Genomic DNA, 113,025 nt, shown 5'->3' on the forward strand with positions numbered 1-113,025 from the left:
TGGCAACAGCGACGGCCTGCTCAAGCTCATCGCCGACCGCAAGCGTGAGGCCGGCAGCAGGTACCCCAAGCTCACCACCTTGCGCGAGGGCAGGAAGAATGTCCACGGCTGGAACGGCGAAGAGTCGCTGGTGCGCCGCGCCGACGGCACGCACGACTTCGAATGGATGTTCATCGGCGAGAACGGCGGCAGCGTCGCGCGTCCCGGCAACCTCGACGTGACGATGCATACCAAGGTCATGGCAGATCGCATCGGCGCGGCGCCGGCTTCCTCGCTCAGTGACGAGGAAGCCATCGCGCTGTGGGACAAGCTGCTCGACGGCCTGAAGTTCCGCGTTGCAGTGCCTGGCGCGCCAGCGGAAGCGATAGCGATCAAGTGAACAGGCCCGCATCGCCCTGGCACCTTGGGAGGACAATCCGGCAGCATCATTTGAAACCATAGCCACGACCATGCCCCGCCTCGACGACCCCCTCCACGACGCCGAAATCGGCTCCCGCGACAGCACGCTCGACACCACCCGCATCGACGACGTGCGCATCGGCGCGGTCCGTCCGCTCATCACGCCCGCGCTGCTGCAGGAGCGCGTGCCGGTGCGCGACAACACGCTGGCGCTGGTCGAGCGCAGCCGTACGGAGATCGCCGACGTGCTGCACGGCCGCGACGACCGGCTGGTGGTGGTGGTCGGCCCCTGCTCCATCCATGACCACGACCAGGCCATCGAGTACGCGCAGCGCCTGAAGAAGGTCGCAGACTCGCTGCAGGACGACCTGATCATCGTGATGCGCGCCTACTTCGAGAAGCCGCGCACCACCGTCGGCTGGAAGGGCTACATCAACGACCCGCACCTGGACGGCAGCTTCGCGATCAACGAAGGCCTGGAGCGCGCGCGCCGCCTGCTGCTGGAGCTGACCACGCTGGGCCTGCCGACCGGCACCGAGTTCCTCGACCTGCTGAGCCCGCAGTTCATCGCCGACCTGATCGCCTGGGGCGCCATCGGCGCACGCACCACCGAGAGCCAGAGCCACCGTCAGCTGGCCTCGGGCCTGAGCTGCCCCGTGGGCTTCAAGAACGGCACCGACGGCAGCGTGAAGGTCGCGGCCGACGCCATCCTCGCCGCGCGCGCCCCGCACGCTTTCATGGGCATGACCAAGATGGGCATGTCCGCGATCTTCGAGACCCGCGGCAACGACGACTGCCACGTGATCCTGCGCGGCGGCAAGGCGCCCAACTACTCGGCCGCCGACGTCGCCGCCAGCTGCGAGGCGCTGCTGGCCAACGGCCTGCGCCCGCAGGTGATGATCGACGTCTCGCACGGCAACAGCAGCAAGCAGCACCAGCGCCAGATCGTGGTGGCCGAAGACGTGGCGGCGCAGATCGCGGGCGGCGAACGACGCATCACGGGCATCATGATCGAGAGCCACCTCGAAGAAGGCCGGCAGGACCTGAAGCCCGGCGTGCCGCTCAAGCACGGCGTGTCGATCACCGATGCCTGCATCGGCTTCGCGCAGACGGTGCCGGTGCTCGAATGGCTGGCGTCCGCGGTCAAGGCGCGGCGGCGCCTGTCGTCGAAGGCCTGACGGCGGGAGCTCTGGAGCTTGGGGTGGTGGCGGTGTTCAAGGCCGCAGGGCCTTGAACACGCCGGGTGAATGGCGACAGCGGCTGGCATCGAGGCGGTCCCTGAGCGGTTTCCCTCCCCCTCTTTTTTTGCCTCTACCAGCGCCGAACCGCTGTCGGGACGCAGTGTGCCCACGCGCGGTGAAGTCGAGGTGAAGTGCGTGCGGGAGTTTCGTGAAACGATACTCGGCGTCCTGCTGCGCGGCACCCGCGCATCGATCTTTCGGCGATGACATCCACACATCGAACATGGCAGCGCTTCTTTCTTCTTACATCGGCAATCTCTTTTCCAAAGTCTTCGCGGGAGACGCACCGCCGCTGCACGCGGCGAACGGGCGTGCAGGCATCCATCCATGGCTCCAGGTCGGCGAGCAGGTGAATGCCGACGTGCTGGCGGATGGCAAGGCCATCGCGAGGCTGGAGCACACGGCCACGCTGCCAGGGCTGAAGAAACGGCCTTCGGTGGTGTTCGATCTGCCGGAGAACTTGAGTCGGCTCGAGCTGCGCGGATCGCACGTCGATGCCCAGGGAAAGGCCACATCGTTCAGGCGGCGCTGGTCGGTGCTCGACATGGCCCGCATCTCCCACCCTCTCTACGATCCCGCCGGGCCGCTGGTCGAGCGCATCCGCGCCTTCGCCGAACTCTCCGGGCTGGTGGAGGTCGGCGACGCCCGTCCGCCCGCCGGCACTAACGCCGAGGCCGAGGCCGAGGCCGAGGCCGCGCTGCTCGAAGCCGAAGCCCGCCTCGGCACCACATTGCCCTCCCCGCTACGCGTGCTGCTTGCCGAAGCCGACATCCGGATCGACAACTCGTACTTCCTGCAGCCCCATCGACTGCAGACGGCCGAAGGCCTGCTGCTCGGGCTTGGCGGATACGGCGACGGCAACGGCGGCCTCGGCGCGCTGCTGCCGCCTTCGGTCCTGGCGCGCTACCGCCGCAGCGTGGCCGTATTCGCGGAGATCGGCGACGGCCTGGGTGCCCTCGCTTGGGACCCGCAAGGCGTGGTCGCCGGTGAGCCGCCCAACAGCGCCGGAGACCAGGGCAACCCCGGCGCGCAGCCCGCGACGCCGAACGAAGGTGTCTGGTACTGGCTGCACCAGGAGCACATCGCCGAGCCCGCGCTGCTGCTGGACGACGACTACCAGCCCCAGACGGCCGAAGCGGCCTTGACCCACGTGTTCAAGCGCCTCGCTCTTTCGCAGGCCGCGTCGCCCGAAAGCGAAGAACAGCTGCTGGTCGACACGGCCCACCCGCGCAATCTGCTGCAGCTCCATTTCGACGAGCCTCGAAAGCCGCAGCTGCGGTTTCGCAGCTACGACTACCACTACAGCCTCTATTGACCTGCGATTGCATGTGCGATCGCGGGAGCGGCATCAACCCATCAGTGAGAACCGATGCTCCGTCGCGCTGTGGAAGCGCTCCCCGGGCCGCAGTACCGTCGACGGAAATTCCGGCTGGTTCGGCGAATCGGGGAAATGCTGCGTCTCCAGGCACAGCCCGTCGCCCTGCCTGATGCTCGCGCCCGCGCTGCCCAGCAGGCTGCCGTCGAGGAAGTTGCCCGAGTAGAACTGCACACCGGGCTCGCTGGTGTGCACCTCCATCACGCGGCCGGAAGCCTCGTGCTCCAGCCGGGCCGCGAGCGCGAGGCCTTGCCCGGCATTGGCGCGGTCGAGCACCCAGTTGTGGTCATAGCCATGGGCCCGCATCAGCTGCTCGTGGCCTTCGCGGATGCGCTCGCCGATGCGGGTCGCGGTGCGGAAGTCGAAGGGGGTTCCGGTCACGTCGGCGGTGCCCAACGGGATCAGCGTCTCATCGACCGGGCAGTAGCGGCTCGCGGCGAGCATCAGGCGATGATCCATCACCGAGCCGCTGCCCGCGAGGTTGAAGTAATCGTGGTGGCTCAGGTTGAGCACCGTGGGCTTGTCGGCGATGGCGCTGTAGTCGATGCGCCAGGTGTTCGCGCTGGTGCTCAGCGTGTAGCGCAGCGTGAGCCGCACTTCGCCGGGGTAGCCCTCTTCGCCGTCGGCGCTGGTGTAGCTCAGCTCGATGGCGATGGCGTCGCTTCCCGCCTGCTCCGCCGGAACCGGCACGATCTCCCAGTAGCGCTTGCCGAAGCCCGTCGCGCCGCCGTGCAATGAATTGGGGCCGTTGTTCAGGCCCAGTTGATACGCCTTGCCATCGAGCGTGAAGCGCCCGCCCGCGATGCGGTTCGCATAGCGGCCGACGATGGTTCCGAAATGCGGATGCGGCCCCAGGTAGCCGGCCAGCGAGGACAGGCCCAGCACCACGTTGCCGCTGTGCCCATGCCGGTCGGGCACGCGCAGCGCGGTGACGATGCCCCCGACGTTGATGGCACTCAGGCTCAGCCCGAGTCCGTTGTCGAGGGTGTACTCGGTGACCACGCGGCCGTCGGGCATGCGCCCGTACTCGCGCGATGCGATGCTGCTTTTCTGTTCTCGATTGCTCATGTGTGCGGTGATCAGGGAAAGAGTGCCTCACGTGCGCACTGCGACGCGGTGTGCAGCGCGATGCGGTCCTTGAGGTCGTGAAAGTCGGGCGGCTCGGCCGCGTGGGTGCGCAGCTCGATGCGGTGGCCGGCCTTGGCTACCGCATCGGCGAAGCGCTCCTGCAGCGCATAGGGCGTGTTCCTGTCCTCGCGATTGCCGATGAGCACGATGCGCCGCGCCGGGTCGCGCACGATGCCGTTCACGTGGTCGAGCGGGTCGTAGAACTGCGTGCTGCCGGTGGTGTCGGTGCGGCCGTCCTTCGAGCGACCCAGCATGCGCGCGCGCTCCAGCAGGCCGTAGGCACCGGATGTGAGCACCGCGCAGGCGACGCGCGTGCGCCCCAGCGTGAGCAGCGCGGCGCCGGCCGTGGCGCCGCCGCTGTGGCCGACGATCACGATGCGCTGCAGCCGGTGGCGCTGCATGAGCGCGTCGAGCGCGGCATCGAGCGCATGGAACTCGACAAGCTGGCGACGCTTGCGGTGGTCGCCCGAGGAGCCGTACGTGCCGGGCCGTGCCACGAAGATCCACGGCACGCCCGCGCGGTCGCGGCTGCGCTGCGCGTCGAGCGTGCGCAGCTCCTCGGTGTTCCCGGGGATGCGCGTGGGCGCCTGGTCCATCACGCCGTCGCGGTCGCCAGAGAACTGCACGATGGCGATGCGCGCGCCGTCGATGTCGTCGCTCGCGAAGTAGCGGATGCACGACGGCCCCTCGGCCGCCTGCACCCACAGGAAGCCGTTGCGGTCGGGGCAGCGGGCGCGGTCGGCGGGCTGGTTCCAGTACAGCACCTCGTCGGCGCCGGCGGCGAAGACTCTGGGCACGTCGGGCCCGGTGCGCTGCGCGCAGGCGGTCTGCGCCAGCGCCACGAGCAGCAGCACGAAGCGCAGTCTTCGAAGCGTGTGCAGCAGCTTCATAGCCGTTGCAGCAGCCCCGGGATGCTGCCGAAATCCGACCGGTCGCGGTCGCCCTTCACCAGCACGAGGTCGCCGTCTCGCAGGAAGCCGCCGAGGTAGCCCGCGAGCTGCGCGGCGTCGTCGAAGTGCGGCCCGAGCAGCTCAGGGGGCACTTCCTCGCGCAGCCAGCGCATCTCGTTGCCGTGCGTCACCAGGTGCTCGATGCCCGAGGCCAGCAGCGGCGCGGCCAGGCTGCGGTGCATGGCCTCGGCGTCCTTGTCGAGGTTGACGATGCGCCCCAGCACGCCGATCTTGCGCAGCACCGGGCCGCTGTCGGCGCGCTGCCAGGTGCGCACGAACTCCATGGCGTTGCGCATCGACATGACCTCGGCGTTCCAGCTGTCGTCGATCAGCGTGGCCTGCACGCCGGCCTGCGTACGCAGTGCACGCACCTGCATCACCGATGCCGGCAGCCGCACCTGCGGCATGCGCGCGCAGGCGGCCTCGCCGTCGAAGCCCATGGCCAGCAGCGCCGCGAACGCGAGCAGCGAATTGCGCACCAGCCCCGCGCTCTCGACCGGGAAGAGGTATTCGAAGCTGCGCCCCGGCACGGCGACGCGCACGCGGCAGCCACCGCCGGGTTCGGGGCGGGTCTCGATCAGCCGCACATTGGCGTCGGGCCCGCTGCCCACCACCCAGATCGCGCCGGCCGTGAGCGCGGCCATGTCCACCACCTGGCGCAGGCAGGGAATGTGGTCGGGCACGATCGCCACGCCGCCGGGCTCCAGCCCGAGGAAGATGCGCGACTTGTAGGCGGCCGTGAGCTCCAGCGTCGGAGCCTGCCGTGTCTGCGACAGCCCCACCTCGGTGAGGATGGCCACGTGCGGCCGGGCCATCAGCGAGATGGGGCCGCGGTCCATCCACAGGCCGCTCTGCGCCATCTCGAGGATGCACACGTCGGTGTCCGGCCCGAGGTTCGCGAGCGTGGCCGGCACGCCGACGCGCGAGTTGTAGTTGTAGACGGTGGTGTGCACGCGCGCGCGCTCGGGCAGCAGGTCGCGCAGCATCGCGATGGTGGACGACTTGCCCACGGTGCCGGTCACGCCCACCACCAGGCCCTTGAAACGCTCCCGCGCAGCCTCGCCCATGGCGAGCATCGCGCGGATGGGGTCGTCGGCCTGCAGCAGCGGGAAGGCCGCATCGAGCCCTTCCACCGTGTGCGCGATCACGGCCCCGGCCAACGCCATCTGCAGGCGGGGCAGCTCCAGGTGGCGGTCCCAGTTGTCGGAGCTGGGCTTGCTGTAGCTCTCGTGCACGGCCAGCGTGCGGTAGTCGGAAGCGACGAAGAGCGAGGGCTGCGGCAGCACGCCCATGTGCACCGGTCCTCGCACCACCGAGTTGGCGTACCAGCCCGGCGGCGGCTCGACCAGCCAGCGCCCGCCGGTGGCGCGCTGCAGTTCGTCGGCGGTCCACACGGGCGCGGGGCTCGGGCCGGCGCCGGGCCGGTCGGCCCAGAGCACGGGCGCGGGGCGCTCCGGCAGCGGCACGGGCAGATCCGGCACGCGCAGGCCGCACCACAGCGTGAGGCGCCGCGCGGGCGGCAGCTCGGGCCACTCGCCGCGCACGGCCACCTCGATCTGCAGCACGTCGCTTTCGAGCAGGCCGGCGCGCGGCGGACGCAGTCCGTAGCGGTCGCGGTATATGCGCCCGGGCTCCCAGCGGCTGGTGGGCCACATCCAGTCGCAGGGGTCGTGGTCCATGCCCTCGCCCCATGGCGGCATGCGCTTGCTGCGCATCGGCAAGGCGCGGAAGTGCAGGCGCAGGTCGGCGGCGACGGGCGCGTCGATGCTCCAGAAAGACTCGATCCACAGCATGCGCCGGCCGACGATCTGCCTGGGCACGCAGCGCAGCCCCAAGAGGCGCAGCGGGCCGAATTGCAGCGGCGCGATGCGCGCCTCCCTGGGCACCTCGTCCACCAGCCACTCAGGCCGCGGCGTCGGCAGGGGCGCAATGGCGCGAGCGGGCCGGAAGTCCTGGACGCCGGCGCCGGACGGGTCCGCATGGAACGCGGGCCGCGCGGGCGGCGACAGGCGCACCGCGCAGCGGCCTCCCGGCAGCGGGCTCATCCGCGTGCCGAGCGCGCTGCATTGCGCGGTGAAGCGTTCGCTCGATGCCCGCGCTTCATCGCCTTCGAGCTGGCGCGAGAAGCCGAAGCCCACGCCCACGGGCGTGAACACCACCTCCTCCACGCCGCGCGGGCTCAGCTTCAGCGTGAAGACGCCGGAATCCCCGAGGTCGTTGCGCACCGAGTCGAACAGCAGGTCGCCGGCGTCGTGCAGGATGGGCCTGCCCTTGTACGTCTCGATGCCCTGCAGCACGTGCGCCGAAGTGCCCAGCGCCGCGTCCGCGCCCGCATCGACGATGGCATGGCCGACGGCGATCTCGGCCTGCGTGGGCTCGGTCTCGAGGTTGGCGCCCCAGTGCACCGCAACCAGCACCACGTCGGCCTCGCGGCGCGCGGCCTCGATGCGCGGCGCGAGCGTGGCGATCCATGCGGCGGGGTCTTCGAGCGGCAGCCAGGCGGCGCCCGCGCTGGCGGCTGTGGCGGCGAAGCTCGGCTGCGTGGCGTCGAGCGAGAACAGCGCCACGCGCACGCCGCCCGCGCGGCGGAAGGCCGGGCGCAATGCAGCCTCCAGCGTGCGGCCGGTGCCGGCGTGGGCGATGCCCGCGGCCTGCAGCAGGGCCTGCTGCTCCATCAGCGCCTCGGGGCCGTAGTCGCCGCTGTGGTTGTTGGCGGTGGCGACCATGCCGATGCCGGCCTCGGTCAGCACCGCGAGCATCTCGGGGCGTGCACGGTAGTAGTAAGGGCCGGCCTCGCCCTTGTCCACGCCCTGCTCGCCGACGGTGGCGACCACGCATTCGAGGTTCACGATGCCCAGGTCGGCTTCGCGCAGCGCGGCGATGTCGCCGAGCATCCTGTGCGCGCCGCCGAGATCCTTCAGCCGATAGTGCTGGCGGCGCGAGAGGTTCACGTCGCCGCCCCATGCGACGGCGCCGGTGGCGTTGTTGTCTCCAGCGTCGGCCGCTGCCGCGGCCTCGCCAGCCTTCAGCATGCGGTGGTAGGCCACGTAGCCCGAGAGATAGTGCTCCACGTCGTCGATGCGCACGCGGAAGCTGTGGTGCTTGATGAAGAACGAGCCCGCGATGCGCGCCGGGTTGCGGAAGAACATCGCCAGCTCGGGCCAGAAATGGCCGTTGGCGAGGTAGCGCGCGCGGTATTCGAGCGCACGGTCGAACCTGTCGCGGTCGAGCCCGGCCAGCAGTGGGCGCAGCTCGGGGTCGGCCTCCAGCCGCAGCACCATGTCGCGCGCGGCCATCATCAGTTCGAGCAGCGTGGGGAAGGTGGTGATGCGCTCCAGCACGAAGTCGAGGTACCCCGCCACGTTCTGCAGGCCGAACCGGTAGTAGCGCAGTTCGGGCCTGTAGCGCGTGAGCTCGTTGACGCAGTAGCTCAGCCAGTGGTCGTGCGCGCGCCAGTGCTCGGCGGCGATGAAGTGCTCGAAGGCCTTCTCCACCACCGCGAGCCAGCGCGCGTCGCGTGTGAGGCCGTACAGGCGCATCAGCCCGAAGGCGGCCTCTCCGTCGTAGTAGATGACGCGGAACTTGTCCTTCACGTCGAGCGCGGGCGCATTGAGCACGTGCACGAAGCTGCCGGTCTCCGGGTCCTGCATGTGGCGGATGCCCAGCGCGAGCTGCTCCAGCAGCGGCAGGTATTGCTCGTCGCCGGTGAGCTCGGTGTACTTGACCAGTGCGAGCAGGCACACGGCATTGCCGCCGAGCTTGATCTCGCTGCCGATGTCCAGCAGGTAGGCCGCGCGCGTGCCGTCGGGCAGGTTGGCCGGACGGATCAGCGTGCCGGCGAGGAAGGCCAGCGAGCGGTCGATGGCCGCCTTCAGCGTGTCGTTGTGGGTGAGCTCCCAGGCCTCCAGCATCGCGTAGGTCGAGCTCGCGTGGCGCAGCGTGTTGTAGGTGGGAATGGTGCGGTCGAAGCAGGGGAACCAGCCGTAGTGGAACTCGCCCGTGGGCTTGACCTGCGCGGCGAGGTAGTTGCCCGCGTCGTCGATCAGCGCATGCACCTGCTGCGCGTTCCAGTCGCTCAGTTCGCGAAAGCCCGCGGCCTGCCCCTCGGCGGTGATGGGCCAAGCGCCTTGGGCATCGACGTACACGGCCCGCGTGGTGAAGCACCACACCGGCGCAGCGTCGTCCGAAGGAAAGTCGAGCTCGCGGCCGAAGCGCCGTTTGGTGTGCAGGCGCAGGTTGCCGGTGTTGGGCTCGGCATGGTCCACGTCGCCGTTGTAGAGCACGGCGCTGCCGTGCATCTCCTGCGCGAGCAGGGCGAACTCGAAGCGCGCGTCGAAGGCGATTCCCTCGTTGAAGTAGTTGCGCTTGGTCTTCGCGAGCCTGGCCTTCAGCTCGCCCCAGTTCATCGGCACGACCTTGTCGACGATCTCCGCGCGAAGGCGCTGCGGAGGCTGCGCGCCGCGCCTGGCTTGCGCGGCGACGGCATCGGCGGCGGCGCGCCAGGCGGCCTCGATGTCCGAGCCCCGGCCCGAGGCCACGCGGGCCCGGCTGCTGGCCTCGCCGATGGCGAAGAAGACCACGCAACCCGCCTCGGCGGTGACCGGCGCCGCCGGAGGCAGCATGCCCGCCGGGTCCGCCAGGGCCTGCCTGGCGCGGTTCAACAGATCTGCGAGTGGATTCTTCGGCTCGTGATTCATGCAGCCGTGAATCATGACAGGCCGCGACACTGGCCGCCATCCCGTCAATCCATGGAATTTGCGCGCGGCCTGACCGCTGGCTGACCATGCGCTGCCGCCTGGAGTCTCAGCAACTCCGCCCGGCAATGCCCACTCGTGCCGGCCCCCGCACGAGGCGCAGCCTCAGGCCCAGGCCTCCATCACGGCCTCCTTCACCGCCTCGACCGCCTCGACCGCAACGGCCCGCCGGTCACCGCCCGGCGCCACCCAGCACAGCCAGGTGTGCGAGCGCCACCCGCTCCAGATCGCGAGCTCGCCGTTGCGCTCGCCCTGCTGCGCCTGGTCGAGCCGGATCAGCCCCGCGCCCATGCCGCTTGCGACCATGCTGCGGATGGCGCTTTCGTCATCGGCCGTGCGGCCCTGGCGGTATTCGCGGCCTGCGCCAGCGAAGAGCTTCTCGAGATGCACGCGCAGGACGCACGAGGGCGGCGTGCCGACCCACGGCAGGTTCGTGAGCTCGTCGAGCGACAGGCCGGGATGCACCTCGGCCACCGACGCCGGCAGCACCACGACCAGGTCGACCGCGCCCAGGCGGTGCAGCTCCAGTCCCTCGATGTGCTCCGCGTCGCTGAGCACGTAGGCGCAGTCGAGATCGCCGCGCTGCACGGCCGAGAGCGTCTGGTACGACAACCCCTGCCTCAGCTGCAGCGCCACCTGCGGATGCCGCTGCGCCAGCGTCACCAGCACCTCGCCCAGCCGCAGCGCGACCGGATCGACCACCGTGCCGAAGCGAACCACGCCCTGCGCCGCCCCGCGCAGCTGGTCGGCCGCCGAGCGCATGCGCATGGCCGATGCCAGCGTGCGCTCGGCCTCGTCGAGCAGGCGCACGCCGGCCTCGGTGAGCGACATACCGCGCGGCGTGCGCTCGAACAGCTTCACGCCGAGCTCGTCCTCCAGCGCCCTGAGCTGGGCGCTGACTGCCGGCGCGCTGGTGAACACGCGTTCGGCGGCACGGGTCAGGCTGCCCTCGCGGGCGATGGCGACGAAGGTCTTGAGTTGGTAGAGCTCCATGGCCGCCGATTGTGAGCGCCGGCGCCGGATGCGTCCGTTCGCTTTTTTGGAGCCCCCTGTCCAAAGATGCGAATGGCAATGGCGGACCGCAGCCCCGATTCTTGGGGCATCGATCCATCGCAAAGAAAAGAAAAGGCTGGTTTCCCATGTCCCGTCGCCAACGCATCGCCGGCACCGCCGCGCTGCTGCTCGCCACCTCCGGGTGGGGCTCCCTGTTCCTCGTGAGCAAGAGCGTGCTCCACCATGTCGAACCGGTGTGGTTCACGCTGATCCGCTACACGCTGTCGGCGCTGCTCTTCGTGCTGCTGATACTGCCGCGCGGCGCCGCCCCGTGGCGCAAGCTGCGCCGGCATGCGGGGCCGCTGGCGCTTCGCGGCGCGGCGGGCTTCGGCGTGTTCAGCGTCATGCTGCTGGTGGGGCTGGCGCATTCGGTGCCCTCGCACGGCGCGGTCATCATCGCCACCACGCCCCTGACCACGCAGATCGTGCGCTGGCTGCTCGACGGCGTGCGCCCCACGCGCACCACCCTGCTGACCAGCGCACTGGCGCTGCTGGGCGTGGCGACCGTCTCGGGGCTGCTGGCCGGCGGCGCGGGCTCCCCTGGCGGGGCGAGCACGCTGATGGGCGACGCGATCGCCTTCGGCGGCACGCTGGGCTGGGTCTGGTACACGCGCGGCACCACGCGCCTTCCGGAACTCGACGTGATCGAGTACACCGCGCTCACGGTGCTGGCCTCGTGGCCCGTGCTGCTGGCGGCGGCGGTCGGCGCCTCGGTGCTGGGCTGGTCCGCGGTGCCGAGCGTGGAAGGGCTGCGCCTGTCGTGGCATGCGCTGCTCTTCGTGGGCGTGGTGCCTTCGGCCATCTCGGTGCTGGCTTTCAACTACGGCGTGCGCGCGCTCGGCGCCGTCACGGGCACGGCGTTCCTCAACTTCGTTCCGGTTTCCACGCTGCTGATGAGCGCGGCCATGGGCCGGCTGCCCACCACGAGCGAGGTCGCCGGCATGGCGATGGTGATCGCGGCGCTCCTGATCCATACCGCATCGAGCCGCAAGGCTTCCGCCACGGCGGCTGCAACGATCGTGCCTCCACAGCAGAATTACCGGACCTGCGGAGCCACACCCTCATGAGCACCAGCGACAGCGACAGCCCCCGAAGCCATCTCTTCGAGCCCCTTCAGCTCGGCCCCCTGCGGATCGACAACCGCATCGTCATCGCGCCGATGTGCCAGTACTCCGCCACCGAAGGCACGCCGGGCGACTGGCACCTGATCCATCTGGGCCACCTGGCGCTCTCCGGCGCGGGGCTGCTCATCATCGAGGCGACGGCGGTGGAGGCCGACGGCCGCATTTCGCCCGGCGACCTCGGGCTCTACTCCGATGCCAACGAGGAAGGCCTGGCGAAGGTGCTCCATGCGGTGCGCGCGCACTCGCCGATCAAGATCGCCATCCAGCTCGGCCACGCGGGGCGCAAGGCTTCGAGCCGCGCACCGTGGGAGGGCGGCAAGCAGATCCGCCCCGGCGAACCCGGCGGCTGGAAGGCCTGGGCTCCTTCGGCCGTGCCGCATGCACCCGGCGAAGACACGCCGATCGCGCTCGACGCGGCCGGGCTGGCGCGCGTGCGCGACGCCTTCGTGGCCGCCGCGCGCCGCGCGGCGCGGCTTGGCATCGACGGCATCGAGCTGCATGCGGCACATGGCTACCTGCTGCACCAGTTCCTCTCGCCCATCGCCAACCATCGCGAGGACGAATACGGCGGCAGCCTGGAGAACCGCCTGCGCTTCCCGCTCGAAGTCTTCGAGGCGGTGCGCGAGGTGTTCCCCGCCGACCGGCCGGTGTGGGTGCGCGTGTCGGCCAGCGACTGGGTGCCCGGCGGCTGGGACCTCGACAGCACCGTCGCCTTCTCGCGTGCGCTGCAGGAGCGCGGCTGCGCGGCCATCCACGTGTCCAGCGGCGGCGTGTCGCCGCAGCAGGCGATCACGCTGGGCGCGGGCTACCAGGTGCCGTTCGCGGAACGCATCAAGGCCGAGGTCGGGCTGCCGACCATCGCGGTGGGGCTCATCACCGAACCCGCGCATGCGGAGGCCATCATCGCCAACGGCCAGGCCGATGCGGTGTCGCTGGCGCGCGCGATCCTCTACGACCCGCGCTGGCCCTGGCATGCGGCTGCCGAACTGGGCGCGCGGGTGAAGGCGCCTCACCAGTACTGGCGCTCGCAGCCGCGCGAGTTCAAGGATCTGTTCGAGAACGCGGCCTTCGGCGCGCGTTAGACCGCGCCGGTTGCGAAACGGCCCCTCGTCGCGCCGACCTTCACTTCAGCTCGCGATAGAAGAAGGTGGTGTCGCAAGGCTCGCCCTGCGGCAGCAGCGCGAAGCCCGGAATCGATCCGACACGCACCCAGCCCGAGCGCTCGTAGAGCCGCTCGGCGTCGGCACTCGATGTGTCGAGCACCAGGAGCGTCTTGCCGCGTTCGCGCGCCACCCGTTCGGCCGCCTTCATCAGCAGCGCGCCGATGCCCCGGCGGCGAGCGCGCCGATGCACGAGCATCTTCGCCACCTCGCCGCGGTGCGGCTGGTTCTCGGGCTGCGCGAGTACCACCTGCACTGTGCCGAGGATGCCTTCCTCGTCCTCCGCCACCAGCAGCGCGCGTTCGCCACTCGCCACGCCATCGGCCACCCGACGCCAGAAGGCCTGCGCGCGCTGCGCGGTCAGCGGGTGCATGAAGCTCACCGATGCGCCGCCCTCGACGCAATCGGCCAGCACGGCGGCAAGGCCGCGCAGCTGCGCTTCGGAAACGGTGTCCAGCAGGCGGACGGCCGGGGTGCTCCCGGCGGAAACGGTCGTCATGTTCATCTCCAGGAAGAAGGGGCGGTCGCGATCACGACGGCATAGCGCGTGTTCTTGCGCGAGGGGTTGTGAAAGCTGGTGGGGCGGTCGAGCACCATCGCCAGGCAGTCGCCGGTGGCGAGCCGGTGCAGCTCGTCGCCCACGGTGAGTTCGATGACGCCGTCGAGCACCCACACCTGCTGGTGGATGAGCGGCTCGCGCGCCGAGGTTTCGTAAGCCACGCGGGCGCCGGGCGGAAACTCCACCTCGACGATCTGGATCGGCGACGCGACGCCGCCGGGCGACACGTTCCTGCGCAGGTAGCCGGAGTGCGGATCGCGCCACTGCAGCTGGTCGGCCAGCCGCGAGACCGGCTCGGGAGCCGGGGCCGGCGCCTCGAACAGCGAGGCCAGCGATACGCCGAGGCCGGTCGCAAGTTTTTCCAGGACCACCGCGGTGGGGCTGCTTTCGCCGCGCTCGATGAGCGAGATCATCGAGCGGCTCACGCCGCAGTGCGTGGCGAGCGCGTCGAGCGAGAAGCCACGCGCCGCGCGCAGGTCGCGCACACGCTGGGCGATGCGGTCGTTGAGGCCGGACGGGGTTTCCGTCTCGGCCGATTCCTTAATTTCCTTCATATTGGATGAAATGTCCACCATAAAGGAAATCACGTCAAGCCCGCCAGCAGAATCCTCCGGTCAGCGTGGAGGCCCGACCAGCGCAGCGCGCGCGGCCTCGGAGGGAAACACGCAGGCCACGTCGTGCGCGCAGCCCGGCACCACCACGACCTCGCGGCGCTTGCCGGGCGCGAGCAGCTTGCGGTCGTACTCTGCATAGGCCAGGCCCCGCTGCATGCGGAACGAGCCTTGGGCGAGCGCCGCGCAGGACTTGTCGAGCACGCGGTAGGCGGTGCCCTTGGCGTCGTTGCTGTCCAGCGCGCCTTCCAGATAGCTGATGTCGGCCTGCACGTACTGCTGGCGCGCCTGCGCGGCGGTGCGGCCCAGCCATGTGGGCAGGTCGTCGGTGCCGTACTTCCAGCGGTTCATCTGCGGGCATGCGGCTGTGTCGGGCGTGGAGAAGCCGGTCACGGAGGCACCGTCGGCCGAGAACTGCGGGCGCACCGGGTCGAAGTAGAGCCAGGTGCTCGGGTCGGCGACCACATAGCGCATGGCCGGCTTGCCGTCGTGCTGCGTGAAGGCGATGTAGCGCTGCACGAACTGCCCGCCGGCCGAGAAGCCCGCGACGGTGATGGTGCGCAGGCTGGGCCAGCGCCGCGCGATGTCGGCGACCAGCGCATCCATGACCGCGAAGGACCCGACGCGATTGCCAGATGCCGAGCGCGCGCCTTCGAGCCAGGAGCCGCAGGTCCACAGCAGGTCGCCGGGCTGCGCGACCGGCACGCCCACGGTGTTGCAGCGGCCGGCCACCGCCTTGTCGGCCGCGACCTGGAAGAGCGGCGCGATCACCAGCGTGTCGCCGAGCGCATCGGCGTTGCGAAGGGTGCGCAGCGCGGCCTCGAATGTCTTGTTGGCATCGCGCGAATGGCCGTGCATGGCGATCAGCGCTCTGGTCGGCCCGGCGGTCGCCGGTGCGTCGGGATCGAGCGACGAGTAGAAGTGAAGCGCGCCGCCGGCCCCTGGCGGCGTGAAGCTGCGCAAGCAGTCCGCGCCCGCCGAGTTCATGCAGGCAGAGGCATCGGCCGTTGCCGCATGAGCCGGCCATGGCGCGATGTACGCGGCGGCGAGGGCCAAGGAAAGGAACCATCTGTAGCTGGGCATGTTCGTGCGACTCCCGGGATGGAACGGAATGGAAGCGGATTCTCTGCCCGCCACATCCGGCGAAGCTGACTTGCCTGCTGCTTTACATAGCGATTTGCTCTACCGAAGCGCCGCTCTTCGAACACAAATTCGGCAACGGGGCGCGGATCATCCAACAAATCCCACCACGGACCGCCATGAACCCAGACCCCCTGCCTTCCTCTTTCCAGGCGTTCGCCGACGGACTGCCATCCGCGCCTTCGCCGCTGCGCGCCCGCATCACCACGGCCTGCCGCCGCCCCGAGCCGCAGGCACTGCCGCCGTTGCTCGCGCAGGCCCGGTTGCCAGACGATCAGGCGGAGGAGGCACAGGCGCTCGCCATGCGCATCGCCCGGCAGCTGCGCGACCGCAGGAGCGCGAGCGGCCGCGCCGGCCTCGTGCAGGGCCTGCTGCAGGAATACGCGCTGTCGTCGCAGGAAGGCGTGGCGCTGATGTGCCTGGCCGAGGCGCTGCTGCGCATTCCCGATGCGGGCACGCGCGACGCGCTCATACGCGACAAGATCGCGCACGGCCAGTGGCAGTCGCACGCGGGCCGCAGCCCCTCGGTGTTCGTCAACGCCGCGACCTGGGGCCTGCTGCTCACCGGCAAGCTGGTGGCCACGCACAGCGAGACCAGCCTGTCGACGGTGCTCACGCGCCTCATCGGCAAGGGCGGCGAGCCGCTGATCCGCAAGGGCGTGGACATGGCGATGCGGATGATGGGCGAGCAGTTCGTCACCGGGGAGACCATCGCGCAGGCGCTCGGCAATGCGCGCGAGCTGGAGGCGCAGGGCTTCCGCTATTCGTACGACATGCTCGGCGAAGCGGCACTGACCATGGAGGACGCGAAGCGCTACCGCAACGCGTACGAAGAGGCCATCCAAGCCATCGGCAAGGCGTCGGCGCGGCGCGGCGTGTACGAGGGGCCGGGCATCTCCATCAAGCTCTCGGCGCTGCACCCGCGCTACAGCCGCGCGCAGCATTCGCGCGTGATGGCCGGGCTGTACCCGGTGCTGCACGACCTCGCGCTGCTGGCGCGGCAGCACGACATCGGCCTGAACATCGACGCGGAGGAAGCCGACCGGCTGGAGCTCTCGCTCGACCTGCTGGAGCGCCTGTGCTTCGAGCCCGAACTCGCGGGCTGGAACGGCATCGGCTTCGTGGTGCAGGCCTACCAGAAGCGCTGCCCCTTCGTGATCGACTTCGTGATCGACCTCGCGCGGCGCAGCGGCCACCGGCTGATGGTGCGGCTGGTGAAGGGCGCCTACTGGGACAGCGAGATCAAGCGCGCGCAGCTCGACGGGCTCGACGGCTACCCGGTCTACACGCGCAAGGCCTACACAGACGTGTCGTACCTCGCCTGCGCGCGCAAGCTGCTCGATGCGCCCGAGGCGGTGTACCCGCAGTTCGCCACGCACAACGCGCACACGCTGGCGGCCATCTACACGATGGCGGATCCGTCGCGCTACGAGCCGGGGCAGTACGAGTTCCAGTGCCTGCACGGCATGGGCGAGCCGCTGTACGAGCAGGTGGTAGGCCCGCTCGCGCGGCCCTGCCGCATCTACGCGCCGGTGGGCACGCACGAGACACTGCTGGCGTACCTGGTGCGCAGGCTGCTGGAGAACGGCGCCAACACCTCCTTCGTGAACCGCATCGCGGACCCGACGATTCCGCTCGACGTGCTGGTGGAAGACCCGGTCGCGACGGTGGAGCACATGGCGGTGCAGGAAGGCATGACGGGCCTGCCGCATCCGGCCATCCCGCTACCGGCGGCCTTGTACGGAACGCAGCGCGCCAACTCGCGCGGCCTCGACCTCGCGAGCGACGACAGCCTGCGCGCGCTGGGCCAAGTGCTGGGCGAAAGCGCGTCCGACCACTGGCGTGCGGCGCCGATGCTGGCCGAGGCCGCGCCCAACGGCGAGACGGCGAACGTGCTGAACCCCGCCGACCATCGCGACATCGTCGGGCAGGTCCAGGAAGCCACGCTCGCCGATGTCGAATCGGCCATCGCGCAGGCCCATGCCTTCGCGCCGGCATGGGCCGCCACGCCACCCGCCGAACGCGCAGCGCTGCTCGAACACACCGCCGAAAGGCTCGAACAGGGCATGCCCCGCCTGCTCGGCCTGCTGACGCGCGAGGCCGGAAAGACGTACGCCAACGCCATCGCGGAGGTGCGCGAGGCGGTGGACTTCCTGCGCTACTACGCGGCGCAGGCGCGCAGCGATTTCTCCAACGACACGCATCGTGCGCTCGGCCCCATGGCCTGCATCAGCCCGTGGAACTTTCCGCTGGCGATCTTCACCGGCCAGGTGGCGGCCGCGCTCGCGGCCGGCAACCCGGTGCTGGCCAAGCCGGCCGAGCAGACGCCGCTGGTCGCGGCAGAGGCGGTGCGCGTGCTGTGGGAAGCCGGCATTCCCCGCGCGGCGGTGCAGCTGCTGCCCGGCCGTGGCGAGACGGTGGGTGCCGCGCTGGTGGCCGATGCGCGCGTGCAGGGCGTGATGTTCACCGGCTCCACCGAGGTCGCGCGCATCCTGCAGAAGACGCTGTCGCAGCGCCTGGGCGCGCACGGCGCGCCGGTACCGCTCATTGCCGAGACCGGCGGGCAGAACGCGATGATCGTCGACTCCTCCGCGCTGGTGGAGCAGGTGGTGGCCGACGTGATGGCCTCCGCCTTCGACAGCGCGGGCCAGCGCTGCTCCGCGCTGCGCGTGCTCTGCGTGCAGGAAGAAGCGGCCGAGCGCGTGGTCGCGATGCTCAAGGGCGCGATGGCCGAGGCCGCCATCGGCAACCCGGCCCGCCTCTCAGTGGACGTGGGCCCGGTGATCGACGCCGAGGCGCGCGACGGCATCGAACGCCACGTCGAGGCGATGCGCGCGCGTGGCCATGCCGTGTTCCGCCAGGCCCGCGAGCATGGCGACGACACCCGCCACGGCACCTTCGTGACACCCACGCTGATCGAGCTCGACGGCATCTCCGAGCTGCAGCGCGAAGTGTTCGGCCCGGTGCTGCATCTCGTGCGCTACCGCCGCCGCGACCTCGGCGCGCTGGTCGGGCAGATCAACGGCACCGGCTACGGACTGACGCTGGGCGTGCACACGCGCATCGACGAGACCATCGCGCAGGTCGTGGAGAACGCGAAGGCAGGCAACGTCTACGTGAACCGCAACATCGTGGGCGCGGTGGTGGGCGTGCAGCCCTTCGGCGGCGAGGGCCTGTCGGGCACGGGGCCGAAGGCGGGCGGGCCGCTGTACATGCTGCGCATGCTGTCGGCGCGGCCTGACGACGCGATGGCGCGCGCGGTGACGGGCGCCGCGCCGGCTTCGCATCCGGCGCTGTCGGCGCTGGCCCGCTGGGCCGATGCGACCGGCCGGCACGCGCTGTCGGCGCAGTGCGCGCTCTTCGCGGCGCAGTCGCGCTCGGGCAGTTCGCGCACGCTGGCCGGACCGACCGGCGAACGCAACGTCTACAGGCTGGAGCCGCGCGAGGCGGTGCTGTGCCTGGCCGATGCGGAAGAAGACCGGCTGACGCAGCTCGCCGCCGTGCTCGCGGTGGGCAGTGGCGCGATCTGGCCCGCAGATGCGGCGGCGCAAAGCCTGCGCGCATCGCTGCCGGCCGAGGTGCAGCAATGCGTGGCCATCGCGAGCGACTGGTCGTCGGACACGGTGGCGTTCGACGCCGCGCTGCATCACGGCGATGCGCAGGGGCTCTCGGAAGTGATGCGGCGCGTCGCCGCGCGGCCGGGCCCCATCGTCGGCGTGCGCGGCTTCGCGCCCGGAGAGGCGCGCATTCCGCTCGAAAGCCTGGTGGTGGAGCGCGCGATCAGCACCAACACCGCGGCGGCGGGCGGCAACGCGAGCCTGATGACGATCGGCTGAGCGCTCCCGGCCAGCCAGCTATTTGTCGAACGCGGGGTCGATCGGCACGCGGTAGCCGTTGACGAGCCGGTTGGTCTCGTTGGCCATGCCGACCACGGCCATGAGCTCGGCGAACATCGCGGGCGTCATGCCGGCCTTCTCCGCGCCGGCGTGGTGGCTCGCGGTGCAGTAGCCGCAGCCGTTGGTGACGCTCACGGCGAGGTAGACCATCTCCTTCACCACCGGGTCGAGCGCGCCGGGCGCCATCATCTCCTTCAGGCTGCTCCAGGTGCGCCGGAGCGTGGCAGGGTCGTTGGCGAGGTACTTCCAGAAGTTGTTGACGTCGGGCACGTTGCGCGTGGTCTTGATGTCGTCGAAGACGGCGCGCACTTCTTCCGAAGCGGCCGCGTATTCGATGGGCTGGGGTTTCATGCAAGGCTCCTGATGGTGGATGCGTTGCCGGCAACGGTACCAGCCTTCACCGCGCCCTGCCCGTCAGTAAGTCTGCAGGAACCGGGCATGCTCCCGGTGCATGTGCGAGCGCGCGAGCAGCCACTTTCTCAGCGCGGCCTGCTTGTCGGGCGAGAGGTCCTTCGAGCATTGGTCGAAGGCCTCGCCGAGCAGCCTGAACTCGACGTCCAGGTGGCGGCGCGATGGCGGCGCGCCGGCCGGCGAGTTGTTCCGCGCGAAGTTCAGCAGCGCTTCCTGGCCGAAGGCTTCCATCTCCTTGACGAGGCGGCTGCGCTCCAGCATCAGGCGACGCACGATGGCGTTGCGCCTGCGCGGCCCGAAACGGCGCAGGATGGGGTTGGAGTCGTCGCCCTGCACAGTCGCCAGGATGATGTCCATCTGCTCGAGCAGATGCAGCCACTGCTCGGGCTGGAAGAACTCCACCGATGCAGCGGGCGCCTTCTCTTCTTTCCTCTTCACGACGAGCATGGTTGTCTCCTGCTGTCATTCTTTTTCTGCCGATGAGCCCCGGCCTGCTTCGGGCCGGGGCTTCACGCGCTGCCGTACTCGGCGGCGGCCGGAGCCGGCCGCCGTCCGCGAACGATCACCGGAGGTCGAAGCGATCGAGGTCCATCACCTTCGCCCATGCGGCCACGAAGTCGCGCACGAACACCTGCTGCGCATCGCTGGAGCCGTAGACCTCCGAGAGGGCGCGCAGCTGCGAGTTCGAGCCGAACACCAGGTCGGCGGTGGTGGCGGTCCACTTCGCCTCGCCGCTGGTGCGGTCGCGTCCTTCGAGCACGTTGGCGTCGGCGGCCGACTTCTTCCAGCCGGTGCGCATGTCGAGCAGGTTCACGAAGAAGTCGTTGCTCAGCGTCTCCGGCCGCTTGGTGAAGACGCCGTTGGGCGACTGCCCGTAGTTGGCGTTCAGCACGCGCAGGCCGCCGACGAGCACCGTCATCTCGGGCGCGCTCAGGCGCAGCAGCTGCGCCTTGTCGAGCAGCAGGTCGGCGGTGGCCGCGGGGTTGGCGCCCTTGCGCAGGTAGTTGCGGAAGCCGTCGGCCAGCGGCTCCAGCGGAGCGAAGGATTCGACGTCGGTCTGTTCCTGCGATGCGTCCATGCGGCCCGGCGAGAAGGGCACGGTCACGTCCTGGCCGGCCTTCTTCGCGGCGGCCTCGACCGCCGCGTTGCCGGCCAGCACGATCAGGTCGGCCAGCGAGATCTTCTTCTTGCCGCCGGCCTGCGCGCCGTTGAACTCCTTCTGGATGCCTTCGAGCACCGACAGCACCTTCGACAGCTCGGCCGGCTGGTTCACTTCCCAGTCCTTCTGCGGCGCGAGACGGATGCGTGCGCCGTTGGCGCCGCCGCGCTTGTCGCTGCCGCGGAAGGTCGAGGCCGAGGCCCAGGCGGTGCGCACCAGCTGGCCGATGCCCAGGCCCGAGGCCAGCACCTTGGCCTTGAGCGCGGCAGTGTCCTTGTCGTCGACCAGCTGGTGGTCGACGGCGGGGATCGGGTCCTGCCAGATCAGCTCTTCCTTGGGCACCAGCTTGCCGAGGTAGCGGGCGCGCGGGCCCATGTCGCGGTGCGTGAGCTTGAACCAGGCGCGGGCGAAGGCGTCGGCGAACTCCTGCGGGTTGGCCATGTAGCGGCGCGAGATCTTCTCGTAGGCCGGGTCCATGCGCATGGCCATGTCGGCCGTGGTCATCATCGGGGCGTGGCGGCGCGACGGGTCGTGCGCGTCGGGCACGGTGCCGTTGCCGGTGTCGCCCTTGGGCTTCCACTGGTGCGCGCCGGCCGGGCTCCTGGTGAGCTCCCATTCGTAGCCGAACAGCGTCTCGAAGTAGCTGTTGTCCCACTTGGTGGGCGTGGGGGTCCAGGCGCCTTCGATGCCGCTGGTGGTGGCGTGCACGCCGATGCCGCTCTCGAAGCTGTTCTTCCAGCCCAGGCCCAGTTCCTCGATGTCTGCGCCTTCCGGCTCGGCACCCACTTTGGCAGGGTCGCCGGCGCCGTGGGCCTTGCCGAAGGTGTGGCCGCCGGCGGTGAGCGCCACGGTTTCCTCGTCGTTCATCGCCATGCGCGCGAAGGTCTCGCGGATGTCGCGGGCCGACTTCAGCGGGTCGGGATTGCCGTTGGGGCCTTCGGGGTTGACGTAGATCAGGCCCATCTGCACGGCGGCCAGCGGGTTGGCGAGATCTCGCTCGCCGCTGTAGCGCTCGTCGCCCAGCCACTTGTTCTCGGCGCCCCAGTTGACGTCGTCTTCCGGCTCCCAGATGTCGGGTCGGCCGCCGGCGAAGCCGAAGGTCTTGAAGCCCATGGACTCCAGCGCGACGTTGCCGGTGAGGATCATCAGGTCGGCCCACGAGAGCTTGCGGCCGTACTTCTGCTTGATCGGCCACAGCAGACGGCGCGCCTTGTCGAGGTTGCCGTTGTCGGGCCAGCTGTTCAGCGGCGCAAAGCGCTGCGCGCCCGCGCCGCCGCCCCCGCGGCCGTCGAAGGTGCGGTAGGTACCGGCCGAGTGCCAGGCCATGCGGATGAACAGCGGCCCGTAGTGGCCGTAGTCGGCGGGCCACCAGTCCTGCGAGTCGGTCATCAGTGCGTGGAGGTCCTTGACGACGGCGTCGAGGTCGAGGGTCTTGAATTCCTTCGCGTAGTCGAAGGCCTCGCCCATGGGGTTGGCCCTGGCGGAGTGCTGGTGCAGCAGCTTCAGGTTGAGCTGGTTGGGCCACCAGTCTGTGTTCGTCGCGGCGCGGCGTGCGGTGCCGGTGGTTGCATGACCCGGGAACGGGCATTTGGCTTCATCGGACAAGGGGTTCTCCTTTGGTTGTGGGGTGGCTCGGAGGTGCAGAGCCGGACCAGTCTAGGTTCGGGTGACCGATCCATCAACCAAATTGAGTGCATTGAATTCATAGCCAAGACCTATGAATTTCGCCTTGTCCGGTGAAGGCTCTAGCCGCTGTTCTTCGGCTGCGAGCCTGGCATCGGAACCAGCCCCTGGCGAACGGCGGTGGTCGTGTGGCCGCCGAAGCCCCAGTTGTCGGTGTCGACCTCCTCGATGACGATGTGCGTCCACTCCGGCGGCTTGTGCAGCACGCGCTCGAGCGTCTCGGTGACCTCGCGGATGACCTGCGCCTTCTGCTCGGCGGTGTTGCCCTCGCGGGTGATGCGGATGCTGACGAATGGCATGGCCGTATCTCCTTTTTCCTGGCCGCACTCAGCGCCCGGCGCTGAAGCCGCCGTCCACCGGCAGCACGGTGCCGGTTACGAAGCCGGCGCGGGCGAGGTAGAGCACGGCTTCGTCGATGTCGCGCGTGGTGCCGATGCGGCCCAGCGGGTGCAGTCCGGCGAGCGCCGCGTGGTTGTCGGCGCTGTGCATGGGCGTATCGACCACGCCCGGCGCCACCGCATTGACCGTCACGCCGTAGGGCGCGAGTTCGAGCGCCAGCGCGCGCGTGGCCTCGTTGACGCCGCCCTTGAGCGCAACCGCCAGCAGCGCGGGCACGCCGCTGTGCGGCTGCATCGCGATCGCGGCGGTGATGTTGATGATCCTGCCGCTGCGCCGTTCGCTCATGTGCTTCGCCGCTTCCTGCGACGCGTAGAGCACGCCCTTCAGGTTGGTCGCGATGTTCTCCTCGATCTCCTGCGGCGTGAACTGGACGAAGGGCTTGGCGGTGAAGATGCCCGCGTTGTTCACCAGCACGTCGACGTGGCCGTAGCGCGCGATGGCCTGTGCGAACAACTCGCGCGCCGACTCCGGCCGGCCGACGTCGCCCGCGACGCCCAGGAAGCGCCCTCCTGCGTTCAGGCCTTCGGCCGCGGCCTGCAGGCGCTGCTCGGTGCGGCCGGTGCCCACGACGTTGTAGCCCTCGCGCAGGAAGGCCTCGGCCAGGCCCAGGCCGATGCCGCTGGTGGCGCCGGTGATGACGACGGTGTTTTCAGACTTGCTCATGGTGGTCCTCGATCAGGTTCGGTTTCAGAAAAAAGTTCGGAAGGGCCGGTGCGGATTTCAGGTTTCGCCACCGGTTGGACTGAACTTTATTGATGACAAGGAGAGCAATAAACACACGCGACTACACTTGTCTTGATACTTCATGTAATCAATATGCAGCGCCAATTCGACGACGTACTCCTGGGCAGCATCGAGCTGTTCTGCCTGGCGGCCGAGGCCGGCAGCTTCACCGCGGCCGCCAACGCGGCGGGCGTCACGCCGGCGGCGGTGAGCCGCTCCATCGCGCGGCTGGAGAAGCGCCTGGGCGTGCGCCTCTTCGTGCGCTCCACGCGCAGCATCCGGCTCACCGAAGGCGGGCGGGAGTACTTCGAGCAGTGCCGCGCCGCCCTGCACCAGCTGGCGGAGGCCGAGCACAAGCTCACCGGCGAGCAGGTGCAGCCTTCGGGCACGCTGCGCATCAGCGCGCCCACCACCTATGGGCACCACCGCCTGCTGCCGCTGCTGCCCGGGTTCCGCGCGCGCTATCCGCTGATCAAGGTCGAGGCGCACATCAGCAACCGCAACATCGACCTGCACGAGGAGAACTTCGACGTCGCGATCCGCTTTCGCGCCCAGCCCGATTCGACGATGGTGGCGCGCCATCTGGAAGACGCGAAGCTCGTGGTGGTTGCGAGCCCGGCCTACCTGCGCCGCGCGGGGCAGCCGCTGACGCTGGACGACCTCGCGCGGCACGAGTGCATCCAGTTCGACCTGCCCAGCAGCGGGCGGCAGATTCCGTGGCTGTTCACGGACAACGGGCGCGAGAAGGAAATCCTCTCCACCGGCAACTACAGCTGTGCCGAAGACGTGCTCGCGGGCGTCACGCTGGCCCGGGCCGGCGCGGGGCTGTTCCAGACCTACGGCTTCGTCGTCGAGAAAGACCTGGCGCGCGGCGAGCTGGTCGAGGTGCTGCAGCCCTACGCCGGGCGCTCACGGCCGGTGAGCCTGATCTATCCGCATGCGCGGCTGCTGCCCTCTCGGGTGCGGGCGTTCGTGGAGTTCATCGTGGAGCGCGCCACCTAGGCAAGGGCCCTCAATGCGGCGGAGCCTGGATCTGCCAGTACGTTTCGGCGCCTCGTTTTCTCGGAATCAATCCGGGCCGTTGACCGGCACGCGCACCGCCGTAGAAAAGAGCCATGTCCTCCAGAAGGGCCGGCGAGTCTCCATATTTCGAATGCCCGAGAACGTCGGTGTCGATGTCGCTCGCATCGATGGTCTCGACGCCAGGCGAGAGCGTCAGCGCTGCGCCCGCGATGCCCGCGCGAGGCCTTCCCCAGACGACCCTGGAAGCGTTCAGCGCCTTGTCGTTGTCCGATGCATAGAGGTTCACGGCGTAGCCGGCCTTGACCATCGCCGGCGCGATCTGCACCGTGAAGACCCTGGCGTCGATGTCGGGAGCCGCCAGCGTGACCAGCTTCACCTTGGCGGCCAGCTTCGGGCGATTCAGGGCGAGCGACATCAGCGCATGGGTCGTCGTCCAGGAGCCCATGCTGTGCGCAAGAACGTAGATCTCCTCGGCGCGGGTCTTCTCCCCGAACTGGACGAGAAACTCCTCGAGCGCGGGAATGGAGCTGATGGCCTTGGTGAAGTCCCGCAGGTAGTTGGCGGTTCCCTCGACGGGCGACTCGCCATTCGACGGCCAGCTGAAAAAGGCCGGCATCTAGGCACGCCTCATCTTGCGACGGCGCCCGAGAGGAGACATCCCTCGAATTGGTGATGCACCTTTTCGCACTCCGGCGACAAGCCTTCATGGCATGGAACGATAAACTCGGCGCGCTGGCCGAGGGCCCTGCACCACGCGCGAATACCACGCCGGCATCTTCGATCCCCGGGTACCGCGGGATGCTCCAGAAGCACGCCCCGGCACCGGGCTCCCATTCTTCCCCGCAGAAAAAACAGACAACATGCGCAACCGCGTCCTCCAGGTCGCCGCGACAGCAGCGGCCGTTCTTTTTTCGGCGCCTTTCGCGACCGCGCACGAGCTGTGCACGCTGATCGCCGATGCCGATGCCGATTCCGGCAAGGTGCTTCTGCAGCGCGGCCCTGCCTGTTCCGAGCGCGTGACGCCCGCCTCGACTTTCAAGCTCGCCATCAGCCTCATGGGCTACGACGCGGGGGTGCTGAAGGACGCTGCACAGCCGGCCTTGCCTTATCAGGCGGGGTATCCGGATTGGGGTGGCGATGCCTGGCGGCGCGACATCACGCCGGCCACATGGATCAGGGACTCCGTCTTCTGGTACTCGCAGCAGGTTGTGAAGCGGGTCGGGCAGGAGCGCTTCGCGCAATATGTGAAGGCTTTTCGGTATGGCAATGCAGATGTCTCTGCCGTGCCGGTCGATGACCCTGGGCAGAACGGCGTCTGGGTGATGAGTTCCCTGCGCATCTCCCCCGAGGAACAGCTTGCGTTCATGCGCAAGATCGTGCGCCGCCAGCTGCCGGTGAGTGCGCATGCCTTCGACATGACCGCACTCATCGCAAGCTACGGCGCCACGGTCGACGGCTGGGCCGTGCATGGCAAGACGGGCACCGGGTCGCCAGGCACCGACAACCGCTACGACGCGAGCCGCGCTTATGGCTGGTACGTGGGCTGGGCCACCAAGGGCGCGCGAAGGGTGGTGTTCGCACGCCTCATTCAGGATGAGCAGGCGCTCAGGCCCAACGCGGGCCTGCGTGCGCGCGACGAACTGCTTCGGCTTCTGCCAACCGTCGACCATTGAGGCGGGCATCGACATGACCGCATTGCGCCGCGCGCTTGCCGCGCTTCTCCTCCTTCTCGGTTCGTCCTGCGTCATTGCCCAGACCTTGGCGCTGACGTTCGACGACGGCCTCGACCCTTCGAAAGAGCCCGCGGCCGCGTCGTGGAACCGGCAGATCCTGGAAACGCTCCGCGATGCGGGCATCACGTCCATGGTGTTTCCAGCACTCGTGCGCACCGGCCCGGCCCAAGGACTGGACCTCATCCGGGACTGGGCGCGCGCGGGCCACGCGGTAGGCAACCACACCTCCCGGCACCGCAGCCTTGGATCGCCTCAAGTGCCGCTTGCGGACTTCATCGGCGATGTCAAGGAGGCCGAAGCCGTGCTGAGCCGGCTTCCTGGCTGGACGAAGATGCTGCGCTTTCCGTATCTCAAGGAAGGCGACACGCTTGCCAAGCGGGACGGCATGCGCCTCTGGATGCAGGCCGCAGGCTACAGGGCGGCACCGGTTTCGATCGACGCGAGCGACTGGTACTACAACCAGGTCTATGCGGCCTGGCTGGACGAAGGAAATGCCGGCAAGGCCGATCGGGTGAAGGCCGCGTACATCGAGCATCTGCTGGACCGCGCGGCCTACTACGACGCCCTGGCCCGGCAGGTCCTCGGCCGCAGCCCTGCCCATGTGATGCTGCTGCACACGAGCAGGATCAACGCCGCCGCTCTCGGCGAATTGATCGCTGCGTTCCGGGCGCGAGGGTGGACTTTCATCGCCGCCAGGACGGCCTTCGACGACCCGGTCTACACCGTTCGGATCGACACCCTGCCTGCGGGCGAAAGCGTCGTCTGGGCCAGCGCCAAGGCGGCGCAGGTTCCAGGTCTGCGCTATCCGGCCGAGGACTCGGTCTATGAGGAACCGAAGCTGCGCGCGCTGGGACTGGTGCCGGCGCGACTGCTGCGGTAGTGCCGTTCATTGCCAATGATGGCCAATTTACGACCTGATCAGACGTTCCCCGGGCATGGAGGGTCGAAGACGCCGAAGAGCGCCGGTCACCGCTCGTGGGGGAAAAGCCGATCGATCGGACAGTGCGTCTTGATGAACGGCGACTTGATGACGATGTAGCTGAAGTACTTCGAGATGCCGATGTTGCGTTCGAGCAGGCTCTCGATCACTTCCTGGTAGTGGTTCACACCGCGCGTGAGGAAGCGCAGCAGGTAGTCGTAGCCGCCGCTGACCAGATGGCATTCGAGCACCTCGTCGACCTCGCGGATCGCGGCCTCGAAGCGCACGAAGTCCTCGCGATGGTGGTCCTGCAGCGTGACCTCGGTGAACACGGTCAGCGTGTCGCCGAGCTTCTCCAGCCGCAGGTGCGCGCCGTAGCCGGCGATGTAGCCGGCCTGCTCCAGCCGCTTCACGCGGATCAGGCAGGGACTGGGCGACAGCCCGACCGCGTCGGCCAGGTCGACGTTGGTCATGCGCCCGTTCTTCTGCAGCTGGGACAGGATGCGCAGGTCGAGTCGGTCGATCTTGAATGCTTCTGACATGGCGGTGCCTGACAACGAAACGAGGAATCCCGATTTTGCGACGGCCGCCGGTTCCCGAGGGCTCTTCCCGCGTGCCTGTCAGGCCGCCAGCGCGGCGCGCACGTCAGGGGCGTCGAGCACCTCGTCGAGCGTTCGCTTCAGGCGCGTGAAGAGCTGCGCGAACTCGTCCTCGGTGAAGGTGAGCGCGGGCGCGAAGCCGAGGATGTGGTCGCCGAAGGAACGGAACACCAGGCCGTTGCGGTAGCCGGCTGCGAAGATGCGGTCCGACAGCCCCAGCGCCGCGTCGAAGCGGCGCTTGCTGGCCTTGTCGCTCACCAGCTCCAGCGCGCCCAGCAGGCCGCGGTGGCGCGCGTCGCCCACCAGCGGATGGGCGCGCAGCGCCTCCAGCCCGGCCGCGAAATGGGCCGCGCCGCGCTGGCCATTGGCGAGGATGCCGCCTTCCTCGTAGAGCCGCAGCACCTCGAGCGCGACGGCCGCGCCCACCGGGTGCGCCGAATAGGTCGCGCCGTGGCCGATGGGGGCACCCGACGGCGCGCCGTCGGCAATGCCTGCGTAGACCTTCTCGGACATCATGGTCGCGCCCATCGGCACATAGCCGGCGGTCAGGCCCTTGGCCATGGTCATCAGGTCGGGCTCCACGCCTTCGGCCTCGCAGGCGAACATGGGGCCGGTGCGGCCGAAGCCGGTGATGACCTCGTCGACCACGAAGAGGATGTCGAGTTCGCGCGCCGCGTCGCGCATGGCCTTGAGCCAGCCCTTGGGCGGCACGATGACGCCGCCAGAGCCCTGGATCGGCTCGCAGAAGAAGGCGGCCACGTTGTCCGCGCCCAGCTCGGCCACCTTGGCGCGCAGCGCCGCGACCGAGGAGGCGATCAGCGCCTGCGGGTCGGCGCCGTGCTCATGGCGGTAGGCATAGGGCGAGGCGATGTAGTGCTGCGTGGGCAGCGGCAGGTCGAAGCCACGATGGAAGGCCGGCAGCGCGGTGAGGCCCGCGCCGGTGGAAGATGAGCCGTGGTAGCCGCGCTCCAGCGATATGAACTGTTTCTTCGACGGCCGGCCGATGGCGTTGTAGTACTGCACGATGAAGCGCACGGCGGCATCGACCGCCTCGGAGCCGCCCAGCGTGAGGTACACGCGCGTGAGCGACGCGGGCGTGATCTGCACCAGCTTCTGCGCGAGGCGGATCGCCGGCTCGCTGCTGAAGTGGAAGTAGCCGGTGGCGTAGGGCAGCCGGCGCATCTGCTCGGCGGCGGCCTGCACCACGCTTTCCTGGCCGTAGCCCACGTTCACGCACCACAGGCCTGCGAACGCGTCGAGCAGCTGGCGGCCGTTACCGTCGGTCAGCCATGCGCCCTTGCCCGAAGACAGCACGGTGGGCCCGCGCTGCTCGTGCACGCGCCAGGGCGAGACGGGGTGGATGAGGTGCGCGCGGTCAATGGCGTCGAGCGCGGCTTGCTGGGGCAATGCGGTGGGGTGTGTCATGGGGTGTGAAGGAGCGAGAGCGAAGGAAGCTTTCGATGCCCTCAGCTTAGGCGGCCCGCGGTGCGAGGTGGTGCTGCTTTGGGGGTGCCGCGCGAAGCAGGCTGCGGTTGTGCACGCCATGCTCAGCAGATCGTGCGGTCGGTCCTTCGCGCCTCTTTTCAGTACCCGCGCGCGCGGTCGACCAGCCCCAGCATCGGCTCGCCGGCCTCGAAGCGTTCGAGGTTGTCGAGCACCGCTTCGGCCGCGCTCAGCGGCTGCGTCATGCTCGCGATGTGCGGCGTGAGCTGGATGCGCGGATGGCGCCAGAAGGCATGCTCCGGCGGCAGCGGCTCGGGGTCGGTCACGTCGAGCACCGCGTCGCCCATGCGGCCGCTCTCCAGCGCGGCCAGCAGGTCGGCATCGACCAGCTGCGGCCCGCGTCCCACGTGCACGAGGCTCGCGCCTTCGGGCAATTGCGAGAACAGGCGCGCATCGAGAAAGCCGCGCGTCGAATCGGTCAGCGGCAGCAGGCACACGAGGATGTCGGAGCGCGCGAGGAATGCGGGCAGCTCATCTGCGCCGGCGTGGCATTGCACGCCCTGCACCTGGTGCCGCGAGCGGCTCCACCCCGCGCAGTCGAAGCCCAGCGCGACGAGCTGCGCCAGCACGGCCTGCCCGAGCGAACCCAGCCCGAGCACGCCCACGCGCCGCTCGGCGGCGGTGCGCACGGGCAGCGGCTTCCAGCAAGCCTCCTGCTGCTGGCGCCGGTACTGCGGCATGTCGCGATGCAGGCCGAGCACCGCATGCGTCACGTACTCGACCATGCCGCGCACGATGCCGGGCTCCACCATGCGCACCACGGGCAGCGCTGGCGGCAGCGACGCGAAGTCGAACTGGTCTACGCCAGCGCCGGAGGAGAACAGCACCTGCAGATCGGGGAAGCGCGTCGCCAGGTCGTCCGGCGGCTCCCATGCCGCGAGAAAGCGCACCTGCGACGCATCACCGATATCGGGCCAGACGCGGAAGTCGATGTGCGGGGCGCGGCGGCGGAACACTTCGGCCCACAGGCGGCCGCGTACGGGGTCGGATTTGTAGAGAAAAGTGAAGGCCCCCACGAACGCCTCCTTCAACCCAGGGCCTGGGTCACGAGGGCGAACAGCGCCGGTGCGTCCGCTGACCGGGCCAGCGGCGCACCGCGCACCATCGTCGTGGGCGCATCCACGCGCAGCAGGCCGATGCTTTCAAGCCATTCGGCCAGGCCGCTATCGAAGTCGACGTCGATGCGCGTGAAGCTGCCCGCATTCATGCCGGCGAGGTGCGCGATCAGCGCCTTCGCGCCCTCGGCACTGGGCGCGACCACCGGGCCGATGACATGGCCCCGGCCGAAGCGGCGCAGCATGGCAAAGCCCTTGGGGGTGTTGTCGTGGTCGAACACCACGCAGGCGTCGGCGGTGGCGAGCAGGTCAGCGATCAGTGCGTCGCGCGGCATGCCGCGCGCCGCGGCATCGAGCGCCTGCAGCGCAGGCAGTTCGTTCAGGCCCGCGGGCCGCAGGCGCCAGCCGCGCTGCAACGCGATCAGCGGCGCCGGCTGCGCAATGCCCTGGTGCTGCCGGACTTCGCCGGTCCGCACGAAACCGAGCCGCTCGTACAGGCCCCGACCTTCCGACGTGGCGTGCAGCAGCACGGTGCGGTCTTCCATCCCTTCGAGCAGCGCGGTCATGAGCCGATGCCCGATGCGGCGGCCCTGGCATGCGGGCGTGACGATCACCAGGCCGATGGTGGCGTGGCGCTCGCCCCAGCGCCATCGCAGGGCGGTGGCGATGATCTCGCCGTCGCGCTCGACCACGGTGCCTTCGGCGTGCGCGAACATCTGTTCCCAGTCGGCCGGCCGGTGCGGCCAGCGCAGTTCGGCGGACAGCGCATGGGCGTGCGGCAAGTCGGCGGAGGTCATCGGTCTGAGCACCACGCCGTCCATGGCGGGTGCGTTCGTGGCGGGTTCGGGCATCGGGAAGTCTCTCTGTTGCGGCTGGAATGGCACGCCTATCTTGGACGACATTGCGGCGCTGCACCAGACCGAATCGGCTCTTCGCAGCAACTCGCAAGCTTCGCCTGCCACCCACCCCGGTCTTGCAATTTACTGCGGTGGCGCGCCCCCATACGCACACAAATGCCGCGTCGATCTGCCTAGCATCGGTCGGCCCGGATCTACGCCCACCGCCCCCTCTTCTCTTCGCCCCTCTCCACCTGCCCCGTGCCATGGAAGCCTTCGATTGGAAACCTATCCAGCTGCGTGCGGGCCGTGCGGCCGGCGCACGCTCGCGCCCGGCGCCTGTGCTTCAAAAGCGTGCCCGTCGACTTCGCCGCGACGCAGCGAGGTGCGTGGCCGCACACCGAAAGGGCGGACAGCACGGCATGCTGCCGCCGCCCCCGTAAACCGCAGCTTCGGTTCGGGCAGCACCTTTTTTCCCTACATCCCCCAAGCGACTGCGTGCTGCAATCACTTCGTAATGAGCTTGTCGCAATTCCTGTCTATTCGCCACCTTGTTCGCCACTTCTGAAAAAGGATCGAGACCATGACCTTCCGTCCCAAGTACGTGACCTTCGACTGCTACGGCACCCTCACCCGGTTCCGCATGAAGGAGATGGCCGCAGACCTGTTTGCCGACCGCATTCCCAAAGAACGCATGGAGGAGTTCCATGCGGACTTCACCGCCTACCGCTTCGACGAAGTGCTGGGCGCATGGCAGCCCTATGAGGTGGTGCTGAAGAACGCGGTGCGGCGCCTGTGCCGCAAGTGGAAGATCCAGTACTTCGACCTCGACGCGCAGAAGATCTACGACGCGGTGCCCACCTGGGGCCCGCACGATGACGTGCCGGCCGGCCTGGCGAAGGTCGCCAAGGAAATCCCGCTGGTGATCCTGTCGAACGCATCGGACGACCAGATCCAGAAGAACGTCGCGATGCTGGGCGCGCCCTTCCACCGCGTCTACACCGCGCAGCAGGCCCAGGCCTACAAGCCGCGCCTGACGGCCTTCGAGTACATGCTCGACTCGCTGGGCTGCAACCCCGAAGACGTGCTGCACGTGTCGTCCAGCCTGCGCTACGACCTGATGTCTGCCGACGACCTGGGCATCGTCAACAAGGTGTTCGTCAATCGCGGCCACGGCCCCGGCAACCCGGCCTACCGCTACACGGAAATCCAGGACATCGGCGGCCTGCCCGGCGTCGTCGGCCTCTGATCTCCCTTTCACGCAGCCACACACAGCACCACGCCATGAAGCTCGACTCCTACTGGACCGATTCGGCACCCGCCTTCGTGCCCCAGGCACGCGAGCTGCCGGGGCGGGTCGACGTCGCCATCGTCGGCGGCGGCTTCACCGGCCTGTCGGCGGCGCTCGCGCTGGCCCGGCGCGGCGCGAGCGTCGCGGTGCTGGAGGCCGGCACGCGGGTGGCGGCAGAAGCCTCGGGGCGCAATGGCGGGCACGTCAACAACGGGCTGGCCGTGGACTACGCCGATGTGGCGGCCAAGGTCGGCGTGGAGCGTGCGCGCGGCTGGTATCGCGCCTACGACGACGCGGTCGACACGGTGGAGCGGCTGGTGCGCGAGGAAGCCATCGACTGCGACTTCCTGCGCCACGGCAAGCTCAAGCTCGCCACGCGGGCGAACCAGATGGCCGCGCTCGAGCGCAGCGCGCGGCGGCTCATCGACGACGGCGTGGACAGCGACGTCGAAGTGCTCGACGCCACGCGTGTGCGCGCCGAGGTGAGCAGCGAGCGTTTCCACGGCGGCCTGCTCTACAAGCGCAGCGGCCAGATGCACATGGGCCGCTTCGCCGGCGGGCTTGCAGCGGCCGCGCAGCGCGGCGGCGCCTCGATTCATACCGGCACGGAGGTGAGCCGCATCGAGCGCATCGGCGGCAGCGGCCATGCCCACCGGCTGCACACCGGGCGCGGCGCTGTCGTCACCGCGCAGCAGGTCCTGCTGGCCACGGGCGCGACGCGCCATGGCGGCTACGGCAGCTTCGGCTGGCTGCGCCGGCGCATCGTGCCCATCGGCAGCTTCATCGTCGTCACCGAGCCGCTGGGCGAAGAGCGCGCGAAGGCGCTGCTCGCGGCGCGGCGCACCTACACCACCATCGCGAACATCCACCACTACTTCAGGCTCACGCCCGACCACCGGCTGGTGTTCGGCGGCCGGGCGCGCTTCGCAGTTTCCAGCCCGCAGTCGGATGCCGCCAGCGGCGACATCCTGCGCGCCGGCCTGGCCGAAACCTTTCCGCAGCTCGGCGCGGTACGGCTCGACTACTGCTGGGGCGGCCTCGTCGACATGACGCAGGACCGGCTGCCGCACGCCGGCGAGCGCGACGGTCTCTACTACGCCATGGGCTACAGCGGCCACGGCACGCAGATGTCGGTGCACATGGGCCAGCGCATGGCCGCCGTGATTGGCGGCGATGCCGGAGCCAACCCCTGGCAGGGCCGCGACTGGCCCGCCATTCCCGGCCACTTCGGCCCGCCGTGGTTCCTGCCGGCGGTGGGCCTCTATTACCGGCTCAAGGACAGGCTGGCCTGAGAGCGGGCTGTCCGGCGTTCGTTCTTCCGACTGATTTCTTCCACCCCACGGCCCCCCCAGGAGCACCCACCATGAGCGACAGCAGCAGCGACTACAAGAGCTTCCAGAACCTCGTCGGCCCCGACGAAAGCCTTCGCGTGATGACATCGCTTCGGCGCGGCGCCACGCGGCGCGACGTCCTGTCGATGTTGATGGCCGGCGGCATGCAGGCCACGCTGGCCGGCAGTCTCGCGGGCGTGGCCTTGTCGGCGCATGCGCAGACGCCGCGGCGCGGCGGCCGCATCCGGGTGGCCGGCGCCACCGCCGCGGCCACCGACACGCTGGACCCCGCCAAGCAGTCGAACCAGACCGACTACGCGCGCTGCAACATGGTCTACAACAGCCTGACCTCGCTGGACGGCAGCCTCACGCCGCAGCCCGCGCTGGCCGAATCGTTCAACACCAAAGACGCCAAGACCTGGGTGTTCACGCTGCGCAAGGGCGTGGTGTTCCACGACGGCAAGCCGCTCGCGCCCGCCGACGTAGTGTTCTCGGTGATGCGCCACAAGGACCCGGCCACCGCCTCCAAGGCCAAGGTGCTCGCCGACCAGATCGAGAGCGTGAAGGCCACGGGCCCGAACGAGGTGACCATGGTGCTGAGCGCGCCCAACGCCGACCTGCCGGTGATCCTGGGCACCTATCATTTCCACATCGTCAAGGACGGCACCACCGATTTCAACGCCGGCATCGGCACCGGCCCCTACAAGCTCAAGGAATTCAAGCCCGGCATCCGCTCGGTGGTGGTGCGCAACGAGGCCTACTGGAAGCCGGGCAAGCCGTACCTCGACGAGATCGAGTTCGTCGGCATCGGCGACGAGAGCGCGCGCGTCAACGCACTGCTGTCGGGCGGCATGGATCTCGTCGGCGTCGTCAACCCGCGTTCGGTGGAGCGCGTGAAGGGAACGCCCGGCTTCAGCATCTTCGTCACCCAGTCGGGCCAGTACTCCGACCTTGTGATGCGCAAGGACGTGGGCCCCGGTGCAAACCCCGACTTCGTGCTGGGCATGAAGCACCTGTTCGACCGCGAGCAGATGAAGAAGACCATCGCGCTCGACTACGCGGTGGTCGCCAACGACCAGCCGATCGACCCGACCAACCGCTTCCACTTCGCGGGCCTGCCGCAGCGGCCCTTCGACCCCGAGAAGGCGAAGTTCCACCTGCAGAAAGCCGGCATCACGGGCAAGGTGCCGATCGTGGCTTCGCCGGTGGCGCTGTACTCGGTGGAGATGTCCCTCATGTTGCAGCAGACGGCGCAGCGCGTGGGCCTGGAGCTGGACATCAAGCGCATGCCGGCCGACGGCTACTGGTCGAACCACTGGCTCAACAGCCACGTCGGCTTCGGCAACGTGAATCCGCGCCCGAGCGCGGACGTGCTGCTCACGCAGTTCTTCCAGTCGGGTGCGGCGTGGAACGAGTCGCGCTGGAAGAGCGACAAGTTCGACCAGCTGCTGCTGGCCTCGCGCGCCGAGACCGACCTGGCCAAGCGCAAGCAGATGTACGCCGACATGCAGACCATGATCCACCAGGACGCTGGCATCGGCATTCCGCTGTTCCTCTCGAGCATCGACGGCCACAGTTCCAAGCTCAAGGGCCTGTCGCCCATCCCGCTGGGCGGCCTCATGGGCTATCAGTTCGCCGAGAACGTGTGGCTCGAGGCATGACGGCCGCGAGCCGCCGTTCTCCGGGATGCTCGCCATGAACCGCGTAATCCTCAAGCTACTCGGCCAGCGCATCGCATTGGCGCTGCTGTCGCTGCTGGCTGTGTCGGTGGTCGTGTTCTCGATCACCGCGGTGCTGCCCGGCGATGCCGCGCAGGAACAGCTCGGCCAGGACGCCACGCCCGAAGCGGTGGCGGCTCTGCGCGCCCAGATGGGCCTGGACGTGCCGGCGCCCGAGCGCTACGCGAAGTGGCTGCTCGGCATGCTGAAGGGCGACCCCGGTCTCTCCTCCAGCACGCAGACCCCGGTGGCCGAGCTCGTGGCCAGCCGCCTGCCCAACTCTCTGCTGCTGGCGGCCGTCACGGCGCTCTTCTCGGTGCCGATCGCATTGACGATTGGCATCGCCTCGGCGGTGTGGCGCGGATCCTGGCTAGACCGCGCCGCCTCGACGGGCGCCGTGGCGGTGGTGTCGGTACCGGAGTTCCTGGTGGCGACGCTGGCGGTGCTGGTGTTCGCGGTGAAGCTGCGGTGGCTGCCGGCGCTTTCCTTCGTGAGCGACATCGACTCGCTGGGCCAGATGCTGCAGGCCTTCGCGATGCCGGTGCTGGTGCTGTGCTGCGTGATCGTCGCGCAGATGATGCGCATGACGCGCGCGGCCGTCATCGACCAGTTGGAGGCGCCCTACATCGAGATGGTGCGGCTAAAGGGGGCATCGCCAATGCGCACGGTGCTGGCGCACGCGCTGCCCAACGCGGTGGGGCCGATCGCCAATGCGGTGGCGCTGAGCCTGTCGTACCTGCTGGGCGGCGTGATCATCGTCGAGACCATCTTCAACTACCCGGGCATCGCCAAGCTGATGGTCGACGGCGTCTCGCAGCGCGACATGCCGCTGGTGCAGACCTGCGCCATGATCTTCTGCGGCGCCTACCTGATCCTGGTGACCGCGGCCGACGTCTGCGGCATCGTCGCCAACCCGCGGCTGCGGCACCGCTGACGGGGAACCATCATGGAATCGTCCACTTCTTCCCCTGTCCTGAACGCGGCCACGCAAACGCTGCCACCATCACCCGCGTCCCGGCGCGACCCGCTTCGCTGGCTCGCCGGCTTCGGGCCTTCGGGACTGCTCGGTCTCGCGGTGCTGCTCTTCTGGTTGCTCGCGGCGGCATTCGGTCCCTGGCTGCTTTCGTTCAGCGCGGCTGCCGCCGGCACCTCGAACGTCTTCGCGCCGGTCAGCGCGGCGCACTGGCTGGGCACCGACTACCTGGGCCGCGACATGCTGGCGCTGGTGATCGAGGGCGCGCGCTACACCGTCGGCGTGGCGCTGCTGGCGACGCTGCTGGCCAGCGGCACCGGCACCACGCTGGCGCTGCTGGCGGCAGCCGGCAGCCGCTGGACCGACGCCACGCTCAGCCGCTGCCTCGACACGCTGACGGCCATTCCGAGCAAGATGTTCGCGCTCATCATGGTGGCGGGCTTCGGCTCCTCGGTGCCGATGCTGGTGGTCACGGCGGCCATCATCTACGTGCCGGGCGCCTTCCGCATCGCGCGCTCGCTGGCGGTGAACATCAACGCGCTCGACTACGTGACCGTGGCGCGCACGCGCGGCGAGGGCACGCTCTACATCATGCTGCGCGAGATCCTGCCGAACATCGTCGGCCCGATGCTGGCCGACCTGGGGCTGCGATTCGTCTACATCGTGCTGCTGCTGGCGAGCCTGAGCTTCCTGGGCCTGGGCATCCAGCCGCCTGCCGCCGACTGGGGATCGCTGGTGCGCGAGAACATCGGCGCGCTGGCCATGGGCGGCGCCTCGGTGATCGTGCCGGCGCTGGCCATCGCGAGCCTGACCATTGCGGTCAATCTTGTAATCGACAACCTTCCTGGCCGTCAGGCCCGGGAACGAGGAGCACGCTGATGGGAGCCTCACTCACCGTCGAAAACCTGAGCATCAGCGCCGGCACCGCCACGCTGGTCGACAACCTGAGCTTCTCGGTGCAGCCCGGCGAGGTGCTGGCGCTGATCGGCGAGTCGGGCTCGGGCAAGACCACCACCGCGCTGGCGCTGATGGGCCATGCGCGCCACGGCTGCAGCATCTCGGGGGGGCGGGTACGCATCGGCGACACCGACGTGCTGGCGCTCGATGCACGTGCGCAGCGCGCGCTTCGGGGGCGCACCGTGGCCTATATCGCGCAGAGCGCGGCGGCCTCCTTCAACCCCTCGCGCATGATCATGGACCAGGTGGTGGAGCCGACCGTGATCCACGGCCTGTGCAGGCGCGCCGAGGCCGAGGCGAAGGCGGTGCAGCTCTTCCGCGAGCTGGCGCTGCCCGACCCGGAGGGCATCGGCTCGCGCTACCCGCACCAGGTCTCGGGTGGCCAGCTGCAGCGGCTGATGGCGGCGATGGCTCTCATCGGCGACCCCGACCTGGTGATCCTCGACGAGCCGACCACCGCGCTGGACGTGACCACGCAGATCGAGGTGCTGCGCGCCTTCCGCCGCGTGGTGCGCGAGCGCCGCGCCACCGCGGTGTACGTGAGCCACGACCTCGCGGTGGTGGCGCAGATGGCCGACCACATCCTGGTGCTGCGCAACGGCACCATGCGCGAGCTCAACGCCACCGGGCAGATCCTCGCCGCGCCGGCCGACGACTACACGAGAAGCCTGCTGGCCGCCGCGCGCCCGCAGGTACGCACGCCGGCCAACGCCACGGACGACGGACGCGAGCTGCTGCTTGAAGTGCGCCAGCTCTCGGCCGGCTACGGCCCGGTCGATGCGCAGGGGCGCCCGGCCAAGCCGATCCTGCAGGACATCGACCTGAAGCTCTACCGCGGCCAGGCCATCGGCGTGATCGGCGAATCGGGCTCGGGCAAGACCACGCTGGCGCGCGCGGTGGCGGGGCTGCTCAAGCCCAGCAGCGGCAGCGTGCTGTTCCATGGCCGCGAGCTGAAGCCGACGCTGCAGCAGCGCGAGCGCGACGAGTTGCGCCGCATCCAGATCGTGTTCCAGATGGCCGACACGGCGCTGAACCCCTCGCAGACCATCGAACGCATCCTGGCGCGGCCGCTGGAGTTCTACAAGGGACTGCGTGGCGAGCCGCTGCGCAGGCGCATCGGCGAGCTGCTCGACCTGGTGAAGCTGCCGCGCACCGTGGCCGGACGCCTGCCGGGCGGCCTCTCGGGCGGGCAGAAGCAGCGCGTGAACCTCGCGCGCGCGCTGGCGGCGGAGCCGGACCTGATCCTGTGCGACGAGGTGACCTCCGCGCTCGACACCGTGGTGGGCGCGGCGGTGCTCGACCTGATGGCCGAGCTGCGGCGCGAGCTGGGCGTGTCGTACCTCTTCATCAGCCACGACCTGCACACGGTGCGCGCGGTGTGCGACGAGATCGTCGTGATGCAGCACGGCCGCAAGCTCGCGCAGGTGGCACGCGCCGACTACGACCGTGGCCAGCACCACCCCTACTACGAGCTGCTGGCGCGCTCCGTCCCCGAGCTGCGCCAGGGCTGGCTCGACGACGTGGACCGCGCGGCAGCAACGGCCACCGTCGCATCATGAGAAAGACAGAGATGACACCGACCTTCCGCATTGCGCTGATCGCCGGCGACGGCATCGGCAAGGAGGTGATGCCCGAGGGCCTGCGCGTGGTGCAGGCCGCCTCGGCGCGCTTCGGCTTCGAACTCGACTGCCGCGCCTTCGACTGGGCCAGCGCCGACTACTACGCCGCGCACGGCCAGATGATGCCGGACGACTGGAAGGAGCAGCTCAAGGGCGTCGACGCGCTGTACTTCGGCGCCGTCGGCTGGCCGGCGACCGTGCCCGACCACGTGTCGCTCTGGGGTTCGCTGCTGAAGTTCCGCCGCGAGTTCGACCAGTACATCAACCTGCGGCCGGTGCGCCTGTTCGAGGGCGTCCCCTGCCCGCTGGCCGGCCGCAAGCCCGGCGACATCGACTACCTCGTGGTGCGCGAGAACACCGAGGGCGAATACACCTCGCTCGGCGGCGTGATGTACGAGGGCACCGAGCGCGAGATCGTGATCCAGGAATCGGTGTTCTCCCGCCACGGCGCCGACCGCGTGCTGCGCTTCGCCTACGAGACCGCGCGCGCCCGCAGGCGCAAGCACCTGACGGTGGCCACCAAGAGCAACGGCATCGCGATCAGCATGCCCTGGTGGGACAGGCGCGCCGACGCGGTCGGCCGCGACTACCCCGAGGTGACGGCCGACAAGCAGCACATCGACATCCTGTCGGCGCGCTTCGTGCTGCAGCCCACGCGCTTCGACGTGGTGGTGGCGAGCAACCTGTTTGGCGACATCCTCTCCGACCTCGGCCCCGCGACCACCGGCACCATCGGCCTCGCGCCTTCGGCCAACCTCAATCCGGAGCGCAGATTCCCCTCGCTCTTCGAGCCGGTGCACGGCTCGGCGCCCGACATCTACGGCCAGAACATTGCCAACCCGATCGCGATGATCTGGTCCGGCGCACTGATGCTGGACTTCCTCACCCAGGGCCAGGGCGCGGGCCGCGCGGCGCACGACGCCATCCTGGGCGCGATCGAATCGGTACTGCGCGACGGCCCGCGCACGCGCGACCTCGGCGGCTCGGCGACCACCACGGAGGTGGGCATCGCGATCGCCGAGCGCGTGGCCGCATCCTGAACAAATCTCCCTGCTCCATATGACTCTCGAAATCGAAAACAAGAGCCTGATGCCGGGCCGGCATCTGATCGGCGCCGAATGGCGCGAAGCCGGCGACGGCCGTCGCCTCGATGTGAGTGATCCCGCGACCGATAGCGTGTTCGCGAGCGTGCCCGACGGCACGGCCGCCGATGCGCGTGCCGCCGTCGATGCCGCGCATGCAGCCTTTCCCGCATGGCGTGCGGTGCCCGCGAAGCAGCGCGCGCAGATCCTCAAGCGCTGGAACGATCTCGTGCTCGCGCACCAGGAAGACCTGGGCCGACTCATCTCCCGCGAACAAGGCAAGCCGCTGACGGAAGGCCGAGGCGAGGTTGCCTATGCGGCCAGCTACATCGAATGGTTCGCTGAAGAGGCGACGCGCGCCAATGGCGACATCATCCCGGCACCCGTGACGGGCCGCCGCATGCTCGCGCTGAAGGAGCCCGTGGGCGTGGTCGCAGCGATCACGCCCTGGAACTTCCCGGCCGCGATGATCGCGCGCAAGATCGCTCCGGCCCTCGCCGCAGGCTGCACGGTGGTGTGCAAGCCGGCGGAGGACACTCCGCTGACCTCGCTGGCGCTGGTCGCGTTGGCCGCCGAAGCAGGCGTGCCGCCGGGCGTACTCAACATCGTGACCGCCTCGCGCGAACGCACACCCGAGGTGGTCGATGCCTGGCTCGACGATTCACGCGTCCGCAAGATCACCTTCACCGGCTCCACGCCTGTGGGCAAGCACCTCGCGCGTCGCTCGGCCGACACGCTGAAGAAGCTGTCGCTCGAACTCGGCGGCAATGCGCCCTTCATCGTGTTCGACGACGCCGATCTCGACGCGGCGGTCGAAGGCCTGATGGCCGCCAAGTTCCGCAACGGCGGCCAGACCTGCGTGTGCCCGAACCGGGTGTTCGTGCAGGCGAGCGTGCACGACGCCTTCGTCGACAAGCTGGCCGCGCGGGTCGGCGCACTCAAGGTAGGGCCGGCCACGCAGGCGGATTCGCAGATCGGGCCGATGATCAACGCGCGCGCGGTGGAGAAGATCGAGCGCCATGTGCGCGATGCCGTTTCGCGCGGCGCGCGCGTCGTGGTCGGCGGCAAGCGGCTGCGCGACGCGCGCTGCGACGGCCCCAACTATTTCGCGCCCACGGTGCTGGTGAACGCCGACGCGACAATGGAATGCAGCTGCGAGGAGACCTTCGGCCCCGTGGTGCCGGTCACGCGCTTCGAGACGGAGGCGCAGGTCATCGCGGCCGCCAACGACACGCCCTTCGGACTCGCGGCGTATTTCTATTCGACGGACGCACGGCGCATCTGGCGGGTGACCGAGGCGCTGGAGTCGGGCATTGTCGGAGTCAACGAAGGCGCGCTGGCGGCCGAGGCCGCGCCCTTCGGCGGCGTGAAGGAGTCGGGCTATGGCCGCGAGGGCTCGGTGCATGGGCTGGAGGACTACATGCACATCAAGTACGTGTGCCAGGGGCAGCTGTAACGGCGCATCGTTTCGCCCTGGCTGCGTCGAAAAAAGCCGAACCGCAGGCTACCGAATCATTCGGTGGACTGCACATCCTTCTCGACGAGCCGACGGCCACCGCACGATCCATCAGTGCGCGCTAGCAAAGACATATTTCCCGCTGTTATCGACCGATGGTTCAGCATCAACGCGGCCGGATTTTTTCTAGCATTGGTCCACCATCCGACCAACGCAAACAGGGTTTCACATGTCCAAGCTTCTTGTCCCCTTCAACCTCGACCAACTCGGTGAGCCGCGTGAATACCGCCCGCCGGCGGAACGCGTCATCGAGGGCGATGTCGTATGCCGCAACTGGGACGTCGACAGCGCGAAAGACGGCAAGGTTCGTGCGGGCGTGTTCGAGTCGACGGTCGGCGTCAATCACTCCATCAAGGGAGAGACGTGGGAGTTCTGCCTGATCCTTTCGGGCGTGGTGGAGATCACGGAGCAAGGCCAGCCTCCGTTGACCTACAAGGCCGGCGACTGCTTCATCATGAAGCCGGGCTATGTCGGAACGTGGCGCACCATCGAAACCGTCCGCAAGGTGTGGGTCACGGCTTGACCGGAACACGTCGTGATGACAACTGAAGCTCTCATGGACGACACCCGCTTCTACATCGATGGGGGCTGGCAAGACCGCACCCATGCCGCAAGCATTGCGGTGGTCGACCCATTTACCGAAGAGGTCATCGGGCACGTCGCAGCGGGCTCGTCGACGGATGTGGACCTGGCTGTCGCTGCGGCTCGGCGCGCTTTCGAGACGTTTTCGCGAAGCACCGTCGAGGAGCGGCTTGCGCTCTTGGGGCGAATCCTGGCGCTGCTGGAGGAACGCGCGGAGTTGTTCGCGCAAGCCATCGTGGCGGAGATGGGTGCGCCCATCGGATTCGCCAGGGCCTCCCATGTGCCCTTCGGGATCGCGCATGTCCGTGCCCAGATGGAAGTGCTTCAGCGCTACAAGTTTCTTTCCTTGGATGGCGGCGTCGCCATTTCGAAAGAGCCGATCGGCGTATGCGCCCTGATCACGCCATGGAACTGGCCGCTGTATCAGATCACCGCCAAGGTCGCGCCGGCAATCGCCGCGGGCTGCACGATCGTCCTGAAGCCCAGCGAGTTGTCACCGTACAGTGCGCAGCTTTTCGCGCAAGTGATGCACGACGCCGGCACGCCGGCAGGTGTCTTCAATCTGGTCGGGGGCAGGGGGGAGGTGGTCGGTGCGTCGTTGGCGGCGCACCCCGATGTCGACATGATCTCCATCACCGGATCGACGCGAGCCGGTGTGCTCGTGGCCCAAGCAGCTGCGGTGACGGTGAAACGCGTCGTGCAGGAACTGGGCGGCAAGTCGCCGAACCTGTTTCTGGACGACGCCGACTTTGAACAAGGCGTGGCAAAGGGCGTGCTGGCAGGAATGCGCAATGCGGGCCAGTCGTGCAGTGCGCCGACACGGATGCTGGTGCCCGCGTCACGGCTGGCCGAGGTGGAGGCATTGGCACAAGCGGCGGCAGCGGGCATCACGGTTGGCGATCCGCGCGACGCAAAGACGTCGATGGGCCCGATCGCAAACGCTGCGCAGTATGCGAGGGTGCAGGAGCTGATCGCCAGCGGAATCGAACAGGGCGCCAAGCTGGTCTGCGGCGGTCCGGGCAGGCCCGCCGGCTTGACGCGTGGCTATTTTGCACAGCCGACCGTGTTTTCCGATGTGACGCCCGACATGAGAGTGGCGCAGGAAGAAATATTCGGTCCCGTGCTGGTCATCATTCCTTATCGGGACGAGAAAGAGGCCATTGCGATTGCGAACGACACGGTCTATGGCCTCGGTGCGAGCGTGCAGTCTGGCGACCGGGAGCGAGCGCAGCGCGTAGCCATGCAACTTCGCGCCGGCCAGGTGCATATCAACTATCCGGCTTGGAACAGCCATGCGCCGTTCGGCGGATACAAGCGGTCCGGCAATGGCCGCGAATACGGCATTCACGGGCTTGAGGAATATCTCGAGACCAAGGCAGTCCTTGGCTACTGATCCAGCAGGATCTGCCAACAATCGAAATAAACATATTTCACGTTTTCACCGCCCCTTCACGGACATCCCGAGAATGCCTGCACCACTGTTTCCCGTTGAGTCCAGCCCCGATCTGCCGACCCATGCGGACGTCGTCGTCATCGGCGCCGGCATCATTGGAGCATTCACTGCCTACTTCCTGGCCAAGCGCGGCATGAAGGTCGCTCTCGTGGAAAAGGGGCGCGTGGGCGCCGAGCAATCGAGCCGGAACTGGGGGTGGTGCCGTCAGCAGAATCGCGATGCGCGCGAACTGCCCATGTCCACCCGGAGCCTTGAGCTGTGGGATCAGTTTGCCGCAGACAGCGGCGAAGACACCGGCTTCAAGCGCTGCGGCCTGCTGTATCTCAGCAACGACGAAGCCCAGATTGCCGGTTGGGCCAAATGGCGCGAGTTCGCGACGACGGTTGGCGTGACCACGCACATGCTGAGCGGCCGCGAGGCCTCCGAGCGCGGCCGGGCGACCGGCCGCGCATGGAAAGGCGGCGTCTTCTCACCCAGCGACGGCACGGCCGATCCGGCCAAGGCAGCGCCCGCCGTGGCAGCCGCGCTCATGAAACTTGGCGGCACGGTGCACCAGAACTGCGCCGCGCGCGGCATCGAGATGCAAGGCGGCCGGCTCTGCGGCGTGGTGACCGAAGCGGGGACCATCAAGACCCGCAGCGCCGTGCTCGCAGGCGGCGCGTGGGCGTCCTCGTTCTGCAACCAGCTCGGTGTGCAGTTTCCGGTCGCCACGATTCGCCAATCGATCGTACGACTGGCGCCGGTGGATCAGAGCCTGCCGGCCGCCTTGACGAGCCCGCGCGTCGCCGTCACGCGCCGCCCCGACGGACACTACGTCCTGGCCATCAGCGGGCGAGGGCGCGCCGACCCCACAGCGCAGCTGGTGCGCTTCGCGCCGCAATTCATCCCGATGTTCGCCAAGCGCTGGCGCAACGTGTTTCCCGGCGGCCTGGAGGGCATCCGCTGGGGCCACGAAACCCGGGCTCGATGGAAGCTGGACGCGCCCACACCGATGGAACGGGCGCGCATCCTCGACCCGAAGCCCGACCCTGCGGGTGTCCGCGAAACCCACCGCCGTGCCGTCGACTTGTTGCCTGCGCTGCGCGGAGCCCGCATCGCCAACACCTGGGCTGGCTACATCGACAGCACGCCCGACGGCGTACCGGGGATCGGCGAGCTGCCGCAGGTTCCCGGGCTCATCCTGGCTGCGGGCTTTTCGGGCCATGGTTTCGGCATCGGTCCCGGCGCAGGGCACCTGATCGCCGACCTGGTGTCCGGGGCCAAGCCAATACTCGATCCCGCGCCTTTCGACCCCGCACGGTTCAAGAAGTCGATGTGGGGCAAGGTGGCTGATTTCTAGACCGGTTGCGGGTTTGCCGCACCAGGCCGGCGCCCCTTCGCCTATGGTCCCCGCACCACGCGCGGCGCCACCGATGGCAGTCGCCCCGAGCCCTTGATTCATGGACAGATCACACCGATGAAGACACTGTTGCTGAACAAAGAGAATGTAGGGAGCCTGATTTCCATGAAGGAAGTCATTGGGACGGTGGAGCAGGCGTACAAAGCCTTCAACAGCGGCCAGGTGATTCAACCGGCCTACACATGCATCCACTTCCCACCACCCCGGGGCGAAATCGACTTCAAGATAGGGTACTGCGAGGCCAACGAGATCATCTCGATGAAGACCTCGTCCGGGGGATTCCCGAACAACCCCACCGAGCACGGCGTGCCCAGCGGCATGGGAACCATCCTCCTGTTCGACGCCAGAACCTGCGCGCTCATTTGCGTGATGGATGGCAGCCTTGTCACCGGCTTGAGAACAGGCGCCGCCGGGGCCGTTTCGGTGAAGGCGCTGGCCCGCAAGGACGCGAAGACCATCGCCTCCATCGGGACCGGCAATCAGGCCCGGATGCAGATCCGCGCGATCCGGGAGGTGATGACGATCGATACCATCCATGCCTGGAGCCCCCACCCCCAGACGCTCGCGCAATACAAGGCCGATATCGAGCGCGAGTTCGGCATTCCGGTGGTGATGGCCCGCTCCAAACAAGACGCTGTGGAGCAGGCGGACATCCTAGTCACTACCACCCGCGGCAAAGGTTCGCTGGTGGAAGCCGCCTGGGTCCGACCTGGCACGCATATCGTCGCCATTGGCACGGACACGCAAGGCAAGCAGGAGCTGGAGCCCGAGATCTTCAGGAACGCCAAGATCGTCAACGATTCGATTGCGCAATGCGTCGAGAAAGGCGAAACCTGGCATCCGCTGCACAAGAACATCATCAGCAAGCACGACATCCACGCCGAGATCGGCGAGGTCCTGCTGGGCAAGAAGCCGGGGCGCGAGTCCGACGGCGAGATCACGATCTTCGACTCGACGGGCATGGCCATCCAGGACAACACGACGTCGCACCTGATCTATCGCAACGCCATGGCCAGCAACACCGGCACGGCTTTTGAGTTCATTCAATCATGACGCCCCTGCTCGAGCACCCCACCCTTCGCGACATCCACCAAGCGCGGGAGCGACTGAAACCACACATCCGTCACACGCCCTTGCTGCGCGCCGAGAAGATGGAGACCACGCTCGGGTGCGAGGTGTACCTCAAACCCGAGACGCTGCAGATCACCGGGGCCTTCAAGATCCGCGGCGCGCTGAACAAGACCTTGTCGCTGCCCCGCGAGGCGATTGACAACGGCATCATCGCCACGTCTTCAGGCAACCATGCCCAGGGGCTGGCCTACGCGGCGCGGATGCTGGGCGTCAAGGCGCTTCTGGTGGTGCCCGTCACCACCCCGAAAATCAAGGTGGAGAACACCCGGGCGCTCGGCGCGGAGGTGATTCTGTTCGACGGCGACACCGCGGCGCGATGGAAACGGGTTTACGAGATCGCGGCAGAAAACCACTACGCCGTGGTGCACGCATTCGAGGATCCCACGGTCATGGCGGGCCAGGGAACCATAGGCTGCGAAATCCTGGAAGACCTGGCCGACGTGGACACCGTCATCATCCCTATGGGGGGCGGGGGTCTCATTTCCGGCATCGCCACCGCCATCAAGGAAACCAGACCCTCCGTGCGTGTGGTGGGCGCGGAACCAGCGCTGACCCCCAAGTACTTCCATAGCCGCATCAACAAGGAGCGCACTTCACTGCCGCTGAAGAACACGATCGCCGACGGTTTGCGTATCAGTGTGCCAGGCCAGAACCCCTACCCCATCATCGAAAGGTACGTCGACGAGATCGTGCTGGTCGAGGACGAACACATCATCGAGGGCATGCGCATGCTGGCCAAGGACGCCAAGCTGATTGCAGAACCGGCTGCCTCGATCGGCATTGGCGCGCTGCTGGCGAAAGGACTCAAAGTGACGCCAGAGGAAAAGGTCTGTGTGGTGTTGACAGGCGGCAACTGGGATCTGTGCGACCTTGCCGAAATCTTTCAGCGCGCCAATTGATCGCTCCGGGGTCGGGCGTGTCCGCCGTGGGAAAGCGGCGCCGGCAAAGCCTCATCTGCCGAGATCCGCTTCACAACTGCCGCAGCATGTGCCGGCAGAGGTGCCGATAGCGATCAATGCTGCGGGTTTATGGCCACGCAACGGCACCAACCTCTTCATGACCCCCCTTAAGCTGTGGCAATCGGCGACAGCCGCGTCGCACGCATCGCAAGCCCTACGTCGTGCAACGCACGGCAGCCTGAACAAACGATAGCGATCCATCCATGGCCCAGCCCTTGCGTCTCATCGAGACCTCCTCCACACTGCCGCGCCATGCCGACGCCGTCGTCATTGGCGGCGGGATCATCGGTGTCTTCACGGCCTACTACATGGCCCGTCGCGGCCTGTCGGTAGCGCTCGTCGAGAAGGGTCGCATCGGTGCCGAGCAGTCGAGCCGCAACTGGGGATGGTGCCGCCAGCAGAACCGCGATGCACGCGAGCTGCCCATGGCCACCCGCAGCCTCGATCTTTGGCAGCAGTTCGCAGCGGACACGGGCGAGGACACGGGCTTCAACCGCTGCGGACTGCTCTACCTCAGCGACGACGAGGACGAGATCGCCCGCTGGGCCAAATGGGGCGAATTCGCGAAGACGGCCGGCGTGAAGACGCACATGCTCAGCGGCCGCGATGCCAGCGAGCGGGGCCGGGCTACCGGCCGCGCGTGGAAGGGTGGCGTGTTCTCGCCCAGCGACGGCACGGCCGACCCGTCGAAGGCAGCGCCCGCAGTGGCCGCGGCGCTCATGAAACTCGGCGGCACGGTGAACCAGAACTGCGCCGTGCGCGGCATCGAGCGCGAGGGAGGCCGCCTCGCCGGCGTGGTCACCGAGGCCGGCACCATCAGGACCCGCATGGCCGTCTACGCCGGCGGCGCATGGGCTTCGTCCTTCCTGCGCCAGCTGGGCATCAGGTTTCCCCAGGCCACGGTTCGCCAGACCATCGTGCGCGTGCCATGCGTGGCCGAGCGACTGCCGGCTGCGCTGCACACCGCGCGCGTGTCCGTTACGCAGCGCAGCGACGGCAGCTACAACCTCGCCATCAGCGGGCGCGGACGCGTGGACCCGACAGCGCAGCTGCTGCGCTTTGCGCCGCAATTCCTGCCAATGTTCGCCAAGCGCTGGCGCAACGTTTTTCCAGGCGGTCTGGAGGGTATCCGCGGGGGCCACGAAACGCTGGCAAGGTGGCGGCTGGATGCGCCCACGCCCATGGAGCGGGTGCGTGTGCTCGACCCCAGGCCGGATGCCGCGGCGGTGAAGCAGACTTTCCATCGTGCGGCCGAACTGCTGCCGGCGTTGGGCCGGGCGGGCATCGCCAACGCCTGGGCTGGCTTTGTCGACAGCACACCGGACGGCGTTCCGGGCATCGGCGAGGTGCCGCAGATCCCCGGCTTCATCCTGGCCGCGGGATTCTCGGGCCACGGCTTCGGCATCGGCCCTGGCGCGGGCCACCTGATCGCCGACCTGGCGACGGGTGCGCCGCCAATCTTCGATCCGGCGCCCTACAACCCGGCGCGCTTCGCGAAGTCGGCCTGGGGCCAAGTCGCCGACTTCTAGCAGTCCACCGCGTGTCCCCTTTTCAACTTCCGGCCGGTGAGCTGGCGAGGCTGGTACTCGCCCAGCTGTTCGTCAACGCCTGCGTGACCGGCCTGCGGATGGCCATGCCGCTGCAGTCGCTGCGACTGGGGCATGGCGAGGCGGCAGTGGGCGGCCTGATCGCGCTCTTCGCGCTCGGCCAGGTGTTTCTCGCACTACCCGCGGGCCGCTACTGCGAACGCAGCGGGCTGAAGCGGCCGGTCGCGATGGCCGTGGTGGTCGCCACGGCGGCCTGCGCCATGGCCGCGGCGTGGCCGGTGTTGCCGGTGTTGTGCGCCAGCGCGCTTCTCACCGGCGGCGCGGGCGGCGTCGTGATCATTGCGGTCCAGCGCCATGTTCCGCGAGTCGCGGGCGAGGCGGCCTCGCTTCGCCAAGCGTTCTCGTGGCTGGCGATCGGCCTGGCCTTGTCGAATGTCCTGGGCCCGCTGATGGCCGGGTTCCTCATCGACAGCGCCGGAATCCGCGTCGCGCTCCTGGGGCTGGCGCCACTGCCGCTGCTGGCCTGGCTAGCCGTGCGAGGGGCGGTCGATCATGCGTCCCCGCTGCACGAAGCGCCCACCAGCGAGCGCAGCGTCCGGGACCTCTGGCGCCATGCCGGCCTGCGCCGGCTGCTGCTGTTGACCGGCCTGCTGTCGTGCTGCTGGGACGTGCACACCTTCCTCGTGCCCGTGCTCGGTCATGAGCGCGGCGTGCCCGCATCGGTGATCGGCAGCATCCTGGGCGCCTTCGGCATCGGCGCCGCCGCCGTCCGGCTGCTGGCGCCGCTTGTGGCCGCGCAGTTGCGCGAATGGGCCGTCCTGCTCGGCGCGATGGTCGCCACCGCGCTGCTGTTCGCCGTCTATCCGCTGGTGCAGGCGCCGCTCGCCATGGGCCTGTGCTCGGCGCTGCTGGGCTTCAGCCTCGGCAGCACTCAGCCCATGGTCATGAGCCTGCTGCACCGGCTCGCGCCGCAGCACCGCTATGGCGAAGCAGTGGCGATGCGCGTGATCGTGAACAACGCATCCAGCGTCGGCATTCCCTTGGTGTCGGGCGCGGCCGGTTCGCTGGTTGGCGCGGCCGGCGTGTTCTGGGCCGCGGGCGTACTGGCGGCCGCCGGTGCACGTCTCGCGCTTCCCCTCAAAGATCACTGAGAACCCCATGATCCGTTCCATCGCCTTCATCCACACCGTGGCCCTGCTGGTCGAGCGTTTCCGGCCGCGCTTCCAGGCCGAGCTGCCACAGCAGCGCTGCTTCCACCTGCTCGACGAAAGCGTGCTGCAGGACCTGCTGCGAGACGGACCGTCGCCCGCCATTACGCGGCGCATAGTCACGCTGGCCACGCTGGCCGCCGACGCGGGCGCGGACCTGATCGTCTTCACCTGCTCCTCAACCTCTCCCGCCATCGATGCGGCGCGGCCACTGGTGCCGGTGCCCATCGTGAAGATCGACGACGCGATGTACGCCGAGGCGGCCCGCTGCGATGGCCGTGTCGGCCTGCTGTACACGGCGCGCTCGACGCTGGAGCCGAGCCGTTCGCTGCTGGCCGAACATGCCGCGGCGTCCGGCGCGCGGGTGAAGGCCGAGTGCGTGCTGGTCGACGGTGCATTCGACGCGCTTTCCGCCGGCCGGCGCGAAATCCACGATGCACTGGTGACGGAATCGGCGCTTGCCCTCGCTGCACGCGCCGACCGGCTGGTGCTGGCACAGGCCTCGCTCGCCCACTTGGCTGCGCCACTCGCCGAAGCCACCGGCAAGCCGGTGTTCGCCAGCCCGGAGTGGATGGTCCGCGATGTCGTGGCGCGCGTGGCCGCGGCGGCCTGATCTCGAAGAGGCGCAGGCTCGTCTGGATCTGACGCGACTGGCACCCGGCATGCAGAGCGTCGTGCGTCACAAGACCGTGCTGCAGCATCTCGTGATCGTTCGCAAGGTCATCCTGGCTCAGAGCGCCAATTTGACTATCTCGACAGGCCTGCCGCTCGATCCAAGCAGAGCTGTCATGCGATCCGCGCGCGACTTCGGGATCGCGATACCCGCGAGACGGCACAGTCCATCGCAAAGACACCGGAGTACAGCCAGTCGCGCAGGGACAGGAAGAAGGTCGAGATGCTGTTCGCACACCTCAACGCATCATGAAAATGGATCGGCTCCGGCTTCGCGGACTCTGTGGTGCGCGGGACGACTTCCTGCGGGCGGCAACTGAGCCGAGCCTTCGTTCACCGTGCGATCTACTCTCGCCTACTCTGTCAAATGCTTGCACCAGAATTCGCAGCCTCGACCAGCCCCGGCCCCACGTTCAAGCCTACTGGACCAACCTGCGGCTGGCTTCCGAGGCGCCTCCTGTCAGTCGCATCACGGGTTGCGCATCTCGGACCGGTCGCCGGCGGCCTCGAGGCCTTGCAGGCGGAGGCGAGCGTTGCTGCGGGCGCGGCCTCGCCACTCAGGCGCGCCGCACCCGCTGCCTCGCGGCTTCGGAATGCACCCACGCCAGAAACGCCTCCACCGCCGGACGCCCGGCGTGGCGCTGGGGATAGACCAGAAAATGTGCCTTGACCCTGATCGCCTTGTCCAGGCCGAACACCGGCTTGAGCTTGCGCTCGGCGAGGTGACCTGCGGCATTGACGTCGCTCTCCAGCGCGATACCCAGCCCTTGCGTTGCCGCGTCCAGCGACATTTGGGCGCGGTCGAAACGCAAGGCGTAGCGCTCCGGGGCGCGCTTGTCTGAAAACGCCTGCAGCCAGTCCGACCATTGGACGATGCTGACGTTGCTTTGGATCAAGGGCATGTCCAGGAGTTGATCGATCCTGGACAGGCGACGCTCGCGGACGAACTCCGGGCTCGCGAGCGGCACGATGCGTTCCTCGAACAGCGGCTCGACCACCAGGTTGCCCCATTGCGGCACGCCATAGCGGATGTCGATGTCGGCCTGGCCCAGCGCGAAGTCGCTCTGCGTGTGGGCGGCCGACAGGTTCAGCGAGATGTCGGGGTGCGCCTGTGCGAAGCGGCGCAGGCGCGGCATGAGCCACAGGCTAGCGATGCTGGGCGCGCAATGGACGTACAGGCTGTTGCCGACTCCTTCGCGCAGGTCTTCGGTGGCCGTGGAGATGGCCGACAACGCGCCGCCTACGCGATCGAGGTAGCGAGTCCCCGCATAGCTCAGGCGCACCCCATGCGCGCTGCGCTCAAACAGGCGCACGCCAAGGTCCGACTCCAGGCGTGCGATCTGGTGGCTGACCGCAGAAGGCGTCAGGTGCAGTTCCGCGGCGGCGAGCGCAAAGCTGCGTCGTCGCGCGACGCTCTCGAATGCGAGGAGGTTGGCAATGGCTGGGATCGACGACATCGGGTTTCCCCCGCGCTCAGATGAACATCCTTCATCCTAGCTTGACGAGATATCGCTTGTCTTCATCTTCAGCCCGATTGACCATTCGCTCCGTCCCGAGAGGCGCGCCACCTACGGCCGCTGCGGACCCCTTACTCAGAACTCAGGAGATCGAAGACATGCTGCTCAAGGACAAGGTCGCGCTGATCACCGGCGGTGCCGGCATCAACGGACTGGGCTTCGCCACTGCGCGAGAAATGGCCGCGCAGGGCGCGCGCGTGGTCATCATGGACCTCGAACGGGCGGAACCGCAGGCGGCTGCAGCTCGCCTGGGCGAAGGCCACCTCGGTGTGGTCGGCGACGTGACCGACAAGAACGCCTGCATCGCAGCGGCAGCCGCAACGGTCGCGGCCTTCGGGCGCATCGATGTCCTCATCAACAATGCCGGCATCACCCAGCCGGTGAAGACCCTGGACATCACGGGGGCCGACTATGACCGGATCCTGGACGTCAGCCTGCGCGGCACGCTCTACATGTCGCAGGCAGTGCTGCCCGCCATGCGCGGCGCACAGGGCGGTTCGATCGTCTGCATCTCGTCCGTGTCGGCGCAGCGCGGCGGCGGCATCTTCGGGGGGCCGCACTACTCGGCCGCTAAGGCGGGCGTGCTCGGCCTGGCGCGTGCGATGGCGCGTGAGTTCGGCGTCGAAGGCATCCGCGTCAACTGCATCACCCCCGGCTTGATCGAGACCGACATCACGCAGGGCAAGCTGAGCCCGGACCGCAAGAAGGAAATCGAGGACACCATTCCCTTGGCCCGTCTGGGCCAGGCCAAGGACGTAGCCGGCGCCTGCGTCTTCCTGGCCAGCGACCTGGCCGCCTACTGCACGGGCATCACCCTCGATGTGAACGGCGGCATGCTGATTCACTGACTGACACCTCACTCCATCAACAAAATCCAGGAGACATCGCATGAACCGCCAACATTTCATCCGCAGCGTGCTTGCCACCTCCCTCGGCCTGCTCTGCGCTGCGGGCGCCGCCGCACAGACAGTCAAGCTCACGCTCGGCCACGGCGCCGCGATCGGCAATCCGCGGCATGAAGCGGCCGTGAAGTTCGCCGAGGTCGTCAAGGCCAGGTCGGGCGGCCGCATCGAGGTGCAGGTCGCACCTTCCGGCCAATTGGGCGACGACGCTGCCATGGTCACCGCACTGCGCACCGGTGCTCTCGACATCAGCGCGAACTCGCAGGGTGCGGTGGCCAATGCGGTGCCCGAGTACGCCGCTTACGGCATGCCCTTCCTGTTCGCCAGCCCGGCGGCTGCCTTCAAGGTGCTCGACGGCCCGCTCGGCAAGGAGCTGGCCGACCGTTCGGCCGAAAAAGGCATGGTGCTGCTGGGTACCTGGGACAACGGCATCCGGCAGATGACCAACAGCAAGCGCCCGATCAACGGCCCCGAGGACCTCAAGGGCCTGAAGATGCGCGTGCCGCCGGATGCGACCCTGGTCGACATCATGAAGGCGCTCGGCGCCGAGGCTCAGCAGATCAAGTTCGCCGAGCTGTACGTGGCCCTGCAGCAGGGAGTGGTCGATGGGCAGGAGAACCCGCTCGTGAATTTCCACGCCAGCAAGCTCTACGAAGTGCAGAAGCACCTGGCCATGACGAATCACCAGTTCCAGATGACGCCATTCCTGATGAGCAAGCGCAGCTGGGACAAGCTGTCGGAAGCAGACCGCAGGATCGTGCTGGAGGCCTCGACCGAAGCCACCGCGCTGCAGCGCAAGCTGTCGCAGGACGCCGACGAGAAGCTGCTGGCCGACCTCAAGGCCAAGGGCGTACAGGTGACCACCCCTGCGCCGGCACCCTTTGCCAAGGCCACGGCGGAAGTCGTCACCAAGTGGGCAAGCGGCCCCATCGGTGCCTACGTCAAGAAGGTCGTTGCGGCCGCCCAGGCGCTCTGACCGATAGCCACGCCAAGGAGATCCCCATGGTCCACGCCCCTAACGGCTGGATCGATGGCGTCATCGCCGGCATCTGCCGCGCGGTGCTCTGGCTGTCGACCTCCGTCATCTTCCTGATCCTCGTGGTCAACACGGTGCTGCGCTATGCCACCGGCTCCAGCCTGGAGTGGGCCAACGAGGTGCCCGAGCTGCTGTTTCCCTGGCTCGTCATGGCCGGCGTCGTCATCGCCGCGCAGCAGGGCGCGCACATCGCCACCACGTTCTTGATGGACGCGCTGCCTGCTGGCGCACGCCGTGTGGTTGCCACGTTCGCCTGGCTCGTCGTGGCGGCGATGTACGGCACGCTGTCGGTCGCCACCTTCCGCATGCTGGAAATCGTGCACGACGAGAAGTCGCCGATCCTGCAAGTGCCGGGCTCGGTCACCTATGGCTGCGTGATGGGGGGCATGGCCCTGCTCGCGGCGCTGGCCCTGCAATCGGGCGTCAAGACGTGGCGCAGCACGCCGCTGCCGCCTTCAGCCGACGCGGAGCCGGTCGTCCCGGCCGCCCACTGGTAAAGCGCAACACGACAAGGACCCGACATGAGTGCCCTGATTCTTCTCGTGTTCATGGTGGCCGCCGTGGCGGCCATGCCCATCGCTCATGCGCTGCTCGTGGCAGCCATGGCCGCGGCGGCCAGTTCGGACAAGGTGCCTCTCGACCTGCTGGTGCAGCAGATGGTCGCGCAGGTGCAGAGCTTCCCACTGATCGCCATCCCTTTCTTCATGCTCACCGGCAGCCTCATGATGGGCGGCAAGCTGGGCGAAGCGCTGGTCGGCGTGCTGTCCACGCTGCTGGGGCGCTTCCACGGCGGCCCCGCCCAGGTCGGCGTTCTGTCCTCCACGCTGTTCGGCGGCGTGTCGGGCTCGGCGGTGGCGGATGCCTCGGCCATCGGCTCGCTCATGATCCCCTGGCACAAGCGCCTGGGGTACCCCGCGGCCTTCTCGGCGGCCACGCTGGCGGCGGCCGCCACCATCGACATCCTGATCCCGCCGTCGATCCCGATGATCCTCTTCGCGTTGACAGCCAACGCGTCGATCGCCGACCTGTTCGTCGCCGGCGTGCTGCCCGGCCTGCTGATGTGCGGCGGCTTCATGTTCATGTGCTGGTGGGTGGGCCGGCGCCGCAACTTCCCGCGCGAGACCGCGCCCTTCGACGGCATCGCATTCCGCAGGCATCTGGCTTACGCCTCGCCCGCGGTGCTGTTGCCCGTGCTCATCATCATCTTCCTGCGCTTCGGCATCGCGACGCCGACCGAGGTGGCCGTTCTGTCGACCCTGTATGCGGGCGTCGTGTCGGCGGTGATCTATCGCGACCTGGGCTGGAAGCGCCTGAACGACGCGGTGGTGCACGCAGGCTTGGCAACCGGCGTGGTGCTGCTGGTGATCATGGCCTCCGCCGCCATCGGCTGGCTGCTCACCTTCGACCAGATGCCCCAGGGCATCGCGCAGTGGGTGCAGCAGAACGTGCATGCGAAGGTGCTCGTGATCCTGCTGATGAACCTGCTCATGCTCTTCCTCGGCATGTTCATCGACCTGCCTGCGGCCATCCTGCTGCTGACGCCGGTGTTCGTTCCGCTGGCGAATTCCATCGGCATGGACATGACCCAGCTCGGGATCATGATGGTCGTCAACCTCGCCATCGGCCTGTACACGCCGCCGGTGGGCACCACGCTGTTCATCACCAGCGCGCTGGCCAAGGTCAAGGTCGGGCAGACCGTGCGCGAACTGGGCCCGTTCTACCTCGTCGCCTTTGGCGTCCTGGCCCTCGTGTCGTATTTCCCGTCCTTCATCCTGAAGTGACCCAGATCCCCCATCCCCCGTGTCTTCTAGGAGAAATTCATGACCGATTCCGCGGCGTTGCCTTCAACGGCCACGCAAGCGCTGGCACAGGCTGCCTGGCGCATCCGCCGTTACGCCCTGCGCATGGGCGAAGTGCAGGGACAGGGCTACATCGGCCAGGCCCTGGGCTGGGCCGACGTGCTGGCCGTGGCTTACCGCCACGCCCTCACCCTGCGTCCCCGCGAGCCCGAATGGGAAGGCCGCGACCGCTTCCTGCTCTCGCATGGTCACTACGCGATTGCCCACTATGCGGCGCTCATCGAGGCCGGCGTGATCGACGAGAGCGAACTCGAGACCTACGGTGGCGACGACAGCCGCCTGCCCATGTCCGGCATGGCCGCGTACACGCCCGGCATGGAGATCTCCGGCGGCTCGCTGGGCCAGGGACTGGTCATTGCCGTCGGCATGGCGCTGGGCCTCAAGCAGAAGAAGAATCCGGCCTTCGTCTACAACTCGATGTCCGACGGCGAGCTCGACGAAGGGTCGACCTGGGAGGCCGCCATGGCCGCCGCTCATCACCGGCTGGACAACCTGGTCTGCCTGGTCGACATCAACAATCAGCAGGCCGACGGCCCTTCGAGCAAGGTACTGGGCTTCGAACCCCTGGCCGACAAATGGGCGGCGTTCGGCTGGCACGTCCAGCGTGTGGACGGCAACGACCTGCCGGCCGTGCTGAGCGCCTTCGACACAGCCCGCGGCCTGCGCGAGGCCAAGCCGCGCGTGATCCTGTTCGACACGCTGATGGGCAAGGGCGTGCCTTTTCTGGAGCAGCGCGAAAAGAACCACTTCATCCGCGTCGACCCGCCCGAATGGCAGCAGGCGCTGGCCATCCTCGACGCGAGCCGCCCCGAACCATCCACCGAAGGAGCCCTGGCATGAGCCAAGCCATCGCAGAGAAAGCAAAGCCCCGGCTGACGACGTCGGCCATGATCGCCTCCATCGCCTCCGAAGGCCAGCGTGTCAAGGCGGCCCCCTTCGGCAAGGCCCTGGTGGAGTACGCCGCCGATCGGCCCGAGGTCGTGGGCCTGACGGCCGACCTCGCCAAATACACGGACCTGCATCTTTTCGCCCAGGCCTATCCCGAGCGCTTCTTCCAGATGGGCATGGCCGAGCAACTGCTCATGGGAGCCGCCGGCGGACTGGCCAAGGAGGGGCTCGTGCCCTTCGCGACCACCTATGCCGTCTTCGGCACCCGGCGCGCCTACGACTTCATCCACCAGGTGATCGCCGAGGAAAACCTCAACGTCAAGATCTGCTGCGCGCTGCCGGGCCTCACCACCGGCTACGGGCCCAGCCACCAGGCCACCGAAGACATCGCCATGATGCGCGGCGTGCCCGGCCTGACCATCGTGGATCCGTGCGACGCCCTGGACATCGAGCAGGCCGTGCCGCAGATCGCACAGCACCCCGGGCCGGTCTACATGCGCCTGCTGCGCGGCCAGGTGCCGCTGGTTCTGGACGAGATCGAGGGCTACCGCTTCGAGCTCGGCAAGGCCAGGATGCTGCGCGAGGGCGCAGACGTGCTGGTCATCTCCAGCGGCATCCTCACCATGCGTGCGCTGGAAGTGGCGCAGGACCTGGCCGCCGACCGCGTCGGTGTGGCCGTGCTGCACTGCCCGACCATCAAGCCCCTCGATGAAGCCGCCATCGTCGCCGCCGTCGGCGCGGCGCCGCGTCTCGTGGTCGTCGCCGAGAACCATTCGGTGGTCGGTGGCCTCGGCGAGGCGGTGGCGTCGGCGCTGCTGCGTCACCGTGTGCAGCCCGCCCGCTTCGAACTCGCCGGCCTGCCCGACGCCTTCCTCGATGCGGGTGCGTTGCCAACCCTGCACGATCGCTACGGCATCAGCCGGGAAGTACTGGGGCGGCGCATCCGCGGCTGGCTGGGCTGAGGGGCGTTCGAACGGCTTCGGGCCCGCGCTTTGGCGCCATCGGTGCGGCGCCGGTCGTTTTCACCGAGTGACTACGCAGACCGCGTCATTTCTCGAGGAGCGGTCAGCGCCAGCTGCGTTGAACGCCCTTCCACCAGCCACCCCCAGCCTCACTCCACCGTCACACTCTTCGCAAGATTGCGCGGCTTGTCCACGTCGGTCCCCCGCGCGCAGGCCGTGTGATACGCCAGCAGCTGCAGCGGCACCACGTGCAGGATCGGCGAGAGCGCGCCGTAGTGCTCGGGCATGCGGATCACGTGCAGGCCTTCGCCGCTCCTGATCTTCGTGTCGCCGTCGGCCAGCACATAGAGCACGCCGCCGCGGGCGCGCACTTCCTGCAGGTTGCTCTTGAGCTTCTCGAGCAGCGCGTCGTTGGGGGCCACGGCCACCACGGGCATCTCGCTGGTCACCAGCGCGAGCGGGCCGTGCTTGAGTTCGCCGGCGGCGTAGGCCTCGGCGTGGATGTAGGTCACTTCCTTGAGCTTGAGCGCGCCTTCCAGCGCGATCGGGTAGTGCAGTCCGCGGCCGAGGAAGAGCGCGTTGTCCTTGCGCGCGAAGTCTTCGGCCCAGCCGATGATCTGCGGCTCCAGCGCGAGCACCGACTGCAGCGCGACGGGCAGGTGGCGCATTTCCTTCAGGTAGCGCGCCTCCTCGGCATCGCTCAGCCGGCCCTTGGCCTGCGCGATGGCCAGCGTGAGCAGGAAGAGCCCCGCCAGTTGCGTGGTGAAGGCCTTGGTCGAGGCCACGCCGATCTCCACGCCGGCACGCGTGATGTACGCCAGCTTGCACTCGCGCACCATCGCGCTGGTGGCGACGTTGCAGATGGTCAGCGTCTGCTCCATGCCCAGCGAGCGAGCGTGCTTGAGCGCGGCCAGCGTGTCGGCCGTTTCGCCCGACTGGCTGATGGTGACGACCAGCGTCTTCGGGTCGGGCACGGATTCGCGATAGCGGTACTCGCTCGCGATCTCGACCTGCGTGGAGATCTTCGCGATGCCCTCCAGCCAGTACTTGGCGGTGCAGCCGCTGTAGTAGCTGGTGCCGCAGGCGAGGATCAGGATCTTGTCGATGTCCTGGAACACGCGGTGCGCGCTCGCTCCGGTGGCACCGTCTTGGCCGATGCCGTCGAACAGCTCGGGCACGATGCCTTCCACGCCCTCGAGCGTGTCGCCGATGGCGCGCGGCTGCTCGAAGATTTCCTTCTGCATGTAGTGGCGGTACGGGCCCAGTTCGGCCGCGCCGCTGTGGGCGAGCACGGTGCGCACCTGGCGAGTGACGGGCTTGTGGTTCCTGTCGACGATCCAGTACTTGCCGGGCTGCAGGTCGACCACGTCGCCCTCTTCCAGGTAGACGATCTGGTCGGTCACGCCGGCAAGGGCCATCGCGTCGCTGGCCAGGAAGTTCTCGGCGCCGTCCTTGCCCGCGCCCAGGATCAGCGGCGAACCCGCGCGCGCGCCGACCACGCGCTGCGGCTCGTCGCGGCAGATCACGGCGATGGCGTAGGCGCCGTGCAGCTGCAGCACGGCGGCCTTCACGGCCTCGAACAGGTCGCCGTCGTAGAGGCTGTCGACGAGGTGGGCGATGACCTCGGTGTCGGTCTGGCTCTCGAAGGCGTAGCCCTTGGCCTCGAGCGCGGCGCGCAGGCTCTCGTGGTTTTCGATGATGCCGTTGTGCACCAGCGCGATGCGGCCCGGCCGCGCGGCCTGCGCGTCGGCGCCCGGGCCGTGGCTGAAGTGCGGATGCGCGTTGTGCACCGCCGGCGCGCCGTGCGTGGCCCAGCGGGTGTGGGCGATGCCGGTGAGGCCCTCGACCTTGTCGTCGCGCACCTGCGCCACGAGGTCGGCCACGCGCGAGGTGGTGCGCGCCCGCGTCAGGCCGCCGGCATGCACCGCGACGCCACAGGAGTCATAGCCGCGGTACTCGAGCCGCTGGAGGCCCTGCACGAGGACCGGAACGATGTTGCGATGGGACGCTGCCCCGACGATGCCGCACATGGTGAGCTGCCTTTGAATGGAGAAGAGGTTCGATGGTAGGAAGGCATGGAAGAAATATGCATTCAAAATTCAATTGATTTCGTACTTTTATTTCTCCATTTCGGATGATTGGAGTTTTATTCCATAATTTCATTGAATATGGAATCAATTTCCCTCGATTCAACCGACCTCCGCCTGCTCGACGCCCTGCAGCGCGACGCCTCCCAGACCAACCAGCGCCTGGCCGCCGACGTGGGCATCTCACCGCCCACCTGCCTGCGCCGCGTGCAGCGGCTGCGCGACGTCGGCCTCATCGAGCGCCAGGTGGCGCTGCTGTCGCCCGACCGGCTCGCCGCGGTGCTGGGCCACGGCCTGCAGGCGGTGATCGAGATCTCGCTCGACCGGCAGGACGCCGCCTCGCTCGACGCCTTCGAGACGCGCGTGATCGCCGACGACGCGGTCCAGCAGTGCTGGCGCGTGTCGCCCGGTCCGGACTTCATCCTGGTGGTGGCGTCGCGCGACATGCCGGACTACGGCGCGCTCACGCAGCGCCTGTTCACGGCCGATGCGAACGTGCGCAACGTCAAGGCCTTCTTCAGCCTGAAGCGCGCGAAGTTCGAGCCCCGGATGCCGCTGGCATCGGGGGCCTGAAGGCCGTCGTCAGGCCTTCGGCTTCTTCTGGGGACGCTTCCAGTTCGGGAAGCTCACCGCCTTGCTGCGCGCCACGGTGAGCGCGCCCGGCTCGGTCGACTTGTTGATGGTCGAGCCGCCGCCGATGGTGCCGCCCGCGCCGATGGTGATGGGCGCCACCAGCACGCAGTTGCTGCCCACGTGCACGTCGTCGCCGATCACGGTGCGGTGCTTGTTGGCGCCGTCGTAGTTGGCGGTGATGCTGCCCGCGCCGTAGTTCACGCGCTCGCCCACGGTGGCGTCGCCCAGGTAGGCCAGGTGGTTGGCCTTGGCGCCGGCGGCCAGCGTGGAGTTCTTCACTTCGACGAAGTTGCCGATGTGCACCTCGGCGCCCAGCTGCGCGCCGGGCCGCAGGCGCGCGAAGGGGCCGATCAGCGCACCCGCGCCGACGGTGACGCCGGACTTCTCGCCCTCGATGTGGGTGAAGGGATGGATCACCGCGCCGGCCTCGATGCGCGCATTGGCGATCACGCAGTTCGCGCCGATGCGCACGCCCTCGCCCAGCGACACCGCGCCCTCGAAGACGCAGTTGACGTCGATCTCCACGTCGCCCGCGCATTCGAGCGTGCCGCGCAGGTCGAAGCGCGCCGGGTCGGCCAGGCGCACGCCCTGCTCCATCAGCGCGTTCGCCTGGCGCAGCTGCCATGCGCGCTCCAGCGCCGCGAGCTGTGCGGGGCTGTTGATGCCGGCCACCTGCAGCGCGTCGGTGGTGATGTGCGCGACCACGGGCACGCCGTCGGCGGCCGCGAGCTTCACGACGTCGGTCAGGTAGTACTCGCCCTGGGCATTGCGGTTGTCCAGCCGGCCGAGCCAGCCCTTGAGCAGGCGCGCGGGCACGGCCATCACGCCGCTGTAGATCTCGCGCACCGCGCGCTGGGCCTCGGTGGCGTCCTTGTGCTCGACCACGGCCTGCGCCTCGCCCTGAAGCCCGCCGCTGCCGGCCGCGCGGATGACCCGGCCATAGCCCGTGGGGTCGTCGAACTCGATGGTCAGCAGCGCCAGCTTGCCGCCGGCACTGGCCGCGACGAGGGCACGCAGGGTTTCTTCGCCGATGAGAGGCACGTCGCCCGAGAGCACCACCACCGTGCCGTCGTCCGCCAGCAGCGGCGCGGCCTGCTGCACCGCGTGGCCGGTGCCCAGCTGCGGCTCCTGGCGCGCGAAGCGCAGGCTGGCATCGCCGATGCCGCCGGCCATCGAGGCCTCGACCTGGTCGGCGCCGTGGCCGGTGACCACCACCACGTCGCGCGCCCCGATGCGCGCGGCGGTGCCCGCCACGTGCGCCAGCAGGGCGCGGCCGCCCAGCCGGTGCAGCACCTTCGGCAGCCTGCTCTTCATGCGGGTACCCTTGCCGGCGGCCATGATGACGACGTCGATCGGTCCGTGGTCGCTGTTCTGTTGCGGAGGCTGATTCATGCGTTTCTCTTCCAGGATTCGTTGCGCGACTTGCTCGGCAATGAGCCGAATTATCGGCGCGCTGCTCGTGGCCACCACCCTGGGCGCCTGCAGCGCCATCCAGCTGGCCTACAACAACCTGCCCACGGTGAGCTACTGGTGGCTCGACGGCTACCTCGATTTCGACGGTGCCCAGACCCCGAAGGTGCGCGACGAGCTCGCCCGGCTGCTGGCCTGGCACCGGCAGAACGAGCTGCCGCGCATCGCATCGCTGCTCAAGGAGGCCGAGACGATGGCCCCGGGCGAGGTGACGCCCGAACAGGTCTGTGCCATGTCCGACCGCATCCGCGAACGCCTGCTGGCCGTGACCGAGCGCGCCGAGCCCGCCGGCACCGAGCTGGCTCTGAGCCTGAGCGAGGCCCAGCTGCAGCAGCTGGAGCGCAAGTACGCCAAGAACAACGCCGAATACCGCAAGGACTGGCTCGACCGCACGCCCGCGCAGGTGCACGAGAAGCGCTACGACCAGTTCCTGGAGCGCACCGAGGACTTCTACGGCCGCCTGAGCGCCGAGCAGCGCGAGCTGCTGAAGCAGCAGGTCGCGCAGTCGGTGTTCGACCCGAAGCTCGCGGACGCCGAGCGCCGCAAGCGCCAACAGGAAGCGCTCAGGCTGCTGCGTAGCTTCGCCGCCGGCAAGCCTTCGCCCGCCGAGGCGCGCGCCGCGCTGCACGACTACATCCAGCGCATCGCCGAGCCGCCGCCCGGCCCCTGGCGCGACCAGCAGCGGGCCCTGCTGCAGGAGGGCTGCCGCAACACCGCGGCCATGCACAACGGCACCAGCGCCAGCCAGCGCGCGCAGGCGGTGCGCCGGCTGCAGGCCTACCAGGACGATCTGCGCCAGCTGGTGGCGGCGCGCTGAAGACGCCGGCTCCGGAGGGCGGAGCTCACAACAGCGGTGTCGGCCGTATCGGCCGCTCGAAGTAGTCGCCCAGCGCTTCGAGCGCATGCGGCTCCATGATGCGCAGCCAGCCGGCGTCGATCTTGTACAGCCCCAGGCGCTGCAGCCGCCGCAGCGTCTTGTTGGTGTGCACCAGCGAAAGCCCCAGCGCGTCGGCGATGTGCTGCTGGTTGAACGGAAACTCGACCCAGCCGTCGCGCTCCATGCCTACGCGCTGCGCCCGGCGGTACAGGTGCATCAGCAGCATCGCCACCCGTTCGCCGGCATTGCGCCGGCCGGCGGTGACGAGGTTGTCGTCGACCATCTTCTCTTCGCGCGCGGCCAGCCAGGTGATGTCGTAGCCGAGCTTGGGCTGGGCATGGAACAGCTCCCACAGCCGGTCACGCGAGAAGGCGCACAGCGTGACGTCGGAGACCGCCTCGACGCCGTGGGTCTGGCCGTCGGCGAACTCGTCCTGCAGGCCCAGGAAATCGCCGGGAAGCAGAAAGCTCAGGATCTGCCGCCGGCCGTCGCTCAGCGTCTTGTAGCGGAAAGCCCACCCCGCATAGAGGGTGAACAGCTGCGCGCTGCGCCGGTGCTCCTCGATGATCGCGCCGCCGGCCTCCACGCGGCGGGCGCCCACGCGGAAGGACTGGATGGTCTTCAATTCCTCCTGCGAGCACGGCAGGAAGGCGTCCAGGCGGCGCAACGCGCATCGGTCGCACGAATTCGCGCCGACGGGCGGGGCGGCGGCAGCTGGGTAGTCCTCGAATTTCACACCGCACTATAGGCGCCCGGCCTGTGTCTTTTGACATGCCCAGGGCTTCCCCCGGCCACCTACACTCTGCGCGCCCCTCCGACTCCGAACGCATGACCGACGAAGCAACGCTCCCACTTCACGAAATCTTCTACTGCAGCATGCTCACGCATAGCCTGCCCCCGCAGACCGTGGGCCAGATCGTTTCCCGGGCCCGCACCCAGAACGCGCTGCACGGCATCACGGGCCTCCTGGTGTTCGACGGAATGCGCTTCTGCCAGCACCTGGAGGGCCCGGCCGATGCCGTCAGCGCGCTGATGCAGCGGATCGAGAAGGATCCGCGCCATGTGGACGTCAGGGTGGTCCACCGGGCCCCGCTGGAGGTTCGCCGCTACAGCGGCTTCGGCATGGGGCTGGCGGAATGCGAGGGCCCCGACCTGATGGCGGGCGTGCATGCGCTGACCGGGGAAGCGGCGCTGAGGCACTTCCTGGCGCTGGTGCCCAGCTTCGACATCAACGGCTGAGCGGCCGCCAAAAAAGGAAAAGGCGGCCGAAGCCGCCTTTTCAAGCACCTGGAGGACTGGAACGATCAGGCGTTGTCCCAGCTGTAGGTGGCGCCATAGCCATCCCACGCCTCCATCACGATGCGCTGGCCCGCGGCCACCATCAGCGACTCGCCGGGGGCGAGCACCAGGTCTTCGCTGGGGTTGGCGAGCGTGGCGTCGGGCGTGATCCACACGCGGCCCTGCTTCACGCGCAGGACGCTCGCCGCCCGCGCCTTCAGGCTCATCGCCTCGCCGGGAGCGATCTGCCATGCGCCGCGGCGCACTGCCGGCGGGACGGTGGCGGCGCGAGCCGGGACGGTGAGGGACGAGAGCGATTCGGTGGTGCAGACGGCGGTGGACATGGTGTAACTCCTTGGGGCTTTGCCGAGGCGCTTGACAGAAAGAGGCAATTGCGCAGTTCGGGAATGAATGATCGTTTCTGCGGCGTTGGCGGTCCAATGAAAACGAGTTAGCCTACTGATGCTGGTTTCGCATCAATTGACTGGCCGCGAGACGACCCGGATTCACACCCATGCAACATTCCCAGACCCATCTGCGCTCCCGCCCGATCTCTGCCGGGCACCTGCGCGCCTTCGAGGCGGTGGCCCGCCACCTGAATTTCCGGGCGGCCGCCGAGGAAATGGCGCTGACCCAGTCGGCCGTGAGCCGCCAGATCCAGTCGCTGGAAGAGGAAGTGGGCGTGGCGCTGTTCCTGCGCCACACGCGCGCGGTGGAGCTCACCAGCGCCGGCGCCCTGCTGCTGCTGGCGGTGCAGCAGTCGCTGCCGCGCATCGACACGGCCGTGCGCCAGATCCGCCAGAGCGCGGGGCGCCAGAGCGTGTCGCTGACCACCTTCGCCTCGTTCGCCTCGATGTGGCTGATCCCGCGGCTGGAGGCCTTCCAGCGCGACAACCCCGAGATCGACATCCGCATCGACGCCAGCGACGTGGCGGTCGACCTCGACGTGGCCGACGTGGACATCGCCCTGCGCTACGGCCCGCGCGATTCCATGCCCTCCGGCGCCGTGCGCCTGTTCGGCGAAACGCTCACGCCCGTGGCCAGCCCCTGGCTGCTGAAGAGCAGCCCGCCCATCAAGACGCCGGAAGACATGACCCGGTTCACGCTCATCGAGGCCGGCGACGCCCACCGCACGCACCTGGAATGGCTGACCTGGCGCCGCTGGTTCGAGGTGAACGGGCTGGAGCGCGCCCAGCCCAAGCGCTGGCTCTATTTCAACTACGCCTACCAGATGGTGCAGGCCGCCCTCACCGGCCAGGGCGTGACGCTGGCGCGCAGCTCGCTGATCGCCGAGAGCCTGGCCAACGGGGATCTGGTCGAGGTGCTGCCGCAGCACCGCATGGATTCGCCGATGTCCTACTGGATGATCGCCGGCCCGCGCAGCATGCAGCGCCCCGAGATCAAGGCCTTCTGCGACTGGCTGCAGCTGCAGGCCGTGACCACGCGCGAAACCATCGGCGAGGTGCCCGACCCGGACACCGTCGACGACATCGACTGACGGACGACCGAGTTACCGGGTAGCTCAGCTCGTGGGCCAGACCACGCCGTTGTCGTTGAGGATGGCGTCCAGCGGCAGGTCGTGCGCCTCGGGCTCGAAGTCCGGGACGAAGCCGTTGGTGAAGCCCAGCCCCACCGTGAATGGCCGGGGTTCCAGCGCGGCCAGCGTGCGGTCGTAGAAGCCGCCGCCGTAGCCCAGCCGGTAGCCGCCGGCGCTGTAGCCCACGCAGGGCACGAACAGCAGCGTGGGCACGATCAGCTCGGTGTCCTTGGGCTTGGGGATGCCGTAGGCGTCCTCTTCCATCTGGCAGCCCGGATACCAGGCGTGGAAGGTCAGGGTCTTGTGAACTTTGTCGATCACCGGCAGTCCGATGCGGCGGCGCTGCGGCTCTTCCATCAGCTCGCCGTCTTCCTTCCAGCGGTGCAGTGCGGGCAGCGGATCGAACTCGCCCTTGATCGGCCAGTAGGCACCGATCACCGTGTCGGGCCGGCCCACGAGCCAGATCCGCATCACGCGCTGCAGCAAGTCGGCGCGCGTCAACCGGTCGGGCATCGCAAGGCGTTGCTCGATGAGTGCCTTTCTCAACTGTTCCTTAAGAAAACTCGCCGTTGCCGAGGTGTCGGCACCCTTTGACTTGTCCATAATCCCCCGATGCAGTTCCCAAGCATTTTGGCATCCAAGCGCAGCCATCCGCGCAATGCGGCTCCCGCGCTGGTTTTTTCCGCGGTCATCGCCTTCGCCGCACTGCTCTCGCAGCAGCCCGCCGCGGCCCAGAGCAACACCAACGACGACGTCCTGATCCAGATGAAGCAGGCCTTCCAGCGCGGCGACAAGGCCCGGCTGACTGCCCTGCTGCCGCAGGCCCGCGGCCATGCGCTCGAGCCCTGGGCCGCCTACTGGGAACTGAAGGCCCGTCTGCAGGAAGCCGCACCCAACGAAGTGCAGGACTTCTACGCCCGCTACCCCGGCACCTACCAGGAAGACCGCCTGCGCAACGACTGGCTGCTGCTGACCGGCCAGCGCCGCGACTGGGACAACTTCTCCGCCTCGCTCGACGGCTTCCGCATGGGCGATGACGCGCAGGTGCGCTGCTACGCGATCCTGGTCGACACGCTGCGCAGCGGCACCGCCACGCAGGCGCAGGCCGACGAGGTGCGCCGCAACTGGTTCGCGCAGAAAGACCTGGACGACGGCTGCCTCACCGCCGCCGACCGCATGACCGCAGCCCGGCTGCTGTCGACCAACGACGTCTGGAAGAAGGCCCGCCTGGCCATGGAGGCCAACCGCCCGCAGGCCGCGCGCGCCGTCGTCGCCATCGCCGCGCCCGACGCGCTGCCGCTCTTCGAGGAACTCAACGCGAGTTCGGCCAAGTTCCTGACCGGCCGCGCCTTCGTGGCCGCCAAGTCGCGCAAGGAGCTGGTGGTGCTCGCGCTCATCAAGGTCGCCATGGCCGACCCCGAGCTGGCCGCCTCGCAACTCGACAGCAAGTGGGGCCCGATGCTCTCGGCCGAGGAGCGCAACTGGCTCTGGGGCACCATCGGCCGCGCCGCCGCCATCAAGCTGTGGCCGCAGGCCGGCAGCTATTTCGCCAACGTCACCAGGAACGGCGACCTCTCCGACGACATGCTCGGCTGGCGCGTGCGCGCCGCGCTGCGCGCCGGCCAGTGGAAGGAGGTGGTGCCCGCCATCAACGCGATGAGCGAGACCGCCCAGCTCGACCCCACCTGGGTCTACTGGAAGGCGCGCGGCCTGGCCAGTGCCGGCGGCGACGAACGCCGCGCCCAGGCCCGCGAGCTCTACCAGAGCATCGCCGGCTCGCGCGGCTTCTACGAGATGCTGGCGCTGGAGGAACTGGGCCAGCGCACCGTGGTGCCCACGCGCCCCGCCCCGCTCACCCCCGAAGAGAAGGCAGCCGCGCGCAGCAACCCCGCGCTGGCGCGCGGCCTCTACGCCATCGCCATCGGCCTGCGCCCCGAGGGCACGCGCGAGTGGAACTACGCCACCAACCTGCACGACAAGGGCGGCATGGACGACCGCGCGCTGCTGGCCGCGGCCGATTTCGCCTGCCAGCGCGAGGTGTGGGACCGCTGCATCAACACCAGCGAGCGCACCAAGGGCGTGGTCGACGTGGAGCAGCGCTTCCCGATGCCCTTCCACGACACGGTGCTGCGCAAGAGCCAGGACATCGGCCTCGATCCGGCCTACGTCTACGGCCTGATCCGCCAGGAAAGCCGCTTCATCATGGACGCGCGCTCCGGCGTCGGCGCCTCGGGCCTGATGCAGGTCATGCCCGCCACCGCGCGCTGGACGGCCCGCAAGATCGGCATGACCGACTTCTCGCCCGGCCAGATCAACGACCGCGAGACCAACATCACCATCGGCACCAACTACCTGAAGCTCGCGCTCGACGACTTCGACGGCTCGATGGCGCTGGCGGCGGCCGCCTACAACGCCGGCCCCGGCCGGCCGCGCAGCTGGCGCAACGGGCCGGTACTCGACGCCGCCATCTGGGCCGAGAACGTGCCCTTCAACGAGACGCGCGACTACGTGAAGAAGGTGCTGGCCAACACCACCAACTACGCCGCCATCATCAGCGGCCGGCCGCAGTCGCTGAAGGAGCGCCTGGGCCGCGTCGGCCCGCGCGACGCCTCCGAGCCCGAGCCGAACAAGGACCTGCCCTGAGCCCGGCGGCCTGAAATGAGCTGGCGCGACGAGGTCCTCGATACCCTCGCGTCCGAGTTCTCGGACGTGGGCGATGTCGCGCAGCTCACGCGCATCGTGCTGCGCCTGACGCTGGCGGGCGCGCTGGGCTTCGTGCTCGGCTTCGAGCGCGAGCAGCAGGGCAAGGCGGCCGGCGTGCGCACCCACATGCTGGTGGCCATCGGTTCCGCGATGTTCGTGCTGATCCCGCAGCAGACCGGCATCGTGCCGGCCGACATGAGCCGCGTGATCCAGGGGCTTGTGGCCGGCGTAGGCTTCCTGTGCGCCGGCACCATCCTCAAGCAGGGCAGGGACGAGAGCCACGTGCAGGGCCTGACCACCGCCGCGGGCCTGTGGATGACCGCCGCCATCGGCATGGCCTGCGGGCTCGGCCGCGAGCTGACGGCCGTGCTCAGCGCGCTGCTGGCGCTCGCCGTGCTGGCACTGGTGCCTCGCCTGGTGGACCTGATCGAGCGCGTGTCGGGGCCCAGGAAGCAGGACGAGAGCGGCAAGGACGGCGGCCGGCACTGAACGCGCGCAGCTGCATCAATTCGCGCCGCGTTCGGCATCAATCGCCGTCGGGCGCGCGGCTAGCATCGAAGGCTTTGTTTCACCCCCACAACGGACCGGAGATCCCTCATGCGCAAGCTCTATGTCGGCAACAAGAATTACTCGTCGTGGTCCATGCGGCCCTGGGTACTGATGAAGCAGGCCGGCATCGAATTCGAGGAAGTCGCGGTGCGCTTCGACTCCTTCGAGGCCGATTCGCAGTTCAAGCACACCATCGGCGCGCTGAACCCGGTGGCCAAGGTGCCGGTGCTGGTGGAAGACGGCGGCCTCGTCATCTGGGACACGCTAGCCATCGCCGAATACCTCGCCGAGACCTTTCCCGAGAAGCATCTCTGGCCCCAGGCCAAGGCCGACCGCGCACGCGCGCGCAGCGTCTGCGCCGAGATGCATTCCGGCTTCGGCGGACTGCGCAACCATTGCGGCATGAACCTCGAAGCCTCGCTGCCCGAAGTGGGCGCGCGGCTGATGAAGGAAGTGCCCGAAGTCGCCAGCGACCTCGCGCGCATCGTGCAGATGTGGAGCGGCCTGCTCGACACCCACGGCGGCCCGATGCTGTTCGGCCGCGAGTTCGGCATCGCCGACGCCTACTTCGCGCCGGTGGGCACGCGCATCAGGACCTATGGCCTGCCGGTGCCGACGCACATCACGGCCTACATCGAGCGCGTGCAGGCGTTGCCGGGCGTGAAGGCCTGGATCGACGCAGGCCTGGCGGAGAAGGATTTCCTGCAGTTCGAAGAGCCCTACCGCACGGGGCGATAGGGCTTCAAACGCTGCAAGGGCGAGCCCGGTTCAGAACCGGTAGGTTGCCGCCACGTAGGTGACGATCGGGTTCAGCTTCAGGCTGGCTTCGCTGGTGGCAACCGGCAGGCCGTAGATCGAGGTCGTCGTCAGCTTGGCCTTGGTCTTCAGCGGGATGTAGGAGACCGAGAAGGAGATGCCCCAGTGCTTGTCGAACTGGTAGGCCGCGCCCACGTTGATCACCGGTGCGAACTTGCTGTCCAGCTTGGCCGTGGTGTTGACCGCGAAGGGCGATTGGTGGAACTGCGAGGCCAGCGCGCTCTGCAGGTTCGGGGTCAGCTTGACGTCGCTGTACCAGACATAGGTGGCGCCCAGGCCCACGAACGGACGGAAGGCGTCGTTGCCTTCGTTGAAGAAATACTTGCCCAGGATCGTCGGGCTCCACTGGCGGGCCTCGCCGAGCTGGCCCACGCGCCCGAGGGTGCCGGTGCCGTTGAGCTTGAACTTGGGCGGCACGCCGAACACGCCTTCCACCGCCCAGTGGCTGTCGATGAAGTAGGTGGCGTTGAGGCCCAGGGTGTCGGAATCGCTCACGCTGGCGCCGGAACCGGCCAGCACGCTCTGCACGGGCGAGGTCACGGTCAGCGGCTTGCTCGAATCCTGCGGTGACAGATGGAACCACCCTGCGCCGACGACCCAGTCGCCGGCCTGTTGCGCCATGGCGCCGCCGGACGCCAGGGCGCCCAGAGCTGCCAGTGCAATCATTCTTTTCTTCATGATGTGAATCCTTTTGGTTGAATATCCCTCTGCGGATGCGGGCGTCGGCTGTGACCGCCGCTGAAGATCGCCCGAATGACGAACGATTGCCCGGTCTGCATCGCGAATTATCGAACGACCGTTCTATTTCTGACAGGGGGGAGTATCCCTAAACTGCGGCCATGAAGATCTTTCTCGTCGGTGGCGCACTGCGCGACCGCCTGCTGCAGCGCCCGGTGTCCGACCACGACTGGCTGGTGGTGGGCGCCACGCCGCAGGAGATGGTCAAGCGCGGCTACCTGCCCGTGGGGCGCGACTTCCCGGTGTTCCTGCACCCCGACACGCGCGAGGAATACGCGCTCGCCCGCACCGAGCGCAAGAGCGCGCCGGGCTACCGCGGCTTCACCGTGCATGCCGCGCCCGACGTCACGCTCGAACAGGACCTGGCCCGCCGCGACCTGACCGTCAACGCCATCGCGCTGCCCGCCGAACTGGTGAGCGCCGATGGCCGCTTCGACCCCACGCCGGAAACGCTGGCCGACCCCTTCCATGGCCAGCGCGACCTGCGCGACAAGGTGCTGCGCCACGTGACCGACGCCTTCCGCGAAGACCCGGTGCGCATCCTGCGCGTGGCGCGCTTCGCCGCTCGCTTCGACGACTTCGGCGTCGCCCCCGAAACCATGGCGCTGATGCGAGAGATGGTCGCGGCCGGCGAGGCCGATGCGCTGGTGGCCGAGCGCGTGTGGCAGGAGCTCTCGCGCGGCCTGATGGAAACGCGCCCCTCGCGCATGTTCGAGGTGCTGCGCGAATGCGGCGCGCTGGCCGTGCTGCTGCCGGAGATCGATGCCGGCGCGTGGACGATGCGGGCGATCGACACCGCCGCCCGGCTGAAGACATCGCTGGCCGTGCGCTTCGCCTGCCTGGCCGGCGGCTTCGGCGGCAGCAAGGGCAGCGTGGCCTCGCTGCAGGCGGTGTGCGAGCGCTGGCGCGTCCCGGTGGAAATCCGCGAGCTGGCGGAGGTGGTGGCGCGCGAGCATTCGCACATCGACGAGAGCGGCGCGCTCGACGCCGCCGGGCTGGTCCGCCTGCTGGAGCGCTGCGACGCCTTCCGCAAGCCCGCGCGCTTCGCCGAGGCCCTGCTGGCCTGCGAGTGCGCGGCGCGCAGCCGTGCGGGCAGTGGCGTCGACGAAAGCGATGCGCCCTGGCCGCAGCGCCAGCAGCTGCTCGCGGTGCTGGCGACGGCGTCGGCCGTAGCCACCGACGTGGTGGCCAGAGCCGCCCAGCAGTCCGGCGCCACGGGCCCGAAGATCGGCGAAGCCATCCACCGGGCCCGCGTCGAAGCCGTCGCGGCGTCGCCGGGCCAGGCCTGAGGTCGACCGGAGCCGGCCCTCCGGGGCATGACTTACGACACTTCCGTGCGCGAACCCGGCCGATAGCATCGGCCGTGTGAATGCCACCGCGCCGAAGCCGTCACATGAATCCGCCGATTTCCCGCGCCTGCCCGGGCCGGACGAACTGGGCCTGCGCGTGCTGCGCGAGCACGTGGCCTCGGTTTACGCGGCCTACAACGCGTCGGTGTTCGTGCACTTCGGCCTGGGCGCGGCGCTGGGCGCGGCCATGTACCTGCACCAGCTGCGCGCCTGGGTCCTGGTGTGGATGGCGGTGCATCTCTCGCTGGGCGTCTTCCTCTTCCTGATGCCGCGCTGGCACCCCGATGTGCCGCTGGCCGACACCAGGCGCTGGGCGCGCCGGCATTCGCGCACCGTCACCGTGGTGGGCGCGGCCATGGCCAGCGCGCCGCTGCTCTTCATCTCGCCCGGCGACCTGCCGGTGACCTCGGTCATCACGGTGGTCATCATCGGCAGCTGCGCGCGGGCCATGCAGCTGCTGTGGCCGCTCAAGCCCGCGCTGTACGGCTACACGCTGCCGATGATGCTGAGCCTGATCGTCGCGCTGGCCTGGCAGGGCGACGCGATGCATTTCTTCCTCGCGCTCTTCAGCCTGGGCTACCTGCTCTTCACGCTGCGCGTGGGCGGGCAACAGCACAAGCTGCTGACCGACTCGCTGGTGCTGCGCTTCGAGAACGAGGCGCTGGCCGGCCAGCTCGGCACGCAGATCGCCGCGGCCGAGCGCGCGAGCGCCGAGAAGACGCGCTTCCTGGCCACCGCGAGCCACGACCTGCGCCAGCCGCTGCATGCCATCGCCCTCTTCGGCGCCGCGCTGGAGAACGAGCTGCGCGAGCACCACGGCGGGCGCAACGCGCAGCAGCTGATGCGCGCGGTGAATGCGCTGGGCAGTTCGCTGGACACCATGCTCGACGTGTCGCGCCTCGACGCGGGCGTGGTCACGCCGGCCATCGCGCCCGTCTCGCTCGATGCGCTCTTCCGCTCGCTCAACCACATGTTCGCGGCGCGGGCCGAGCAGCGCCAGCTGCAGCTGCGCGTGCGCGCCAGCGGCCTGTGGGTGCACAGCGATGCTCAGTTGCTCTACCGAATGCTCTCCAACCTCGTCGACAACGCGCTGAAGTACACGACGCGCGGCGGCGTCGCCGTGCGGGCCCGCGCGCGCGGCGGCGTGGTGTGGATCGAGGTGTTCGACACCGGCATCGGCATCGCTCCCGAGCAGCAGGAGCGCGTGTTCGAGGAGTACTACCAGGTGCACAACCCGGGCCGCGACCGCGCGCAGGGGCTGGGCATCGGCCTGTCGATCGTGCAGCGCCTCTCGCGGCTGCTGCAGCACCCGGTGCGGCTGAAGTCGCAGACGGGCCGCGGCAGCCGCTTCCGGCTGGAGCTCCCGGCCGCCGAGGCGGTGGCGATGCCCGACGCCGGGCTGGCCGCGCCCGTGCGCACCACGGGGGTGCGAGGCGATCACGCGGCGCCGGCGGTGCACGGCCGCATCCTGCTGATCGACGACGAGGCCGAGATCCGCGAAGCCATGACCGGCCTCTTCCGGGCCCACGGCCTCGCGCTCGACGCCGTCTCCAGCGAGGCCGAGGCCGCCGAATTGCTGGGCCGGCCCGACGCGCACGAGCGGCCCTTCTCTCTTCTCATGTGCGACTACCGCCTCTGCGACGGCGAGAACGGCCTCGACGCGGGCATGCGCCTGCAGCGCCGCTTCGGGCTGCAGGCGCCGCTGCTGCTGGTGACGGGCGAGACCTCGCCCGACCGGCTTCAGCGCGTGCGCGCCTCGGGCATCCCGGTGCTGTTCAAGCCGGTGAACCCGGCGACGCTGCTGCGCGCGCTGGCCGAACTGGCGCCGGGGCCTCTCGCGCACTGACCGGCCCCCGCGCCGGGGCGGATCCAGGCACATTGGGCTTTGGCCGACATGCGCGGCGCGCGACGCGTGTTAAGGTTTTTCCCGATGCCAAAGTCCTCCAGCAACACGCAGTTGCCTCCTCCGTTGGGCCGGGACGCAGCCCTCTTCCTCGACTTCGACGGTACGCTGGTCGGGCTTGCGCCCACGCCTGAAGCCATCGAGATTCCACCGGCCCTCGTGCCCCTGCTGGACGACCTGCGCGACCAGCTCGGCGGCGCGCTCGCCGTGGTGTCGGGCCGCCAGATCGACTCCATCGACCGCTTCCTCGCCCCGCTGCGGCTGCCCGCGGCCGGCGAGCACGGCGTGCAGCGCCGCGATGCCCAGGGCCGCATGCAGGAGCAGCGCGCGCCCGACCTTGTACCCATCCTCGACATCGCCAACGAGCTCGCGCGCGTGCACGAAGGCCTGCTGGTGGAGCGCAAGCACGCCGCCATCGCCCTGCACTACCGGCTCGCGCCGCAGCTGGAGGCCGTGTGCCGCGACGCGATGTCGCGCGCCATCGCGCACGATCCGATGCTGGAGCTGATGCACGGCAAGTTCGTGTTCGAGGTGAAGCCCGCGGGCGTCAACAAGGGCATCGCCATCGACGCCTTCATGGCCGAGGCGCCCTTCGCCGGCCGCGTGCCCGTCTTCCTCGGCGACGACACCACCGACGAGAGCGGCTTCGCCGTGGTGCAGCCGCGCGGCGGCGTGGCCGTGAAGGTCGGCTCCGGCCAGAGCCTGGCGCAGCACCGCCTGGAATCGCCGCTGGCCGTGTATGAATGGCTGGTGCAGGCACGCGACCTGCTCGCCGCACGGCCACCGAAAGAAACCGCTAGCCAACCCGAAGAATCACCGAGGAGCCCCCGATGAGCGAACAACAACTGCCGGCGGCGCCCGAGGAACGCGCCGGCCAGGCGCTGGCGGGCGCGGCCGGCCCCGACGACCGCGCGCCGGTCGACGCGAGGGCGGCCGCCGCCCCGGGCAAGCGCGGCTTCGCTCCACCGGCCGAACCTTCGCTCAACGTGGGCGTCATCGGCAACTGCGCCTACAGCGCGCTCATCGACTCGCGCGGCCGCGCCGTGTGGTGCTGCCTGCCGCGCTTCGACGGCGACCCGGTGTTCAACGCCCTGCTGCACCCCGGCGAGGATGCGGGCGCATGGAGCATCGACATCGAGGACTTCGCCGAATCGAAGCAGTGGTACGAGCCGAACACGGCCGTGCTGCGCACGCAGCTCTTCGACAGCGCCGGCCAGGGCATCGAGATCACCGACTTCGCGCCGCGCTTCTACAGCCGCTCGCGCTACTTCCGCCCGCTCATGCTCGTGCGCCGCGTGCGGCCCATTGCCGGTGCGCCGCGCATCCGGGTCTCGCTCGACCCGAGGTTCCAATGGGGCTCGTCGGCGCCGGTGGAGGTCACGCGCGGCAGCAACCACATCCGCTACGTCGGGCCCGACGTGACGCTGCGGCTGAACACCGACGCGTCGATCTCGCACATCCTCTCGCGCCAGCCCTTCGTGATCTCGCGCGAATACAACTTCATGTTCGGCGTGGACGAGACGCTGATGGACGGCATCGCCGACACCGCGCGCCGCTTCGAGCAGGAGACCATTTCGTACTGGCGCGTCTGGAGCAAGCGACTGGCCATTCCTTTCGAATACCAGGACGCAGTGATCCGCGCGGCCATCACGCTGAAGCTCTCGCTGTACGAGGACACGGGCGCCATCGTCGCGGCCATGACCACCAGCATTCCCGAGGCGCCGGGCAGCCAGCGCAACTGGGACTACCGCTACTGCTGGCTGCGCGATGCCTTCTTCGTGGTGCGCGCGCTCAATTCGCTGAGCGAAGTCGGCACCATGGAGGACTACCTTCGCTGGCTCGGCAACGTGGTGATCGGCTCGCACGGCGAGCACATCCAGCCGCTGTACGGCATCGGGCTGGAGCGCGAGCTGCCCGAATCCTTTGTCGACCAGCTGCCGGGCTACCGCGGCATGGGCCCGGTGCGCGTGGGCAACCAGGCGCAGGAGCACTTCCAGCACGACGTGTACGGCAACATCGTGCTCGGCGCGGCGCAGGCCTTCCACGACCACCGGCTGCTCAGCCGCGCGGGGCTGGCGGAGTTTCCGCACCTCGAGGCGGTGGGCGAGCGCGCGGTGGCCGTCTACGGCACGCCCGACGCCGGCATGTGGGAGCTGCGCACCCGCGCGCGCGTGCACACCAGCTCGGCGCTGATGAGCTGGGCCGCCTGCGACCGGCTCTCCAAGATCGCACGCACGCTGGGGCTGGCCGAGCGCGCCGCCTACTGGCACGGCCATGCCGCGCGCATGAAGGAGGAGATCCTCGCCAAGTCGTGGTGCGAGGAGCGCCAGGCCTTCGCCGAGAGCTTCGGCGGGCATGAACTCGACGCGAGCATCCTTCTGATGGTGGAAGTGGGCCTGATCGACGCGCGCGACCCGCGCTTCATCTCCACCGTCGACGCCATGGAGAAGACGCTGTGCGACGGTCCCTACATGCGCCGCTACGAGGCCGCCGACGACTTCGGCAAGCCCGAGACCGCCTTCAACATCTGCACCTTCTGGCGCATCGACGCGCTCGCCAAGATCGGCCGCAAGGCCGAGGCCCGCCAGATCTTCGAGACCATGCTCGCGGCGCGAAACCCGCTGGGGCTGCTGTCGGAAGACACGCACCCGGTCACGGGCGAGATGTGGGGCAACTTTCCGCAGACCTACTCGATGGTCGGCATCATCAACGCAGCGGTTCGGCTGTCCGCCCCCTGGGACTCCGCAATATGAGCCGCCTCGTCGTCATCTCCAACCGCGTGGCCGACCCGCGCAAGCCCGCCGCCGGCGGCCTCGCCGTGGCACTGGGCGAGAGCCTGCAGCAAAGCGGCGGCCTGTGGTTCGGCTGGAGCGGCCAGATCATCGAGGGCGGCCCGACCGGCGAGGGCGAGCTGCACCGCCAGCAGGCCGGCAAGGTCACGCTGGCCACCCTCGACCTGAGCCGCGAGGACCACGACAGCTACTACCTGGGCTACAGCAACGACGTGCTCTGGCCGGTGTTCCACAACCGGCTCGACCTGGCCCACTTCGACGCCGGCTTCGTCGCCGGCTACCGGCGGGTGAACCAGCTCTTCGCGCGCAAGCTGCTGCCGCTGCTGAAAGACGACGACATCATCTGGGTGCACGACTACCACCTGATACCGCTGGCGGCAGAGCTGCGCGCCATGGGCTGCAGGCAGCGCATCGGCTTCTTCCTGCACATTCCGCTGCCGCCGCAGATCATCATCGCGGCCATTCCGCAGCATGCGTGGCTGATGCGCTCGCTGTTCTCGTACGACCTGATCGGCTTCCAGGCGCAGCAGGACGTGCAGCACTTCGAGCACTACGTGCGCAACGAGGCCGCCGGCGAGTACCTGGGCAACGACATGTACCGCGCCTACGGGCAGACGGTGCGCAGTGCCGCCTTTCCCATCGGCATCGACGTGGACGAGTTCGCGGCGCTCACGCATGCGAAGGAGTCGCGCGACATGTACGAGACCATGAAGCGCGAATACTCGCAGCGCCGGCTGCTCATGGGCATCGACCGGCTCGACTACTCGAAGGGCATCCCGCAGCGGGTGCGCGCGTTCCGCGAGCTGCTGGCGAACTACCCCGAGAACCGGCGCAGCGCCACGCTGATCCAGATCGCCTCGCCCACGCGCGAGACGGTCGACGCGTACGCCGACATCCGGCGCGAGCTTGAATCGCTGTGCGGCGCCATCAACGGCGACTACGGCGAGCTCGACTGGATGCCCGTGCGCTACATCCACCGCATGGTGGCGCGCAAGCGCGTGCCGGGGCTGTGCCGCGCAGCGGCCGTGGGGCTGGTAACGCCGCTGCGCGACGGCATGAACCTCGTCGCCAAGGAATACATCGCCGCGCAGGACCCGGCCGACCCGGGCGTGCTGGTGCTGTCGCGCTTCGCCGGCGCCGCCGAGCAGCTGAAGGAAGCGCTGCTGGTGAACCCCTACGACACCCACGGCACCGCCGAGACGGTGCAGCAGGCGCTGCAGATGCCACTGGAGGAGCGGCGCGAACGGCACCAGAAGCTGCTGTCGCGCATCCGAGAGCAGGACATCCACTGGTGGCGGCGCAGCTTCCTGGATGCGCTGCGCGAGTCGGCCAGCGAGCGCTGACTCCCTGGCCGGTCGCTCACCAGCCGGTCAGCAGCCGCACCAGGCGCATCACCGGCCGCGGCTGGGCAGGGGCGGCCGCCCTCGCGGCCATGGGCGCATGCACCCGCAGGTGCACCGGCGTCAGCGCCGACACCTCGATCCACCCGCCGTGCGGCAGGCGGTGCATGTCGCCTTCCTCGAGCAGCGTCTCGGTCATGAACACGGTCTCGCCGAACCAGCCCGGCGGCGACACCACGCGCGCGCTGCCTTCGGCCAGCTGGAGCCAGGCGCCGGCCTCGACCGAGGTGCGCAGGGACTGTCCGGGTTCGAGGACGATGGAATCGGGCGCTTGGGAGAGTGTGGTGATCATGGCGGCTACGTCGGCATAGGTGGGTTGGACGAGGCTTCATCGTAGGAATCCTGCTGCCCGGAAAACAGGCACACGCCATGGCTATTGCGACCGGAACAGCATGGCTGAAAACGCATCTGTTATGGTCGTTTTCCCAGGCAACTGCATCTGTTTTCGGATGCCCGATGCGGGGAACATCGATCCATGGACTCGCTACCGCTCTACCGCCAGCTTTCCGCGCACTACGTGGATGCGATCCACACCGGCTCGCTCAAGCAGGGCGACAAGCTGCCATCGCTGCGCAGCCTGATGCGGCTGCACGACATCAGCCTGTCCACCGCGCTGCAGGTCTGCCGCGCCATGGAAAGCGACGGCTGGGTCGAGGCGCGCGACCGCTCCGGGTATTTCGTGCGCCGGCCGCAGCGGCTGGCCATCGCGCCGATGGAAGAACCGGTGGCCGACGTGCCGCCCGACCCGGCGCAGTTCGTGAGCATGCGCGCGCGCATGGCCAACTTCATGGCGCGCGGGCGGCATACGGGCGTGAAGCTCAACTTCGCGATCGCCCGCGCAGCGCCCGAGCTGTATCCCGCGGAGGCCCTGCGCAACTCGATGACGCGCGCCCTGCGCCAGCGGCCCGAACTGCTGACCACCGCCTCGGCGCAGAAGGGCCACGAGCAGTTCCGCGAGGCCGTGGCGCAGCGCAGCCTGCGCATAGGCATGACGGTGGCGCCCGACGAGGTGCTGGTCACCAACGGCTGCATCGAGGCGCTGAACCTCGCGCTGCGCGCCGTCGCGAAGCCTGGCGACACGGTGGCGGTGGAGTCGCCCACCTTCTACGGCCTGCTGCAGGTGCTCGAGAGCCTGGGCCTGCGCGCGCTGGAGATCCCGACCAGCCCGCAGACCGGCATCTCGCTGGAAGCGCTGGACCTGGCCATCCACACCTACGACGACATCAAGGCCGTGGTGGTGGTGCCGCACCTGCAGAACCCCATCGGCAGCGTGATGCCCGACAGCCACAAGCAGCGGCTCGCGCACCTGTGCGAGAGCCACGGCATCGCGCTGGTCGAGGACGACACCTACAGCGACCTGGTGGAGACCGACGCGCCGCTGCGGGCGCTGAAGTCGTGGGACCGCACCGGCAACGTTATCTATTGCGCCTCGCTGCACAAGGTGCTGGCGCCGGGGCTGCGGCTGGGCTGGATCAGCGCCGGGCGCTGGCATGCGCAGGTGGAGATGCTCAAGTACGCGCAGACCCGCAACAACGAGGCGCTGGCGCAGATCGCCGCCGGCGAGTTCATCGCGGGCGGGCGCTACGACCGCCACCTGCGCCGGCTGCGCGAGCGGCTGCACATGCAGCGCGACCAGACGGCCGACGCCATCGCCCGCTATTTCCCGGCCGGCACGCGGCTGAACCTGCCGCGCGGCGGGCTGCAGCTGTGGGTGGAACTGCCGCAGCAGCGCTCGTCGGTGAACGTGTTCGACGCCGCGCTGCGCGAACAGATGCTGGTGGCGCCGGGCGCGCAGTTCTCGAACTCCGGGCGCTTCGACAACTACCTGCGCATCAACTGCGGCTGGCCGTTTTCGAAGGCGGTGGACGCGGGGCTGCGGCGGCTGGGCGAGATCGTCTCGGCAGTGCCTCCGCCACGCTAGCCGCCGGCGCTTCGGCGCGATTCAGACGATGTAGAACACGACGGCGTCGCGCCTTGCGGCCGCTTCGGCGAAGAAGCGCTTCACGCCGTCCATGAAGCCCGCGAGGTCCTGAGCGCCTTCCTGCCAGGCCTTGGCCCAGTACAACTCGCCGAACTTCGCCGGCTCGGCAGTGAATCGGCCCACCAGCGCCGCCACGTCGCACTGCGCGAGCCGTGCCGCCGCGCGCTCCACGTGGGCGGCAGTGAGGTAAATGCAGCCCAGGCCGTCGGTGCCGTCGAGCTCCTCGCCGTCGACCGCCTCGGGCATCAGCGTGCGCACCACGTCCCAGGCCTGCTCCACCGTCTGGCTGTCGCGCGGGCCGCCCTTCGCCGCGGGCGAATTCAGGAAGGCGGAGACGGTGGACGGATCGATCACCAGCGCGCGCAGCCGGTAGCGGTCGAGGGCGTAGAAGGCGGCGCCGATGCTCAAGTGCTGGGCTCCATGCGTGCGGCGCGTGCCACCGCGGCGAGCGCGATGCTCACGCTGTCGATGTTGCGCTGCGCGTTGTCGATGTTCCTGAAATGGTCGGGCGCGCAGATCTGGTTGAGCAGCAGCGTGCGCTTGAAGTGCGCAAGCGCCTGGCGCAGCTCGCCCTCTTCCTGCGCGATCAGGCCCAGGTCGTTGTGCGCATTGGCGGCCGACGACGAGATGCCGCGGCAGCTGCGCTGCTGGATGTCGAGCGAGCGCTCGAACAGCTCCCGCGCCCGCACGAAGTCGCGGCGCGCCATGAAGAGGCTCGCGAAGTTGTTGAGCATGTCCGAATGCAGCTCGGCGTCGCCCTCGCCCGGCGGGAGCTTGTCGAGGTGCACCAGGGCGCGTGCGTAGCAGAGCTCGGCCTTCGCGTCCTGGCCCGACTCGGCATAGAGGAACGCGAGATTGTTGAAGGCGCGTACCACGCCGTCGCTGGAGCCGCCTCCGGCCTCGGCCACCGCCATGGCGATGGTCTTCTTGTAGAGCGCCTCGGCCTCGTCGGCACGTCCGGCCGCGGCATGCAGCAGCGCCAGCGTGTTGGTCGGACCGCGCCGCCAGCTGTCGTCCAGCCCGAGCTGCGCGGCCACGGCGAGGGCCTCGTCGGCCGAGGCCTGGGCCTTCTCGTTCCAGCGCAGCCGCCGGCACAGCTCGGCATGGCTGGACAGATGCAGCACCACGCTGCGGTGCGCGCCGCCGTGCAGGCGGCGGCTGGTGGCGATGGCCTCCGCGCAGAGCCTTTCGGCGCTCTTCAGGTCGCCCTGCGCGAGCGCGTCGCGGTAGCGGGCCTCGCGGTCGTCCAACAGGTTCAGCAGTGCGCCCTGCTCGTCGGTGGTCGCGCCGCGCGCCTTGCGCTGCTCGATGCCGACCAGCGTCAGGTCCAGCGCCTTGCGGGCGACGTCCATGTCCTCCGCGGGCATGCCGAGCTTGCGGCCGATGGACAGGCTTTCCTCGAGGCTGGCGCGCGCCTTGTCGAAGGCGTCGATCTGGTAGCAGGCCTGGCCGAGCATGCACAGGGTCATGGCGAGGTTCTGGTGCGGGCCCTTGAACACGCGGCGCGTGGCGGCGACGATCTGCTCGCCGATGGCGACGGCCTGCGTCCAGTCGCCGGCCTCGGCGGCTGCCACGAAGCGCTCCTGCAGCTTGTTGGCTTCGGCGAGGGCGGCAAGGTCGTAATCCTTGGCGGGGTCCCTCGGCGCGGGGCGACGGGAAGCGTGGCGCGCGGCGGCGGGCGGGGTTTCTTCTTCCTCCTCCTCGGCCGGGCCCTGCGCCTGCAGCTGACTCATGCGCCGATGAATCCACCACAGGTCGAACAGCATCCACGGCAACAGCACCATCAGGCAGAAGCGGCCGCCCGGCAGGCCGGCGATTCCGTACACCAGAAATGCCAACTGCCCCGCCCCGCCCAGGTAGCTGCCCAGATAGAAGCGATGCGCGCCGATGAAGCCGCCCACCAGCCACAGCAGGTAGGCGAACGAGCGGCGGCGAGGCAAGGGGGTCATGGTTCGCCGGGTGCCCGGGTCAGTCGAGCAGCGCGAGCGCCGCGTAGTCGCCGACCTTGTCGCCCAGGCCGGCGGGTACAAGCATCACCCCGCGCGTGAGAGGGAGCAGCCTGCCGTCGATCTGCGCCTGCAGCCTCGGCAGCACGAAGTCGCGGTGATGCCAGAACACGCTTCCACCCAGGCTGATGCGCTGCAGGTCGAGGATGATGACCATGTTGTAGAGCATCCGGCCAAACACACGGCACAACGCCTCCGCCGTCTCCAGCGCCTTGGGTTCGCCGGCGGATGCGGCGGAAAACAGGTCGGCGGCGGACTGTCCGAAACGGTGGCCGATCGAATTTCCGCCAACCAGCGCCTCGACGTCGCCGTAGTTGCCGCAACCGCACAGCGCCCCGGTGGCATCGTCGACCACGAAGCTGTGTCCCGCGTGCCCGGCGTTGCCGTTCTTGCCACGCAAGGCCTTGCCGTCGACGCACAGGCCCACGCCCACGCCGGTGCTCCAGGTGGCATAGGCGCAGTTGTCCAGGCCCTGGAGCGCGCCCCAATGGCGTTCGGCCTCAAGGGCGGCCACGGCGTCGTTCTCGACACGAACGCTGCCGAAGCGCTGAACCAGCGGGGCTTCGATGATCGCGGTCATCCATGAATTGGGCAGGCCGCGCGATGGCCCCGCGATGCCGCCGCAGATATTGGGCGTGGCGAGTTCGACCAGCCCGTCGCGCAACTCGAAGGGCCCCGTCGACGACACGCCCACCCGGTCGATGGAAGCCGGATCGACACCCTGCTGCGCGCAGACCTCGTCGATCATCCGCATGATCTGCACCGCCACCGCGTCGTTGTCGCCGGTCTTGGCCGTAGGCTCGCTGCGGCGGCCGATCAGCGGCGCGTCGCTCGAGGCGGAAAGGCTCACGGCTACCTTGGTGCCGCCGATGTCTACGCAGGCTCTCATTGCGGTTCGTCTTTTCCTTGTCTGGTTCTGTGCTCTGTCTACAGAAAGCGCGCCACCAGCGCCGCGATCATGCTGAGCACGATGGTGCTGGCGATGGGCAGCTGCCACTCGCGGCCGAAGGCGCGGAACTCGAAGTCGCCCGGCAGCCGTCCGAAGCCGAAGCGGCGCAGCCAGGCGGTCAGGCCGCTCATGAGCACCAGCGCGAGGACGACGACGATCAGCCAGCGAAACATAGTGGCGACAGTCTAGGCCGAGAGAATGGCCATCGCTTGCCGATGGAGTTCGGGCGTAGCCGCCGCGATCACCCGGCCGTCGGACTTCAGCCCGAGCGGCTGGCCCTGCCAGTCGGTGATGACGCCGCCGGCCGCCTCGATCAGGCCCGCCGGTCCGAGGTAGTCGTACGGCTGCAGGCCGGTCTCGACCACGAGGTCGATGGTGCCGCCCGCCAGCTGGGCGTAGCCGTAGCAGTCGCCGCCGAAGCGGCGCATGGCGCACTGGCGGCTCAGGCGATCGAAGGCGCTCCAGTCGGCCGGCGCGAAGATGTCGGGCGAGGTGGTGACGATGCGGGCCTTGGCCACTTCGGTGCAGCCGCTCACGCGCACCGGCTGGCCGTCGCGCGTCGCGCCCCGGCCCGCCACGCCGATCCAGCGCTCCTTGAGCACCGGCATGTCGATCATGCCCAGCGCCACGCGCCCGCCCTGCAGCACGCCGATCAGCGTGCCCCACAGCGGTGAGCCGGTGATGAAGCTGCGCGTGCCGTCGATGGGGTCGAGCACCCAGATGCGCCCGGCATCGAGCCGCTCGGGGCCGTGCTCTTCGCCGTAGATGCCGTCGGCCGGCGCCCGGGCAGCAAGGATCTCGCGCATGGCCGTCTCGGCGGCGCGGTCGGCCAGCGTGACGGGGCTTTCGTCCGCCTTGGTGATGATGTCCAGCGGCGTGCGGAAGTAGTGCATCGACTTGGCGGCGGCGGCATCGGCCAGCGCTTCGGCGATCGGCGAGAGGTCGGAAGAGGAGGAGCTCATGAAAGAGTTGGAAACGCTTGCCAAAACCTGCAATTAGACCCGAGCCGGCCCCTGTTTGACACAGCGGGCCCGCCAGCCCTAGCATGGCCCGGAAATTGCCACGAACTACGACAAATGGCTTCTTTCAACCACCTTCGCACGGTCCTGCTCGCCCTCGTGCTCGGCGCCGCGACTCTGCTGGCCCACGCCACCCCCTCCGACACCGAAGACAAGCTGATCGACACGCTGATACAGCGGGTCTCGAAGATGAGCTCGATGATCTTCCTGCGCAACGGCAGCGAGTACAACGCCTCCGACGCCGCCAAGCACATGCAGGCGAAGTACGACTACTTCAAAAAGGAGCTGGTCACGGCCGAGGACTTCATCGAGCGCTGCGCCTCGCGCTCGGAGATGACGGGGCAGGCCTACAGGGTGAAGCTCACCAACGGCACGGTGCGCGAGGCCAACGAGTTCCTCAACAGCGAACTGCGCGCGCTGCGGCAGGCGACAGGCGCGAAGAAGCCCGGCGGCTAGCCGGCCACCCTAGCGCTGCTGCCCCCAGCGGCGCACCGTCAGCCGCTCCAGCGTCCTGAAGCCCAGGCTCTCGACCAGCAGGCCGATCAGCACCACCAGCGCGAGCCCCGCGAACACGCGGTCGGTGTAGAGCTCGTTGCGGTTCTGGAAGATGTACCAGCCCAGCCCGCCCTTGCCCGAAGAGGCCCCGAACACCAGCTCCGCCGCGATCAGCGTGCGCCAGGCGAAGGCCCAGCCGATCTTCAGCCCCGACAGGATCGACGGCAGCGCCGCCGGCACCAGGATCTGCAGCACGTAGCGCAGCCCCTTGAGACCGTAGTTGCGCCCGGCCATGCGCAGCGTGTCGGGCACGCCCTGGAAGCCCGCGTAGGTGTTGAGCGCCAGCGGCCACAGCACCGAGTGGATCAATACGAACACGAGGCTGCCGCGCCCGAGCCCGAACCACAGCAGCGCCAGCGGCAGCAGCGCGATGGCGGGCAGCGGGTTGAACATGGAGGTGAGCGTGTCCAGCAGGTCACGGCCGAGGCGCGTCGACACCGCCAGCGTGGTGAGTGCGAAGGCCAGCAGCACGCCGGCGACGTAGCCCTGCAGCAGCACGGCCAGCGAGATGCGCACCTTCTCGATCAGCTCGCCGCTCACAAGACCGTCGAACAGCGCCGCCGCAGTGGCAGTGAAGGTGGGCAGCAGCAAGTCGTTGTTCTGCCACAGCGCCGCCAGCTCCCACAGCACGGCAATGACGGCGAGGATCAGCCCCTTGCGCAGCCAGGCCTGTGACCAGATGCGCTCACCCAGCGGCAGCCGGCGTTCGACCGGCACATCGGTGAAGGGCTCCAGCGTGCGCTCGTACTCGGTGCGGACCGGCGGGACGACGGCGCTCATACGGCAGCCTCCTCTTCGAACAGCATGTCGTGGATGCGCTGCGCCGTGCCCTGGAATTCGGCGCCGCCCAGGCTGTCGAGCGTGAAGGCGTGGCTGTTGATCTCGGCGCGCATGCGCCCCGGATGCGGCGACAGCAGCGCGATGCGGTTGCCCACCACCAGCGCCTCCTCGATGGAGTGCGTGACGAACAGCAGCGTGAAGCGCACCTCCTCCCACAGCTCGAGCAGCTCCTGCTGCATCCTGCGGCGGGTGAGCGCATCAAGCGCTGCGAAAGGCTCGTCCATCAGCAGCACGCGCGGCTGCATCGCCAGCGCGCGTGCAATCGCCACGCGCTGCTTCATGCCGCCCGAGAGCTGGTGCGGATGCACGTCGGCGAATTTCGAGAGGCCGACCTTGTCGAGGTAGTGCAGCGCGCGCTCGGCCGCCTCCTTCCTGCCGAGCGCGCGCGAGGCCAGCAGCGGGAACATCACGTTCTGCTTCACCGTCTTCCACGGCGGCAGCTGGTCGAACTCCTGGAACACGACGATGCGGTCGGGGCCTGGTTGCGCCACGCGCTTTCCGTCGAGACGGATCTCACCCTCGACCGGCGGGATGAACCCGGCCACGGCCTTCAGCAGCGTGGACTTGCCGCAGCCCGAGGGACCGAGCAGCACGAAGCGGTCGGCGGCATGGACGTCGAAGCTCACGCGGTGCGTGGCGCGCACGACGCGCTCGGGGGTGCGGTATTCGAGGCTGACGTTGTCGACCTGGAGTAGCGGCGCGCTGTCTTGCTCCCTCTCCCGCTCGCGGGAGAGGGTCGGGGTGAAGGCTGGCGACGATGCCGGAGGCTCCCCCCTCACCCCCGCCCTCTCCCGATGGGAGAGGGAGTCGACCCGCGAATCCAGAACAGCCGCTGTATTCACTCAATTCCCCGACACGTTCTGCGCGTCGTCGAAGAAGTAATCCTTCACCGAAGCCGGCTTGTTCCTGATCGCGCCCACGCGGTGCATGAACTCCGCCAGCGGATAGGTGTTCTGCGGCGTGGTCTTGAACTGCACCTCGGGGTTCCTGATGATCTTCAGCAGCAGGTCGCGCTCGAGCTTCGCGTTGCTCATCTTCAGGTAGATGTCGGCGGCCTTCTCGGGGTTGGCCGTGACGAACTTCGCCGCCTCGTCGAGCGCGTCGACGAAGGCCTTGTACGTCTTCGGGTTCTCGCTGCGGAACTTCTCCGTCGCGTACAGCACCGTCGCCGACGACGGCCCGCCCAGCACCTGGTACGAGTTGAGCACGATGCGCGCATTCGGGTTGCCCGCGAGCTCCTGCTCCTGGAACGGCGGATTGCCGAAGTGCGCCGTGATCTCCGTGCCGCCCTTGATGATCGCCGCCGCCGCATCGGGATGCGGCACCGCCACGCTGATCCTGTCGAGCCTGTTGAACTCCTTGTCGCCCCAGAGCTTGGCCGAGGCGAACTGCAGCACGCGCGACTGCACCGAGACGCCCACCGCGGGCAGTGCGATGCGGTCCTTGTCGGTGAAATCGGCAATCGACTTCACGTTCGGGTTGTTGCTCACCAGGTAGTACGGGAAGTTGCCCAGCGAGGCCACGCCCTTCACGTTCTGCTTGCCCCTGGTGCGGTCCCACAGCGTGAGCAGCGGCCCCACGCCGGCGCCCGCGATCTCGATGTTGCCCGACAGCAGCGCGTCGTTCACCGCCGAGCCGCCCGAGAGCTTGACCCACTCGACCTTGGCGTCGATGCCCGCAGCCTTCGCGTGCTTCTCGATGAGCTTCTGCTCCTGCGCCACGTTGAGCAGCAGGTAGACGATGCCGAACTGCTCGGCGATGCGGATCTGGCCTTCCGCATGCGCGGCAAGGCTGCCGGCGAGAAGGCCGAGGCCGGCGACGAGCGCCGCGGCCTTGCGGGTGAAACGGTTCATTGGAAGCGGTGGCTAGGAAAGAAAAATCAGAAAGGCGTGTCGCCGACGATCGTGGTGCGGTTCAGGCGCCGGCGCAGGTGGTCGGGCGTGCCCGCTGCCAGGTGCATCAGCGAGCGGTTGTCCCAGAACACCAGGTCATGCGGCGCCCACTGGTGGCGATACACGAACTCGGGCTTCACGCTGTGCGCGAACAGCTCGGCCAGCAGCGCGTCGCTCTCTTCCTGAGGCAGCCCGACGATGCGCGTCGTGAAATGCTCGCTGACGAAGAGCGCCTTGCGGCCCGTCTCCGGATGCGTGCGCACCACCGGCTGCACCGCGGGTGCGACCTGATCGATCTGCGCCTGCGAAAGCTTCGGCCGCCATGGGTTCTTCGCGCGCAGTTCCTCGTACTTTGCGAGATAGCTGTGCTCGGCCTTCAGCGGCAGGATGCGCTGCTGGAGCTCGGAGCTCAGCGACTCCCATGCGAGATGCTGGTCGGCGAAGAGCGTGTCGCCGCCTTCGCTCGGCAGTTCCTGGGCGTGCAGCAGCGAGCCGAGGCTGGGCTTGGGCTTGTAGGAGATATCGGAGTGCCAGTAGACGCCCGCGTCGCCGAGGCCGATGGGCTCGCCGTTCTCCTTGATGTTGGAGACGATGAGGATCTCGGGGTGGTTCTTGAGCTGGAACTGGTGGAGGACGTGGATTTCGAGCGGGCCGAAGCGGCGGCTGAAATCGATGTGCTCTTGCGGGGTGATCTGCTGGTTGCGGAAGACCAGGACGTGGTGGTCGAGATGGGCCTTGTGGAGGCGGGTGAAGTCTTCGGTGTTGATGGGCTTCGAGATGTCGAGGCCTACTACCTCGGCGCCGACCGGGGCATTGAAAGGGCGCACTTCGAAGTGCTGCGAAGGGGGGCTTACCTCGCTGGCAGGGGCGGCAGTCATGCCGGGAATGTAGGGGGCGGGGTTTGGATCGGCAACGAACTCTTTGTTGCTAGCTTATGACTTTGTTTTTGGCGTGGTGAGGGGTTCCTTCCCGGGGCCGGGTCTCGGCCCGGCGGCCGACTCACTTTCTTTTGCTTCGCCAAAAGAAAGTAAGCAAAGAAAAGGCGACCCTACTGTCTGCGTCCCTTCGCTTCGCTACGGGCAACCTGCGGTGCTCGACGTAGGAGGGGGTCCGCAGAACTCGCTTCACTTCGTTGCGCTCAAACAGCTGCGGCCCTGATCCCTCCTACGTCTGCGCTCCTCGGCGCAGCCAGAAGGGATCGACACGCGCCATCGCTGCGCTCGGCTTCTGAACAGCCTTGGACTGGCCTTCGCTTCGCTCGGCCGGGGATACAGGTTCAGAACTAGTCGTGACGGCGCCAGCAGCGCACGCAGCAACCTCACCGCCTCATTCCAAGCACGGCAGGCGCGAAGCGCCTGCCATGCCTTGGGGGCCGAGCAACGCGATGGCCCGGGCATCTCCCCTCCCCTCTGGCTGCGCCGAGGAGCGCAGCGTTTCGCGGACAAGGGCTCGCAGCTGTCTGAGCGAAGCGAGTTCTGCGAGACCCCGCGAAACGCGAGCACCGCAGGTTGCCCCTTCGCAAAGCGAAGGGGTCGCAGACAGTGGGGTCGCCTTTCTTTTGCCTACTTTTCTTTGGCGAAGCAAAGAAAAGTAGGTCGCCCGCCGGGGCGAGTCCCGGCCTCGGGAAGCAAAGCAAACGCAGTCACTCAAAGCGTATGACTGCGATCCCCCTCCCTGAACCCCATCGCGTCCCAAGCTTCCCCAACAGCAAACCCCACAACCTTGAACAACTCCCCCATCTCATGCTCATGGATGAGCCGAGCCGCCATCCCCCGCTCAGCAACAGTCCCTTGCTCCATCACCCCAAGCAACCCGCAATTCAACAGAAACCGCGCCTGACTCGTATAGCCAAGCACAGCAAGCCCAGCATCCTGTCCAGCAAGAGCAACCCCAGTGAAGTCGACGTGTGCAGTGATGTCCTTGTAGCCAACATCAGACAGCGGATCCCCATCAGCCTTGTGCCCCCGATGACACATCACAGTCCCCATATGCCTCTGCGGGTGGTAGTACTCCGCCTCGGGAAACCCATAGTCGATAAGAAAAGCCGCCCCCTTCTTCAACCGATCCGCGAGCGTCGCAACAAACGCCTTGGCCTGCGGATGAATCTCCGTGAGGTAGTCATGCTCTCCAGGCACCTCCACCGGCGGCCGCAGTTCAGTCGCACGATCGGCCCACGCCCATCCATCGTCCGAAGCGTTCCGCACAACGCCCCGCTCGAACCATTGCCCGCCGGCACGCGCCAGCAACTGCACCGGCATCGCATCGAGCACCTCATTGCCAACGACAACCCCCTGCATCGATTCAGGCAGTTCGTTGAGCCACTCCACACGCCCCGCATGCCCCGCCAGCGCCTGCTGCTGCCGCTCCCTCAAGGTCCCCGACAGATCGACGATCCGATAGCGCACATCACCACGCCCCATCCCATCGAGCGCATGCAACAGCTGCACAGCCAACGCCCCGGAGCCCGCACCGAATTCCCAGACCGTATCGGTCCCGGTCTTCTCCAGCGCCTCGGCGACTTGCGCCGCCAACGTCTGGCCGAACATGGGCGTGAGCTCGGGCGCAGTCACGAAGTCGCTACCCGACGAAGGCATGTGGCCGAACTTGGCCAGTGTGTTGGCGTAGTAGCCGAGGCCGGGCGCGTACAGCGCGAGGGCCATGAAGCGGTCGAAGCCTATCCACCCGCCCGCGCGCTCGACGGAGCGCGCGATGAGGTGGTCGAGGGCGGTAGGTAAACTGCTGGGGGTCGTCTTTGTCGTCACAGCGCCATTCTCCCTCTCCCCGCATGAGCCCCGCCTCCCCCGCATCCAACTCCCCCCGCACGGTCCTCGTCACGGGCGCGGGCCGCCGGCTCGGCCGCGAGATCGCGCTCGCACTGGCCGCGGGCGGCTGGCAGGTGGCGGTGCACTACCGGAACTCGCGCGCCGAAGCCGAGCAGACCGTCGCCGACTGCGCCGCGCTCTCGGGCGACTCGGCCCTGTTCTCGGCCGACCTCGACGACGAGCAGGCCACGCGCGCGCTGCTGCCCCGCGTGGTGGCGCGCTTTCGCAGCGTCGATGCCGTCGTGCACAGCGCGGCCCTCTTCGAGCACGACGAGGCCGCCACCTTCGGCTACGCGCTCATGGAGCGCCATGCGCGCAGCAACACCGGCGCGGCCATCCTGCTGGCGAATGCGCTGCACGAGCACCTGGCCGCGCGCGACGCCCACGGCGCCGTCGTGCACCTGCTCGACCAGAAACTCTGGAACCCGAACCCCGACTTCCTGAGCTACACGCTGTCCAAGGCTGCGCTCGAGGCCGCGACGCCGATGCTGGCGCTGGCCCTGGCGCCGCGCGTGCGCGTGGTGGGCGTGGCGCCCGGCCTCACGCTGGCGAGCCACATGCTGGACGACGACAAGTTCGCCCAGTTGCACAAGCTGTCGCCGCTGGGCCGCTCGTCCACGCCCGAGGACGTTGCCGCCACGGTGAAGTTCGCGCTGGAGAACCGCTCGATCACCGGCACCACGCTGCTGGTGGACGGTGGCCAGCACCTGATGAAATTCGAGCGCGATTTCTCGCTCATGTGAGCCAATCCACCATGTCCACTCCCTCGCACGGCCACCAGACACTCACCCTCCAGGGCCTGCGCTTCGACGCCAACCTGGGCATCCTCGAGCAGGAAAAAACGGCGCCCCAGCCGATCCTGGTCGACGCCGAGCTCAATCTCGGCCCCCAGCCGCTGCTGCCGCAGGACGACGACATCTTCCACGTGCTCGACTACCGCAAGGTGCGCCGCATCATCATCGACGAGTGCACCGCCGAGCATGTCAACCTGCTGGAGAGCCTGATCGGCAAGCTGGCGCAACGGCTGCTGCAGCTGCCCGGCGTGCTGGGCGTGCGCGTGAAGATCGCCAAGCTGGAGATCTTCGACGACTGCGAGGTGGCGATCCGCATGGAAGCCGGAGAGTGGTGAGCCACTAGCCGGGCAGCAATTCAGGCCGCCGAGCCGCAGGCCACGGCCGCCTTCTTCTTCGAGCCGGCCGGCCACATGCGCACGGCCAGTGCGCCGAGCGCCGACACCGAGGCCATCGCCGCCACGCCCGGCCATCCCCACTGCGCCAGCACCAGGGCACCCAGCGCGGAGCCCGTGGCCATGCCGACGAACACCCCCGTGAAGAAAACCGCGTTGAGCCGGCTGCGTGCGCCGGGGTCGATGCCGTAGACCACAGTCTGGTGCGCGATCAGCGCAGCCTGCAGGCCGAAGTCGAAGCCGATGGCGGCGACCACGATCAGCCCCAAGCGTGCGGCGGGCGTCGCCAGCAGCGGTGCGAACAGCATCGCGGCAAACGAGACGGCAACCAGCGCAGCGCCCATGCGGATCACCAGCTCGGGGCCGCGACGGTCGGCAAGGCGCCCGGCGATGGGCGCGGCCAACGCACCCGCAGCACCGGCCAGGCCGAAGGCACCGGCGGCCGCGCTGCCCAGGTGGAACGGCGCGCCATGCAGCATCACCGCCAGCGTCGACCAGAAGGCGCTGAAGCCCACCGACAGCAGGGCCTGCGCGAAGGTCGCGCGGCGCAGCGCGCCATGGCGCTTCCACAGACCGGCCAGCGAACCCAGCAGCGCGCCGTAGCCCAGGTGCGTGGTCGGGCGCAGGCGCGGCAGCCCGCGTGCGGCGGCAGCGCCGATCAGCGCGATGCTCACGGCCGCCACGACGAACATCGCGCGCCAGCCGAAGTGCTCGGCCACGAAGCCGGCGAGCACGCGCGACAGCAGGATGCCCAGCAGCAGCCCGGTCATCACCGTGCCGACGATCCGGCCGCGATGCGCCTCGGGCGCCAGCGTGGCGGCGGCCGGCACAACGTCCTGCGCCAGCGTTGCCGCCAGGCCGATGACCAGGCTCGCCACCAGCAGCGGCGCGACCGAGGGCGAGAACGCCGCGCCCAGCAGCGCGAGCACCAGCACCGAAGCCTTGGCGAGGATGATGCGGCGCCGGTCGAAGCGATCGCCCAGCGGCGCGAGCAGCAGGATGCCCAGCGCATAGCCGAGCTGCGTGAGCGTGGGCACGAAGCCCACGGAGCGGGCGGAGGCGCCGATGTCGGGGCCGAGCACGCCCAGCATGGGCTGACTGTAGTAGAGCGCCGCGACGCCGAAGCCGGCGCTGGCCGCCAGCAGCAGGATCAGTGATCCCGGCAGCTTTTCATGCGCTTTTTGAATGGAAGACATGGTGTAAACCCTTGGTTTCGAGAAGCAAGGGCTGGAGTTTGCGGGCCATCCTCCTCTGAAGGTAGCCCTGCGGGCCGAACAATTGATATACGCTCAACGCATGGCCACGCTTCTCCCGCCCCCGCCTCCGGCCGACCGCATCGAGCTGATGCAGACCTTCGTGCGCATCGTCGAGGCCGGCAGCCTGTCGGCCGCCGCGGCGCAGATGGGCACCACCCAGCCCACCGTGAGCCGCCGCCTGCAGGCGCTCGAACGCTCGCTGGGCGTGCGGCTGCTGCAGCGATCCACCCATGCGATGAAGCTCACGGAAGACGGCGAGCGCTGCTTCGACCGCGCCAAGGAGCTGATCCTGAGCTGGGGCGCCTTCGAGGCCGAGCTGCGCGGCGTCGGCGACCAGCCCGAGGGCCGGCTGCGCGTGGTGGTGCCGCATGCCTTCGGACAGCAGCTGCTGGTCGGGCCGCTGGCCACATATCTGCAGCGCCATCCGCAGGTGACGGTCGAATGGCTGCTGCACGACAGCCCGCATGACGAAACGCCCGACTTCATCGCCGAGGGCGTCGACTGCGCGATTCGCGTGGGCGAGGTAACGGACCCCAACGCCGTGGCGATCCGCCTCTTCGACGTGCCCCGCATCGCGGTCGGGGCGCCGTCGCTCTTCGGGGCCGGCACGCCGGCGCCGGCGCACCCCGCCGAGCTCGAGGCCCTGCCCTGGCTGGCGGCGCGCAATTTCTACCGGACCGAAGTCGTGTTCACGCACGAAGGCTCGGGCGAGGTGTACCGCGTGCCCATACGCCCGCGCATGATCACCGACAGCCTCTACGCCCTGCGCAGCGCGGCCGTGCTGGGCGTGGGCGTCGGGGTGTCGTCGGCCTGGATGCTGACCGAGGAGCTGGACGCGGGCCGGCTGGTGCACCTGGCTCCGCAATGGCTCGGGACGCCGGCGCCGGTCTACATCGTGTACCCGTACGCGCGCTTCTATCCGGCGAGGCTGCGGCTCTTCGTGGAGGCGATGCGGCAGGCCTTTCCGGAGTCGCCGCTGCCAGGAACCGGAAAAGCCGGGAAGGCCGGAAACGGGCCGGATGGCGGGTGAAATGGGGATCGGGGACAATCACCCCCTTCCCCCGACTCCCCGAAGCAGCCTGCCCATGAACGCCGTCTGGATCGACGAGGCGCCCGCCACCGCCGACGCCACCGCTCCCTCTCCCGCCAACTCCATGAAGATCGAGCGCGAGACGCACAAGCTCGAGAAGCGCCTGTGCCGCCAGGTCGGGCAGGCGATCGTCGACTACAACATGATCGAGGAGGGCGACAAGGTCATGGTGTGCGTCTCGGGGGGCAAGGACAGCTACGCGCTGCTCGACATCCTGCTCAAGCTGAAGGCGCGCGCGCCCATCCACTTCGACATCGTCGCGGTCAACCTCGACCAGAAGCAGCCCGGTTTTCCCGAGGAGGTGCTGCCCAGGTACCTGAGCGAGCTGGGCGTGGACTTCCACATCGAGAACCAGGACACCTACAGCATCGTCAAGCGCGTGATTCCCGAGGGCAAGACCACCTGCGGCCTGTGCAGCCGGCTGCGCCGGGGCATTCTTTACCGCGTGGCCGACGAACTGGGCGCCACCAAGGTCGCGCTGGGCCACCACCGCGACGACATGCTGCAGACCTTCTTCCTCAACATGTTCTTCGCCGGCAAGTTGAAGAGCATGCCGCCCAAGCTGGTGAGCGACGACGGCAAACATGTCGTGATCCGCCCGCTGGCGTATGTGTCCGAGAAGGACACCATCCGCTGGGCCCAGCACCGCGAGTTCCCGATCATTCCGTGCACGCTGTGCGGCAGCCAGGAGAACCTGCAGCGCAAGCAGGTCGGCGAAATGCTGCGCGAGTGGGACAGGAAGTATCCCGGCCGCGTGGAGAACATGTTCACCGCGCTGCAGAACGTGGTGCCTTCGCACCTGCTCGACGGAACGCGGCACGACTTCAAGGGTCTGAAGGCGACCGGCGTGGCGGACGACGAGGGCGACAAGGCCTTCGATCCGCCTTCCTTCGATCTGCTCTCCCAGGCACCTGCCGCCCTGCGCATCGCTCAGGGCTGAACGGGCAACCCAGGGGAATTTGGGGCACCAGTGCCCGGAGACCCTCATGAAATCTGCCATCTCGGCTCTTCTTCTCGCCGCCAGCCTGACGGGCTGCGCCACCTCCTGGGTGGTCGACAGCGACGTGAAGAGCTTCTCCTCCATCGGCGCCGTGGCGCCCGGCGCCACCTACCGCTTCGACCGCCTGCCCTCGCAGCAGGCCGACGGCGCGCGGCAGGAATCGCTCGAAGCCATGGCCGGCGCGGCGCTCGACCAGGTCGGCCTGCGCCGCGACGACGCCAAGGCCCGGTACACCGCGCAGATCGGCGCGCGGGTGACGGCCGGACTCTCGCCCTGGGCCGACCCGTGGCTCTACAACGGCCCCTGGGGCTACGGTTACGGCGGCTATGGCTACTACGGCCGTCGCTGGTACGGCGGCGGCTGGTATGGCGGACCGGTGTTCGCGCCGCCGGCCAACCCCTGGTACGAGCGCGAGGTGAGCATCGTGCTGCGCGAGGCGGCCACCAACCGCGTGGTCTACGAGACCCGCGCGCGCAACGATGGCCCCTACACGTCGAGTGCGGCGATCCTGCCGGTGATGTTCCAGGCGGCGCTGCAGGGCTTCCCGAATCCGCCGCAGGGCGAGCGCCGGGTCAACATCGAGCTGCAGACCGGGCAGCAGGCCAAAAAATAGCGCCTTCTAGAATTCCCCGGATGGAAGAACCCACCCGCCTGATCGCCGTACGCCACGGAGAGACCGCCTGGAACGTCGACACCCGCATCCAGGGCCAGCTCGACATCGGGCTCAACGCCACCGGCGTGTGGCAGGCACGGCGCGCGGGCGCGGCGCTGGCCGACGAGCCCATCGGCGTCGTCTATGCCAGCGACCTCTCGCGCGCCTGGCAGACCGCGCAGGCCATCGCCGAGCCCCACGGCCTGGCCGTGCAGCCCGAGCCCCGGCTGCGCGAGCGCGCCTTCGGCAAGTTCGAGGGCATGAGCTTCGCGGAGATCGAGGCCACGCTGCCGGTGCAGGCCAAGCGCTGGCGCGAGCGCGATCCCGAATTCGAGCCCGAGGGCGGCGAGAGCCTCCTGAGCTTCCGCGACCGCGTGACGGGCGTTGCTTCCGAACTGGCCGCGCGCCATCCGGGCGAACTGGTGGTGCTGGTCGCACACGGCGGCGTGATGGACGTGCTCTACCGCGCAGCCACGCGCCAGGAGCTTCAGGCGCCGCGCACGTGGCAGCTGGGCAACGCGGCCATCAACCGCATGCTGTGGACGAGCGAGGGGTTCAGCCTCGTGGGGTGGAGCGATACGACGCACCTCACGGACGGTGCTCTGGACGAAACGACTACCTGAGGGCGGGAGCGGGATCGGACTGCCGAACGCGGAGGACGCAGAGGACGCGAAGGTTTCGCGAAGGGCGCGAAAGAAAACCTTGAAAGGTTTCCTGGTTTCCTTTGCGACTTTTGCGTAGCTTTTGTCTTCCTTCTGCGTTCGGCTGCCCGCTCCCGCGTTCCCGCTTTCAGGCGTGCGAGTGCTGTGCGTGGGCTGCCTCCGCCTGCGCTTCACCCGGCAGGTCGACCATGGGGCCTGTGCCGCTGTAGCGGTCCAGCGCGAGGTAGATCGCGGGCGTGATGTAGAGCGTGATCACCTGCGAGAAGATCAGGCCGCCCACCACCGCCACGCCCAGCGGCTGACGCAGTTCGGCGCCGGCGCCCAGGCCCAGTGCGAGCGGCAGCGCGCCCATGAGCGCGGCCAGCGTGGTCATCAGGATCGGGCGGAAGCGCAGGCGGCAGGCCTCGCGGATCGCGTCCACCGGCTTCATGCCCTCGGTGCGCTGGGCCTCCAGGGCGAAGTCGATCATCATGATCGCGTTCTTCTTCACGATGCCGATCAGCAGCAGGATGCCGATGGTGGCAATGAGCGTGAGGTCGAAGCCGAAGAGCTTCAGCGAGATCAGCGCGCCCACCGCGGCCGAGGGCAGGCCCGCGAGGATGGTGATCGGGTGGATGTAGCTCTCGTAGAGCACGCCCAGCAGCACGTAGATGACCAGCACCGCCAGCACCAGCAGCACGGCCTGGCTCGACTGCGAACTCTGGAACACCGCCGCGTCGCCGCCGTAGGTGGTGATGATCGACGGCGGCATCTTCAGCTCTTCCTTGAAGCGGTCGATCTTCGCGGTGGCGTTGCCCAGCGGCACTTCGGGCGCGAGGTTGAACGACACCGTCACCGCCTGCAGCTGGCCCTGGTGGTTGACCGCGGTCGGCCCCACGGTGCGCTTGACGGTCGAGAAGGCCGACAGCGGCACCAGCTTGCCGGTGGTGCTGCGCACCGACAGGCGCGAGACGTCTTCCTCGAACTGGCGGTCGTCGTCGGCGGCCGAGAGGATCACCTGATAGGTGTTGCTCGCACCGTAGATGCTGCCGATCTGGCGGTCGCCGTACGCGTTGTAGAGCGCGGTGCGCAGGTCGCCCACGGCCACGCCGAGCACGCCGGCCTTGTCGCGGTCGATGTCGAGGGTGGCCTGCAGGCCGCGGTTCTGCGAGTCGCTGGTCACGTCGCGGAAGTCGGGGTCGGCGCGCATGCGCTCCATGAGGCGCGTGGCCCAGGGCACCATCTCGCCCGCATTGACGCTCTGCAGCGTGTACTGGAAGCGCGCCTTGCTCTGCCGCCCGCCCAGGCGCAGGTTCTGCACCGGCTGCATGTAGACGGCGATGCCCGGGATCTCGCGGAAGCGCTGGCGCAGCGACTCGAGCACCTTCGACATCTGCGGACGCTCGCTGCGCGGCTTGAGCACGGCGAACAGGCGGCCGGAGTTCTGCGTGGCGGTGGGTCCGCCCACGCCGACGAAGGAGCTCACGTAGTCGACGCTGGGGTCGTCCTTGAGCGCGGCGGCCACGCGGTCCTGCAGCGCCTTCATGGCGGTGAAGGAGATGTCTTCGGCCGCCTCGGTGGTGATCTGGATCTGGCCGATGTCTTCCTCGGGGAAGAAACCCTTCGGGATGGTCGCGAACAGCCAGCCGGTGACGACGAAGGTCAGCGCCGCCATCAGCAGCATCACCTTGCGGTGACCCAGCGTCCAGTCCAGCGTGCTCATGTAGGTCGCGTGCACCTTGCGGTAGCCGCGCTCGAAGGCACGGCCAATGGCGGTGCCGGGCTCGGGGTGTTCTTCCTCGTGGTCCATCGCGCCTTCCTTGCGCGGCACCTGCCTGAGCAGGCGGCTCGCGAGCATCGGCACCAGCGTGAGCGACACCACCGCCGACACCAGCACCGCCAGCGCCACCACCACGGCGAATTCGTGGAACAGCAGGCCGATCACGCCCGGCATGAAGAAGATCGGGATGAACACCGCCACCAGCGAGATGGAGATCGACACGATGGTGAAGCCAACCTCGCGCGCGCCGCGCAGCGCCGCGGCGAACGGGTCCATGCCCTTCTCGACGTAGCGCATGATGTTCTCGAGCACCACGATGGCGTCGTCCACCACCAGGCCCACCGCAAGCGTGATGCCCAGCAGCGAGATGTTATCCAGGCTGTAGCCGAAGGCATAGAGCAGCGCCACCGCGCCGATCAGCGAGATGGGAATGGTCGCGGCCGGGATCAGCGTGGCCACGAGCCGGTGCAGGAACAGGAAGATCACCAGCACCACCAGCGCGATGGTGCCCAGCAGCGTGAGCTGCACGTCGTGCACCGCCTCGCGGATGGAGATGGAGCGGTCGTTCACCATCTGGATCTCGACCGACTGCGGCAGCTCCGCCTTGAAGCGCGGGATGAGCGCGCGCACCGCATCCACCACCTGCACGGTGTTGGCGTTGGGCTGGCGCTGCACGGCCAGCGAGATGGAGTCCTGCCCGTTGAAGCTGCTGGCGGTCTTCACCGACTCGAAGCTGTCCTCGATGGTGGCCACTTCGTCCAGCCGCACCGGAGAGCCGTTGCGCTGGCCGACGATGAGCTTGGCGAAGTCGGCCGCCTTCATGAGCTGGCGGTTGGCCTGGATGGTGAGCGTCTGGCGCGGGCCGTCGAGCACGCCCACCGGCGTGTTGGCGTTGGCCGAGTTCACCGCCTTGGCGAGTTCGTCGAGCGTGATGTTGCGTGCGTTGAGCAGGTCGGCATTCGCCTTGATGCGCACCGCGAAGGCCTTGCGGCCGTACACGCCCACCTGCGCCACGCCGTCGATGGTCGAGAGCGTGGGCGAGATCAGGTTCTCGGCGTAGTCGTTGAGCTCCGACGGATTCATCGACGGAGAGATCAGCGCGATGAAGAGCACCGGCGCGTCGGCCGGGTTCACCTTGCGGTAGGAGGGCAGCTGCGTCAGCTCCTGCGGCAGCTGCCGCTGGGCGCGCAGCAGCGCGGCCTGCACGTCGACGGCGGCGGCGTCGATGTCGCGGCTGCTGACGAATTCGAGCGTGAGCGAGGTAACGCCCTGCGTGTTCACCGAGCTGATGGTCTGCAGGCCGGGGATGGTCGAGAACTGCTTTTCGAGCGGCAGCGCGACCGATGAGGCCATGGTGTCCGGACTGGCCCCGGGCAGCTGCGCGTTGACGTTGATGACCGGCGTGTTGTAGCTGGGCAGCGCGGCAACGGGGATGCTGAAGTACGCGAAGATGCCGATGACGACCACGGCGGCGGACAGCAGCACCGTCATCGCCGGACGGCGGATGCAGAGCTCCGAGATGTTCATGCGCGTTCCTGGCGCGGCGGCTTGATGTCGGTGCCGTCGGTAGATGCGGCGCTGCCGGGCGTGACGCCCGTGGTGCCGTTCACCGGAGCACCTGGAGCCGTGCCCGGCGCCTTCGCATCCACGCGCACTTTGCCGCCCGGGCGCACGTTCTGGCTGCCCTCGATCACCACCTGCTCGCCGGGCTCGATGCCGCTCACCGCCACCTGCGTGCCGAAGGTGTGCAGCGCCTTCACCTTGCGGCGCGTGGCGGTCTTGGCCTGGTCGACCACGTACAGCGATGCGCCGTCGGACAGCATCATCAGCGCCGCGGCCGGCACCACGGTGACGCCGTTGAGCGTGCGCACCGTGATGCGCGTGCCCACGAACTGCCCCGGCCACAGGCTCTGGTCGGCATTGGCGAACACGGCCTTGGCGCGCACGGTGCCGATCTGCGGATCGACGGTGTTGTCGACGAAATCGAGCGTGCCGGTCAGCGGCTCCCTGCGGCCGGTGACGACGGCCTCGACCTTGGAGCGCGAGCGCGCGGCCTCCAGCAGGTCCTGCAGGTTGCCTTCGGGCACGGGGAAGCTCACGGCGATCGGGTCGAGCTGGGTGACCGTGACCAGCGACAGCGTCGGCTGCACCAGCGTGCCCGGGTAGATGTTGACAGCGCCGATGCGCCCCGCGATGGGCGCGCGCAGCGTGGCATAGCCCAGCGCCACCTGCGCCGACTGCACGGCCGCGCGGTCGGCGGCCACGGCGGCGCGCTGCGCCTCGAGCTGCGAGAGCGTGGCGTCGGCCGCGCTCTTGGCGATGAAGTTCTGCGCCACCAGTTCCTGGCTGCGTTTGTACTGCCGCTCCAGGTCGGCCAGCGTGGCCTCGTCCTTCTTCTGCTGCGCCTTCGCGCGCGCGAGGTTGGCCTGGTCGTTGCGGTCGTCGAGCGAGAAGAGCAACTGGCCGGCCTTGACGAACTGGCCTTCCTTCACATGCACCGCGCTCACCGTGTTGGTCACCTGCGGGCGCAGGTCGACGCTGTTGAGGGACACCACGCTGCCGTTGACCTGCACGGTCACGGGCACGTCCTGCTTCTTCGCCGTGGCCAGCGTCACGAGCGCCGCAGCGCCACCGCCCGCCGGTGCGCCGCCAGCGGCCGGGGCCTTGGCGTTCTTCGCGGCGGACTTGTCTGCGGACATGCTCCACCACCCGCCCACGACGGCTACGATCAACACGCCCGCAAGGGCGACGGCGACATTTTTCTTCATGGGTTCTTGTGCACTTTGGGCTGACACGGCTATTGGATCAGCGGCCGACTCCTGGTGATCATGGGTCCCGTAAAGAAATGTAAAGCAGGTCAACCGAAAGTCGCACTACTCGCTGCGGCCGGCCGGGGCCGACAGGGGCCCATCGCTAAAATCGCCGGTCCACAGCCTCTGGATAAACCCCATGAACCGCTGCAAGAAACAATCCACGAATGCTCTCACTTCCATAGCGCTTTGCACAGCAGCCATTGCAGCTGCAGGCCTTTTCCCGATCGCCGCCAGCGCGCAGGACGAAGTGCCCCGTCCGCAGACCCAGAACGAGTCGCTCGTGGGCGGCCGCACCTTCCCCATCGGCACCCTGCGCGGCAAGTTCATGGTGACCAACGCGCCCGACGTCGAGCTCGACGGCAGGCCCGACCGCCTGGGCGCCGGCGCGCGCATCCGCAGCGGCCAGAACATGCTGGTGATGCCCGGCGCCATCGTCGGCCAGAAGTACCTCGTCAACTACACGCGCGACGCCGCCGGGCTGCTGCGCGAGGTGTGGATCCTCACGCCCGACGAAGCCACCGCCAGCCGTGAATCGCTGGACAAGCCGTTCCTGAACATCTGGCCGTTCACCTCGAACGACACCCTCAACACGCAGTAAGCAAGCAAGAAGACGGCCGGCGCGGCGGGTCCCGCGCGCCCGGCCGCCGTGCCTTCACCTTCAAGCAGGGAGGCCACGAGAGAGAGTTCCCCATGAAAAAAGTATTCATCAAGACCTTCGGCTGCCAGATGAACGAGTACGACTCGGACAAGATGGCCGACGTGCTCAACGCCGCGCAGGGCTACGAGCCCACCCAGAACGTGGACGAGGCCGACCTCATCCTGTTCAACACCTGCTCGGTGCGCGAGAAGGCGCAGGAGAAGGTGTTCTCCGACCTCGGCCGCGTGAAGCACCTGAAGGCCAAGGGCGTGAAGATCGGCGTGGGCGGCTGCGTGGCCAGCCAGGAGGGCGAGGCCATCATCGCGCGCGCCCCTTACGTCGACATCGTGTTCGGCCCGCAGACCCTGCACCGCCTGCCCGAGATGCTGAGCGACCGCGAGCGCCTGGACCGCCCGCAGGTGGACATCAGCTTCCCCGAGATCGAGAAGTTCGACCACCTGCCGCCCGCGCGCGTCGAAGGCGCGACCGCCTTCGTGTCGATCATGGAAGGCTGCTCCAAGTACTGCAGCTACTGCGTGGTGCCCTACACCCGCGGCGAGGAAGTGAACCGCCCGCTCGACGACGTGCTGGTCGAGATCGCCGGCTTGGCCGACCAGGGCGTGCGCGAGATCACGCTGCTGGGCCAGAACGTGAATGCCTACCGCGGGAAGATGGGCGATACGGCCGACATCGCCGACTTCGCGCTGCTCATCGAGTACGTCGCCGAGATCCCCGGCATCGAGCGCATCCGCTACACCACCAGCCATCCGAACGAGTTCACGCCGCGCCTCATCGAGGCCTACGCGAAGGTGCCGCAGCTCGTGAGCCACCTGCACCTGCCGGTGCAGCACGGCAGCGACCGCATCCTGATGGCGATGAAGCGCGGCTACACCGCCATGGAATACAAGAGCACGGTGCGCAAGCTGCGCGCCATCCGCCCGGAGCTCGCGCTCAGCAGCGACTTCATCGTCGGCTTCCCCGGCGAGACCGAGGAGGACTTCGGCAAGATGATGAAGCTGATCGACGACTGCCAGTTCGACGCCAGCTTCAGCTTCATCTTCAGCCCGCGCCCCGGCACGCCGGCGGCCGCGCTGCACGACGACACGCCGCACGAAGTGAAGCTCGCACGGCTGCAGAAGCTGCAGGCCGTGATCGACGCCAACGTGAAGCGCTTCGGCCAGGCGCTGGTCGGGACCACGCAGCGCGTGCTGGTGGAAGGCGCCTCGCGCAGGGACGCGAACGAGCTCATGGGCCGCACCGCCTGCAACCGCGTCGTCAACTTCGAGGGCGACGCGCGACTCGTGGGCCAGATGGCCGACCTGCGCATCACGCGCTCGCTGGCCTACACGCTGCGCGGCGAAGTCGTCACGAACGAATCGCCGATGGCGCTCGCCCACCACTGATGGCGAAGCGTCCGTCCATCCGGGGCTCGTTCCAGCAGCTCCTGCTCTTCGCCTTCCTTCTGATCACCGCGCTGCTGGTCGGCGTGGCACTGCGCTCGGTGCTGCAGTACGACGCGCTCATGACGCAAAGCCGCGACGCGGCCGCGCGCGCGCTGCGCCTGTCGGGCGCCTCGCAGTCGCTGGCCGAGCGCAGCGCGGCCATGGAGCGCGCCGGGCGCCAGTCGCTGGTGCTGAACGATGCCGTGCTGCGCCGCCGCTTCGACGAGGCGGCGCGCGAGGCGCACCAGGTGCTCGATCGCCTGGAGAAGAACGGCCTGCCGCCCGCCGGCATCGAGATGTGGCGCACGCAGCTCGGCGTGATCGAGGGCCTCATGAGCGGCAGCGCCGACAGCGCCCTGGCCCGCGAGAGCACGATGGCGATGCAGTTCCGCGAGCTCGATGCGCTCAACACCAACCTGGCGCAGCAGGCGCAGTTCCTCATCGAGACGCAGAACGATGCGCTGGCCAGGCGCATCGAGAACGCGCGCCGCCGGCTGATGCGCGAGGTGGTGGCCGCCAGCGTGCTGGCCGCGGTGCTGGCGCTGGCCTTCGGCATCTGGCTGGCGCGGCCCTTCAAGCGGCTGGAGCAGGCCATCGTCGGCCTCGGACAGAACCGGCTCGACGAGCCGATCGACATCCGCGGCCCCGCCGACGTGCGCCGCGTGTCGCAGCAGCTCGAATGGCTGCGGCTGCGCCTGACCGAGCTCGACGCCGACAAGGCGCGCTTCCTGCGCCACGTGTCGCACGAGCTGAAGACGCCGCTGGCCGCGCTGCGCGAGGGCGTGTCGCTGCTCGAAGACGGCGTGACCGGCCCGCTGAACCCGGCGCAGCTGGAGGTGGCGCAGATCCTCAACCAGAACACGGTGGCGCTGCAGGGCCAGATCGAGGCGCTGCTGCGCTTCAATGCCGCCGCCTTCGAGGCACGCGAGCTGCGCCGCGAGCGCACCGAGCTGCTGCCGCTGATCGAGGAGCAGATCGAAGGCCAGCGCCTGCAGTGGCAGTCGCACGGCCTGCGCGTGCGCGCCGAGGGCGAGGCGGTCACCGTCACGGTCGACCGGGCCAAGCTCGGCACCGCCATCGCCAACCTGCTGAGCAACGCCATCCGCTTTTCGGTAACGGGAGGTGTCATCACGCTGGCCGTGTCGCAGACACCGGAAGCGGTGCACATCGACGTGAACGACGCCGGGCCGGGCATCGCCGAGGGAGACCGCGACCGGATCTTCGAACCCTTCTTCCGCGGCGAGCGCCAGCCCGAGCACACAGTGAAGGGCACGGGCATCGGACTTTCCATCGTGCAGGAGTACATTGCAGCCCACGGGGGCCGCATCACACTGCAGCCCGGCGGTCCCGGTGCCCACTTCCGCATCGAGCTGCCGCGCACGGCCTGACCACCCCGGCATCCCCTTTCCAGAAAAAACCGTCCGAACGCCTCGCGTCCTTCTTCGACCCATGTCTTTTCCGTTCGTCCGCCGTTCCTCCTTCGCCGGGGCGATGACCGTGCCTTTCGTCCTGCTGCTGGCCGCCTGCGCCTCGCAGCCCAAGCCGCCCGCGGAGGCCGATGCGCTGCCGCCGCCGCCGGTCGTGCCGCGCGTGATGCCGGTGGAGGCCGAACCCAAGGCGCCGGCCACGCAACCCGCCGCCTCGCTCTTCACGACGATGCTGCAGGGTCCGGTGTCCTCGATGCTGTCGTACGCCGACAAGGTTCGCCCCCTCAACGGCGCCGACCTGAGCGCCGAGATCGCCCGCGTGGGCGACCCCGGCGACTCGCCCACCGCGCAGATGCAGGTGGCGCTGCTGCTCTCGCAGACCCGCGTGCCGGCCGACCTGGCGCGCGCGCTGGGCCTGCTGCAGCGGGTGATCTCCAACCCCGCGCCCGAAGCGCAGGCGCTGCAGCCGCTGGCGCGCGCACTCGCTGCCCGCTATGTCGAGCAGCGCCGCGTGGAGGACGACCGCGACAAGCAGGTGCAGCAGCTGCGCGACAGCCAGCGCCGCATCGACCAGCTCAACGACCGCATCGAAGCCCTGCGCGCCATCGAGCGCAGCTTCGCGCGGCCCAACAGCAACCCGGCGTCGGCCGTGCCCGCCGCGCCGCCCAACGCAGGCAAACCCAATCAATGAGTACCACCGGCGCCCGCCTCCTCGTGGTCGATGACGACCCGGACATGCTGCGGCTGCTCTCGATGCGGCTGAGCTCGGCGGGCTACCAGGTCACGGCCGTCACTTCGGCCGAGACTGCGCTCACGCAGCTCGAGATCGAGCACCCGCAGCTGGTGCTGAGCGACGTGCGCCTGCCCGGGCGCGACGGCCTGCAGCTCTTCGACGAGATCCGCAAGCGCCATCCCTCGCTGCCGGTGATTCTGCTGACCGCGCACGGCACCATTCCCGACGCCGTGGAAGCCACCGCGCGCGGTGTCTTCACCTACCTGACCAAGCCCTACGACGGGCGGGAACTGCTCGAGAAGATCGCGCAGGCCCTGGCGCTCGGCGCCCCCGCCGCCACGCCGAGCAAGGCCGGCGACGACAGCTGGCGCTCCGAGATCGTGAGCCGCAGCAACCGCATGGCCGAACTGCTGGCCGAGGCGCGCATGGTCGCCAAGTCCGACGCCTCGGTGCTGCTGCGCGGCGACTCCGGCGCCGGCAAGGAAATGCTGGCACGCGCCATCCACAAGGCCAGCGCGCGCGCCGACAAGCCTTTCGTGGCGGTCAACTGCGGTGCCATTCCCGAGGCGCTGCTCGAATCGGAGCTCTTCGGCCACATGAAGGGCGCCTTCACCGACGCCCACGCCAATCACAAGGGCCTGTTCCAGCAGGCCGACGGCGGCACGCTGCTGCTGGACGAAATCGGGGACATGCCGCCCGCGCTGCAGGTCAAGCTGCTGCGCGTGCTGCAGGAGCGCGCGGTGCGGCCGCTGGGCGCGAGCCAGTCGATCCAGGTCGACGTGCGCATCGTCTCGGCCACCCACCGCGACCTCGACGCCGCGATGGAGGCCGGCCAGTTCCGCGAGGACCTCTATTACCGCCTGAACGTGGTCACGCTGACGCTGCCGCCGCTGTCGGCGCGCCGCGAAGACATTCCGCTGCTGGCCAATCACTTCCTGCAGCGCCTGTCGACCAAGTACGGCAAGCGGCTCTCGGGCTTCGCCCCCGAGGCGCTGAAGGCGCTGACCATGGCCGCCTGGCCGGGCAACGTGCGACAGCTCTACAACGTGGTGGAGCAGGTGTGCGCGCTGTCGAGCTCGCCGCTGATCCCGCTGGCGCTGGTGCAGCGGGCGCTGCGCGTGCCGACGGTGGAGGTGCAGACCTACGCCGAGGCCAAGCAGCGTTTCGAGCGCGATTACCTCGTCGGCCTGCTCAAGCTGACGGACGGCAATGTGGCCGACGCAGCCCGCCTGGCAGACCGGAATCGCACCGAGTTCTACCGGCTTCTGCAGAAGCACGAACTCACCCCGGGCCACTTCAAGGCCGACGCTGTCGCTGGCGGTGGAGACGCTGTCGCCGAGTAGCGACGCCGCTAAGTTGTTGATTTTCTTGACCTAAGCCCGCCAGTCACCCAGGCTTGTCGGGATTCGGCGACAAAAACAGGGGTTTGGAGGCCCTCCGGCGGCCTTTCTCCACGAAAAATGCTCTCGAACACGCCCAAGTCGTTGATCTGAAAGCGTTTTTCCAGCCTGGCACAGGGTTTGCCCCTGTACCGGCATGACAGCACTTACCAGCCCATCTTTCGCACTGCGCCAGCAGCGCGACGGCCTGCGTCAAAAGCAGTTTTCCCCCTCGCGGCCCCGTGCCGCGGGCCATTCGCTGGCCGCGCTCGCAAGCGCCGGCGGCGCTGAACCGGATTGCGTGATCAAGCGCTTTCCTGCCATTGGCGACACCCCTTCCCTCGACAAGCAACGTTGGTAAATCACATGAAGCCGAACGACTTCTCCCAACTGAATGTGCTGGCCGATACCGATTTCTCGCGCCGGAGCCCGGTTCGCGAAGAACGCCATCCCAACTCGGTCACCGCCCCCCCGGTCAACCGCGGCTCCATGACGCCCCGCCCCTGGCGCGGTTTCTGGAACAGCCTCGGCACTGCCGCGCTGGTCAAGCTCGGCGCGGGCCGTGACGCCGAAGCCGGCGCTCACCCCGCCAACGAAGCGAAGCAGCCCTGGCAGCGTGCCGCAGCCCGCCGCCGCTTCGCCTTCATGATGCTCACGCTTCTGAGCACCGTGATCGCGTCGTCGCTCTTCGCCAGCGTGCAGCCCGACTACGACAACCTCTGGCTCGAATACGGCCAGATCGGCCTGTACGGCCTGCTGTCGGGCTGGGTCGTCACCGGCTTCGTGACCGCGCTCATGGGCTTCTACGTTTCCGTGCGCGGTGACAAATACTCCCTCTCGGCGAAGCAGGTGGCCCACCACCCGATGAACCCCGAGGCACGCACCGCGATCATCATGCCGATCTGCAACGAGGACGTGGCCACCGTGTTCGCCGGCCTGCGCGCCACCTGCGAATCGGTCGCGGCCACCGGCCACGCCAGGCAGTTCGACGTGTTCGTGCTGTCCGACAGCTACAACCCCGAGACCGCCGCCGCCGAGCGCGCCGCCTGGGAAGACCTGCGCGCCGCGCTGGCCGAGAGCCCGAACCAGCCGCAGGTCGAGGTCTACTACCGCCTGCGCACCCGCCGCACGCACCGCAAGGCCGGCAACGTGGCCGACTTCTGCCGCCGCTGGGGCAAGGACTACCGCTACATGGTCGTGCTCGACGCCGACTCGGTGATGAGCGGCGACTGCCTGACCTCGATGGTCAAGCTGATGGAAGCCAACCCCACCGCCGGCATCATCCAGACCGCGACGCAGGCCATCGGCCATGTCACGCTCCACGCACGCGCACAGCAGTTCGCCTCGCGCGTCACCGGCCGCCTGTTCACGCTGGGCATGCAGTCCTGGCAGCTGGGCGAGTCGCACTACTGGGGCCACAACGCGATCATCCGCGTCGAGCCCTTCATGAAGCACTGCGCGCTGGCCCCGATCAAGGGCACCGGCGGCATGTCGGGCGGCATCATGTCGCACGACTTCGTCGAAGCCGCCCTGATGCGCCGCGCCGGCTACCACGTGTGGCTGGTGTCCGACCTGGTCGGCAGCTACGAACAGCAACCGCCGGACCTGCTGGCCGAACTCCAGCGCGACCGCCGCTGGTGCCAGGGCAACCTGCAGAACGCCCGCCTGATGGCCGAACCCGGCATCCACTCCGTGCACCGCGCGATGTTCGTGACCGGCACCATGGCTTACGTCTCGGCCCCGCTGTGGCTCGCGTTCCTGACGCTGGGCACGGCCCTGTGGCTGAGCGGCTCGAGCCTGGTGTCCAGCTGGAGCGTGCTGCCCGCCGAACTGGCCGGCCTGTGGGTCTGGACCCTGTGCCTGCTGTTCCTGCCGCGCGTGCTGGGCATCGCCGCCGTGCTGATGCGCGGCGAGCAGCGCCAGTACGGTGGCCTCTGGGGCCTGGTGAAGAGCTCGGTGATGGAAGCCGGCCTGGCGATCGTGCAGGCACCGGTGCGCATGCTGGCTCATTCGCTCTTCGTGCTGGTCGCCCTCACCGGCATCAAGCTCGACTGGAAGTCGCCCCCGCGTGAAGCCGCCGCCGTGCCGTGGAAGGTCGCTGCCTCGCAGCTGGCGCCCATGACGCTGGTGATCGCGATGCTGGCCGCAGGCGTCGCCATGATCGACCCGAGCGCGCTGGTCTGGCTCATGCCCGTCGGCCTGCCGCTGCTGCTGGCGATCCCGCTGACCGTGCTGACCAGCCAGATCGCGCTGGGCACCACGCTGCGCGACCGCGGCTACCTGCTGATCCCCGAGGAATCGCGCTCGCCGGCCGTGCTGCGCCGCGCATGGATGCACGCGCTGCGCCTGGCGCGTCCGGCAGCTCTCGCGACGGCCTGATGCTCTGAAGCTCCAACCTCCGAAAGAAGCCGGCCACTGCGCCGGCTTTTTTCATGGCGCGCATATCGCTAGAATCGCCGACTCTTTTTTCATCCACCCACGGATCCCCCTCGATCCACAGGAGCGCCAAGTGCCCCGTCTCGCCGTCATCACCCTCTGACGCCGACAACGCCGCTTCATTGCCGGTCATGTCGGGCGCCAAGCTGCGCTTTCCGCTGACCGCAATCCGCTTCTTCCAGCTTTCCAGCTTCGCTCCCGCACGTTGTCGGTTCTTCCTGGTTCCAACCGGAGAACAAACGTGTTTCCCCTCTCTTCTTCTCTTTCATCGATCCCTCTGCTCAAGTACCCGCGTACTGCGCACCTGGAAGGATCCCGGCTGCAGGCCGGCGACAGCGACGACGGCCAGGCGCCGCTGTCGGAACTGCAAGGCATGCATGTGGTCATCGAGGAAAAGCTCGATGGCGCCAATGCCGCCGTGTCGTTCACTTCCGCAGGCGAACTGCTTCTGCAATCGCGCGGCCACTACCTCGCGGGCGGCGCCGGCGAGCGGCAGTTCAACCTCTTCAAGCACTGGGCCGCCGCGCATGAGGCGGCGCTGCTGGAGCGGCTCGAAGACCGCTATGTGATGTACGGCGAATGGTGCTTCGCCAAGCACAGCTGCTGGTACGACCGGCTGCCGGCCTTCTTCCTGGAGTTCGACATCTATGACCGGCAGTCGCAGTGCTTCCTCTCGACGCCGGCGCGGCATGCGCTGCTCGAAGGCAGCCCGGTGCTGCCGGTGCCCGTGCTCTACGAAGGCGAGATGCCGCGCCAAGCGAAAGCATTGCAGGCGCTCGTGCGGCCCTCGCTGGCCCGCAGCGCAAGCTGGAGGTCCGCTTTCGAAGCTGCGGTGGCGCAGGAAGGCCAGCCGCTCGATCTGGTTCGGCAGCAGACCGACCTGTCCGACCTCGCCGAGGGCCTGTACCTCAAGACCGAGTCCAACGGCCAGGTGACGGGCCGCTACAAGTGGGTGCGCCCGGACTTCGTCCAGACCATCCTCGACTCGGGCTCGCACCACAGCCGACGGCCGGTGCTGCCCAACCAGCTCGCGCCGGGCGTGGACCTCTACGCGCCGACGCCGCAGCTGACCTGGCAGGACCTGGGCCTGCGCACATTGCGCGATCCGGCCGAACTGACGACCACGGGGAGAAAGCGATGAACTTCGACGACCTGCGCGCCCTGGTGCCCGAGCCCGGCAAGGACACCGACTGGGCGCAATGCTGCGATCTGCTGCCGGCCCTGCTGCGCCTCGAAGAGACGCCGCAGGACCCGTACTACCACGCCGAAGGCAACGTCGGCATCCACACGCGCATGGTGCTCGACGCCCTGATGCAGGACGAGCACTACCGCCGCTCCGACGCCGACCGCCGCTTCGTGCTGTTCATGGCCTGCCTGCTGCACGACATCGCCAAGCCCGACACCACGGTGATCGACGAAGCCAGCGGCCGCATCGGCCAGCCGGGCCACTCGCGCCGGGGCGCGGTCGACGTGCGCGTGCTGATGTGGAAGGCTCGCGTGCCCTTCGCGCTGCGCGAGGCGGTGTGCCGGATCATCGCGGTGCACCAGGTGCCATTCCACGCCTTCGCCTCGCGCAAGGGCGTGCGGCCGGAGTGGCTGGTTCACAAGCTCTCGTGGGAGCTGAGCCTGCCCGACCTGTGCTGCGTGGCGCGCTGCGACATGCTCGGGCGCCACTACGAGAAGCGCGCGGACAGCATGGCCGACATCGCGCTCTTCGAGCAGCTGGCGCAGGAGGAAGGCTGCTGGGAGGGCCCTCGAAAGATGGCCGACGCCCACACGCGCCTGGCCTACTTCCGCGGCGCCGACACCAGCCCCGACTACCCGCTGTTCCAGAACGCCGGATCGCAGGTGACGGTGATGTGCGGCCTGCCCGCCAGCGGCAAGAACCACTGGGTGGCGCAGCACCGCAAGGGCTGGCCGGTGGTGTCCTTCGACGATGCCCGCGCCGAACTCGGCCTGAAGCACGGCGAGAACGACGGCCTCGCCGCGCACCACGCGGTCGACCAGGCGAAGGCGCTGCTGCGCAGGCAGGAATGCTTCGTCTGGAACGCCACGCACCTGAGCCAGCAGATGCGCACCAAGACGCTCGACCTGCTGTGGGCCTACCACGCGCACATCGAGCTGGTGTACCTGGAAGCGCCGCACGCGGAGCTGATGCGCCGCAACCGCGAGCGCGACACCACGCTGTCGAACGCGGGCATCGAGCGCATGCTGCACCGCTGGGAGCTGCCGGCGCCGGTGGAGGCGCACGAGACGGTCTACGAAGTGCAGGCCTGAAGCAAGCGCGGACCTGAAAAGCAGAAGGCCCGCCGGTTCACCCCGGCGGGCCTTCTTATATATATGTGTGCGTGCGGCGTCCGCTCAGAACGGCAGCTTCGGCCCGCCGGGGCCACCCATTCCGCCCAGGCCCTTCATGCCGCCCATGCGCTTCATCATCTTCATGAGGCCGCCGCCCTTCATCTTCTTCATCATTCCCTGCATCTGCTCGAACTCGTTGAGCAGGCGGTTCACTTCCTGGACCTGCACGCCGGCACCGGCCGCGATGCGGCGCTTGCGCGTGGCCTTCAGCAGCTCGGGCTTGCGCCGCTCCAGCGGAGTCATGCTGTTGATGATGCCTTCCTTGCGGCGGATGTCGCGCTCGGCGCGGCTCAGGTCGGCCTCGCTGGCCTTGGCGGCCATCTGCGTGGGCAGCTTGTCCATCAGGCTGGAGAGGCCGCCCATCTGCTTCATCTGCTGCAGCTGGCCGAGGAAGTCGTTGAGGTCGAAGCCCGCGCCGCTCTTGACCTTGGCGGCGAGCTTCTGCGCCGCCGCCACGTCGACGCCGGCCGTGACCTGCTCGACCAGCGCCACGATGTCGCCCATGCCCAGGATGCGGCCGGCGTGGCGTTCGGCGTCGAACACCTCCAGGCCGTCGATCTTCTCGCTCACGCCCGCGAACTTGATCGGCACGCCCGTGACCTGCCGCACCGACAGCGCCGCGCCGCCACGCGAATCGCCGTCGGTCTTGGTCAGGATGATGCCGGTGAGCGGCAGCGCTTCCTTGAAGGCTTTGGCGGTATTGACTGCGTCCTGGCCCTGCATGGCGTCGACCACGAACAGGGTTTCGACCGGGTCGAGCGCGGCGTGCAGCTGCTTGATTTCGGCCATCAGCACTTCGTCGATGGCCAGGCGGCCGGCCGTGTCGACCAGCAGCACGTCGAAATAGTGGCGCCTGGCGTGGTCGAGCGCGGCGCGCGCGATGTCCAGCGGCTTCTGGTCGGGCGTGCTGGGGAACCACTCGGCGCCGGCCTGCTTCGTGACGGTCTTGAGCTGCTCGATGGCGGCGGGGCGATACACGTCGCCCGACACGGTGAGCACCTTCTTCTTGCGCTTCTCGATCAGGTGCTTGGCCAGCTTGGCGGTGGTGGTGGTCTTGCCGGCGCCCTGCAGGCCGGCCATCAGGATCACCGCCGGCGGCTGGGCCGCGAGGTTGATGTCGGAAACGCCCTCGCCCATGGTGGCGGCAAGTTCGCGGTTGACGATGCCCACCAGCGCCTGGCCCGGCTTGAGCGAGCCCAGCACTTCCTGGCCGAGAGCCTTCTCCTTCACGCGGGCGACGAAATCGCGCACGACGGGCAGGGCCACGTCGGCTTCCAGCAGCGCCATGCGCACCTCGCGCAGCATGTCCTGCACGTTGCTTTCGGTGATGCGGGCCTGGCCGCTCATCGTCTTGACGAGGCGGGAGAACTTTTCTGTGAGGGCGGTGGCCATGAGGGGGATGCCTTGCTGCCCGCTATGGCGCGGGCCGGATGAGAAGCCTGGGAGACGGGAAAGAACTTGAAGCCGGGCGCCGGGAACGCAATAGCGAGACGCTAAACTCCGGCCGATGATTTTAGCGATCCCCTCCCCGCTCGGCGTGGCTCTGGGCATCGCCACCGCGGTTGCCTACGGTTTTGTCGCCGCCGCCGGCGCCAGATTCAGCCGCCAATCGACCCAATGGACGCTCGGGATCGCATGGCTGCTGCACGCCGCCGCTCTCGCCCATGGTCTCGTCGGCAGCGAACCGCGCTTCGGTTTCGCGCCCGCGCTGTCGGTCACGGCCTGGCTGGTGCTCACTGTCTACGCGGTCGAAAGCCGCATGTATCCGCAACTGAAGGTGCGTCGCGCGCTCGCCTGGCTGGGCGCGGCCGCGGTGCTGCTGGCCATCCTGTTTCCCGGCACGCCGCTGCACGTGACGGCCTCGCCATGGCTGCCGCTGCACCTGGCGCTGGGCATCGCCTCGTACGGCCTTTTCGGCGCCGCCGTGGTGCACGCCTGGCTCATCACCCGCGCAGAGAAGCAGA

The 113,025-nt window shown here is 68.6% G+C and carries 100 protein-coding genes and 1 pseudogene (1 of these 101 only partly in view); 62 read left to right on the plus strand and 39 right to left on the minus strand.

All coding sequences use genetic code 11. The annotated features are described in order from the left end of the window. The 3 genes from EJP67_RS08460 to EJP67_RS08470 all read left to right on the plus strand — a co-directional run. Positions 1–379: T6SS immunity protein Tli4 family protein (locus EJP67_RS08460; protein ID WP_240650561.1), on the plus strand; the 379-nt coding region annotated here is incomplete at its 5' end. A gap of 70 nt (positions 380–449) precedes the next feature. Further along, positions 450–1,577, plus strand: coding sequence for a 3-deoxy-7-phosphoheptulonate synthase (locus EJP67_RS08465; protein ID WP_126021283.1), 1,128 nt, complete (start codon positions 450–452; stop codon positions 1,575–1,577). Positions 1,578–1,863: 286 nt separating this feature from the next. Continuing rightward, the gene (locus EJP67_RS08470; RefSeq protein WP_240650563.1) at positions 1,864–2,955 is read left to right on the plus strand and encodes a hypothetical protein; all 1,092 of its coding nucleotides are present in this window, start codon (positions 1,864–1,866) and stop codon (positions 2,953–2,955) included. A gap of 33 nt (positions 2,956–2,988) precedes the next feature. Here the strand turns inward: EJP67_RS08470 and EJP67_RS08475 are convergent, their stop codons facing one another. The 4 genes from EJP67_RS08475 to EJP67_RS08490 form a co-directional block, all read right to left on the minus strand. Next, positions 2,989–4,083 carry an aldose epimerase family protein gene (locus tag EJP67_RS08475; protein WP_126021284.1) on the minus strand — a complete coding sequence of 365 codons (1,095 nt, stop codon included), beginning with the start codon at positions 4,081–4,083 and terminating at the stop codon, positions 2,989–2,991. A gap of 11 nt (positions 4,084–4,094) precedes the next feature. Further along, positions 4,095–5,033 (minus strand): alpha/beta hydrolase family protein, encoded by a 939-nt coding sequence (locus EJP67_RS08480; RefSeq protein ID WP_126021285.1) that lies wholly within the window; start codon positions 5,031–5,033, stop codon positions 4,095–4,097. After that, positions 5,030–9,805, minus strand: coding sequence for a CapA family protein (locus EJP67_RS08485; protein WP_126021286.1), 4,776 nt, complete (start codon positions 9,803–9,805; stop codon positions 5,030–5,032). The genes EJP67_RS08480 and EJP67_RS08485 overlap by 4 nt, the downstream gene beginning before the upstream one ends. 147 nt (positions 9,806–9,952) lie before the next feature. Further along, positions 9,953–10,840 (minus strand): LysR family transcriptional regulator, encoded by an 888-nt coding sequence (locus EJP67_RS08490; protein ID WP_126021287.1) that lies wholly within the window; start codon positions 10,838–10,840, stop codon positions 9,953–9,955. 146 nt (positions 10,841–10,986) lie between these two features. On the opposite strand from EJP67_RS08490, the gene EJP67_RS08495 reads away from it, so the two are divergent. Continuing rightward, a complete protein-coding gene (locus EJP67_RS08495) occupies positions 10,987–11,967 on the plus strand; it encodes a DMT family transporter (RefSeq protein ID WP_126021288.1) in 981 nt (326 codons plus the stop codon). Then, positions 11,964–13,106: an NADH:flavin oxidoreductase/NADH oxidase gene (locus tag EJP67_RS08500; protein WP_126021289.1), complete on the plus strand. Its 1,143-nt coding sequence runs from the start codon at positions 11,964–11,966 to the stop codon at positions 13,104–13,106. Before EJP67_RS08495 ends, EJP67_RS08500 begins: the two co-directional genes overlap by 4 nt. A gap of 40 nt (positions 13,107–13,146) precedes the next feature. Here the strand turns inward: EJP67_RS08500 and EJP67_RS08505 are convergent, their stop codons facing one another. Genes EJP67_RS08505 through EJP67_RS08515 form a run of 3 tightly spaced genes read right to left on the minus strand, consistent with a single transcriptional unit; the run spans position 13,147 to position 15,437 of the window. Further along, positions 13,147–13,689, minus strand: coding sequence for a GNAT family N-acetyltransferase (locus EJP67_RS08505; RefSeq protein WP_420824260.1), 543 nt, complete (start codon positions 13,687–13,689; stop codon positions 13,147–13,149). Further along, positions 13,686–14,297: a helix-turn-helix domain-containing protein gene (locus EJP67_RS08510; protein ID WP_126021291.1), complete on the minus strand. Its 612-nt coding sequence runs from the start codon at positions 14,295–14,297 to the stop codon at positions 13,686–13,688. The genes EJP67_RS08505 and EJP67_RS08510 overlap by 4 nt, the downstream gene beginning before the upstream one ends. Before the next feature lie 60 nt (positions 14,298–14,357). After that, positions 14,358–15,437: an alpha/beta hydrolase family protein gene (locus EJP67_RS08515; protein WP_126021292.1), complete on the minus strand. Its 1,080-nt coding sequence runs from the start codon at positions 15,435–15,437 to the stop codon at positions 14,358–14,360. A 176-nt stretch (positions 15,438–15,613) separates the two neighbouring features. On the opposite strand from EJP67_RS08515, the gene putA reads away from it, so the two are divergent. Beyond that, positions 15,614–19,330 (plus strand): trifunctional transcriptional regulator/proline dehydrogenase/L-glutamate gamma-semialdehyde dehydrogenase, encoded by a 3,717-nt coding sequence (putA, locus tag EJP67_RS08520; protein ID WP_126021293.1) that lies wholly within the window; start codon positions 15,614–15,616, stop codon positions 19,328–19,330. A gap of 18 nt (positions 19,331–19,348) precedes the next feature. Here putA and EJP67_RS08525 read toward each other — a convergent pair whose 3' ends face one another. From EJP67_RS08525 to EJP67_RS08545, 5 genes are all read right to left on the minus strand, one after another. Further along, positions 19,349–19,741, minus strand: coding sequence for a carboxymuconolactone decarboxylase family protein (locus EJP67_RS08525; protein ID WP_126021294.1), 393 nt, complete (start codon positions 19,739–19,741; stop codon positions 19,349–19,351). A gap of 63 nt (positions 19,742–19,804) precedes the next feature. Further along, positions 19,805–20,248: a hypothetical protein gene (locus EJP67_RS08530; RefSeq protein WP_126021295.1), complete on the minus strand. Its 444-nt coding sequence runs from the start codon at positions 20,246–20,248 to the stop codon at positions 19,805–19,807. 115 nt (positions 20,249–20,363) lie between these two features. Beyond that, positions 20,364–22,565 (minus strand): catalase/peroxidase HPI, encoded by a 2,202-nt coding sequence (gene katG, locus EJP67_RS08535; RefSeq protein WP_126021296.1) that lies wholly within the window; start codon positions 22,563–22,565, stop codon positions 20,364–20,366. A 140-nt stretch (positions 22,566–22,705) separates the two neighbouring features. Further along, on the minus strand, positions 22,706–22,942 hold the full coding sequence (locus EJP67_RS08540) for a tautomerase family protein (RefSeq protein ID WP_126021297.1): 237 nt from the start codon (positions 22,940–22,942) through the stop codon (positions 22,706–22,708). A 28-nt stretch (positions 22,943–22,970) separates the two neighbouring features. Continuing rightward, positions 22,971–23,705, minus strand: coding sequence for an SDR family NAD(P)-dependent oxidoreductase (locus EJP67_RS08545; protein WP_126021298.1), 735 nt, complete (start codon positions 23,703–23,705; stop codon positions 22,971–22,973). Positions 23,706–23,858: 153 nt separating this feature from the next. Between EJP67_RS08545 and EJP67_RS08550 the strand changes: the two genes are divergently transcribed. Beyond that, positions 23,859–24,767, plus strand: a complete 909-nt coding sequence (locus tag EJP67_RS08550; RefSeq protein WP_126021299.1) for a LysR family transcriptional regulator — start codon at positions 23,859–23,861, stop codon at positions 24,765–24,767. A gap of 10 nt (positions 24,768–24,777) precedes the next feature. Here the strand turns inward: EJP67_RS08550 and EJP67_RS08555 are convergent, their stop codons facing one another. Continuing rightward, positions 24,778–25,404, minus strand: coding sequence for an alpha/beta hydrolase (locus tag EJP67_RS08555; RefSeq protein WP_126021300.1), 627 nt, complete (start codon positions 25,402–25,404; stop codon positions 24,778–24,780). Positions 25,405–25,648: 244 nt separating this feature from the next. Between EJP67_RS08555 and blaOXA the strand changes: the two genes are divergently transcribed. Both blaOXA and EJP67_RS08565 read left to right on the plus strand, forming a co-directional pair. Then, the gene (gene blaOXA, locus EJP67_RS08560) at positions 25,649–26,461 is read left to right on the plus strand and encodes a class D beta-lactamase (RefSeq protein ID WP_126021301.1); all 813 of its coding nucleotides are present in this window, start codon (positions 25,649–25,651) and stop codon (positions 26,459–26,461) included. Next, on the plus strand, positions 26,415–27,401 hold the full coding sequence (locus tag EJP67_RS08565) for a polysaccharide deacetylase family protein (protein ID WP_240650564.1): 987 nt from the start codon (positions 26,415–26,417) through the stop codon (positions 27,399–27,401). The genes blaOXA and EJP67_RS08565 overlap by 47 nt, the downstream gene beginning before the upstream one ends. 86 nt (positions 27,402–27,487) lie before the next feature. On the opposite strand, the gene EJP67_RS08570 is transcribed toward EJP67_RS08565, so the two are convergent. The 4 genes from EJP67_RS08570 to EJP67_RS08585 form a co-directional block, all read right to left on the minus strand. Next, complete coding sequence (locus EJP67_RS08570) at positions 27,488–27,982, minus strand: Lrp/AsnC family transcriptional regulator (RefSeq protein WP_126021302.1); 495 nt, start codon at positions 27,980–27,982, stop codon at positions 27,488–27,490. A gap of 78 nt (positions 27,983–28,060) precedes the next feature. Then, positions 28,061–29,464 carry an aspartate aminotransferase family protein gene (locus EJP67_RS08575; protein ID WP_126021303.1) on the minus strand — a complete coding sequence of 468 codons (1,404 nt, stop codon included), beginning with the start codon at positions 29,462–29,464 and terminating at the stop codon, positions 28,061–28,063. A gap of 158 nt (positions 29,465–29,622) precedes the next feature. Continuing rightward, the gene (locus EJP67_RS08580) at positions 29,623–30,558 is read right to left on the minus strand and encodes a 2-hydroxyacid dehydrogenase (protein WP_126021304.1); all 936 of its coding nucleotides are present in this window, start codon (positions 30,556–30,558) and stop codon (positions 29,623–29,625) included. Positions 30,559–30,569: 11 nt separating this feature from the next. Then, positions 30,570–31,448, minus strand: coding sequence for a GNAT family N-acetyltransferase (locus EJP67_RS08585; protein ID WP_126021305.1), 879 nt, complete (start codon positions 31,446–31,448; stop codon positions 30,570–30,572). Between the two features lie 568 nt (positions 31,449–32,016). On the opposite strand from EJP67_RS08585, the gene EJP67_RS08590 reads away from it, so the two are divergent. The 17 genes and pseudogenes from EJP67_RS08590 to EJP67_RS33895 all read left to right on the plus strand — a co-directional run. Beyond that, positions 32,017–32,682, plus strand: coding sequence for a haloacid dehalogenase type II (locus tag EJP67_RS08590; protein WP_126021306.1), 666 nt, complete (start codon positions 32,017–32,019; stop codon positions 32,680–32,682). Positions 32,683–32,717: 35 nt separating this feature from the next. Next, positions 32,718–34,016 carry an NAD(P)/FAD-dependent oxidoreductase gene (locus EJP67_RS08595; protein WP_126021307.1) on the plus strand — a complete coding sequence of 433 codons (1,299 nt, stop codon included), beginning with the start codon at positions 32,718–32,720 and terminating at the stop codon, positions 34,014–34,016. 71 nt (positions 34,017–34,087) lie between these two features. Continuing rightward, positions 34,088–35,716 carry an ABC transporter substrate-binding protein gene (locus tag EJP67_RS08600; RefSeq protein WP_126021308.1) on the plus strand — a complete coding sequence of 543 codons (1,629 nt, stop codon included), beginning with the start codon at positions 34,088–34,090 and terminating at the stop codon, positions 35,714–35,716. Between the two features lie 34 nt (positions 35,717–35,750). Next, positions 35,751–36,707: an ABC transporter permease gene (locus EJP67_RS08605; RefSeq protein WP_126021309.1), complete on the plus strand. Its 957-nt coding sequence runs from the start codon at positions 35,751–35,753 to the stop codon at positions 36,705–36,707. Positions 36,708–36,719: 12 nt separating this feature from the next. Then, entirely contained in the window at positions 36,720–37,625 is a 906-nt protein-coding gene (locus tag EJP67_RS08610) for an ABC transporter permease (RefSeq protein ID WP_126021310.1), read from the plus strand. Then, positions 37,625–39,262, plus strand: coding sequence for an ABC transporter ATP-binding protein (locus tag EJP67_RS08615; protein ID WP_126021311.1), 1,638 nt, complete (start codon positions 37,625–37,627; stop codon positions 39,260–39,262). Before EJP67_RS08610 ends, EJP67_RS08615 begins: the two co-directional genes overlap by 1 nt. 11 nt (positions 39,263–39,273) lie before the next feature. Beyond that, a complete protein-coding gene (locus EJP67_RS08620; RefSeq protein ID WP_126021312.1) occupies positions 39,274–40,362 on the plus strand; it encodes a tartrate dehydrogenase in 1,089 nt (362 codons plus the stop codon). Between the two features lie 19 nt (positions 40,363–40,381). Then, positions 40,382–41,860 (plus strand): NAD-dependent succinate-semialdehyde dehydrogenase, encoded by a 1,479-nt coding sequence (locus tag EJP67_RS08625; RefSeq protein ID WP_126021313.1) that lies wholly within the window; start codon positions 40,382–40,384, stop codon positions 41,858–41,860. A gap of 229 nt (positions 41,861–42,089) precedes the next feature. Beyond that, positions 42,090–42,443 carry a cupin domain-containing protein gene (locus EJP67_RS08630; RefSeq protein WP_126021314.1) on the plus strand — a complete coding sequence of 118 codons (354 nt, stop codon included), beginning with the start codon at positions 42,090–42,092 and terminating at the stop codon, positions 42,441–42,443. Between the two features lie 33 nt (positions 42,444–42,476). Continuing rightward, positions 42,477–43,895 carry an aldehyde dehydrogenase family protein gene (locus EJP67_RS08635; RefSeq protein ID WP_126021315.1) on the plus strand — a complete coding sequence of 473 codons (1,419 nt, stop codon included), beginning with the start codon at positions 42,477–42,479 and terminating at the stop codon, positions 43,893–43,895. A 73-nt stretch (positions 43,896–43,968) separates the two neighbouring features. Beyond that, complete coding sequence (locus tag EJP67_RS08640; RefSeq protein WP_126021316.1) at positions 43,969–45,294, plus strand: NAD(P)/FAD-dependent oxidoreductase; 1,326 nt, start codon at positions 43,969–43,971, stop codon at positions 45,292–45,294. 117 nt (positions 45,295–45,411) lie between these two features. Beyond that, on the plus strand, positions 45,412–46,407 hold the full coding sequence (locus tag EJP67_RS08645; protein ID WP_126021317.1) for an ornithine cyclodeaminase family protein: 996 nt from the start codon (positions 45,412–45,414) through the stop codon (positions 46,405–46,407). After that, on the plus strand, positions 46,404–47,384 hold the full coding sequence (locus EJP67_RS08650; RefSeq protein WP_240650566.1) for a threonine ammonia-lyase: 981 nt from the start codon (positions 46,404–46,406) through the stop codon (positions 47,382–47,384). The genes EJP67_RS08645 and EJP67_RS08650 overlap by 4 nt, the downstream gene beginning before the upstream one ends. Before the next feature lie 263 nt (positions 47,385–47,647). Beyond that, positions 47,648–48,973, plus strand: a complete 1,326-nt coding sequence (locus EJP67_RS08655; RefSeq protein ID WP_126021318.1) for an NAD(P)/FAD-dependent oxidoreductase — start codon at positions 47,648–47,650, stop codon at positions 48,971–48,973. 11 nt (positions 48,974–48,984) lie between these two features. After that, positions 48,985–50,142, plus strand: coding sequence for an MFS transporter (locus EJP67_RS08660; RefSeq protein ID WP_240650567.1), 1,158 nt, complete (start codon positions 48,985–48,987; stop codon positions 50,140–50,142). Positions 50,143–50,149: 7 nt separating this feature from the next. Next, positions 50,150–50,812 (plus strand): aspartate/glutamate racemase family protein, encoded by a 663-nt coding sequence (locus tag EJP67_RS08665; RefSeq protein ID WP_126021319.1) that lies wholly within the window; start codon positions 50,150–50,152, stop codon positions 50,810–50,812. Positions 50,813–51,022: 210 nt separating this feature from the next. Continuing rightward, a pseudogene (locus tag EJP67_RS33895) lies at positions 51,023–51,222 on the plus strand (IS5/IS1182 family transposase); the annotation flags it as partial. A gap of 206 nt (positions 51,223–51,428) precedes the next feature. Here the strand turns inward: EJP67_RS33895 and EJP67_RS08680 are convergent. Next, a complete protein-coding gene (locus EJP67_RS08680; protein ID WP_126021320.1) occupies positions 51,429–52,328 on the minus strand; it encodes a LysR substrate-binding domain-containing protein in 900 nt (299 codons plus the stop codon). 158 nt (positions 52,329–52,486) lie between these two features. Here EJP67_RS08680 and EJP67_RS08685 point away from each other — a divergent pair, with 158 nt between their 5' ends. From EJP67_RS08685 to EJP67_RS08710, 6 genes are read left to right on the plus strand one after another with little or no spacing between them, the layout of a single operon-like run. Next, positions 52,487–53,236, plus strand: coding sequence for an SDR family NAD(P)-dependent oxidoreductase (locus tag EJP67_RS08685; RefSeq protein WP_126021321.1), 750 nt, complete (start codon positions 52,487–52,489; stop codon positions 53,234–53,236). 40 nt (positions 53,237–53,276) lie between these two features. Beyond that, entirely contained in the window at positions 53,277–54,266 is a 990-nt protein-coding gene (locus EJP67_RS08690; protein ID WP_126021322.1) for a TRAP transporter substrate-binding protein, read from the plus strand. A 26-nt stretch (positions 54,267–54,292) separates the two neighbouring features. Beyond that, positions 54,293–54,823: a TRAP transporter small permease gene (locus EJP67_RS08695; protein WP_126021323.1), complete on the plus strand. Its 531-nt coding sequence runs from the start codon at positions 54,293–54,295 to the stop codon at positions 54,821–54,823. Positions 54,824–54,847: 24 nt separating this feature from the next. Beyond that, the gene (locus tag EJP67_RS08700; protein WP_126021324.1) at positions 54,848–56,107 is read left to right on the plus strand and encodes a TRAP transporter large permease; all 1,260 of its coding nucleotides are present in this window, start codon (positions 54,848–54,850) and stop codon (positions 56,105–56,107) included. A 39-nt stretch (positions 56,108–56,146) separates the two neighbouring features. After that, complete coding sequence (locus EJP67_RS08705; RefSeq protein ID WP_126021325.1) at positions 56,147–57,025, plus strand: transketolase; 879 nt, start codon at positions 56,147–56,149, stop codon at positions 57,023–57,025. Further along, positions 57,022–58,035, plus strand: a complete 1,014-nt coding sequence (locus EJP67_RS08710) for a transketolase family protein (protein ID WP_126021326.1) — start codon at positions 57,022–57,024, stop codon at positions 58,033–58,035. Before EJP67_RS08705 ends, EJP67_RS08710 begins: the two co-directional genes overlap by 4 nt. A 149-nt stretch (positions 58,036–58,184) precedes the next feature. Here EJP67_RS08710 and glmS read toward each other — a convergent pair whose 3' ends face one another. Continuing rightward, on the minus strand, positions 58,185–60,065 hold the full coding sequence (gene glmS / locus EJP67_RS08715) for a glutamine--fructose-6-phosphate transaminase (isomerizing) (RefSeq protein ID WP_126021327.1): 1,881 nt from the start codon (positions 60,063–60,065) through the stop codon (positions 58,185–58,187). A gap of 138 nt (positions 60,066–60,203) precedes the next feature. On the opposite strand from glmS, the gene EJP67_RS08720 reads away from it, so the two are divergent. Beyond that, on the plus strand, positions 60,204–60,695 hold the full coding sequence (locus EJP67_RS08720; protein WP_126021328.1) for an Lrp/AsnC family transcriptional regulator: 492 nt from the start codon (positions 60,204–60,206) through the stop codon (positions 60,693–60,695). A gap of 9 nt (positions 60,696–60,704) precedes the next feature. Here EJP67_RS08720 and glmU read toward each other — a convergent pair whose 3' ends face one another. Then, on the minus strand, positions 60,705–62,147 hold the full coding sequence (gene glmU / locus EJP67_RS08725) for a bifunctional UDP-N-acetylglucosamine diphosphorylase/glucosamine-1-phosphate N-acetyltransferase GlmU (protein WP_126021329.1): 1,443 nt from the start codon (positions 62,145–62,147) through the stop codon (positions 60,705–60,707). A 40-nt stretch (positions 62,148–62,187) separates the two neighbouring features. On the opposite strand from glmU, the gene EJP67_RS08730 reads away from it, so the two are divergent. Continuing rightward, on the plus strand, positions 62,188–63,042 hold the full coding sequence (locus tag EJP67_RS08730) for a DUF6279 family lipoprotein (RefSeq protein WP_126021330.1): 855 nt from the start codon (positions 62,188–62,190) through the stop codon (positions 63,040–63,042). 25 nt (positions 63,043–63,067) lie between these two features. Here EJP67_RS08730 and EJP67_RS08735 read toward each other — a convergent pair whose 3' ends face one another. Beyond that, positions 63,068–63,769 carry a Crp/Fnr family transcriptional regulator gene (locus EJP67_RS08735; protein WP_420824261.1) on the minus strand — a complete coding sequence of 234 codons (702 nt, stop codon included), beginning with the start codon at positions 63,767–63,769 and terminating at the stop codon, positions 63,068–63,070. Between the two features lie 161 nt (positions 63,770–63,930). Here EJP67_RS08735 and EJP67_RS08740 point away from each other — a divergent pair, with 161 nt between their 5' ends. Continuing rightward, entirely contained in the window at positions 63,931–64,341 is a 411-nt protein-coding gene (locus EJP67_RS08740) for a BLUF domain-containing protein (RefSeq protein WP_126021331.1), read from the plus strand. 65 nt (positions 64,342–64,406) lie between these two features. Here EJP67_RS08740 and EJP67_RS08745 read toward each other — a convergent pair whose 3' ends face one another. Further along, the gene (locus EJP67_RS08745; RefSeq protein WP_126021332.1) at positions 64,407–64,724 is read right to left on the minus strand and encodes a DUF2917 domain-containing protein; all 318 of its coding nucleotides are present in this window, start codon (positions 64,722–64,724) and stop codon (positions 64,407–64,409) included. A gap of 170 nt (positions 64,725–64,894) precedes the next feature. Between EJP67_RS08745 and EJP67_RS08750 the strand changes: the two genes are divergently transcribed. After that, entirely contained in the window at positions 64,895–65,878 is a 984-nt protein-coding gene (locus EJP67_RS08750; protein ID WP_126021333.1) for a LysR substrate-binding domain-containing protein, read from the plus strand. 24 nt (positions 65,879–65,902) lie between these two features. On the opposite strand, the gene EJP67_RS08755 is transcribed toward EJP67_RS08750, so the two are convergent. Continuing rightward, entirely contained in the window at positions 65,903–66,520 is a 618-nt protein-coding gene (locus EJP67_RS08755) for a 5-formyltetrahydrofolate cyclo-ligase (protein WP_126021334.1), read from the minus strand. A 9-nt stretch (positions 66,521–66,529) separates the two neighbouring features. Between EJP67_RS08755 and EJP67_RS08760 the strand changes: the two genes are divergently transcribed. From EJP67_RS08760 to EJP67_RS08770, 3 genes are all read left to right on the plus strand, one after another. Then, positions 66,530–68,560 carry a lytic transglycosylase domain-containing protein gene (locus tag EJP67_RS08760; protein WP_126021335.1) on the plus strand — a complete coding sequence of 677 codons (2,031 nt, stop codon included), beginning with the start codon at positions 66,530–66,532 and terminating at the stop codon, positions 68,558–68,560. A gap of 15 nt (positions 68,561–68,575) precedes the next feature. Then, entirely contained in the window at positions 68,576–69,109 is a 534-nt protein-coding gene (locus EJP67_RS08765) for an MgtC/SapB family protein (protein WP_126021336.1), read from the plus strand. Positions 69,110–69,217: 108 nt separating this feature from the next. Then, positions 69,218–69,907 carry a glutathione S-transferase family protein gene (locus tag EJP67_RS08770; RefSeq protein ID WP_126021337.1) on the plus strand — a complete coding sequence of 230 codons (690 nt, stop codon included), beginning with the start codon at positions 69,218–69,220 and terminating at the stop codon, positions 69,905–69,907. A gap of 30 nt (positions 69,908–69,937) precedes the next feature. Here the strand turns inward: EJP67_RS08770 and EJP67_RS08775 are convergent, their stop codons facing one another. Further along, positions 69,938–70,663: an OmpW/AlkL family protein gene (locus tag EJP67_RS08775; protein WP_126021338.1), complete on the minus strand. Its 726-nt coding sequence runs from the start codon at positions 70,661–70,663 to the stop codon at positions 69,938–69,940. A 161-nt stretch (positions 70,664–70,824) separates the two neighbouring features. Here EJP67_RS08775 and EJP67_RS08780 point away from each other — a divergent pair, with 161 nt between their 5' ends. The 5 genes from EJP67_RS08780 to otsA all read left to right on the plus strand — a co-directional run bounded on the left by EJP67_RS08780 (position 70,825) and on the right by otsA (position 78,110). Then, a complete protein-coding gene (locus tag EJP67_RS08780) occupies positions 70,825–72,012 on the plus strand; it encodes a multifunctional CCA addition/repair protein (protein WP_126021339.1) in 1,188 nt (395 codons plus the stop codon). Positions 72,013–72,088: 76 nt separating this feature from the next. Beyond that, the gene (locus tag EJP67_RS08785) at positions 72,089–73,918 is read left to right on the plus strand and encodes an ATP-binding response regulator (RefSeq protein WP_126021340.1); all 1,830 of its coding nucleotides are present in this window, start codon (positions 72,089–72,091) and stop codon (positions 73,916–73,918) included. Between the two features lie 84 nt (positions 73,919–74,002). Further along, positions 74,003–74,809: a trehalose-phosphatase gene (gene otsB / locus EJP67_RS08790; protein ID WP_126021341.1), complete on the plus strand. Its 807-nt coding sequence runs from the start codon at positions 74,003–74,005 to the stop codon at positions 74,807–74,809. After that, positions 74,806–76,728, plus strand: a complete 1,923-nt coding sequence (locus tag EJP67_RS08795; RefSeq protein ID WP_126021342.1) for a glycoside hydrolase family 15 protein — start codon at positions 74,806–74,808, stop codon at positions 76,726–76,728. The genes otsB and EJP67_RS08795 overlap by 4 nt, the downstream gene beginning before the upstream one ends. Continuing rightward, positions 76,725–78,110, plus strand: coding sequence for an alpha,alpha-trehalose-phosphate synthase (UDP-forming) (gene otsA, locus EJP67_RS08800; protein WP_126021343.1), 1,386 nt, complete (start codon positions 76,725–76,727; stop codon positions 78,108–78,110). Before EJP67_RS08795 ends, otsA begins: the two co-directional genes overlap by 4 nt. 16 nt (positions 78,111–78,126) lie before the next feature. Here the strand turns inward: otsA and EJP67_RS08805 are convergent, their stop codons facing one another. Then, positions 78,127–78,459 carry a hypothetical protein gene (locus EJP67_RS08805; RefSeq protein ID WP_126021344.1) on the minus strand — a complete coding sequence of 111 codons (333 nt, stop codon included), beginning with the start codon at positions 78,457–78,459 and terminating at the stop codon, positions 78,127–78,129. A 183-nt stretch (positions 78,460–78,642) separates the two neighbouring features. On the opposite strand from EJP67_RS08805, the gene EJP67_RS08810 reads away from it, so the two are divergent. Further along, positions 78,643–80,088: an aminotransferase-like domain-containing protein gene (locus tag EJP67_RS08810; protein ID WP_126021345.1), complete on the plus strand. Its 1,446-nt coding sequence runs from the start codon at positions 78,643–78,645 to the stop codon at positions 80,086–80,088. A 21-nt stretch (positions 80,089–80,109) separates the two neighbouring features. Here the strand turns inward: EJP67_RS08810 and EJP67_RS08815 are convergent, their stop codons facing one another. Genes EJP67_RS08815 through hisN form a run of 5 tightly spaced genes read right to left on the minus strand, consistent with a single transcriptional unit; the run spans position 80,110 to position 84,065 of the window. Beyond that, positions 80,110–80,556: a DUF1877 family protein gene (locus EJP67_RS08815; RefSeq protein ID WP_126021346.1), complete on the minus strand. Its 447-nt coding sequence runs from the start codon at positions 80,554–80,556 to the stop codon at positions 80,110–80,112. Beyond that, complete coding sequence (locus tag EJP67_RS08820) at positions 80,553–82,097, minus strand: tetratricopeptide repeat protein (protein ID WP_126021347.1); 1,545 nt, start codon at positions 82,095–82,097, stop codon at positions 80,553–80,555. Before EJP67_RS08820 ends, EJP67_RS08815 begins: the two co-directional genes overlap by 4 nt. A 19-nt stretch (positions 82,098–82,116) precedes the next feature. Further along, positions 82,117–83,043: an ROK family protein gene (locus EJP67_RS08825; protein WP_126021348.1), complete on the minus strand. Its 927-nt coding sequence runs from the start codon at positions 83,041–83,043 to the stop codon at positions 82,117–82,119. Positions 83,044–83,081: 38 nt separating this feature from the next. Beyond that, positions 83,082–83,276, minus strand: coding sequence for a DUF2905 domain-containing protein (locus EJP67_RS08830; RefSeq protein ID WP_126021349.1), 195 nt, complete (start codon positions 83,274–83,276; stop codon positions 83,082–83,084). A 12-nt stretch (positions 83,277–83,288) separates the two neighbouring features. Beyond that, positions 83,289–84,065 carry a histidinol-phosphatase gene (gene hisN / locus EJP67_RS08835; RefSeq protein ID WP_126021350.1) on the minus strand — a complete coding sequence of 259 codons (777 nt, stop codon included), beginning with the start codon at positions 84,063–84,065 and terminating at the stop codon, positions 83,289–83,291. A gap of 114 nt (positions 84,066–84,179) precedes the next feature. Here hisN and EJP67_RS08840 point away from each other — a divergent pair, with 114 nt between their 5' ends. After that, positions 84,180–84,578: a DUF5329 family protein gene (locus tag EJP67_RS08840; RefSeq protein ID WP_126021351.1), complete on the plus strand. Its 399-nt coding sequence runs from the start codon at positions 84,180–84,182 to the stop codon at positions 84,576–84,578. 9 nt (positions 84,579–84,587) lie between these two features. Here the strand turns inward: EJP67_RS08840 and EJP67_RS08845 are convergent, their stop codons facing one another. The 5 genes from EJP67_RS08845 to EJP67_RS08870 form a co-directional block, all read right to left on the minus strand. Then, entirely contained in the window at positions 84,588–85,457 is an 870-nt protein-coding gene (locus EJP67_RS08845; protein ID WP_126021352.1) for an ABC transporter permease, read from the minus strand. After that, the gene (locus EJP67_RS08850; RefSeq protein WP_126021353.1) at positions 85,454–86,296 is read right to left on the minus strand and encodes an ABC transporter ATP-binding protein; all 843 of its coding nucleotides are present in this window, start codon (positions 86,294–86,296) and stop codon (positions 85,454–85,456) included. The genes EJP67_RS08845 and EJP67_RS08850 overlap by 4 nt, the downstream gene beginning before the upstream one ends. Before the next feature lie 63 nt (positions 86,297–86,359). Then, entirely contained in the window at positions 86,360–87,370 is a 1,011-nt protein-coding gene (locus EJP67_RS08855) for an ABC transporter substrate-binding protein (protein WP_126021354.1), read from the minus strand. Between the two features lie 26 nt (positions 87,371–87,396). Then, complete coding sequence (locus EJP67_RS08860; RefSeq protein ID WP_126021355.1) at positions 87,397–88,287, minus strand: TauD/TfdA dioxygenase family protein; 891 nt, start codon at positions 88,285–88,287, stop codon at positions 87,397–87,399. A gap of 768 nt (positions 88,288–89,055) precedes the next feature. Then, the gene (locus EJP67_RS08870; protein ID WP_126021356.1) at positions 89,056–90,171 is read right to left on the minus strand and encodes a class I SAM-dependent methyltransferase; all 1,116 of its coding nucleotides are present in this window, start codon (positions 90,169–90,171) and stop codon (positions 89,056–89,058) included. A gap of 23 nt (positions 90,172–90,194) precedes the next feature. On the opposite strand from EJP67_RS08870, the gene EJP67_RS08875 reads away from it, so the two are divergent. Continuing rightward, a complete protein-coding gene (locus tag EJP67_RS08875; protein ID WP_126021357.1) occupies positions 90,195–90,974 on the plus strand; it encodes an SDR family oxidoreductase in 780 nt (259 codons plus the stop codon). Positions 90,975–90,985: 11 nt separating this feature from the next. Then, the gene (locus EJP67_RS08880) at positions 90,986–91,360 is read left to right on the plus strand and encodes a dihydroneopterin aldolase (protein ID WP_126021358.1); all 375 of its coding nucleotides are present in this window, start codon (positions 90,986–90,988) and stop codon (positions 91,358–91,360) included. 20 nt (positions 91,361–91,380) lie between these two features. On the opposite strand, the gene EJP67_RS08885 is transcribed toward EJP67_RS08880, so the two are convergent. Continuing rightward, positions 91,381–92,613 (minus strand): MFS transporter, encoded by a 1,233-nt coding sequence (locus EJP67_RS08885; RefSeq protein WP_126021359.1) that lies wholly within the window; start codon positions 92,611–92,613, stop codon positions 91,381–91,383. Between the two features lie 100 nt (positions 92,614–92,713). Between EJP67_RS08885 and EJP67_RS08890 the strand changes: the two genes are divergently transcribed. The 4 genes from EJP67_RS08890 to EJP67_RS08905 are packed head-to-tail and all read left to right on the plus strand — an operon-like array spanning position 92,714 to position 96,038. Next, entirely contained in the window at positions 92,714–93,703 is a 990-nt protein-coding gene (locus EJP67_RS08890) for a LysR family transcriptional regulator (protein ID WP_126021360.1), read from the plus strand. 55 nt (positions 93,704–93,758) lie between these two features. Beyond that, a complete protein-coding gene (gene ttcA, locus EJP67_RS08895; RefSeq protein ID WP_126021361.1) occupies positions 93,759–94,703 on the plus strand; it encodes a tRNA 2-thiocytidine(32) synthetase TtcA in 945 nt (314 codons plus the stop codon). A 46-nt stretch (positions 94,704–94,749) separates the two neighbouring features. Further along, entirely contained in the window at positions 94,750–95,376 is a 627-nt protein-coding gene (locus tag EJP67_RS08900; protein ID WP_126021362.1) for a DUF4136 domain-containing protein, read from the plus strand. A gap of 20 nt (positions 95,377–95,396) precedes the next feature. Further along, positions 95,397–96,038, plus strand: a complete 642-nt coding sequence (locus EJP67_RS08905; protein ID WP_126021363.1) for a histidine phosphatase family protein — start codon at positions 95,397–95,399, stop codon at positions 96,036–96,038. A 166-nt stretch (positions 96,039–96,204) separates the two neighbouring features. Here EJP67_RS08905 and EJP67_RS08910 read toward each other — a convergent pair whose 3' ends face one another. Beyond that, positions 96,205–99,363, minus strand: coding sequence for an efflux RND transporter permease subunit (locus EJP67_RS08910; protein WP_126021364.1), 3,159 nt, complete (start codon positions 99,361–99,363; stop codon positions 96,205–96,207). After that, positions 99,360–100,535 (minus strand): efflux RND transporter periplasmic adaptor subunit, encoded by a 1,176-nt coding sequence (locus EJP67_RS08915; RefSeq protein WP_126021701.1) that lies wholly within the window; start codon positions 100,533–100,535, stop codon positions 99,360–99,362. Before EJP67_RS08915 ends, EJP67_RS08910 begins: the two co-directional genes overlap by 4 nt. A gap of 250 nt (positions 100,536–100,785) precedes the next feature. Here EJP67_RS08915 and EJP67_RS08920 point away from each other — a divergent pair, with 250 nt between their 5' ends. The 9 genes from EJP67_RS08920 (at position 100,786) to EJP67_RS08960 (ending at position 110,980) form a co-directional block, all read left to right on the plus strand. Further along, positions 100,786–101,247, plus strand: a complete 462-nt coding sequence (locus EJP67_RS08920) for a hypothetical protein (RefSeq protein ID WP_126021365.1) — start codon at positions 100,786–100,788, stop codon at positions 101,245–101,247. A 92-nt stretch (positions 101,248–101,339) separates the two neighbouring features. Then, positions 101,340–102,689, plus strand: coding sequence for a tRNA (N6-isopentenyl adenosine(37)-C2)-methylthiotransferase MiaB (gene miaB, locus EJP67_RS08925; protein ID WP_126021366.1), 1,350 nt, complete (start codon positions 101,340–101,342; stop codon positions 102,687–102,689). Next, positions 102,689–104,116 carry a sensor histidine kinase gene (locus EJP67_RS08930; RefSeq protein ID WP_126021367.1) on the plus strand — a complete coding sequence of 476 codons (1,428 nt, stop codon included), beginning with the start codon at positions 102,689–102,691 and terminating at the stop codon, positions 104,114–104,116. Before miaB ends, EJP67_RS08930 begins: the two co-directional genes overlap by 1 nt. Before the next feature lie 61 nt (positions 104,117–104,177). Next, complete coding sequence (locus tag EJP67_RS08935; RefSeq protein WP_126021368.1) at positions 104,178–104,846, plus strand: hypothetical protein; 669 nt, start codon at positions 104,178–104,180, stop codon at positions 104,844–104,846. After that, entirely contained in the window at positions 104,843–106,231 is a 1,389-nt protein-coding gene (locus EJP67_RS08940) for a sigma 54-interacting transcriptional regulator (RefSeq protein WP_126021369.1), read from the plus strand. Before EJP67_RS08935 ends, EJP67_RS08940 begins: the two co-directional genes overlap by 4 nt. A gap of 193 nt (positions 106,232–106,424) precedes the next feature. After that, positions 106,425–106,628 carry a hypothetical protein gene (locus tag EJP67_RS08945; protein ID WP_093056182.1) on the plus strand — a complete coding sequence of 68 codons (204 nt, stop codon included), beginning with the start codon at positions 106,425–106,427 and terminating at the stop codon, positions 106,626–106,628. Positions 106,629–106,633: 5 nt separating this feature from the next. Beyond that, a complete protein-coding gene (mdoH, locus tag EJP67_RS08950; RefSeq protein WP_126021370.1) occupies positions 106,634–108,646 on the plus strand; it encodes a glucans biosynthesis glucosyltransferase MdoH in 2,013 nt (670 codons plus the stop codon). Positions 108,647–108,944: 298 nt separating this feature from the next. Beyond that, positions 108,945–109,844 (plus strand): RNA ligase family protein, encoded by a 900-nt coding sequence (locus EJP67_RS08955; protein WP_126021371.1) that lies wholly within the window; start codon positions 108,945–108,947, stop codon positions 109,842–109,844. Further along, a complete protein-coding gene (locus EJP67_RS08960; protein WP_126021372.1) occupies positions 109,841–110,980 on the plus strand; it encodes an AAA family ATPase in 1,140 nt (379 codons plus the stop codon). The genes EJP67_RS08955 and EJP67_RS08960 overlap by 4 nt, the downstream gene beginning before the upstream one ends. A gap of 84 nt (positions 110,981–111,064) precedes the next feature. Here EJP67_RS08960 and ffh read toward each other — a convergent pair whose 3' ends face one another. Beyond that, the gene (gene ffh, locus EJP67_RS08965; RefSeq protein WP_126021373.1) at positions 111,065–112,453 is read right to left on the minus strand and encodes a signal recognition particle protein; all 1,389 of its coding nucleotides are present in this window, start codon (positions 112,451–112,453) and stop codon (positions 111,065–111,067) included. A 115-nt stretch (positions 112,454–112,568) separates the two neighbouring features. Between ffh and EJP67_RS08970 the strand changes: the two genes are divergently transcribed. Further along, a protein-coding gene (locus EJP67_RS08970; RefSeq protein WP_126021374.1) for a cytochrome C assembly family protein crosses the window boundary here: on the plus strand, positions 112,569–113,025 show its 5' portion. Its footprint extends 359 nt past the window's final position; 457 of the gene's 816 nt are visible here — the first part of the coding sequence; it begins with the start codon at positions 112,569–112,571; the stop codon falls past the right edge of the window.

This window comes from Variovorax guangxiensis (assembly GCF_003952165.1).
GTDB classification, from domain to species: domain Bacteria; phylum Pseudomonadota; class Gammaproteobacteria; order Burkholderiales; family Burkholderiaceae_C; genus Variovorax; species Variovorax guangxiensis.

Coding starts and splice junctions, on each gene's coding strand:
- EJP67_RS08490 (WP_126021287.1), bottom strand. CDS start 10,840: ATGGAGCTCTACCAACTCAAGACCTTCGTCGCCATCGCCCGCGAGGGC.
- ttcA (WP_126021361.1), top strand. CDS start 93,759: ATGAACGCCGTCTGGATCGACGAGGCGCCCGCCACCGCCGACGCCACC.
- otsA (WP_126021343.1), top strand. CDS start 76,725: ATGAGCCGCCTCGTCGTCATCTCCAACCGCGTGGCCGACCCGCGCAAG.
- EJP67_RS08710 (WP_126021326.1), top strand. CDS start 57,022: ATGAGCCAAGCCATCGCAGAGAAAGCAAAGCCCCGGCTGACGACGTCG.
- EJP67_RS08595 (WP_126021307.1), top strand. CDS start 32,718: ATGAAGCTCGACTCCTACTGGACCGATTCGGCACCCGCCTTCGTGCCC.
- EJP67_RS08505 (WP_420824260.1), bottom strand. CDS start 13,689: ATGAACATGACGACCGTTTCCGCCGGGAGCACCCCGGCCGTCCGCCTG.
- EJP67_RS08500 (WP_126021289.1), top strand. CDS start 11,964: ATGAGCACCAGCGACAGCGACAGCCCCCGAAGCCATCTCTTCGAGCCC.
- EJP67_RS08695 (WP_126021323.1), top strand. CDS start 54,293: ATGGTCCACGCCCCTAACGGCTGGATCGATGGCGTCATCGCCGGCATC.
- EJP67_RS08910 (WP_126021364.1), bottom strand. CDS start 99,363: ATGAACATCTCGGAGCTCTGCATCCGCCGTCCGGCGATGACGGTGCTG.
- EJP67_RS08680 (WP_126021320.1), bottom strand. CDS start 52,328: ATGTCGTCGATCCCAGCCATTGCCAACCTCCTCGCATTCGAGAGCGTC.
- EJP67_RS08625 (WP_126021313.1), top strand. CDS start 40,382: ATGACTCTCGAAATCGAAAACAAGAGCCTGATGCCGGGCCGGCATCTG.
- EJP67_RS08755 (WP_126021334.1), bottom strand. CDS start 66,520: ATGGACAAGTCAAAGGGTGCCGACACCTCGGCAACGGCGAGTTTTCTT.
- miaB (WP_126021366.1), top strand. CDS start 101,340: ATGAAAAAAGTATTCATCAAGACCTTCGGCTGCCAGATGAACGAGTAC.
- EJP67_RS08890 (WP_126021360.1), top strand. CDS start 92,714: ATGGCCACGCTTCTCCCGCCCCCGCCTCCGGCCGACCGCATCGAGCTG.
- EJP67_RS08495 (WP_126021288.1), top strand. CDS start 10,987: ATGTCCCGTCGCCAACGCATCGCCGGCACCGCCGCGCTGCTGCTCGCC.
- EJP67_RS08705 (WP_126021325.1), top strand. CDS start 56,147: ATGACCGATTCCGCGGCGTTGCCTTCAACGGCCACGCAAGCGCTGGCA.
- EJP67_RS08795 (WP_126021342.1), top strand. CDS start 74,806: ATGAGCGAACAACAACTGCCGGCGGCGCCCGAGGAACGCGCCGGCCAG.
- EJP67_RS08930 (WP_126021367.1), top strand. CDS start 102,689: ATGGCGAAGCGTCCGTCCATCCGGGGCTCGTTCCAGCAGCTCCTGCTC.
- EJP67_RS08605 (WP_126021309.1), top strand. CDS start 35,751: ATGAACCGCGTAATCCTCAAGCTACTCGGCCAGCGCATCGCATTGGCG.
- EJP67_RS08840 (WP_126021351.1), top strand. CDS start 84,180: ATGGCTTCTTTCAACCACCTTCGCACGGTCCTGCTCGCCCTCGTGCTC.
- EJP67_RS08770 (WP_126021337.1), top strand. CDS start 69,218: ATGCGCAAGCTCTATGTCGGCAACAAGAATTACTCGTCGTGGTCCATG.
- EJP67_RS08830 (WP_126021349.1), bottom strand. CDS start 83,276: ATGTTTCGCTGGCTGATCGTCGTCGTCCTCGCGCTGGTGCTCATGAGC.
- EJP67_RS08900 (WP_126021362.1), top strand. CDS start 94,750: ATGAAATCTGCCATCTCGGCTCTTCTTCTCGCCGCCAGCCTGACGGGC.
- EJP67_RS08940 (WP_126021369.1), top strand. CDS start 104,843: ATGAGTACCACCGGCGCCCGCCTCCTCGTGGTCGATGACGACCCGGAC.
- EJP67_RS08650 (WP_240650566.1), top strand. CDS start 46,404: ATGACGCCCCTGCTCGAGCACCCCACCCTTCGCGACATCCACCAAGCG.
- blaOXA (WP_126021301.1), top strand. CDS start 25,649: ATGCGCAACCGCGTCCTCCAGGTCGCCGCGACAGCAGCGGCCGTTCTT.
- EJP67_RS08465 (WP_126021283.1), top strand. CDS start 450: ATGCCCCGCCTCGACGACCCCCTCCACGACGCCGAAATCGGCTCCCGC.
- EJP67_RS08885 (WP_126021359.1), bottom strand. CDS start 92,613: ATGTCTTCCATTCAAAAAGCGCATGAAAAGCTGCCGGGATCACTGATC.
- EJP67_RS08905 (WP_126021363.1), top strand. CDS start 95,397: ATGGAAGAACCCACCCGCCTGATCGCCGTACGCCACGGAGAGACCGCC.
- EJP67_RS08915 (WP_126021701.1), bottom strand. CDS start 100,535: ATGTCCGCAGACAAGTCCGCCGCGAAGAACGCCAAGGCCCCGGCCGCT.
- hisN (WP_126021350.1), bottom strand. CDS start 84,065: ATGAGCTCCTCCTCTTCCGACCTCTCGCCGATCGCCGAAGCGCTGGCC.
- EJP67_RS08860 (WP_126021355.1), bottom strand. CDS start 88,287: ATGACTGCCGCCCCTGCCAGCGAGGTAAGCCCCCCTTCGCAGCACTTC.
- EJP67_RS08855 (WP_126021354.1), bottom strand. CDS start 87,370: ATGAACCGTTTCACCCGCAAGGCCGCGGCGCTCGTCGCCGGCCTCGGC.
- EJP67_RS08575 (WP_126021303.1), bottom strand. CDS start 29,464: ATGACACACCCCACCGCATTGCCCCAGCAAGCCGCGCTCGACGCCATT.
- glmS (WP_126021327.1), bottom strand. CDS start 60,065: ATGTGCGGCATCGTCGGGGCAGCGTCCCATCGCAACATCGTTCCGGTC.
- EJP67_RS08550 (WP_126021299.1), top strand. CDS start 23,859: ATGCAGCGCCAATTCGACGACGTACTCCTGGGCAGCATCGAGCTGTTC.
- EJP67_RS08645 (WP_126021317.1), top strand. CDS start 45,412: ATGAAGACACTGTTGCTGAACAAAGAGAATGTAGGGAGCCTGATTTCC.
- EJP67_RS08920 (WP_126021365.1), top strand. CDS start 100,786: ATGAACCGCTGCAAGAAACAATCCACGAATGCTCTCACTTCCATAGCG.
- EJP67_RS08525 (WP_126021294.1), bottom strand. CDS start 19,741: ATGAAACCCCAGCCCATCGAATACGCGGCCGCTTCGGAAGAAGTGCGC.
- EJP67_RS08750 (WP_126021333.1), top strand. CDS start 64,895: ATGCAACATTCCCAGACCCATCTGCGCTCCCGCCCGATCTCTGCCGGG.
- EJP67_RS08730 (WP_126021330.1), top strand. CDS start 62,188: ATGAGCCGAATTATCGGCGCGCTGCTCGTGGCCACCACCCTGGGCGCC.
- EJP67_RS08810 (WP_126021345.1), top strand. CDS start 78,643: ATGGACTCGCTACCGCTCTACCGCCAGCTTTCCGCGCACTACGTGGAT.
- EJP67_RS08540 (WP_126021297.1), bottom strand. CDS start 22,942: ATGCCATTCGTCAGCATCCGCATCACCCGCGAGGGCAACACCGCCGAG.
- EJP67_RS08515 (WP_126021292.1), bottom strand. CDS start 15,437: ATGCCCAGCTACAGATGGTTCCTTTCCTTGGCCCTCGCCGCCGCGTAC.
- EJP67_RS08740 (WP_126021331.1), top strand. CDS start 63,931: ATGACCGACGAAGCAACGCTCCCACTTCACGAAATCTTCTACTGCAGC.
- EJP67_RS08620 (WP_126021312.1), top strand. CDS start 39,274: ATGACACCGACCTTCCGCATTGCGCTGATCGCCGGCGACGGCATCGGC.
- EJP67_RS08760 (WP_126021335.1), top strand. CDS start 66,530: ATGCAGTTCCCAAGCATTTTGGCATCCAAGCGCAGCCATCCGCGCAAT.
- EJP67_RS08630 (WP_126021314.1), top strand. CDS start 42,090: ATGTCCAAGCTTCTTGTCCCCTTCAACCTCGACCAACTCGGTGAGCCG.
- EJP67_RS08615 (WP_126021311.1), top strand. CDS start 37,625: ATGGGAGCCTCACTCACCGTCGAAAACCTGAGCATCAGCGCCGGCACC.
- putA (WP_126021293.1), top strand. CDS start 15,614: ATGAACCCAGACCCCCTGCCTTCCTCTTTCCAGGCGTTCGCCGACGGA.
- EJP67_RS08485 (WP_126021286.1), bottom strand. CDS start 9,805: ATGATTCACGGCTGCATGAATCACGAGCCGAAGAATCCACTCGCAGAT.
- EJP67_RS08880 (WP_126021358.1), top strand. CDS start 90,986: ATGTCCACTCCCTCGCACGGCCACCAGACACTCACCCTCCAGGGCCTG.
- EJP67_RS08475 (WP_126021284.1), bottom strand. CDS start 4,083: ATGAGCAATCGAGAACAGAAAAGCAGCATCGCATCGCGCGAGTACGGG.
- EJP67_RS08775 (WP_126021338.1), bottom strand. CDS start 70,663: ATGAAGAAAAGAATGATTGCACTGGCAGCTCTGGGCGCCCTGGCGTCC.
- EJP67_RS08845 (WP_126021352.1), bottom strand. CDS start 85,457: ATGAGCGCCGTCGTCCCGCCGGTCCGCACCGAGTACGAGCGCACGCTG.
- otsB (WP_126021341.1), top strand. CDS start 74,003: ATGCCAAAGTCCTCCAGCAACACGCAGTTGCCTCCTCCGTTGGGCCGG.
- EJP67_RS08945 (WP_093056182.1), top strand. CDS start 106,425: ATGACAGCACTTACCAGCCCATCTTTCGCACTGCGCCAGCAGCGCGAC.
- EJP67_RS08875 (WP_126021357.1), top strand. CDS start 90,195: ATGAGCCCCGCCTCCCCCGCATCCAACTCCCCCCGCACGGTCCTCGTC.
- EJP67_RS08825 (WP_126021348.1), bottom strand. CDS start 83,043: ATGAGAGCCTGCGTAGACATCGGCGGCACCAAGGTAGCCGTGAGCCTT.
- EJP67_RS08685 (WP_126021321.1), top strand. CDS start 52,487: ATGCTGCTCAAGGACAAGGTCGCGCTGATCACCGGCGGTGCCGGCATC.
- EJP67_RS08655 (WP_126021318.1), top strand. CDS start 47,648: ATGGCCCAGCCCTTGCGTCTCATCGAGACCTCCTCCACACTGCCGCGC.
- EJP67_RS08935 (WP_126021368.1), top strand. CDS start 104,178: ATGTCTTTTCCGTTCGTCCGCCGTTCCTCCTTCGCCGGGGCGATGACC.
- EJP67_RS08585 (WP_126021305.1), bottom strand. CDS start 31,448: ATGCCCGAACCCGCCACGAACGCACCCGCCATGGACGGCGTGGTGCTC.
- EJP67_RS08555 (WP_126021300.1), bottom strand. CDS start 25,404: ATGCCGGCCTTTTTCAGCTGGCCGTCGAATGGCGAGTCGCCCGTCGAG.
- EJP67_RS08545 (WP_126021298.1), bottom strand. CDS start 23,705: ATGAGCAAGTCTGAAAACACCGTCGTCATCACCGGCGCCACCAGCGGC.
- EJP67_RS08590 (WP_126021306.1), top strand. CDS start 32,017: ATGACCTTCCGTCCCAAGTACGTGACCTTCGACTGCTACGGCACCCTC.
- EJP67_RS08820 (WP_126021347.1), bottom strand. CDS start 82,097: ATGACCCCCTTGCCTCGCCGCCGCTCGTTCGCCTACCTGCTGTGGCTG.
- EJP67_RS08510 (WP_126021291.1), bottom strand. CDS start 14,297: ATGAAGGAAATTAAGGAATCGGCCGAGACGGAAACCCCGTCCGGCCTC.
- EJP67_RS08610 (WP_126021310.1), top strand. CDS start 36,720: ATGGAATCGTCCACTTCTTCCCCTGTCCTGAACGCGGCCACGCAAACG.
- EJP67_RS08570 (WP_126021302.1), bottom strand. CDS start 27,982: ATGTCAGAAGCATTCAAGATCGACCGACTCGACCTGCGCATCCTGTCC.
- EJP67_RS08640 (WP_126021316.1), top strand. CDS start 43,969: ATGCCTGCACCACTGTTTCCCGTTGAGTCCAGCCCCGATCTGCCGACC.
- EJP67_RS08780 (WP_126021339.1), top strand. CDS start 70,825: ATGAAGATCTTTCTCGTCGGTGGCGCACTGCGCGACCGCCTGCTGCAG.
- EJP67_RS08805 (WP_126021344.1), bottom strand. CDS start 78,459: ATGATCACCACACTCTCCCAAGCGCCCGATTCCATCGTCCTCGAACCC.
- EJP67_RS08530 (WP_126021295.1), bottom strand. CDS start 20,248: ATGCTCGTCGTGAAGAGGAAAGAAGAGAAGGCGCCCGCTGCATCGGTG.
- mdoH (WP_126021370.1), top strand. CDS start 106,634: ATGAAGCCGAACGACTTCTCCCAACTGAATGTGCTGGCCGATACCGAT.
- EJP67_RS08665 (WP_126021319.1), top strand. CDS start 50,150: ATGATCCGTTCCATCGCCTTCATCCACACCGTGGCCCTGCTGGTCGAG.
- ffh (WP_126021373.1), bottom strand. CDS start 112,453: ATGGCCACCGCCCTCACAGAAAAGTTCTCCCGCCTCGTCAAGACGATG.
- EJP67_RS08960 (WP_126021372.1), top strand. CDS start 109,841: ATGAACTTCGACGACCTGCGCGCCCTGGTGCCCGAGCCCGGCAAGGAC.
- glmU (WP_126021329.1), bottom strand. CDS start 62,147: ATGAATCAGCCTCCGCAACAGAACAGCGACCACGGACCGATCGACGTC.
- EJP67_RS08600 (WP_126021308.1), top strand. CDS start 34,088: ATGAGCGACAGCAGCAGCGACTACAAGAGCTTCCAGAACCTCGTCGGC.
- EJP67_RS08745 (WP_126021332.1), bottom strand. CDS start 64,724: ATGTCCACCGCCGTCTGCACCACCGAATCGCTCTCGTCCCTCACCGTC.
- EJP67_RS08700 (WP_126021324.1), top strand. CDS start 54,848: ATGAGTGCCCTGATTCTTCTCGTGTTCATGGTGGCCGCCGTGGCGGCC.
- EJP67_RS08470 (WP_240650563.1), top strand. CDS start 1,864: ATGGCAGCGCTTCTTTCTTCTTACATCGGCAATCTCTTTTCCAAAGTC.
- EJP67_RS08720 (WP_126021328.1), top strand. CDS start 60,204: ATGGAATCAATTTCCCTCGATTCAACCGACCTCCGCCTGCTCGACGCC.
- EJP67_RS08690 (WP_126021322.1), top strand. CDS start 53,277: ATGAACCGCCAACATTTCATCCGCAGCGTGCTTGCCACCTCCCTCGGC.
- EJP67_RS08635 (WP_126021315.1), top strand. CDS start 42,477: ATGGACGACACCCGCTTCTACATCGATGGGGGCTGGCAAGACCGCACC.
- EJP67_RS08765 (WP_126021336.1), top strand. CDS start 68,576: ATGAGCTGGCGCGACGAGGTCCTCGATACCCTCGCGTCCGAGTTCTCG.
- EJP67_RS08480 (WP_126021285.1), bottom strand. CDS start 5,033: ATGAAGCTGCTGCACACGCTTCGAAGACTGCGCTTCGTGCTGCTGCTC.